Genomic DNA, 115,343 nt, shown 5'->3' with positions numbered 1-115,343 from the left:
ACAACAGCAAAGATTCAACCTTATCAAGCAAAAATGCCTTCAATGGGTTCAACAAAAAGTCAAAATTCAAGGGAGAATCGTTTGTTTACCTGATTAACAGCGACATTCTAAAGGCAAAAAGGGTGGATATATGGCTAAAGTAAAACGAATAAGGCCTGCTTCGGATAAATCCATATCACACAGGGCTGTAATATTCTCGTCAATCTCAAAAGGAAGGGTCAAGATAAGCAACATGCTCTTTTCTGACGATACGCTAAGGACAATAAAAGCCATGCAGTCTATTGGCGTCGAGATAGAGATATCATCAAAGCATGTAATCGTAAATGGAGCAGGTAAATACTCCCTGAAAGAGCCAAACAATGTTATAGACATGGGAAATTCTGGCACTTCTGCAAGACTCATCAGTGGACTTTTATCAGCTCAAAACTTCTTTAGCGTAATAACGGGTGATGAATCGTTAAGAAAAAGGCCTATGGGAAGGGTGGTAAAACCACTCTCTCAGATGGGTGCAACAATACTCGCACGAAACAACAACCTTCTGCCTATGGCTATAAAGGGCACAAACCCAACAACTGGAATCATCTATAAAAGCCCTGTTGCATCTGCTCAGGTTAAATCAGCTATTCTGCTTGCAGGGTTATACTCTCATGATACAGTTAGAATCGAAGAGCCGTATAAATCACGAGACCATTCAGAAAACATGCTTAAAGCATTCGGCGTTGATGTTATCGTTGACAAAAACAGCATAGAGCTTGGGAGAAATAGGGAACTTACTGGTGATTTTAGCATAAATGTTCCAGCTGATATCTCATCTGCCGCTTTCTTTATGGTTTATGCGGCACTTAAGGAGAATTCAGAGATAATCTTAAGCGATGTCGTCCTAAACCCGACAAGAAGCGGCATACTGCGTGTATTTGACATGGCTTCGGTTGATTATGAAATTATAAACGAAAGAGTTGAAAACTTTGAAAAGGTTGGTGATATTCTCGTTAGACACACAAAGGAACTGTCTCCATTTACGATTGAAGGTGAGCTTATACCAACGCTGATTGATGAGATACCTATACTTTCAATCCTTGCCGTGTTCTGCGACGGTGCGAGTTATATAAGGAATGCATCAGAGTTAAGAAAAAAAGAGAGTGATAGGATTGCCGCCATCTGCACAAATCTAAGAAGGGTGGGTGTTGAAGTTGAAGAGTTTGAAGATGGTTTTGCAATAAAAGGCGACAGAAACATAAAACTAAGACCTGCCGTCATCGATACGCAGTTTGACCATAGAATAGCAATGAGCTTTTCAATCTTGAAAGCTGTGAGCGGCGTCGATATAAATATCTCAGAGACAAAATCTATCTCAGTAAGCTATCCAAACTTTTTAGACCATTTAAGTTATGTGAGCCTGTAAGATGACTTTAATTTTTGGTTTTATAGTAAGCATCATAGGAATAGCTTACATGGTATATGCAAAAAAGAGCACAAGACTATCGTTTGCCATAAGCGGTGCCGCATTAACGGTTGTAAGCTTTGTTCCTTTGAAGTTTTTTTACATTGTTGGCATCTCTGTTATTCTGATTCTTTTCCCATTCTTTGCAGAGTTTTAGTCAATCTTGTAATTTTTTAAGCTTTTTTATATCTTCTTGCGATGAGCAAATTCAAACGATTCTTGTGGATAGGTTTTTTTATATCTCTTTTACTACATCTTTCTCTCTTTCTGCTTTTTGTTGACTTATTTAAAATTGAAACGCCACAAAAACCAAAAGAGAAAAAACCCATTATTGTTGACATAATAACACTGCCAAAGCAGAAAGAGAAACCAAAGATAAAGGAAAAACACAAGATTGCTGCAAATATCTCAAGAAAAGGCTCATCCAAAATATACTCAAAAGAAGAGAAACTGCCCTTCGGCTCAAACAAACCAAAAACTATAGGCACAAAACCTTCAAAACAGAAAGAGAAAACCGTATCGAAAAAGAGAGTCAAACCATCACTAACGGGCAAAACAAAAGCAGAAGTAAAAAGAGAGAAAAAACCAAGCTTAGTTAAGATAAAAGGCGGATTGTTTAAAACAATACCAAAAAGCGGTTTTACTGCGGGCAAATCAAAGGAGTATAAGTCTAAAAATGTAAAAAGAGAAGCAACCGTAAGCATAGGCACTCAATCAATAAAATACGCATCATACATGCAACATATAAAACACAAGATTCAAAATGTATGGATATATCCACAAGAAGCGATACAGACGGGTCAGCAGGGCAGGTTGTTAATCCTATTTAGTATAGGCAAAGATGGTTCTTTGGTTAAACTAAAGCTTTTAAGGTCAAGTGGTTATCCACTGCTTGACAAGGCAGCACTGCAGGCTGTTAAAGATGCTGCACCATTTCCACCACTGCCAAAAAGGTTTGGTGTTGATGTTTTAAACATATATGCAACTTTTGAATATACCTTAGGTTATTATTTTATCTATTAATCTTCAAAATATGTTGCCTTGGCTTTTAAGGATTCAAAAACACTTACCTTCGATGGTTTGCAGCTTCTGTTTCTGTTTTTTAGCTTCTCTTTTAGCTCTTCATAAATGTATTTTGCTATCATCTCGCTTGTTGGGTTTGTTTTATCAAAATAGTTTATGTCGTTTAGGTATCTATGGTCTAATTTATCAACTATCTCTGCAACTATTGATTTAAGCACCTTGAAATCTATCGCTATGTATGCATCGTCTAACTCTTTACATACAACACTCACTTCAACGATGAAGTTGTGTCCGTGTAAATTCTCACATGCACCGTTGTAATTCTTAAGCCTGTGGGCAGCTGCAAAATCCGTTGTTATTGTAATCTCAAACATCTCTGCATCCTTCAATACTCTTGAAGTGATATCCAACAAGGCCAGATGGTATCTTTGGATGGAAAAATGTCGATTTTTGTGGAACTGTTAAGCCCTTGTTTGTAATCTCAACAAGTTCTTCAAAACTCATAGGCTTTAAAACAAACCCTAACCTTGCCTTCTTTGAGTTTACAAGCTCAATAAGTTCGTCTTTTGAGTGGGCATATCCTGCAACACGCTGATTTTTGATATCTTTATCTGTTAGATTTAAAATCTTCTTGTAAATGTAATCTTCAAATATGCTTACATCTAATCTCTTTAACAAGTCAGAAGGCTTGTTCTCTTTAAATCTTAAATAGACAAACCCTTCTCCATCATACATGGCAAAATCCCAATTGCCGTCATCTTCAGAATATATTACAAAATATCTTTTAAGCTCAGTTAAAAAGGCATCAAAATCATCGATCTTCTTTACGAGTCTGTGAATGGGATTTAGGCTTAAACCACCCGTTTGTGCATCTAACAGGAGAATCATGATATAGTCAAAACCGCCTTCTTTTATACCCTGTTTGTTGTAATACTCTTTAATCATTAAAGCTGTCTCATACCTGTGGTGTCCATCGGCTATGATTATTGATTCACTCTTCAATGCATTCTGAATTGTTCTAATCTGGTCTTTATCCGTTATCCTTGCTATTCTATGCTTTATATTCTCAAACTCTTCTTCAAAGAACGACTCTCTGTCAATGTTTAATATCTCTTCTATCTCTTTGTTGTGGTTGTATAAACCCATTATCGGGCAGAACATGGCGTTTGTCTTTGTTATAAGGTTAAACCTATCTATCTTTGGGCCTTTGAGCGTCTTTTCGTGCGGTTTTACAGAACCGCCAAACTCTTCAACCTTAAGAGCAGCTATAAATCCATTCAACCTTATATTTTTACCTTCAAACTCATAATCGCACTGATAGGAGTAAAAACAACACTGCTCATCAAACTTCAAAACTCCATCGTTCAACCATTTACTCAGCGTCTCTTTTGCTTTATCGTATGAGTCTGGAAGCGTGAGTCTTACTATGTTAAATGGACTTTTCTCTTTAAGCATCTTTTTCTCTTTGTCGTTTATAACATCGTAAGGTGGCGCCATTATCTCTTCTTTCGCATAGTCTCTATCATACACAACGCCTTTGAATGGAAAAACTTCTGCCATCAGTTTCACTCCTTTAATAGAATGGATTTAAAGCAAACAGCTCAACCTTTTCAAAAAATTGCTCCAATTCTAACACATGCTTTGTCTTTGGAAATAGCTTAACATCCGTGCTTCTTATTATGGGTAAGCCTGTATCATTTACATCTTCTTCTGTGCCCTTTTTTATCTGTGATACTCTTTTTAGTTGGCCACTTTTTCTCTCGTAATCGCAGTAATAGGCTTCTTTTGAGAAAAAATCACCAATAACCCTAAACATCTCAATATCGCAAACCGAAGCCGCCGTGATATCCAAACTATTCAAACTAAAGACACTGATACTTTTTTGAAAAAACAAACCTTTAAGTGTTGATATAACAACCCTTATCGATGTGTATCTGCCAGGACCCACAACACAGAAAAGCGTATCTATATCGCCAAGAGATATGTCAAGCTGTTTGAGAACTGTATCTATCACATCAACAAGCTGTTTTGAGTGTGTCTTTTTGCTTTTTAGAAACAGAGAATAGACAAGCTCTCCTTCTTTGTTAAACAGACTTATATCCAAAAAATTGCCACTTCCGTCAACTGCAAGCTGCATCTTACTGCTGTGGCGGTGGCTGTGGTGGTGTAAAATGTATAGGTGGAATAAGTATTGGTGCAAGGCCCATTCTCAAAAGAGAGTTTTGAACCAACTCTCTAAAGTAAGGCCACGAATCTATCAAGACAGTTGATTGTGCAAATATATCGAACACTTCATCGTCTATAGGCCCACCTGTCTGAAAATCCAACAGAAATGTGGCTTCAATATTGACAAACACATCGTTCTCGTCTTCTTTGTTTGCTATCTTGAGCGTATAATCCTGAAAAACCCTTACGAAATTATCACCCAACACCTGATAGTATGAATTTTTATCAATATAGACCTTCTGAGTATCTGGTGATACATCCAGCTTCTCATCATCAAATTCGCAATTGAGTTTTTTTAGTCTAATGTTTATCATTGCCAGATTTTGATTGAACTGATTAAATCTCTCTTCCAAACTTGCCATAAAGTTTACCTCCAACTATTTTTAAAGCAACATTAGATTCCTATCTCTCGGCAGAATCTTTTTTATCTGATTATCACCAAATTTTACAAGCAGAAAATCACTATCCTTGCTCAATATTACACCTTCTCCAAAAATGGAGTGTTTTACCTTATCGCCTCTTTTTAGCTCTTCTGGGTTTTTTCTGTTCTCGTTTAGCTCTTTTAAAAACCTTGAAGGTTTCGTATATGAGTATTGAGCAGATTTTTTTCTTGCCTGAGCGTATGTGATAAACAGGTTCGTTTTGGCTCGGGTTATAGCAACATAAAATAACCTGCGTTCTTCTTCTATATCAAGCTCACTCTGTTTTAATCCTTCGTTTGGGAACAATCCTTCTTCCAACCCAACGACAAAAACAGAGTTGAACTCAAGGCCCTTTGCAGCGTGTATCGTCATAAGCTTTACACTCTCTGTCTCCTTCTCAAGGTCGCTTGAGTAATCCAGCAGAGACAAGCCTTCCAAAAACTCATCCAAGCTATCCAAAGAGCCGCTGTTTTTAAGCTCCATAACATTTTCAATTCTATCAGAATTTGCTTTATCTTCAAGATGATTTTTATAGCCGCTTACACTCAAAATCTCATCGATTATCAAATCAACCCTTTTTGTTGTATCAACAGCATCAAAGATACTTAAAAAATCGCCCAAAGCCTTTTTCTGCTTTGCCGCCAAAAGATTGTCATCAATCAATCTCTTGCTTGCTTCAAACAGTGAAATATTATCTTCTTCTGCTCTTTTTTGTATCTTTTCAATGAGCTTTGCACCTATGCCGCGCGGGTGAGAGTTTATAGCCCTTAAAAACGATACATTATCGTCTCTGTTTACCAGAAGCCTTAAGTATGCGAGTATATCCTTTATCTCTTTTCTCTCTAAGAATCTCTTTGAGCCTATTATATTGTAAGGTATGGAGTATCTTATCAACGCTTCTTCAATTGCCCTTGATTGGGAGTTTGTTCTATATAAAACGGCAATATCAGAAAGACTTTCGCCGTTTTCTCTCAAAATAAGTATTTTTCTTGCTACGAAGTCTGCTTCGTCTGAATCCGTTGGCAAGCCTTTAATAGTAATCCTGCCGCCTGTTTTATCTGAGTATAGCTGTTTTTCGTTTCTGAAGCTGTTTTTTGATATGAGCGTATTTGCTATGTTTAAAATCTCCTGAGCCGACCTGTAATTTTTCTGAAGCTTTACTATTTTGCAGTTATCGTAATCCTTATCAAACTTCATTATGTTTTCTACTTCTGCCCCTCTAAAGCTGTAAATGGACTGATCTTCATCACCAACAGCACAAACCCTGTTTAACCCGTTATACAACAACCTAACCATCAGGTATTGCGGGTAATTCGTATCTTGATACTCATCGATAAATATGTATTTAAATCTATTGGAGTATTTCTCTCTTATTTCGCTGTTATTCTCAAGCAGGTCAATGGTTTTTAATATGATGTTATCAAAATCAACGGCATTTGCTTTTTTTAGCTCTTCTTCATAACTCTTATAAACACTTTTCAATATCTTATCAAAAGGTCTTGTTATCTCTATATCTTCAGGCTTCTTCAGTTTCAACTTAAACAGCGATATCTTGCTTAAGAAAGAGCGTGGTGTGTATTTTTTTGAATCTATGTTTAATCGTTTCAATATCTCTTTTATCAGAGATTCCGAATCCTTTGTGTCGTATATTGTCGGTTTTATGCCTTCGTTTCTCAAAATCCTTAAAGCTATAGAATGAAATGTGCCTATCCACATGCTCGATGATGAGCTGCCTATGAGTTTTTCTATACGCTCTCTCATCTCGCCAGCTGCCTTATTCGTGAATGTCAAGGCAAGTATCTGGTGCGGTTTTGCCAAACCTTCGTTTAGTATGTATGCTATCTTGTGTGTTAATGTTTTTGTCTTGCCGCTGCCTGCACCGGCAATTATAAGAAGATTGCAATCACAGGTTATTACGGCCTGCTTCTGTTCTTCGTTAAGTGGATTGATTATGTAATTGCTCTGTTGCATCGTTGTATGCCTTTATTATATCCCTTCTCGTAATTATGCCCACAACTTTGCCGTTCTGGTCTAATACCGGAACTGTATTTATCTCCTTAAAGCCTATCTTGTGGAGCAGGGTGTTTAGGTTTTCCATTTCAGTTGTTGTAACAACATCCTTATTTGCCACATCTTCAGCAACAAGAAAGTCCGCTATCTCACTTTCACCAAGAATAGATTTAAGCACATGCAAGGTTACTATCCCTTGAAGCTTGTCATTCTCATCAAGAACAGGTATATCCGTCTGCTTTGCATCAGATAGAATCTCATAAATCTTAGCCAAATTGGTCGAGTTGTTTACGCTGATAAAATCTTTCTTCATTAGATCCTTAACCTTTATACCTTCTAAAACATCACGGACATATTCGTATTTATGAATGGGTGAGTGAGCCCTGTTTTTAACCTGATGTCTCTCTATGCTGTATCTTGTTGTCAGAAGAAAACTTATGGCAACAACCCACATAGACGGGACTATAAGCTCATAATTACCTGTTATTTCTGCAACTACAATAATGATGGAAAGCGGTGTTTTGTTTGTTGCGGCAAAAAAACCAGCCATACCAACAATGGCAAATGATGCAGGATTTACAACCATAGACGGTGCTATGGTTTTTAAAAGCCCGCCTATTCCACCACCTATAGCCGTGCCTATAACAAGCGTTGGGGCAAACAAGCCAACGGAGTTTCCACTTCCCAATGTTACAGATGTTGTTATCATCCTAACAAATCCAAGCAGAAGCAGAATTGTAAAACTTGTCTTGTTTAAAAACGCATTCTGCATGATGCCGTATCCCATACCAGCACTGTTCGGCAATAAAAAAGCAAACAAACCAACTATAAACCCGCCAAGAGCCGTCTTTATATACAAGGGCGTTTTTAGTTTCTCAAATGTATCTGCCGTCGTATTGAATATGTTTATAAAAAGAATAGCACTTATTGCACAGATGAAGGCAAGGATAGTGTACGAGATAAGCTCTATCGGGTTGTGAAACATTAGTGGCGGCGTTGAGAACATATGAACCCAACCAAACTTAGCAGAGAATATAGAGTATGCTATAATTGACGAGATTGCAGCAGGAAGCAGAGCTTCATACTCAAAATCGATATCTTTATATAGAACCTCGGATGCATAGATTGCAGCACCCATCGGACTTCTAAAGATTGCGCCAACACCACCTGCAAGTCCTGCAAGCATCAGTATGCGTTTCTCTTTGTCTGTTAAATGGAATAACCTTCCTATCTGATAACCAAAACCTGCACCAATTTGTGCCGCTGGTCCTTCCCTTCCGCCTGCACCACCAACACCCAAAGAGATTACAGACACCAAAAGTTTCACAAATGGCACCCTTTTTCTTATCGGTTTGTTGTTGTGGTAAGCTTTTACAACTTCTCCGGTGCCACCACCTTTTGTCTCTTCTGCAAGCAACTGCATAAGCAAACCGCTTAGAAATCCACCAACAGTTATAACTATAAGAAATATCACCCTATTAAAAGGCTTATGCACAAGAGGAATAAGCGGTTCTTCATTTGTCGGATGAGTAAGTGGAAATCCAGCAAGGTGATTCATAACCATCACACTTGTTAAATCAAGCAGCACAAAAAACACTATAGCCCCAAGTCCAGCTAATACACCTACAATAGAAGCATATATAAGCATCTTGCTTGTTTGCGAATGTTTTAGATTCTTTATAATAAAGCCAATCTCTGAAAATATAGATACTTTCATTCTACCGTAACGCTTTTTGCCAAGTTTCTTGGTTGGTCTATATCATTACCCAAGAATAGGGCTATGTAATATGCCAAAAGTTGCAACGGAACGACAAATGTAAACGGCAAAAACTCATAGTCTATCTCGGGCATCTTTACGGTTTCATCAGCCAAAGGGCTGACTTTGTCGCTTATGAGTATAATCTTACCCATTCTCGATTTTATCTCTTCGCAGTTCGACAGACTTTTTGAGTATAAAGGCTCTAAAGAGTGGGCAACAATAACCGTTGGTGTCTTCTCATCAATTAAAGCGATAGGGCCATGTTTCATCTCACCAGCTGGATATCCTTCTGCATGGATATAGGATATCTCTTTTAGCTTCAAAGCACCTTCCAATGCTATAGGATAGTTTAGGCCTCTGCCTAAGTAGAGAAAGTTTTTATAAATATGGTAATCTTTTGCTATCTGTTTTGTTTTTGGTTCTGTTAATTCAAATGCTTCCTTGATTTTTGATGGGATTTTAAGCAGATACTTTGCTTTATCCCTTGTGTCTTTACCTTTCAGGCTACCGATATAGAATGCAAGAAGATACAAAACCGCTAACTGACTGACAAAAGCTTTTGTTGAAGCAACGCTTATCTCTGGACCTGCAAGCGTATAAATACAATGGTCAGATATACGGGCTATAGCACTCTCTTTAACATTGACTATCGAGACTGTCTTTATTCCCTTATCTCTTGCCATTTTTAAGGGTTCTTTTGTATCTGCTGTTTCTCCAGATTGAGATATGGCAATAAACAGATTGTTCTTTGAATAGATATAGTCATAATATCTGAATTCGCTGCCTATCTCAACATCAACCTTAACGCCTGTGTATTTCTCAAGAATTGGCTTTGCAGACAATCCTGCATAATAACTCGTTCCACAAGCAACAATCGTTATTCTATCTATGTTTTTTAGAAAATCTGTTTCAGCTTTGAGCTCATCGAGAATCACATTACCATCTTCATCTATCCTTGATTGAATTGTATTCCTTACGGCTTCATCTTCTTCTGCAATCTCTTTTATCATGAAATGCTTATAGCCACCCTTTTGAGCCTTTTCCTTTGACCACTCTATCTTCTCTGTATTCCTTTTAACTCTATTTAAGTTTGCATCGAATATCTCAAAATCACCTTTGTTTATTATTGCTATGTCGCCATCATTTAAGAATATAAACTCGTTTGTGTATTCAATGAGAGCCGTAACATCGCTTGCTATAAATGTTTCACCATTTGACACGCCAATGACAAGTGGGCTCTCATGCTTTGCAATCATTATATAATCATCTGTTTCACTTATAGATGCAATAGCAAAGCTGCCCTTTAATCTCTTTACTGCTTCAACAAAAGCATCTTTAAAACCCATTCCTTCTTTTAAATAGAACTCAACAAGAATAGCTATCGTCTCTGTGTCTGTGTCTGTTTGCTTTTTAAACCCTTTACTTTTTAAAAATGCCTCAATCTCTCTGTAATTCTCAATAATACCGTTGTGAACTAATGCCACATTTTCGGTTGTATGTGGATGGGCATTCTTCGTGTTCGGCATACCATGAGTTGCCCAGCGCGTATGACCTATACCAACAGTCGCTGAAGTGTCTATCTTGCTCTCTGTGATTAGTGTTATTAAATCTATGATTTTACCCTTTGTTTTTATCGTTTGAATACCGTTTTGCGTCTTTAAAGAGATACCAGCAGAATCATACCCCCTATACTCTAAGGATTTCAAGCCTTCAAGAAGTATAGGAAGGGCTTTTTTGTCTCCTGAATATCCAACAATTCCACACATCGCCTGCTCCTTATAGCACTTTTTCTCTTATCTTTCAAACATTCTTGTAAATTTCTTCTTGAATTTCAGAGTATTTCTTGATTATGTCAGTTCTTTTCACAACACCTATAACCCTATCTTTATAACGAATATCAACAACAGGTATTGTATTTATCTCTTTAAAACCTATCTTGTGCATAAGAGTATGAAGATTCTCATCTACTGTTGTAGTTATGAGTCTCGTATTTGCAACATCTTCAGCTATCAATATGTTTGGTATCTCACTCTCTGCCAGCATAGACTTTAAAACCCTCATTGTTATTATGCCTCTCAACCTGTCGCTTCTGTCGATAACAAGTAAATCTTCATCCTGAATTTCGGAGAGCAGCGAGAATATCTTATCTATAGGTGCATCTGGCAGAACATAGTGAAAATCCTTTTTCAAAATATCTTGAACCTTTATCTCTTCAAGCATGTCTCTTGCAAACTCAATTCTGTGGGCATCTGACAATTTTCTATTTTTTTCTTGCTTCTCATATATCGTCCATTTCTGAGCAATGATATAGCTGATAGTTGCAGACCAGATAGCAGGCACAATCAAATGGTAATTACCCGTCATCTCAGTAACCATTACAATAGTTGAAAACGGCGTATTGGCTGCAGCAGAGAAAAAACTAACCATTCCAACCAGAACAAATGCTGCTGGCTGGCTAACAAGTATAGCGGATACATAATGCAGAGCAAGACCAACAGCACCGCCCAAAGAGCCACCTATAACCATAGAAGGCCCAAACACACCCGCACTTCCACCACTTGATATTGTAAACGAAGTTGCAAACACCTTCAAAAACGCAACAAGGATAAGAAGCTGAATGGTTGCCGTCCCATCAATAGCACCCTGAATAACACCATAACCCGTTGATATAGCCTGCGGCACTGCTATTCCAATAAGCCCAACTATAAAACCACCAATAGCAGGTTTTATATGTGGAACTATTGGTATCTTTTTGAATATATCCCTTACCCTGTAAAACACCTTTATATAAAAAATGGCAAAAACACCAGAGACAACAGCTAAAACAGCATAAGAAATTAGCTCAACAGGATTTGTAAACTCAAAAACGGGAGTGAAAAAAAGCGGTTTCCAGCCAAAAAACATACTAAATATAGAGTATGCAACGATAGAAGCAACAACAGTATATATAAATACTTCACCTTCCATCTCTGGCTCTTTGTAAAGCACTTCGCTTGCAAATATAGCGCCAGCCATAGGAGCATGAAATATGGCACCAACGCCAGCACCCATACCGCTTGCAAGCAGGATTCTTCTCTCTTTTGCCGATAAATTTAGCTTTGTTGCAAAAAATGAGCCAAAACCTGCACCTATTTGAGCTATAGGACCTTCTCTTCCACCCGAGCCACCACTACCAAGCGTTATGGCAGATGCTATCATTTTAACAATTGGAACAATTGGTTTTATTATGCCATTTTTTCTATGATATGCTTCTATTGCAGCATCCGTTCCGTGTCCTTCGGCTTCTGGTGCAAATGTGTAAACCAAAATACCAGACAACAGCCCGCCAACTGTTGTTATCAAAACAAGCAGAAAAGGAGAAAACTCCTTATGAATTTGCCTAAATAGTACAGGTTCACCCTTTGGTTCATGTATTGGATATCCTGCTATATTATGCAGAAGATTGATGCTGAAAAAATGCGTTGTAACAAGGAACGATACAGCACCTATACCCGTTATAACACCAACTATGGTTGCATAAAACAGCAATTTGCCCTGTTTTAGGGCATCTTCCGAAAGCATTAATTAAGATTTTTTATCTTCTTTGAGTTTCTTCTCCATTGCTTTTCTGTATTTCTTTACCCATCCCGGTTTGTTAACCTGTGGTGTGCGTGAGATGGCAAGAGAGAAGGCTTCCACATCCTTCGTTACAGTTGTTCCAGCAGCTATTAAAGCGTCATGCTCGACCTTAACAGGTGCAACAAGCTGAACATCAGAGCCTATAAACACTCTATCACCTATAATCGTTTGATTCTTTCTGTATCCGTCGTAATTACATGTTATTGTCCCACATCCGACATTTACATCTTCTCCGATTTCTGCATCGCCAAGATATGTTAGATGGCTTGCCTTTGTCCCTTTTCCTATCCTTGCTTTCTTTGTTTCAACAAAATTTCCTATTCTTACATATTTATCAAGCTCACTAAACGGCCTTAGATGTGCAAATGGACCTATTTCACAACAATCTCCTATAATGCTTTCTTCTATAACGCTGTAGGGTTTTATATGAACATTATCTTTTATTACAGAATTCTCTATTACAGAACCATTCTCTATTATGCAACCTTTACCTATTTTTGTTTTGCCACGCAGATGAACATTGGGATATATAATCGTATCTTCACCAATTTCAACATCATAATTCACATATGTATTATCACTGTCAACAAATGTAACATATTCAAACCTATCTATAATACGCCTTTGAATAATCTTTCTTGCTTCCTGAAGCTGCTTTCTCGTATTTACACCAAGTATATTTTCAAAATCGACGACCATTGTATCAACACTATCAAGAAATGATATTATATCTGTAAGATAATACTCGCCTGTGAGCTGGTTCTCTTCTATCTTTGGCAAGGCTTCTTTAGCTTTTTTGGTTTTAAACAGATAGATACCGCTGTTTATCTCTTTTATCTTTTTTGTCTCTTCATCTGCATTCTTCTCTTCAACAATCTCTATGCAGTTATCCTTTCTAACAATCCTGCCATATCCTTTGGGATTATCCAAAACAGCAGTAAGTATAACAGCATCTAAATTGTTTAACTTCATAAGTGCCCTTGCAGCTTCTATATCATCTCTATCTATTAACGGCATATCACCATTTACAACGACAAACTCATCATCTTCTATGTAATCTATAGCACTTTTTAAGGCGTCGGCTGTGCCTTTCTGTTCCTTTTGCACATGAACCTTAGCATTAGGAAACATCTCTTGAAGTGTCTCTTTACTTGATTGATTGGAAACTATGTGAATTTTATAACTCTTAAGTGCATTAACGACATAAAAAATCATAGGTTTGCCACATATACTGTGAAATATCTTACTTGTTTTTGACCTCATTCTTGTTGACTTACCAGCAGCTAAAATAACAGCTTCCATAATTCCCCCTTCTTAGTGTCTAAAGTGCCTTGTATGTGTGAATATTAACGCTACATCGTGCTCATCTGCTGCTTCTATCGACTCTTTATCCCTTATAGAACCACCAGGCTCAACTATCGCTTCAACACCCAAGCCTGCAGCAAAATCAACACTATCCCTAAATGGGAAAAAGCCATCAGATGCCATAACAGAGCCTTTCAAATCTATATTCAACTCTTTAGCCCTTGCAGCTGCGAATTTTGCCGAGTCTATTCTTGATGTTTGACCACCACCAATCGCCTTTGTCATACCATCCTTAGCATACACGATGGCATTGGATTTGGTGAATTTGGCAACAAAGAACGCAAACTCAAGGTCTTTGAGCTGCTCTTCTGTCGGCTGTTTTTTACTAACAACTTCGTATTTAAACTCACTCAAAGCATCGTTTTGCTGAATCAGATAGCCACCAACGACAGTTCTTATCTCCCAGAATTCACTTTTTACCTTTGGAACCTTTATAACTCTTAAATTCTTTTTTGTTTTCAGTATCTCCAAAGCCTTCTCGTCGTAATCAAAAGCAACAACAACTTCGTAAAATCTTTCAGCTATCCTTTTTGCAAGCTCTTCGTTAACAGTCGTATTTATGCCTATTATCCCGCCAAATGCACTTACAGGATCACAAGCCAAAGCATTCCCATAAGCCTTTAAAACATCTTCATTTTCAGCAACACCGCACGGCGTATTGTGTTTTATGATAGTACACATTGTATTTTCTCTTTCAAGCATCATCCTGTATGCAACATCTATGTCCAGAATGTTATTGTATGAGAGCTCCTTGCCATTAAGCTGAATAAGGTCTGCCAAACCTTCAAACAGCGGATTTTTAGCAAAAAATGCTTCCTGATGCGGATTTTCTCCGTATCTTAACCTGTTTAAAATTTTCAACGATATAGAATTATTGAAAAACGAGAATCTATTTTCTGATAACTTATCAACAATTACGCCGTCGTAGTACGATGTCAAAGAGAAAACCTTTAAAGCCATTCTCTTTCTGAAGTCTTCATCTATCTTGTCAAAGTTCTCCATAACTGCCTTATAGTCGTCTGGATCTGAGACAACAAGCACATGCCTATAATTCTTCGCTGCAGCTCTAAGAAGTGTAGGCCCACCAATATCTATATTCTCTATAAGCTTATCTAAATCATCCGTTGATAGAGCCGTTTCTTCAAACGGATAAAGATTAACCACAACTATATCGATTGAAAAAGCACCAAGACTATTAACAGTCTCTACATGCTCATTATCGTCTCTTTTGAAAAGGATACCAGCATGAACAAGCGGATGAAGTGTCTTTACCCTGCCACCCAAAATCTCCTTTGAAGATGTGTAATCTTCTATGAAAATTACATCAACGCCGTTATCTTTAAGCAGTCTGCCTGTTAAACCTGTCGATAATATCCTATAGCCCTTATCCTGAAGGAATTTAGCAAAATCAACAACACCCTTTTTGTCTGAAACACTAATAAGCGCCGCTTTTTCCATCTTGCCTCCTTAAATCTTGTTTTTATTAAATGTATTTTAATTAAATTTCTTTGTCAAGAAACAGTGGATTTTCAGTTTCTATAAGGATTTTTAGCAGTGTAATTTTTTTATTGACAAATGGGCGATTTTGACTATCATAAGCACTGCAAGAGCGGGAATAGCTCAGTTGGTAGAGCACGACCTTGCCAAGGTCGGGGTCGCGGGTTCGAGTCCCGTTTCCCGCTCCATTTTTATTTATGCTGAAATCAACAAGGCGGCATAGCCAAGCTGGCTAAGGCACGGGTCTGCAAAACCCTGATCCCCGGTTCGAGTCCGGGTGCCGCCTCCATTTTTTATTCAGCCGGGGTGGCGGAATTGGTAGACGCAAGGGACTTAAAATCCCTTGGAGCCATGCTCCGTGCGGGTTCGATTCCCGCCCCCGGCACCAGCTTGAATCCCAATTTTGTAATCAGTAAATTTTAGCTTTAATAAGGTGGTTATATTTACAAACACTTATAAAGGTTATTGGTGGCTGAATTCCGTCTCTTTATCTTTGAGCTCTATGTATATCAAAGTAAAGCTAACATTTGCGAATACGACGCTGAACATTTGGGCTAATATTCCACCAAACAGTGGAACGAATTTTAAAACTGTAGAGATTAACATATCGATAATGATTACAGCCAAAAAACAGATAAACACTTCGCCGAAGTTGTCTTTTACAAGATTAAAGCTTCCTTTTATAGATTCTCCTATCTCTTTTTCTGAGAGCAAGATTTCCTGAAGTGTGAACATAAAAAACAGCAAAGCTATAAAACCGGGAATCACAAACAGAGCGAAACCGATGCTTACGACGATGCTTACCAACAGAGAAGCCAAAATTACAGCTCCTATTCTGTTCATAACTTCTGAAAAGCTCGTGCTTAAATTTGCTCTGCCGCTTTCTTCTTTCTCATAAGTCATATAGATAACTAACGAACCTGATATGACGGATAAAAAGAAGGAGAAAAAAGAGAACAGAAAGGCAATCAGATACGCTGTGGGTTTTGTAGGCGGATGGTTTATCAAGATGTTTGCACTCATACCAATACCAAAAACAATGGCAACAGAGAACAGAATAAGAAATACAAGCAATGGAGGAACAAACAACACAAGTTCTTCAAACATATAGTTAAATGTCTTTTTTAGAAAGTAAAAGTTCATACTCTTTCTCCAAGTTTTAATCTAAGTTATTTTAAAATATATAATTTTACATTAAAAATCAATACTTTTTAGAGCCTTTAGAAGCTTTTCTTTGAATTCTTTGCTTTTTGATGGGTTTTTGCCCTGCGTCGAGATAGCTATTACAATATCTCCAAACTTTATCGTAGCCGAGGTAAAAAAGTCGCACTCATTTTGGTTATCTGCAACATTAACGGGAATAGAGAGCTCTTTTGCTTTTAAAAATAGAGTGTGGTTTAGTTTTCTATCGTTTGTGCAGATAAAGATAAAGTCGTAATCAGCTGTTATATCTGAGATTGAAGCTTTCTTTTTTACCAATTTAACAGGCAGACTGTAAAACCCATCTTCAAAGTCTAAAGAGATAATTGTCATGTTGGGTTTTGTTAAAGACAAAATGGATTTTACCTTTCTTAAAGCAACTTTACCTGCTCCAAAGACTAAAATATTTCTGCCACTAAACTTGAAAAATAAGGGATAGCACATGCTTTTATTTTATATTTTGCACACTATATTGAAAAGTTAAAAATTATTTGCTAAAGTTAAATTGGGCTCTATCAGGGAAGTTGGGTGAGAATCCCACGCTGTACCCGCAGCTGTATTCGGGAACGAAACTCCCAGAAAGCCACTGTCGGCTATTGCCGATGGGAAGGCGGGAGGAGTAGGTTTTTGCCCGTAAGCCAGAAGACCTATAGAGCCTTAGAATTCCCCGGGTATTGGGAGGTTCTATGTGCTCTTTTTTCTTTTTCAACCCACCGATTAGGGCTGCATGAGAAAGCCAGCCTTCATCATAGCCGCAGACAGAAGCGGTTCTGGTAAAACAACTATAACAGTTGGATTGCTTCACACTCTTAAAGAAAAGGGTTATTCTATAGCGCCATTTAAGTGCGGCCCTGACTATATAGACACTGCCCATTTGACTTGTGCATCTGGTTCTTTTGCCTATAACCTTGACAGCATAATGCTAAGCAGAGCAGAGCTTAAAGACACCTTTTTTGAGAATCTCATACAAGCGGATATAGGCATTGTAGAAGGCGTTATGGGACTATTTGACGGAATAGAGTCATACACATTCAAAGCAAGCACATACGACATTGCAAAGATATTGAATCTGCCAGTTGTTATAGTAATTGATGCTTCTAAATGTTCTGCATCTATTGTGGCTTCAGTAAAAGGTTTTGAAGAGTTAGCAAGAGAAATAAAAATAAATGGCGTCATTATAAACAACATAGGAAGCTCGATACACGAAAAATTGGTAAGGGATGCTATAAGAAACCACTCGTCTCTGAAAATTTTAGGAATAATCCCAAAGAATAGAGAGTTGACATTACGCTCAAGGCATCTTGGACTTAAGGTTGCAGAAGAGACAGAGAAAGAAGAGTATGAAAAAATCGCAGAACACATAGGCAAATATGCAAATATAGATGAAATAATAAGGCTCTCTGAGATTGAGTTTGAATATGAAATTAAGCATGCCACAACCATAAAAAGCAAAACAGCACTCATAGCTTACGATAAAGCCTTCAACTTTTACTATCAAAACAATTTAAGAGAACTTGAGAAAATGGGATATAATTTAAAATTTTTCTCGCCGCTTAAAAACGAAACGGTGGACAACGCCGACTTTGTGTATTTAGGCGGCGGATATCCAGAGTTATACGCAGAACGGCTATCTAAGAGTGTAAAAACCATTAAAAGTATAGCAGAACATATAAACTCAGATAAGCCACTGATAGCCGAATGTGGCGGAATGATGCTTTTATCAGAAGGTATATACATAGACGATGAATTTTACAAAATGGCTAAAGTTTTCAATGTAAAAATAAAAATGAGCAAGAGAAGAAAAGCTCTTGGTTATGTTAAGGTAAAAGACTTAACAAAGACATTTTTAGAAGGGCCTGTATTTGGGCATGAGTTTCATTACTCATACTATACCCAGATAGATGAACAGTTCAGCTTTGAGCTTAAAAAATTGACCGATGGAACAGTTTATAAAGATGGACTTATGAAAAATAGAGCCATAGCAAGTTATGTACACTTTCTATTCTCTAAAAAGTTTTTAAAAAATCTCTGTGGAGGTGTTTTATGAGAGTTTTCTTAAGCTTTCTCATCGTTTTCGTTTTGACCTTTGGTGTTCATCTTCAATCTTTCGGAAAAGCCCAACATAAGGGCAAGGTGGCTATAGTTCTTGCAGACTTCGGAACGACTTATTCAACAGGGTTTGTTGATATTGAAAACATCAAAGAAGCCGTGCAGAAAGCATTTCCGCACGAAAAAGTTGTTTTTACATTCACTTCCAACATTATAAGAAACATTTGGCACAAAAGACAGCACAACAAGAAGTTTGAGAACAACTCAAAACTAAAAGATTTTCTCTATGTTAAAGGACCACTTGCAACAATAGCCGACTTGCAGGACGAAGGATACAAAACGATTATTGTTCAGCCAACCCACATTTATGATGGCGAAGAGTTTACAGACCTTCTATCTTATGTAAACGGTTTAAACTCTATAAAAACAATGAAAAAGAAGTATATGCCATTCAAAAAGCTCGTTATCGGAAGACCAGCCTTAGGAAGAAATGTTTGGAAATACGATTATCACAAAGATATAGAGATAGCAGCAAAAGCCCTAAAAAACGATATTGAGCTTGCAAAAAAGAATAAGGCTGCTTTGGTTTATATGGGACATGGAAACGAGCATTACTCAACAGGCGTATATGCTGAGCTTCAGAAAGAGCTAAGAAAGATGTATCACACCGATAAAATATTTGTTGGAACAGTTGAAGGATTCCCTTCTTTAGAAGATGTTTTGAGTGAAGTAAAAAGAGCGGGTATAAAGAAAGTTTTACTCAAACCTTTGATGGTTGTTGCTGGCGACCATGCAAACAACGACATGTGTGGAGACGAAGATTCTTGGAAGAGTGCATTTAAAAAGGAGGGGATAAATGTTGTTTGCTCCATTCATGGACTTGGAGAGAATCCAGAATGGGTAAATATATACATACAACATATAAAGGATGTTGCAAGAGATAACGGCATAAAACTAAGATGAAAATTTATCTTTTTCTATTTTTCGCAACACTGATAGCATTTTTGATTAGTATCACAACGGGTTCTGTAAACATAAACATTTTTCAGATGAGCGAGATAGAAAAAACCATAATTTTTAATTACAGGCTGCCTTTATCCTTAGAGGCAGCCTTCATTGGTTCAATACTTGGATTGTCCGGCGCAATACTTCAAATAATACTAAAGAATCCGCTTGCAGATGGGTTTACCACTGGAGCGGCTTCAACGGCTGCATTAGGCGGAGTTTTGGTTATTTGTATTGGCTTGCCGTATTTTTTTGTTCCTGTATTCGCAAGTGTGTTCGGTATGCTTGGTATAAGCTTTGCAATTCTTCTGTCAAAAGACTCTTTAAAACATACAACATTGATACTCGCAGGAATAGTGGTAAATATCGTTGCAACGGCAATCATAGGTTTTCTGAAATACTATTACGAAGAGAGTGTTGGCAGTATTGTGTTTTGGCTTATGGGCGGATTTTTTAATCCAAATTATATCAAGTCTACTATTCTCTTTGTTGCTTTGATTTTTAGCTTTATCTTTTTTGTTAAGAACTCAATAAAATTAGACATAATGGGTTTTGACTTCTTTACAACAAGCTCAATGGGTATAAATGTAAAAGCTTTTAGGAGTATAAACTATTTTATCTCTGCGTTTTTGGTTGGCATAGCCGTTAGTTTTTCTGGAATTATACCGTTTGTTGGGCTTATAGTTCCACACATTTCAAGGTTTATTGGCGGTTTTGAATCCAAAGAGTTGATTATTTTATCAACGATTCTGGGAGCTTTGGTTATGCTTTTAAGCGAAACATTGGCAAGAACAATTATAAAGACAGAAGAGCTGCCTGTTGGTATCTTAACTTCAATCGTGGGCGGGCTATTTTTCTTTTATCTAATGCTCAAAAGAAAAGACAACTGGAATGAAAGCGGTTGAGATAGAGAATCTTTCAATAGAAAGGGAGAGCTTTAGTTTAAAGATAAAGAAACTAACCATAGAAGAAGGGCAAAAAGTAGCAATTCTTGGAGAAAACGGCAGTGGAAAAACGACACTATTGCTTGCAATAGCAGGATTTATAGAGTCAAACATAAGGGTATTTTCAAAAGATATATCAAACCTTAAACCGATAGATAAAGCATCCATTCTCTCTTTTTTGCCACAATTCAGTGATTTTTCTTTGAACAGTACTGCCTTTAAGGTTGTTTTACTCGGCAGGTATCACATAAAAAATGGTCTCTTTGACGAAGAAGATTTAAAGAACACAGAAGAGATATTGGAAAAACTTAAGATGAAACACTTGGCAAGAAAGCAGTTTAAAGCTCTCTCTGGTGGACAAAAGAGACTTATTCTGATAGCAAAAACCATTAATCAAGATTCAAAGGTTATGGTTTTTGACGAACCGTTATCATCTGTGGATATAAAATACTCAAAAATCGTGGCAGAGTACTTAAAGAGCCTAAGAAAAACTATAATATCTTCTGTTCACGATATTAATTTAGCTTTAGCTTATTTTGATAGAGTAATAATTTTAAAAGACGGCAGGATAATATTTGATGATAGCCCAAACAAAATAACTAAGGAGGTAATAGATGAAGCTTACGAAATCAACAGTATTAGCTGCTCTAATCGTTTTATTTTCTTTTAATCTCTCCTTTGCATACAAAAGGGTTGTTCTGCTTGCTCCAGATGTAGCAGATATATTTCATAAGTTGAACCTTGACAATGTTGTTGTTGGGAAAACCAAGAATGTTAAATTATTCAAAAACGCTAAAATCGTAGGCACGCACTTGAGTGTGAATACAGAGATATTAATCTCCCTTAAGCCAGACTTGATAGTTGCTCGAAGAAAAACTGAATTTGACGCATCAAAATTAAAGGGCGTAAAAATTTTGATATATAACCCACATACCTTAAAAGGAATAATAAAAGAGATAAAACTCATAGGTAAAATGTTTAATAGGGGAAAGAAGGCTGAAGAACTCACAAAAAATCTCCTTGATAAGATAAAACAACTAAAACCAATAAAACACAAACCTAAGGTTGTATTTGAAATTATGCAAACGCCGTATCTTGTTGCGGGCAAAAAATGCATAGTAAACGATATCATTCAGACTGCAGGTGGAATAAACATAATAAACAAAAACAGAATGTTTGTGAGAACCCTGCAAGAGAACATTCTCCTAAAAAAGCCTGATATTTATATATACGAAGTTGGGCCTATGAATAAGAATCCAACACCGCCAAACAAAAGAGCTATCTTTAAAGATACAAGCATGCTTATAGTGAAGGTTGATGAGTCAAAATTCTTAAGGAGCAATACGGTATCATTCGATAGTGTTGTATATCTAAATAACCTATTTTACGAATGGAGCAAAAACAGAAAATGAAGGGCAAGCTTTTTATAATATCTGCACCATCAAACTATGAACTGCTCAGCCTAAAATCCATAGAAGCTTTAAAGGTGTGCGATATAGTGTTATATGATGACCTTATAGACAAAAAGATACTCTCATTCTCAAAAGGAAAGAATATATATGTTGGCAAAAGGGCTAAAGCTCATCACACAGACCAGTCTTTAATAAATTCGCTTATCGAAGATAGCCTAAGGAAAGGTTTAACAGTTGGAAGATTGAAAGGTGGTGATACGGCTTTTTTCAGCAGAGTTATAGAAGAGATAGAAACAGCAGAAAGGCTCAATGCAGAAATAGAGATAATACCCGGCATCACAACAGCTTCTCTATTCTCTTCAATTCTAAAAACTCCGCTAACGGCAAGAAATATATCAAAAGGCGTTATATTTATAACAGGACACAGTGCAGATACAGATATAGAGAACTATTACGATTTTGAAGCTATTGTGAGATTGAATATGACGATAGTTATCTATATGGGTGTGCTGAATTTTGAAAAGATAGCAGAAAAACTTTTGGAATGCGGAATGGACAAAAATACACCTGTATGTGCGGGTGAAAGTTTGGGTTTTGAAAACGAAAAAATAATCTGTTTTGAGCTGAAGAACAAAGAGTGTATAAGCCTAATAAAGCCACCTGCGATTATTGTTATAGGAGAAATCCTAAGAAGGGAAGGTGTTTTTGATGCTCTATGTAATAGGTGTAGGAGTAGGAAAGCCAGAATTTTTAACACTTGAAGCTTTAGAGAAGCTCAGAAAGAGCGATATAGTAATAGTTCCAAAGTCTAAGAAGTCTTCAAGAAGCGTGGCTTTTAATGTGATAAAAGACTTTGTCGATAAAGATAAGATTCAATTTTTCTCTTTTCCAACAACAAACGACAAGGATGAACTTAAAAGAGCTTACGACTCTCAAGCTCTCATGATAGAAAAGCTGCTAAACGAAGGAAAAACGGTAAGTTATACGACAATAGGCGATGTATCAATCTATAGCACATTCAACTATCTATCAGAAAGATTAAAAGATTTAGGGATTTATTTTGAGATAATACCAGGCATACCTTCATTTGTAGCTTTTGCAGATAGGATAAAAATTCCGCTTTCTTTGAAAGATGAGAGCTTTGCCGTTGTTGAGATGAAAAAGGGTGTTGGGCATATTGTTAAACTCTTTGAATATTTCGATACTGTCGTTATAATGAAGGTTAACAATAGAATTGATGAGCTTCTTGAGATTGTTGAGATGGTAAAGCCAAAGGACGCTTGGCTTGGAAAGAATCTGTTTTTGGAAAAAGAAGAGATAGTCGATTTGAATAAAACAGACAAAATCAACGAAGCCTATCTCTCCCTTGCTGTTTTAAGAAGATGAAGGGTCTATCAATAGAAAAAAGAAGCTTCGAGATTATAGAGAAGAAGGCTCGTTTAGACGGTTTTACAGACAAACAGAAAGAGATAGTAAAAAGAGTTATACATGCAAGCGGAGATATAGAGATTGCCAAAGAGATAGTTTTCTCAAAAAACGCTATAGAGATGGCAGAAAAATCAATAAAAGAAAGATGGAGCGTTGTGTGTGATGTAAATATGGTTGTAAGCGGCATAACAGAATCGTTGGCAGATAAATTTAATCTAAAGCTTTATAGCTTCGTTCACAACAGAGACATAATCGAGAGAGCAGAAAGAGAAAACAGAACAAGGGCTGAAGTTTCGATTGAAGTCGCCAATGATATGTTTGATAAGATACTCTTTGTTATAGGCAACTCACCCACAGCTCTTCTTAAAATCATAGAGCTTCACGATGAAGGCAAACTGAAGGAGAGCTTTATAATTGCTTTTCCTGTTGGTTTTGTGGATGCGTATGAGTCTAAAAAGAGACTTACAGAAACAGACCTTGAATATATAACAAATCTCTCGACAAAGGGTGGAAGTCCATGGGCTGCTGCAGCTTTTAGGGCAATTTTAAAGCTATGATACTTTTACTTGCAGGCACAACCGAAAGCAAAGAGATAGCAAAGAAGTTAAAAGAAAATTTTATCATATCTGTTGCAACAGATTATGGGTATGAGTCATTCAAAAGGGTGTTTCCAAACACAATAAAGGCAAATTTCGATGAAGAGAGCCTTGCAGAGTTTATAAAAAAGAAAAAGATAACAAAAATAATAGATGCAACGCATCCATTTGCTTTTAAAATAAGCCAGACTGCAAAAAGGGTTGCCTTAAAAATGAAAATAGAATACAAAGAGAGAAAAAGAAAACTTGAAGCGTCAACAACATACAAAAAAGCTCTCTTTTTTTCATCTAAGGAAGACATCTTTGATTTTTTAAGGTGCAACTGCAAAAGGATTTTTTTTACCATAGGTTCAAAGCGTATTGATATGTTTAAAGAGTTTTTTGATAATTCTATCTTTCGTATTCTCCCCTATGAAAACTCCATAAAACACCTAAGAAATCTCGGGATAAACCCTAAGAACATAATAGCCATGGAAGGCTTGTTCTCTAAGAATTTCAACATCGCAATAATAGAAGAGTTCGATATAGACTGTATAGTAACCAAAAACAGTGGAAGAGAAGGTGGGCTAAACAACAAGATAGAAGCAGCTAAAGACAAAAATATTTACATTTTAATACTGCAGCCTGACTTCTTTAGCGATTAATATCATATCCACGTGGTGTTATCATTTTGCCATTTTTTATGTATGTCTTAGTATTTCCAACAATAATGGTTGTTCTCATATCGACAAAATCGTAATCAAACTCATCTATTCTCATAATCTTTATCTCTTCGTGATTACTACAGCACTGCTTAACTGCTCCGCAGATGAGATTGCCTCTTAAACGAAACCTGTTTAGGGCATACTCTATCTGTTTTGTTCTTTTTTTGCTTTTTGGATTGTAAATAGCACACACAAAATCGCCATAATTTACCGCATCAATTCTCTTTTTTATCAACTCCCATGGTGTAAGCAAATCGGATAAAGACAAAGCCACAAAGTCTTCACATATAGGCGCACCCAATCTTGCACTTACAGATATTGCAGCCGTAATGCCAGGCACTATCTCTATATTTTCGATATCCGAAAGCTCATATACAAGAGAAGCCATGCCATAGACAGATGAGTCTCCCGAACTTACAACACTAACAGTTAGACCCTTTTTTGCTAAAGAAATGGCTTTCTTTACCCTTTCAACTTCACCACCCATGCCGTTTCTAAAAACTATCTTATCCTTAAGCATATTTTCTATCTTGTTTATATAACTCTCATATCCACATACGGCATCTGAGATTTCTATAGCTTTTTTGGCGCCAAAGCTCATATTTTCTTCACCTAAGCCAAGACCCACAACGAAAATTTTACCCATTTAGATTCTCTCTTACTATCGCTATACTCACACCGTCAAAATCTCTCTTTCTTAAGACAAACTCTGGATTAAAAGATGCAATCAAAGCAGACATCTCAGCCACACTTTTTATGCCTAAATGCTTCTTTGCGGCTGTCTCATCAACACAATAGACATCACTTGAGTACCTAAACTTTGGCAGAAACACGGTTTTAAGTCCAAGATTATCTAAAGCTTCTTTTAATGCTTTATCGTCCTTCTTATGCCAACATGTCGCAGCAAGCCTAATATGAGATGGTGTTATATTACACATTCTGCATGCTTCTTGTATAGCAGCTTCGATATTTTCACTCTTTAGTTCCTTTCTTGAGCCAACTCCTATAACATATCTCTTAGATGATTCTGTTGCCGTTGTTATAACAGGTTGAGCTCCTATCGATGAGCAGACATCCAAAGCCAACTCATTTGCTCCACCTTCATGTCCAGAAAGCAGGCTAATCGCAAATCTTCCAGCACTATCAACAACCACGATAGCAGGGTCTTTTCTTTTATCTTCAGGCAAACCCGATATCATCCTTGTTGCTATACCCAAAGCCATAACACCTATTATTTTTTTATACCTTTTAAATACATCTTCAAAAACAGCTCTCAAATCATCAAAGATATACACATCTTTATTTGCCGTAATGCCGTTTTTGACATACAGGTCGCAATTTTTAAGGGATTTGGATATCCTTAAAGCTATAGAGAAAGAGTTATTGTTTATCGATATTATTGCTATTTTTTCTGTATCCATGAGAGAAGTTCTCATCATAAAGTTTTGAATAGTTTGAAATATCTCTATTTAGAACCTTGCCTACAATCACAAGAGCCTGCCTATTTATGCCTGATGCCTTCTTAGTTATATCTTTCAGGTTGCCTTTTACTATTTTCTCATCCTTCCACCCAATCCTATAACAGACAGCAACAGGCGTATCTTTGTCAAAACCCGCCCTTAGACAGGCATCCACTATTTCTTTTAGCTTATCAACAGATAAATAAAAGCAGAATGTTCCACCGTGAGAGAGTATTTTATCGATACTCTCATCTTCGGGCATTTTTGTTCTTCCTTCAAGGCGTGTTATGACAACGGTTTGGGAAATTTCTGGTGCAGTTAGCTGAACCTTTAACTTAGATGCCGCTGCAAACAGCGATGTTATGCCGGGTATTATCTCATATTCAATGTTAAACTTCTCAAGTTCTTTCATCTGCTCTGCTATTGCTCCGTATATGGATGGGTCTCCTGAGTGAAGCCTTGCAACATCATACCCATTTTTGCAAGCATCTATCATTGTGTTTATTATCTCCTTAAGCGTCATAGACGATGAGTCAAAAACCTTGGCATCTTTTTTTGTAAAAGAAAGGATATCTCCATTAACAAGACTCCCTGCATATATAACAACATCGCTTCTTTTTAGTATCTTAACGGCCTTTATAGTTAAAAGCTCTATATCTCCAGGCCCTGCACCAATAAAGTAAACCTTACCCATCTCTCTTAATCAAAACTATAACTGCCAATCCGCTATCTGGCACATTATAGTCGCCTTCAACCTTTACTATTTTCTCATCCTTCAGTCCAAGATTATAACATACAAATTTATCGTAATCTGCTATTTTGTTATCTAAATAATAGAGAATCTCTGATGGTTTATTCTTGCCGCACAATATAAATGTTTTCCGTCCAAGCTTAAAGTTTTCTTTTAACTCTTTATGAAAAGAGACAAACTTTACATCTTCGTATGTTTCAAAGAGTCTTGAGAAAGCCATCTGAAAACTTGATACGCCGGGCACAACTTCAACAATCCTTTCTGAATATTTCTCATAAATATACTTTGCCAAAGAGAAAAAGCTGGCATCTCCAGACACAACAAAACCTATTTTTGAACTTGTGTCTTGAGCTATTCTGTCAACATCTTCAAAAAACCTGTTTAGAACAACATAGTTTTTATGTTCAAAGAGTGATTCAAACCTTCTATCTCCCGCAAGTATATCCATATCTGATGCTGTCTTTACAGCTCTGTATGTAAGAAAATCCTTGCTTCCCAATCCTGCAGATATAATCCAGATATTCTTATGCTTCTCCGACAATATTCCCTTCCATATCGAACAGAATTACATCAACATCAAATCCATAGTCTTTTTTTATTCTATCCTTAACAGCAGAAGCTACTTTATCCAGTCTGTAAACCTTACAAATCTCTTCTATTGTATTAAAATTTTTCTTCAATCCCAATAGATTGCACACAAATCCATTAGCTTGTGGTGAGTGTTTGGAGTGGGTATTGTAATAGCCCATAGATATTTTTGCAATCTTTCCTGGATGACCTGCTATACCAAACCTTTTAATTCCTTTATTGGCAAGATAGTCAAATATGTCTTTAAAGTAATTGCTAACCTGAACAACAGGGATATCTCCTTTTACGCTTTTTATGTGTCTTTCTCCAATTTTACCGGGAACAAGAAAAAAGTATTTTTTGCCTTCAGCTAAAATAACATCAATCTCACACTTTATCGAAGCTATTAAAGCATCAAGACTCATTGGCTTTACAATGCCTGTTGTTCCCAATATTGATATACCACCAACTATACCGAGCCTTTCGTTAAATGTGTTTTTTGCTATCTCTTCACCCTTTGGAACTTCAATCGTTATTACGGCAAACTCATTATCTTCAAGAAACTTCTCCACATTTGATTTTATCATTCTCATAGGCACAGGATTTATTGCAGGTTTTCCTACTTCAACCTGAAGACCCTTCTTTTTTACTATTCCTATGCCTTTACCCGCCTTAACTTCAACACCCTTCTTGCCTTTTAGAACTTCTGCCTTTGCTATTATCTCTATGCCGTTTGTAATATCAGGGTCATCTCCTGCATCCTTAACAACAACACACTTCTCATCTGTAAACGAGACGGGAATGTCAATAGTATCGCCCATAGGAAGAGAAACTTTTACGCTTTTTATCTTTTTGCCTGTTTTTTTGAGAATTAAAGCTCCTATAGCAGCAGCAGTTGCAGCCGTTCCCGTTGTAAAACCTTCTCTCACTTATCGTAAAAGCCAAAAACCTTTTTTAAAAGCTCTGTTGTTCTTTTTGCAGGATTTTTTCTTATCTGTTTCTCTTCTTCTGCCATGTAATAGAAAATGCCGTCGATGGTTTTGTTTAAAACATAATCTATAAAGTTAAATCCCCTGCTTTTGGTAAATGGTAAAAACTCACTAATTCCTTCAAACATTTCATCGTATGTTCTAATGGCTCCAACCTTATACAGGGTTCTTTTTACTATTGGTCTAAAGGCATCTTTTAGTTCTGGTGTCATCTTTCTTTTGAAGTATTGAGTTGCCGCATCGTCTGGCCCTTTTAGTATACCTTTTGCATCCTGAACGCTCATCTCTCTAATGGCTTTTATGAATATCCTTTTTGCTTTTGGCGTTGCCTTTTCTGCTGCCCTGTTCATCTGAAGTTCAAGTTTATTTAAATCTTCTTCAAGTCCAACCATCTCAAGCAAATCTTTAAGCTGCTTTATCTTCTCAGGCAGCGGTATGTGAACCTTAGGGTCTTTATAAAATCCATTAAGCCTGCCAAGTTTACCTATAACATCACTTACGCTAACTATCAGCGCTTCTTTTAAACTATTAACCGCATCTTCATTTGTTAGATTGAAATCTTTTTCTTGATTCTGTTGCTCGACAACAACACCAAAGTTTTTAAGCTGCTCTTCCATCCATCCAGCATTGGCACTGAAGGATAGAAACAGCACAATAACAACGCCAATTACAGCAACTCTCATAACTGACTCCTTCGTTTATTTTTATCCTATATTATTAACAATCTAACTTCAAGTTTAATAAAAAGCAAACTTCTTGACTGCAAAGTGTATTTAATTGTATTTTTTAAAGCATGAGAGTTGTTATTATCTCTGTTCTTATAGCCCTATTCTTGACATCCTGTGTCAACACTCAGCCATTTTATGTGGGTGAAGATGTTGATGCCCAGAATCAACTGAAGAATATAACAAAAACCGTTGAGTTGATTAACAAGATGGCAAGTCAAATCTGTCCTTTTGTTCAAAAGGGCAAGGTGGCAGTTGTTGATTTTATAAAATACAAGGAGTCTCAGGCTAACGGAAACGGCAGATTTTTGGCTTATCAATTAACAAAGGCATTAAACAAACACTGTTTGGCATACGCAGAGTATCTACAATCTCCAGACTGGTTTAATCCAAAAGATTTATCTATAAGCTATTTCCCTAAGGATTACGATTATATAATTGTTGGCTCTTACAGATACCTTGACAAGATATTCTTTGTTTATGCTTCGCTTATCGATACGAGATTAGAGAGTGAAATAAAGACATTCAATTTTAAGATGAGTATAAAAAAGGTCAGGTTTTCTTTAGAGCCATTGAACATACCCTATTACTGGGAGTTTCCATGAATTTAACATTTGCGGCCGAAGTCATAAGAAAAGGCTATCAGCCACATGTGAGTCTGATTGATGAAATAATATTGGGAGTATTCACATTTGGGCTTGTTGCTGCTGTTTTGTTTGTCAGATGGAGATTCTCAAAAGAGCTAAAGAAAAGGGGGTTGAAAGAGCGTGACATTAGAAGAAAGAGAAAAGGAGTTTTCAGAAGATAGCTTTCTTCAAACCGCACTTTTAAGGTTAAGGGAAAATTACTTCTCAAAAAGAGAAAAGATAGAAAAACTCTTTGACATAGAAGAGCTAAAAAATAAGGTAAGGTCCATTAAAGAGAGAAACATAGAAAAACTAAGTGAGAATCTAAAAAACTTTATTGAAAAGATAAAAGCCAATAGTGATGCCGTCTTTGTCGCAAAGGATAAACAGGAAGCGCTCTCAATCGTTGAAAGCATACTCAAAGAGAACCAGATAAAAAGCATTGTAAAATCAAAATCACTAACAACAGAAGAGCTGCATCTGAATGAATTTTTGGCTGAAAATGGCTTTGAAGTGTATGAAACGGATTTGGGCGAGTGGCTTGTCCAGATAAACAACGAACCGCCAACACACATGACAGCACCTGCAATTCACATGTCAAAAGAGAAAATCAACCAGCTTTTAAACAGCGTATTCAACGAGAATCTGCCTAACGATGCAAAGGTGATGGTTGACTTCTCAAAAGAGAAGATAAAAGAGACATTCTCTAAGGCAGACTGCGGTATCATTGGAGCAAATGTTGTAAGTGCAGAAAGCGGCAGCTTCTTTATCCTAAGCAATGAAGGAAACATACAGAATGTAATAAGACAGGATACAGTTATCTGCTTTGTTGGTATCGACAAAATCGTTGAAACAGACAGAGAGGCATTTAAGATTATTGAGCTTTTGCCCAAGGCTGCAACAGCTCAGATAACGACAAGCTATATCGACATATTAAGAAAGCCTTACGGTAAATTCTATGTCATACTGCTTGATAACGGCAGAAGCTCAATTAAAAACAACGAGTTTTACAAAGAGATTTTATACTGCATCAGATGTGGTGCATGCCAGAATGCCTGCCCAGTCTATACAACGGTAAGCGGCAAGCTATTCAAGGGTAAATCCTATGCAGGGCCTATAGGTATCTTACTTAGCTATATGGTTGGTGAGACAGAAGGCTTAAGGGATTATGCGAACATGTGCATAGGCTGTATGGCATGCGATGAGATATGCTCATCAAAAATAAACCTTCAAAAGCTAATACTCTCAATCAAAGCAGAATTAACCAAAGACACACCGGGAATCAAAGGTTTAATAATAAAACACCTTGAGAACAGATATGAAGTTTTAAGGATTGGAGCTTATATCTCACATTTTGCCTTCAAAAACGGACTCAAAACAGGCATAAAAAAGATTGATGAAGCTTTGGGCTTGAACTTTAGAGCTTTGCCACCCATTACAAGCTCGTTTGATGTCTCTGTTAAAACCAAAAAATCAAAGATTTGTCTATTTGCAGGTTGCTCTGTTAACTTTATCTATTCCAATATTGGAAAAGATGCTTTAGAAGTTGCCAAAAAATTGGGTATCGAACTAACAGTGATAAAACAGAGTGCATGCTGCGGTGCACCTGCATGGTATAATGGCGAGAAGAAATCAGCCCAGAAGGCGGCAAGGATAAACATAGATTATCTGTTGTCGCTTGATTGCGACAAAATTCTCTTTTTAGACCCACACTGTGCGCACATGATAGAGCGGGATTACAAAATTTTAACAGAAAACCCAAGGGCTTTAGAGCTGTCGCATAAGGTTGAGTGTGCATCTTCTTATTTTATCCAGATGATAAACAGCAAACATGTAAAGACTTCAAGATTGGGTGCGGTATTAGGGTATCATCATCCTTGTCATTTAAAAAGGGGGCTTGAAAAATCAACAATACTTGACGATTTCCTAAAAAGCCATGAGCCAAACTATGTTGAGATAGAAAACAACGACAGGTGTTGCGGTTTTGCAGGCAGCTATTCAATGATGCATCCGCATATCTCAAAAAGATTGCTCGAAGAGAAGATTGAATCTATTAAAAAAGCCAACCTGCAGGTTTTGATAACGGCATGTCCGGGCTGTATTATGCAGATATCAGGTGGGCTAAAGGTTAAAGGCATCAGAAGGGAAGTATTGCATTTTGTTAGTTATTTGAATAGAATACTATAAAAATTGCAAGGGGGATTAGATGGACTTCCATTATAAAGATGGTCAACTATACGCAGAAGATGTTAAGGTGAAGGAGATTGTCAAAGAAGTTGGAACGCCTGTTTATATCTATTCGAAGGCACATTTTGTTGAGCAGTTCAACAAGTTTGACAAGGCATTCAAGAGAGAGCATACCATCTCATTTGCCGTCAAGGCAAACAGCAACTTGGCTGTTATAAATGTTTTTGCAAAGCTTGGAGCTGGTGCGGATATTGTCTCAAAGGGCGAGTTGTTTAGGGCATTAAAGGCTGGTGTTGATGCCAAGAAAATCGTATTCAGCGGCGTTGCGAAGCGTGATGATGAGATAGAATACGCAATAGAAAACGATATAATGATGATAAATGTCGAATCAGAAGATGAGCTTGAAGCTGTAAATAGAGTTGCTCAAAAGCTATCAAAGAAGGCAAGGATATCTCTAAGGGTTAATCCCGATGTTGACCCAAAGACGCATCCTTACATATCAACGGGTTTGAAAAAAAATAAATTTGGTGTGCCACATAACGAAGCGTTTGATTTGTATTTGAAAGCAAAGGAACTCCCGAACATAGAGATTTACGGCATTCAGTTTCACATAGGCAGTCAGTTGCTTGATACAAAGCCGATTTATGATGCTTCCTTGAAAATAGCAGAGCTGATGAGAGCGCTTTCAGATAAAGGTATTGAATTCAAGGTTGTTGATGTCGGCGGCGGTGTTGGAATAGTCTATAACGAAGAAGAAGATAAAGAACCATCAATAGACGATTATGCAAAGCAGGTTGAAGAAGCATTTAAAGATTTTAATATCAAGCTTGTTTTTGAACCTGGCAGATTCCTTGTTGGTAATGGCGGCATACTCGTATCGGAAGTGATTTATCATAAAACAAACGGCGATAAGAAGTTCTTAATAGTTGATGCTGGTATGAATGATCTTTTAAGGCCGTCTTTATACAACGCTTATCACAAGATAGCACCCGTTGAGAAACAGAACAGAGAAGAGATTGTCTGTGATATTGTTGGGCCAATCTGTGAAACAGGCGATTTCTTTGGCAGGGACTATAAAATAGAAGATGTGCCAAATGGTGAATACATAGCTGTATTCAGTGCTGGAGCTTATGGATTCACGATGGCAAGCAACTATAACTCTCGTCCAAGACCGGCAGAAGTGCTGGTTGATGGTGATAGTTTCAGGGTTGTGAGAGAAAGAGAAACATTGGAAGATTTGATAAAGGGAGAGACGATATGAAAAAGATTCCATTCTTTAAGATGAACGGCAGCGGAAATGATTTTATCATCATAAATAACAGGGACAAGATTGTTGAGAGTTTAGTTGATATACCGCTTGAAGAGTTTGTTCAAAAGGTGTGCAAAAGGGGATTATCCGTTGGAGCAGATGGCTTAATCCTGATAGAAAAAGATGATGTGTATGACTTCAGATGGAGATTCTTCAACAGCGATGGAAGTGAAGTTGAGATGTGTGGCAACGGTTCAAGGTGTGCAGCAAGGTTTGCATATCTAAACAGTATAGCTCCACTGAACATGAAGTTTTCAACATTGGCTGGTGTAATAGAAGCCCAGATTACAGGTCTAAATACAGTAAGGGTTCAGCTTACAAATCCAAAGGATTATAAAGCTGAGATTGAGCTTGAAGGTATAGGAATGCCTGCAAGCTTCATAAATACAGGTGTGCCACATGTTGTATATTTTGTTGATAATGTTGATGTGATTGATGTTAAAGAGATTGGTGCAAAAACAAGGTATCATGATTACTTCAAACCCGAAGGAACAAATGTAAATTTTGCTGAGATTATTGACGAAAACACCATAAAGCTCAGAACATACGAGCGTGGCGTTGAAGACGAAACCTTAGCCTGCGGCACAGGTGCAACAGCAGCTGCAGTAATATCCGTTTTGCAGGGCAAGTGTGAATCGCCCGTTGATGTTCTAACAAAGGGCGGAAAAACATTGAAGATTTATGTATATGTTGATGATTCAGGTATAAAGAAAGTTTATTTAGAAGGAGAAGCTTTGCTTACATACATAGGCACAATGATAGAAGAAGCGTGGAACTATTAAAGGGGGGTGTTATGTTTGAGCTAAAAGGTGCTATGACGGCGATTGTAACGCCATTCAAAGGGGGAAGGCTCGACGAAGATGCATTTAGAAATCTTATCAAAAGACAGATAGATGCAGGAATAGACTGCCTTGTTCCCTGTGGCACAACGGGAGAAGCAGCAACTATGGATTTAGAAGAGTATGAGAAAACCATAGGCGTTGCCGTTGATGAGTGTAAAGGCAAGATTCCCGTTTTGGCAGGTGCAGGAACAAACAATACAAAAAAGGTTATAGAGCTTGCAAAAATAGCCATCTCTGCTGGTGCTGATGCAATTCTCTCTGTTGCTCCATATTATAACAAACCAACCCAAGAAGGTCTGTATCAACATTACAAGACAATAGCAGAAGCCATCAGTGTTCCACTTGTCCTTTACAATGTGCCCGGCAGAACATCCGTTAACATACTGCCAGATACGGTTATAAGACTGTCTGAAGTTGATAATATCGTTGGCATAAAGGAAGCAAGTGGTTCTTTAAATCAGGTTAGCGAAATCATAGAAGGTGCAAAGGAAGGCTTCTCTGTTATCAGTGGTGATGACTTCTTGACCCTGCCGATGATGTCTATAGGCGGCACAGGTGTAATATCCGTAAGTGCAAATGTTGTTCCAGACTTAGTAGCAAGACAGTATGATGCATTTGTTGAAGGTAAGCTTGAAGAAGCAAAAGAGCTTCATCACAAACTGTATAAACTTCATAAAGCTATGTTCTATGAGACAAACCCGATACCTGTAAAAACTGCACTGTATCTCATGGGATTGATAGAAGAAGAGTTTAGACTGCCGCTGTGCAAGATGTCTGATGCAAACAAGGAAAAATTAAAGGCAGTCTTGAAGGATATGAATCTTATTTAGGGGGGAGAGATGATAAGGACAATAGTGTGCGGTGCAGCTGGTAAGATGGGAAGAAGGATATGTGCATTGATTGATGAAGACAAAGAGCTGCAGCTTGTTGGAGCTATTGAAGTAAAGGGCTCTTCAAGTATTGGGCAGGATGCAGGCATTTTGAGCGGCTCTTCTGCAAATGGTATAGCTATAGGAGATGACTTGTCTAAGGTTATAGAAGATGGCGAAGTTGTGATAGACTTCACAACACCTTCTGCCACACTTTCGCATGTAAGAGTTGCAGCGGATAACAAAAAACCTATCGTTATTGGAACAACGGGCTTAAACCACAACCAGATAGAAGAGATAAAGAAGTTTGCCGCCATCATCCCAATTGTGCTTTCTCCAAATATGAGTCTTGGTGTAAATATTCTGTTTAAGCTCGTTAAAGATGTGGCAGAGAAGCTCGGCGAAGATTACGACATAGAGATAGTCGAGATGCATCACAGATTTAAAGCAGATGCACCAAGTGGAACAGCCTTGAAGTTAGCTGAGTTTGCAGCAGAAGGCTTGGGCGAAAAGCTTGAAGATGTTGCAGTTTACGGCAGAAAGGGATTGATAGGAGAAAGAAAGCCCAAAGAGATAGGCGTAATGAGTCTGCGCGGTGGTGATGTCGTCGGAGACCATACGGTTATCTTCGCAGGTTTAGGAGAGAGACTTGAACTTACACATAAAGCAAGCTCTCGTGATACATTTGCTCGTGGTGCTCTGCGTGCTGCAAAGTGGGTAATTGATAAAGTTCCCGGCTTATACTCTATGCAGGATGTGTTAGGGTTGAGCTAATGTGTGGCATTGTTGGTATCTTTAACAAGAGTGAAGCAGCAAATTATGTCTATTTAGGCCTTCATGCTCTTCAACACAGAGGGCAGGAGGCCGCCGGCATTGTATCAACAGACGGAGACACATTCTATGTCCACAAAGGCAAGGGACTTGTAAACGAGATATTCAACAAAAAGGGCGTTATATCGTCTCTTAAAGGCAGAATAGCCATAGGGCACAACAGATATTCAACCTTTGGAGATGAGTCTATAGCCAATGTTCAGCCCTTAAATGCCCATTTTGACCTTGGCGATATAGCAATAGCCCACAACGGCAATTTAGTCAATGCAAATGGTATAAAACGCAGATTGGTGAGTGAAGGTGCCATATTCAACTCAAACTCGGACACCGAAGTCATTATTCACTTAATAGCCCGCAGCAGTAAGACGAGTTTCTTTGAAAGACTTGTTGAAGCATTATCGATGATAAAGGGTGCTTTCAGCTTGGTTATAATGAGAGAAGATGAGTTATACGCCGTAAGAGATCCGTGGGGCTTTAGGCCACTTGTTATGGGAAAGCTGGATGATGCCGTAATCTTTGCAAGCGAGACATGTGCGTTTGATTTAATAGGTGCAGAGTATATTAGGGATGTTGAACCGGGAGAGATTGTTGTTGCAAATAGGGATGGTATTCACTCTTACAGGCCGTTTGAAAAACAGAAAGAGCATAAATGTGTATTTGAATACATATACTTTGCAAGACCTGATTCACTTTTGTGGAATAGGTATGTCTATTCGATAAGAAAGAAGATGGGCGAAGTTTTGGCGATTGAGTCTCCTGTTGATGCAGATATCGTTATACCAACACCAGACTCTGGCGTTCCTGCAGCCTTAGGGTTTGCCAAACAGAGTGGTCTTGAGTTTGATTTTGGACTCATCAGAAACCACTATGTTGGAAGAACATTTATAGAACCTGCACAATCAATTAGAAACTTCGGAGTAAGGCTAAAGCTAAACCCAGCTAAAGATGTTCTTGACGGCAAAAGGGTTGTTGTTGTTGATGACTCAATCGTGAGAGGAACAACAAGCCGAAGAATAGTAAAAATGATAAGAAATGCAGGTGCAAAGGAAGTGCATTTAAGAATAGCATCTCCACCCGTCATCTCGCCCTGTTTTTACGGTATAGATACACCAACAAAGAAAGAGCTCATAGCATCATCACACACAATCGAAGAGATAAGAAAATACTCAACAGCCGATTCTGTTGCCTATCTATCTTTGGAAGGTTTAAAAAGCATCATGGGAGAAGAAGGATTTTGTTTTGCCTGTTTTAGCGGAGATTATCCTATTGAGTTCGAGAGGTAATGGAATTAACCAAACACTCCAGAAAGATACTCGAATCTTCAGATATACCATCATTTTTTAAAATAATCATAGACAACAATACGGTTGATATAACAGGGAGGGCAACAGAGATTGAAGGAGATATACTCATCTTTGATGAGAATAAATACTATGCATTGGAAACAGTAGCTGATAATTTGGAAAAGTTGGATTGGGTGATATTTGTTGACTCATCTTTTAATCTTGAAATTATTGGCAAACCAAACAGAAGCTCAACAATTGATGAGATATTTGAGAAGATATACAAAAGTAAGGGTTTCAAGAAGAGAGAAGAGCAGCTAAAAATAGCACATTTTGTTTATAATTTATTAAAAGACGGCAGAATGGGTATGATAGAAGCTCCAACAGGCACAGGCAAAAGCTTATCATACCTTGTCCCTGCCGTTCTGTTTGCAAAAGAGAACAGAAAAAGGGTTGTAATATCAACAAATACAATAAACTTACAAAGGCAACTTATTCTAAAGGATATCCCATTTCTTCAGAAATTTATAGATTTTAAGGTTGAGATAGCACTTGGAAGAAACAACTATCTATGTAAAAGAAAAGCAGAGAACACCATAAATTCAGGCAGTATATTTCTGTTTGAGACGGATGCTTACAAAGAGTTAAGAGAGTTTCTCTCTTATGCCGACGAAGGTTCAAAAAACGAGTTCTTTTCAAAAAAGAGAAACTTAACAGAAGAAGGCTGGTCTGTTCTTGCAAGCTCAAGCGTATCCTGTGCTCACAGAAACTGCCCATACTATAGAAGCGGCTGTTTCTTTTACAGGGCAAGAAGGAAATTGGCAGAAGCAGACATAATCGTTGCCAATCATCACATTGTCTTTTCTCACTCAATAATGAGAAGTGCTGAGATACTGCCAGAGTTTGATGCCCTGATATTTGATGAAGCTCACAACATAGAGAAAAATGCAACGAACTATTACACGAAAACTTCAAGCAGTAGCGAGATAAATGCACTTCTAAACATGCTCTATTTGAAAAGAAAAAGAAAAGAGAGTGGCCTTCTTGCGGATTTAGACAACGAGTCAATAAAGAGAAAAACCCAGCACACAAGAAAGAGTCTTGAAGAACTCTTCAAAGAGATTTCAGGCAGGGTTGAAAATGAAGTTAGAATAGATAAGAAGAGCTTAGAAAGGTTTAAAAAACCATTATCCCAGATACTGGATATTTTAGATGGTTTCTTAATAGAGCTCAAAACCATTATAGAGAGCTTAAATGATAATGAGTCTATCGACATAAAATCTGTCTATGTGGCACTTTCAGAAAACAGAGACCTTTTGGGAGAGTTTTTAAGAGTTGAAGATGAAGGGTTAAATATTTTCTGGATAAAGCGTTTCAAACAGTCGCTTCACTTCAACATCACACCGATTTACATAGATAAAGCTCTAAACGAGTTTGTATATAGCGAACTCTCTTCTGTCTTGTTTGTCTCTGCAACTCTGACGATTAATAACACATTTGATTTCTTTAAAAAAAGTATTGGAATTGAAAAAGCAGAAGGCTTCATAGCAAAAACATCGTTCGATTATCAAAAAAACTGCAGAGTGTTTATAGTTGAAGATATGCCAGACATTGAAGATAAAAGATTTTCAAAAACTGCCGCCGATGTGATTGTTGATATCTCGTCTTCTTTAGAAGGCAACAAGGGAGCTTTGGTTCTATTTACATCGTATAAGATGTTAAACGATGTCTATGAGTATGCGAAAGATAGATTGAAGAATAATGGTTTTAAAGCATTAAGGCAAGGAGAACTTGATAATTTTGAGCTTTTAAATAAATTTAAAGAAGGCAAAGGTTTCTTGTTTGCAACCAGTAGCTTTTGGGAAGGTGTTGATGTGAAAGGAGAAGAGTTATCCGTTCTCGTAATTGTGAGGTTGCCCTTTGAAGTGCCAACAACACCCATTGAGAAGGCTCGATTTGAACTACTGAAGAGTGAAGGCAGAAACGCCTTTTTTGAATACTCTCTTCCAAAGGCCGTTCTAAAGTTTAAACAGGGTATAGGGCGCTTGATAAGGGATGAAAACGATAAGGGTATAATTGTTGTGCTTGACAGCAGGATTACAAAGAAGCTCTATGGCAGGTGGTTTGTTGAGTCTGTTGAATATATAAAACAGGAAAGGATAAAAAGAGATGAGATTAAAAAGGCTGTGGGCAATTTCTTTGTTAATTTTGCTTAGTGCATGCACGATATTCAAACCGTTGCCAGAAAAAGAGTATCTGATAAATGGAACATTCGATGCCAACTTTGAAGGTAGAACATTTGAAGGCTTTTTTAGTCTAAACGGCTCAAACCTTAGGCTCGATGTGATAAACAGCTTAGGCTTTTCTGTTGCCGGGATTTATGTGAGTGGTGATACGGTTTTGGTTAAGGACTATCAAACAGGAAGAGAGTATAAAAATCTAAAAATAGGCGATATAGATTTGAATCAGTATAAGAGCTTGATAATCTACATCACCAAAAACTTTACAGAGCTGTGCAGCAAAAGAAACGGCAATGTTGTTGTCTTGAGATGCAAAAAGATAAACAATACCAACCTACCTGTTGATTTTGTGCTTGTTGATAAGTCAAAAAGATTGAGAATCGGACTCTCTAAGATAAAAATGCTTTTAAAGGAGTCAAAGCCATGACGCTGTTTGAAGTTGCACTCTTTGTGTTTCTGTTGAATTTGCCGTTTGGATACTTAAGGGCAAAAAGCGAGAAGTTTTCAAGAAACTGGTTTGTTTTTGTCCATGCTCCAATACCGTTTATTATAGCCCTTCGCTTATTGAGTGGATTGGGCTTTGCTCTATATACATTTCCGATAATGGTATCTGCCTATTTTGCCGGTCAGTTTGCAGGTGGTCTTGCTTTAAAGCTAAAACTTGTAAAGAGTAAATGAAGAACTTTTTTAGACTTTTTATACTCCCTTCTGCAATAGGCATAATTGGTGGCTTATCTGCCATCTTAATGAGAGAGCTTATAAAAGGCTCGAAATACGCCTTTGCTCTTATCCCAGCATCCAAAACAAACGAAGCTTATATCGTTATTATACCAATTCTGTTTGTAATCTCTGCATTTATCATAAACACTGTCATGGAAGGCTCGGTTAATCCAACAATAGACTCTGTTGCTCGCTCTATCGTTCTTAAGAAGGGTAGGTTAGATTACAAAAAGGGCATAGGCAGTGTTGTTTTAACTGCGGTAAACATAGGATTTGGCTTGCCTGTTGGAAGGGAAGGGCCGATAGCAAAGCTTGGTGGCTCTTTAACTTCACTGTTCTTGAACTTTGTAAGAATTGAAGGTGCCAATATTCCACTGCTTGTTAGCTGTGGCGTATCTTCTGCTTTAGCTGCAACATTCAACGCACCGATAGCTGCCATTATTTTTGGACTTGAGATAATTTTGGGCAGACTGAGTTTTGATGTTATTATACCGCTGTCTATCTCTTCTGCTATTGGCACGGCTATATCTCGGTATTTTTTAGGCAACTATCCGGCATTTTTTGTGCCAAAATTATCATACAACCTTGCGCTATTGTTTCTTGTGCCGCTGTTTAGTTTTCTATTTGCTGCTGTTGTTTATGCTTTTGAAGCCGTGTTTAGATTATCCACCGATATATTTAAAAAATTAGACATGTCTTGGTTCTCAAAGGCGCTGATTGGTGGATTTCTGGTTGGTGTTTTACTGTTTCTGTTTCCCTCTGCTGCATCGTTGGGATATAAGCAAGTTAGCATGCTGTTCTTTTTTGACTTCTCATACAGACAAGCCTTTGTATTGGGACTTGTGAAACTTATTGCTTTAGCTATAACATTTGCAAGCGGTATGTTTGGCGGCATATTCGCTCCATCTATATTTGGCGGTGCGTTTATGGGATATGCTATTGGCGGTTTTTTGCACCAGTTCATACCGTCTGTTGACCCGTTAAGCGTAGCTCTAATAGGCACAGCATCAATTACGGCAAGCATCTCGTCGGCACCTTTTAGGTCAACACTCATTGTCGTTGAACTTGCCCAAAACTATCACATGATTCTGCCTTTGATTATGGGTTCTGTTATGACAATGTATTTCTCTCATCTGTTTGAAGAGAAGATTCACTATGCCCGTTCGGTGATGCAGAAGGGCTTTGATATAACAAATGAAAGATATGTTAACGAACTTAAGAAGATGAGAATAACAAATTTTATAGACTCAGATATCCCTGCGTTAAAAAAAGAAGATGTGCTAAAGGATGTAATGTTTATCCTAATGAAGTCATCATCAAGCTATTTTGCTGTTGTTGAAGATGATAAACTCGTCGGTGTTTTATCGTTTAGAGATATTCGTCTGATTGGTGAGTTTGGCAATCCCAATATGCGTGTTGTTGATGTTATGACTCACAATCCAAGCTTTTTGATGCTCAACTCCAACGGCCTGGATGTGTTTGAGTTTTTATCTAAAATAGATGTTGATTTTATCCCTGTTGTGAACAACCCCAAAGACAAAAGATACTTAGGAATGCTCAATGTAAACAGCTTTCTTAAGTTTGCATCGTTTCTGTATTTTAAAGACTCTCTAAGCTCTAATACCGAGAGAAATAACTATCAAGCACACCCTTAGCTGATTGCCCTAATGCACAAAGCGATGTCTTGAACATTAGGTTTGCAAGATTTAAAAGCTCAATCTTTGAGTTGGTATCTCCTTCTATGTAAGAGTCAAAGAGTGAGAGTATTTTTGGGTATCCATTTCTACAAGGGATACACTTGCCGCACGACTCGTGCCTAAAAAACTCAAGAACATTTCTTACAAGCAACTTAATATTGTCATCTCTGTTCAAAACAAGTATTGAGCCTGAGCCTAAGGTTTTTCCCTTCTCTTTTAATGTCTCATAGCTTAAAGGCAGGTTTAACTCATCTGAGAAGACAAAGCTGCCCGCTGCTCCACCAACTAAAGCTGCTTGAAACTCACCATCAACACCGCCTATCTCTTTAAATAGCTCGTTCAGTGTAATGCCAAGGTTTGCTTCAATCAAGGAAGGATTTTTAACAGAACCAGAAACAGAAAACAGCTTCGTCCCGAATGAGTTTTTTGTTCCATAGGTTGTAAAGGCTTTATGTCCGTTGGCTATTATAAACGGCACATTGGCAAATGTCTCAACATTGTTGACAACAGTAGGATAGCTAAACAGACCTTTAACGCCCGGAAACGGTGGCTTGAAGCGTGGATGAGCCCTTTTGCCTTCTATAGATTCAAGAAGAGCCGTCTCTTCGCCGCATACATACGAGCCAGCACCCTTTCTTATCTCTATGTCAAAAGAGAAATTGCTGTTTAATATTCTATTTCCTAAGAAGCCATTGTTATAAGCTTCATGCACGGCTCTTTTCATTGTCTCGATAGAGTTTTCATACTCTCCACGAATGTATATGTAACCTTTTGATGAGCCCGTTGCATAGCCACATATTGCCATTGCTTCTATTATTAGATGCGGCCTATTTTCCATTATCCATCTATCCTTGAATGTTCCGGGTTCTCCTTCATCTGCATTACATACAACGAATTTGGTCTTAGAGATGCTATTTGCTACAACTTCCCACTTTATACCCGTTGGGAATGCTGCACCACCACGCCCTTTCAATCCTGATTTCTTTATCTCTTCCACTATCTCCTTAGAACTCTTTGTTAGGGCTTTTTCTAATGCTTTATATCCGCCATTTTTTACATACTGCTCTATGGATATCTCTTCTTTTGTAATAATGATTGGCTTTTTAACGCTTTTACTAACTATTGCTCTCATTTTTTAATTCCCTTATTATATTTTCAATCTTCTCCTTTGTTAGATTGCCATACACCTTGCCGTTTATAGTCATAGCTGGAGCTATATTACACAAGCCCAAGCACTCAACCCTGTTTATCTTGAATAGCCCATCACTGCTTATCCCATTCTCATCACAATTAAGCAGTTTCTCAACAAACAGAATCAAATCTTTAGCCTTTTTTATATGACACACAGTTGAAGAGCAGAAATTTATCTCAAACCTTGTCCTTTTCTCATCCCTTATCATTCCGTAGAATGTTATAGTGCCATAAATATCGGCAATCGTTGTTTTTAGGCGTTTTGATAGTATTTTAAGGTTTTCTAAATCATGATAATTTATGTTCTCATCATCCATGTCGTGAATTATCTCAAGCAATCTATCCCTTTTATACTCATGTTTTTTTAAAATCTCTTCAAGCTTCATTGTTCTTCACCTTCTCTATTTTGCATTTCGCAGCTGCAACTTTAAACTCTGGGATTTTGGCTATCGGGTCTAAAGCATCGTTTGTCAAAACATTTGCCGCTGCTTCCTTGAAGTGAAACGGTATAAATACACTTCCTACAACCACCCTTTCACTAAATAAGGCTTTTAGGACAATTGAGCCTCTTCTTGTGGATATCCTTACCATATCACCATTTTTCAAACCGCACTTCTCTGCATCGTAAGGATTTATCTCAACATAGGGTTCATTTATGTATTCTGTTAAATAGTCTGACCTTCTGCTTATGGTTCCTGTATGGTAATGATAGAGTATTCTTCCTGTGGATAGGATAAATGGATACTCATCATCGGGCAACTCTGCAGGGTCTATATAATCGACAGGGTGGAACTTACCAAGTCCCCTTGTGAATTTATCTTTATGTAAGAATTGAGTGCCCTTATGCTCTTTTGTTGGAATAGGCCACTGTAATTTTTCGTTTAATCTATCGTAGCTAAAGCCAGCGTATATTGGTGTTAGAGTGGCTATCTCATCCATTATTTCAGAAACATCGTTGTAATGCATATCATAGCCCATTCTTGAAGACAGCTCGCATATTATCTGCCAGTCAGGTTTTGACTCACCAATAGGCTCAAACACCTTCTTTATAGGTAGAATTCTTCTTTCTGTATTGGTAAATGTTCCATCCTTTTCCAAGAAAGAGCAGGCAGGTAAAACAACATCTGCAAACTCTGCCGTTTCAGACAGATATATATCTTCAACAACAAGAAATTCCACTTCATTCAAGGCTTCTCTTACATGATTGAGATTCGGGTCAGAAAGAGCCGGATTTTCTCCCATAACAAACATAGCCTTTATTTTGCCATTCAAGATGCCGTTTATCATTTCAAGGATTGTCAAACCAACTTTGTTTGGTAGATTTGTATTCCACGCCTTCTCAAACTTTTCTATGGTATCCGGTGAGTCAACTTTTTGATAGCCGGGATACACATTGGGAAGAGCGCCCATATCTCCAGCACCCTGGACATTGTTCTGTCCCCTAAGCGGATTGACACCAGCAAAAGCCTTTCCCACATTGCCAGTTAGCATAGAGAGATTGGCAATAGAAAGCACATTGTCCGTGCCTGTTGTATGCTGAGTTATTCCCATTGCAAAAACAATAGAAGCATTTTTGGCTTTTCCAAACAGTCTTGCAGCTTCTATTAAATCTTCCTTTTTTATGCCTGTTATCTTTTCAACCCTTTCAGGTGTATACTCTTCTATTACCTTTTTGAACTCTTCATATCCTTCCGTTCTTGTTCTTATAAACTCCTTATCTTCCAATCCTTCGTTGATAATTACATTCATCATGCCGTTTAGCCAGGCCACATCTGTTCCGTTTCTCTGCTGCAGGTGTATGGTGGCATACCTTGTTAAATCTATCTTTCTTGGGTCGACAACTATGAGCTTTGCTTTGTTGAACTTCACAGCTCTTTTTATAAATGTTGAGATTACAGGATGGGCTTCCGTTGTGTTTGAGCCAGTTACAAGTATAACATCTGCATGCTCAAGCTCGGCAATAGAGTTAGTCATTGCGCCGCTGCCAAACGCCATCATGAGCCCTGCAACGGTTGATGCATGACACAATCTTGCGCAGTGGTCTATATTGTTCGTTCCTACAGCTGCTCTCATAAATTTTTGGAATATGTAATTCTCTTCGTTCGTGCACTTTGCAGACGAAAGGCCACATATAGCATCTGCACCGTATTCTTTCTTTATTTTAATCAGTCTTTCTGCAACATAATCCAATGCTTCATCCCACTCAACTTCAACAAACCTTCCGTCTTTTTTTATTAAAGGTTTCTTTAATCTATCTTCTTTTAATACTCCATCAATCCCGAATCTACCCTTTACGCATAAGGAACCGTTGTTTGGTATTTCGTTGGCACCTTCAACCTTTACTATCTTATTATCCTTAACCCATAACTCAATCTGACATCCTACACCGCAGTATATACAGGTTGTTTTATGCTTTTCAAAAGGCAGGATTTTGCCATAATTGATGAGACTCTTTTCCATTAAAGCGGCTGTTGGGCAAGCTTGAACACATTCACCACATCCATCGCACTCACTTGTCTCCCATCTGCCTATGCCAGCAACAACCCTTAATTGAGAGCCCCTGTAAGCAAAGTTTAAAACTCCTTTACCTTGAATCTCATCGCAAGCCTTTATACACCTAAAACATTTTACGCACTTATTTGGGTCGTATCTTAATACAACAGACGAGTCATCTTTTTCGTATATTTCATCTTTTGGCGACAATTTTACACCGAATCGCTCACCAAGTTTTTGAATCTCGCATACGCCATCCAACGGACAGTTTTCACAATCTGCGTTTATCTCAGACTCCAACAGCTCAAATACACCCTTTCTTAAAAAACTTATTTCATCATCTTCTGTTATTACATTAATGTCGTTTTCTATCTCGTATGTGCAGGATGTTGTTAGTTTGCCATCAACCTTTACAAGACAGAGCCTGCAGGCTCCTGTTCTTGAGAGTTTCTCATGATAGCAGAGCGTAGGTATGTCAAAACCATTTGATTTTAAGAGATTTAAAAGATTTGTCCCTTTTTTTGCTTCTAAAACTTTTCCGTCTATGTTTACCTTTACTGTCTCTGTCTGCATTGCTTTCTCCATTTTTGATTCTAACTTTGCAAAATTGTAATTATATTTCTAACTTATGTCAAGTATTTTAAGCGAACTTTAACTGTAATATTTGTCTATGTCTTTGTATTTTCTGTCGCCGTAGAATATCTCAACAAATCTTTTCTTAGAAAAGTTTTCAATGTCTTTTTTTAATTTCTCAAATTTACTCAGAATCTCTCCAGCCAAAGGATAAACAGTCACTCTTCCATCCTTTTCTATCTTTACACAAACAGCGTTGAACACTTTATTTATCTTTTCTATTGTCTCTATTATAACTTCTTCATCGACACCGAGTCTGCAAGAAGTATCTTTTAGATTTTTTAATTCTATTACTGCTTTGAGAATTTCGAAGGCTTTGTCGTTTATTTTATCCTTTGTTGCTTTACTTTTCAAAAACAGCTCTACTTCAGCTTTCAACCTTGGCCTTTCTTTGTTTTTAAAACAGTTAAGCTGACAGTGGATAACTTCTAAATTGCTGTTTTTTATTGAAGACCTAACTTTAACCATACCAAATCTATTTGCCACCTTCCAACAATCTTCGCATTTTATTCTGTTATTATCTGCAAGAACAGTTAGCGCTTCATAAGTCTTTTTATCAAAAGAGTCTATTCTTTTGTCGCCAAATTGACCTAATTCACAATTCTTTATTCTGATGCCAAACTCAGAAGCAACTTTTCCAACAAATGAAGGCTCTATTTTCAACCTTTTTGCTACAGCTATAGCTTTTGTGCAATCTATCCTTCCTTTGTTATCCGTATATTTGTCAAGCAAATGCAGGATTCTGTCTTTTAAATCCATTAAAACTTCTTATAGTTTTTAACCGTAAGAAGCACGCTTGCTTGTTGTGTTGGCATAAGAACCATATCTTCAACCGTCACATGTGGCGGTCTTGAGATAGCAAACCAGACAGCTTCTGCTACATCTTCAGCAGTTAACGGCGTTATACCTTCATAAACCTTTGCAGCTCTCTCTTTATCGCCATCAAATCTAACGATACTGAACTCTGTCTCAACCATGCCCGGGTCGATTGATACAACCCTTATGTTTGTTCCAACCAAATCCATTCTTAGAGCCTTTGATAAATGCAGAACAGCTGATTTTGTTGCACAATACACATTGCCACCGGGATATGTCTCATGGCCTGCAATTGATGATATGTTAACTATCGTTCCGCTGTTTCTTTTTATCATTGACGGCAGTATTGCCCGTGTTATATAGAGCAGACCTTTTATGTTTGTATCTATCATAACTTCCCAATTGTCAATCTTGCCATCTTGAAGCTTCTCAAGTCCTTTACTTAATCCTGCGTTGTTCACCAAAACATCTATCTCTTTCCATCCATCGGGCAGATTGCTTAAATAGTCTTCAACAGCGTCTCTATCTCTCACATCAAGTTTCAAAGGCAAAACTTCAACCTTATACTTCTCTTCAAGCTGTTTTTGAATCTCAATAAGTCTTTCCAATCTTCGTGCAGAGATAATCACATTGTATCCATTTTTTGCAAGTATCTCGGCTGTTGCCTTGCCTATGCCACTGGAAGCTCCCGTTATTAAGGCTATTTTATGCATCTTTTCCCCCTTTAAATCTCACTATCTTATTCTTGCCCGATGCTTTTGCTTTGTAAAGAGCCTTATCTGCAAACTCTATAGCTTCCTTTATATCCCTTGTATCAACAGGAAAGATTGAATATCCCACACTGACGGTAAGCTTCATGGTTGAACCGTTGGATTTTATTAATGTTGTTGAAACTTCATCTTTAAACTCCTTAAGCATCTCAACAAGCCTATTCTCTTCAACATCCTGAACAATTACGAGAAACTCTTCACCGCCATACCTGACAATTAAATCGGATTTTCTCCTAAAGTGAGCCTTCAAGATGTCTGCAACCGTTTTTAGTGCTTCATCTCCTGCCGAGTGTCCATATGTGTCGTTTACCTTTTTGAAATCATCTATGTCTATCATCACTATGCCTATCTTTATGTTCTGCCTTTCTGCAGCAGATGTTATAGCCTGAATCGTCTCTTCCAAAAATCTTCTGTTGTATAAATCTGTGAGTTTGTCTTTAAGAGAAAGCTCCCTCAATGTTTTTGTCAATCTTTTTATGTTGATGTTGTGCCCAGAACTTTGGATAAACTTATTCAGAGTTTTCTTTATAACCTTTAAATTCTCTTTCTTCAAGGTGAGCTCTATAACACCCATTAGCTCCTGTGAAGACATAATTGGATAACAGATGTAATTTTCATTTTCGGTACAGACTTCCTCCATTATTATGCCTTTTTTTGCGGCTTTCATACACTTATCGTGCCATTGACACTGAAGTTCACCTTTCTCTCTAACTAAACGCAGCTTATCGTCCTTAACACTATATATCCTATATTTAGTAACATTAAACTCTCTTTCCATAAACTCTCCTATAAGTTGAAATATCTCTTCTTCCGTTTCTGTCAATTCAAGGTCTTCTTTGAACTTTATCATTTTCGTAAGATGCTCTATATACTGATTTGTATTGTGAATCAGCTTGCCTATAGCTCCATCAGTTATAACAGGTAGTTTCATATTTACACTTGCTTCGTCCTCTATAAGTCTTCCTGCTATATCCGCTACATCTTCAACAGACTTTATCATCTTTAAAACAAGCATATACATGATAAGAAGAGAAACCAAAGAAGACGCTATACCTGGTATAAGACTCAATAGAATGCTCTTTATAAGCTCGCGCATCTGTTTCTCTTTAAATAGATTTACTCTATCTTCTATATCTTTAAGGTAAAATCCGCTACCTATAATCCAATGAACCGACGGTATATCTTTAACAAACGAAATTTTTTTAAATGTTCTTGAGTCTATGCCGGGATAATACCAATCATATTCTATAAAATCACCGTTCTGAATCCTGAAATTTTCTATAAGCTTTGCTAAAGTTGTATATGGTGCAGATTTCAGCTTAAAGATATTTTTTCCTGTTATTTCGGGCTTTGGCGGGTCAAGAAGTACAGTTCCATCTTCTTTTATACACCAGACATAGCCCGCGGGAGCATACTTTATCGTATTGAGATTTTCAAGAGCCATTCTTTTTAGCTGTTCTTTACTTAGCTTTCCTTCCAAGGCTAAATTTTGCATTACATTTATCATGTTCTCTGCAACTGCAACTGCTGTTCTTGCCATAAACTTGTATTGTTTTATCAACTCTTCTCGTTGCTCTTTAACCTGATTATTTAAATTTCTTACCTGTGACGCTATGAAATAACCATATCCCGACACACCGATGATAATTAGCCCTAATATGTATGTCATCATTATCTTGAACTTAAATGACTTTCTTTTTAGCTTTTCAAACATCGTAAAAATGATTATATCCAAAAAACCAATTAAATAAAGTATAAAAGGATGAACTTTTATGGTATCAAATGATAAAAATTATCACTTAATCTATTTAAGCATAACTAAAAAGCAACTAAAAGGAAACTCACTGTTATTTTTTTCTTGACATAAAATAGCTTAAGATTAAAATAGAGTTAAGATGAAAGAAAAGAAAGGCATAGAGATTGACAATCTCTTTATAAAACACGAAATAATTAAATTAAGGTTAATAACAGAGTCAATAGAAAACCCAAACAAAAAGTTTCCCACAGCTCGTCAAATTGCAGAAGACAATGGAGTAAGTGAGCTTACAGTTAAAAAGGTTGAAAAAGAACTTGCAAAAAAGGGTTATCTTATAAGCAACAAAAAGGGCGGCACAAGAGCAACGACAAAATTCGCAAAAGAGCAAGTCTCATCTTACATAACAGTCAAAGAGTCGTTTAAGGGTTTTGTTGATACACTCCTAAAAAACGGTTTCTCAAAAGAAGATATAATGGCACTTGTCTATGATGTTTTATCAAAGATAGAAGATGATTTTTCCAATGTTATCTATACTGAAAAGGATGAGAATGTTGCCATATTTGCAAAAAGAGAGATAGAAAAAAAGATAAACAGGCGTGTTATATTTAAACCCTTCGAAACATTAAAAACAGAGCTAAAAAACAGGATATTAAAGAACAAAATCATAGTCGTTCCATTTTTCTGTTATATGCAACTTGAGTCGTTGTCTTATGAAAGCATAAAAGTCATACCTATAAAGGCAAAACATCCGCTTGAAGGGTTTTCAGAGATTAACAACCTGCCTTTTGGCAGCAGGATATTTTATATAGCTGCAAGCAAATTAGACAAAGAGAATGCAAACAGCATCTATAGAGACATTCTAAGGAGAAGATACAGAATATACATCTATACACAGGATGAGATATTTTCAAATAGACATCTATTGAGTTTTGCCGATGTTGTTGTTGGATACGATTGGATTATAGAGAGCGAAGAGTTCCTTTTAAAGGGCGTAAGAACAGTCATAAAGCGCAACAGATTCGACGATGAAGAAGGAATGAGAATAATAGAGTGCTATCTTGAAAAGCTGGAGGCAGTATAAATGGAAATAATAGGCGTTGACACTGGTGGAACATTTACGGACTTCATATTTAAGACTGACGACGGAAAATGGGGAGTCTATAAAGTTTTATCCACGCCACACAATCCCGCAGAAGCTGTCCTTGAAGGTATATCGCATGTTGCAAAGAAGGGAAAGTTTAAAGTTATTCACGGCTCAACCGTTGCAACAAATGCTCTGCTTGAGAGAAAGGGTGCATATACGGCTTTCATAACGAATAAGGGCTTCGAAGATATAATCGAGATAGGCAGGCAAAACAGAAAAAGGCTGTATGACTTATTCTATAAGCGCGACGAGATGCTCGTTCCAAAAGAGTTAAGGTTTGGATTATCATGCAGAGTAAATAAAGATGGTGAGATAATTCAGCAAATAGACGATGGAGAGCTTGAAGCATTGGTTAAAAAGATAGAAGATGCAAAGGCAGAAGCCGTTGCCGTCTGTTTTCTTTTTTCTTTCTTAAACCCACAACATGAGTTAAAAGTGAAAAAGGCTATATCAAGATTGGGATTGCCTGTATCCTTATCGCATCAAATCCTATCGGAGTTTAGAGAATACGAGAGAGCATCAACGACAATCATAAACGCTTATGTTTCACCGAAGATGAAAAGATATATAACCAACATTGTGGATGAGATAGGCAACAACGAGCTTAGAATAATGCAGTCAAACGGTGGAAGCATATCTGCAACAACGGCAATGGAAGAGTCAGTCAGAACAATACTCTCAGGCCCTGCAGGTGGAGCGGTTGGCGCCTTCGAAATCGGCAAGATGGCTGGCTATACCAAGCTTATAACATTTGATATGGGTGGGACATCAACCGATGTCTCTCTGATTGATGAGAGATTGCCTTTAACATACGAGTCTGAAATTGCAGGTTTTCCTGTTAAAGTGCCAATGATAGACATACATACCGTAGGAGCTGGCGGTGGTTCAATCGCATACATAGATGCAGGTGGCTCTTTAAAGGTTGGGCCTGAAAGCGCCGGAGCTGACCCAGGACCTATTTGTTATGGAAAGGGAGAGAAAATAACGGTAACCGATGCAAATCTGTATTTAGGGAGATTGATACCAGATTTTTTCTTAGGCGGCAATATGAAGCTCGACAGGGAAAGGCTTGATGGTTATTTCAAGGCAATGGCAAAAAGTATCGGCATGGACGAGTTTGAACTTGCAGAAGGCATACTTACAGTCGCTAACACATCGATGGAGAAGGCAATAAGGGTTATATCCGTTGATAGGGGATACGACCCAAGAGAGTTCGTTCTGTTTAGTTTCGGTGGCGCAGGCGGTATGCATGCGGTATTCTTAGCAAGACTATTGCATATACCAAAGGTTTTTGTTCCAAACAACCCGGGTATTCTCTCGGCTATAGGAATGCTTCTTGCAGATATAGTCAAGGATTACTCTCAAACTGTAATGCTAAAAGATAACCAAACAACCTTCGAAAACCTAAAAGAGCTATTTGAACCGTTAGAAGAGAAAGGTGTTCAAGACCTTCTAAAAGAAGGCATAGATATCAAAAACATCAAACTTCAGCGCTTCTTAGATATGAGATACTTAGGGCAATCATACGAAATTACCGTTGACTTCAAAGAAGATTACCTTGAGCTATTCCATCAGATGCACAGACGAAGCTATGGGTATTCTGATGAAGCCAAAACTGTCGAGATAGTCAATATTCGCTTAAGAGCCGTAGGCTCACCCGACAAACCAACATTTGAAAGAATACCAAAGACAGAAAGAGAACAGAACGAAGATGCAATTTTGGGTTATAGAGATGCAATGTTCAACAGGCAATTTTATAGGACTACTGTTGTTGATAGAAACAAGTTGCTTGCGGGAAACATAGTTGAAGGCCCTGCAATTATAGTTGAATACTCATCAACAATTGTCCTGCCGTCTGGCAGTGTTGCGACTGTGGATGAGTTTGGCAATCTAATCATAGAGACAGGAGAGTAAAAAATGGATGTTAATCCTATTCTGCTTGAAGTGTTTAAAAATAAACTCTCAAGTGTATCTGAAGAGATGGGTGTATCATTAAACAGGACGGCATTTTCTCCCAACATTAAAGAGAGAAGAGACTTCTCCTGTGCCGTATTCGATTCAAACGGCGATATGATAGCCCAAGCTGCTCACATTCCCGTGCATCTTGGCTCAATGCCTATGTCAGTTAAGGAAGCTATAAAGGATTTCGAGTTCAAAGAAGGCGATATGGTTGTGCTTAATGACCCGTTTAAGGGTGGGACACACCTGCCAGATATAACAATAGTTGCCGGTGTATTCGTCGATGGAATAGACAAACCTGTATTTTTTGTTGCAAACAGAGCTCATCATGCAGATGTAGGTGGTATGAGCTCAGGCTCTATGCCACTTTCAACAAACATATTTCAAGAAGGTATTATTATACCACCATTGAAAATCGTTGAAGAAGGAAAGATTAACGAAAATGTCTTTAAACTCCTTCTTAACAATGTAAGAACACCTTATGAAAGAGAAGGTGATTTTAAGGCACAAATAATGGCAAATATGACTGGCATAAAGCGATTGAAAGAGATGATAGAGAAGTACTCGCTTGAGACGGTTAGGTTTTATTCAAAAGAGCTTATGAATTACTCGGAAAGGATTATGAGAAAAACGATAAACGATATACCCGATGGAGTTTATAGTTTTACGGATTATCTTGATGATGATGGTATTAGCAAAGAGAACATAAAAATTCATCTTGACCTTACGATTAAAGGAGATGAAGCAATCTTAGACTTCTCAAAATCAGACAGGCAAGTCGATGGCAGCATAAATGCAGTATATGCTATAACGCTTTCTGCTGTTCTTTATGTATTCAGATCGCTAATTAAAGAAGAGATACCAACAAATACCGGTATTTTAAGGCCAATAAAACTCATTACAAAGAAAGGAACAATTGTCGATGCTACCTTTCCTGCGGCTGTGGCAGGTGGTAATGTGGAGACATCTCAGAGAATTGTTGATGTGATTTTAGGTGCTCTTTCGATTGCCATACCCGATAAAATTCCTGCTGCCAGTCAGGGAACAATGAACAATATAGCGATAGGTGGTATAAACTCCAAAACCAACGAGCCATTTGCCTATTATGAAACCTTAGGTGGCGGTATGGGAGCAACGCCATACTCACACGGAGAAAGTGCCATACACTCTCACATGACAAATACGCTCAATACACCGATTGAAGCGCTTGAATACTCTTATCCATTTTTAGTCAAGAGATACTCAATAAGAGAAAACTCAGGCGGAGTGGGAAAATTCTTAGGCGGCAATGGATTAATAAAAGAGATAGAGCTATTAGACGATGCAGAAATTACAGTCTTATCAGAGAGAAGAAAACTTGCACCTTATGGACTTGCAGGTGGTGGAAGTGGCAAGAAGGGCAGAAATGTCATCATCTCCCAATCTTCCGAACGAGAGATGCCACCAAAATTTTCAGCAAAACTCAAAAAGGGCGACATTGTGAGAATAGAAACACCCGGCGGCGGCGGGTATTATAAAGTGAAAAAAACTTAACCCAAGGAGGTTTGTTATGAAACGCTTAGGGAGGGTCTTATTCATCTTCTTTGCTCTGCTCATTCTATATGGTGTTACTGCCAATGCAAAGGTTGTTAAGATGAACCTAAACTGCATCTATGGGCCAACAAGTATCCACACGCTTGGTGCTATGCATTTTGCGAAATTGGTTAAGAAGTACAGTCATGGAACGGTCATTATTACTGTTTATCCTGGCGGAAGCTTGGGATTTAAAGGCCCAGAGCTTCTAAGGGTTGTAAGGGATGGTCAAGTTCCTATGTCTGACATTCTAATGGGTGTTGTGTCGGGCAGTGAGCATGTTTTTGGCGTAAGTTCCCTTCCACGATTGGTTAAATCTTACAAAGAAGCCTGGAAACTTTATCAAGAGTTTAAACCTTTATACAAAAAGGCAGCTCTTAAGTGGAACCAAAAGTTTCTGTATGCCGCACCATGGCCACCAAGCGGCCTTGTAACCAAAAAAGAGATAAAAGATGCCAAAGATTTAAAAGGTATAAAGATAAGAACATACGATAGAAATGGAGCTGAGTTTTTAAGACTTCTTGGAGCAAATGCCGTCTCTATGCCATGGGGAGAAGTCTATTCAGCTTTAAGAACAAATCTTATAAATGGTGTTCTGACTTCTGCTGAGTCAACTAAGAATGGTAAGTTTTGGGAAGTTCTGAAATACTTTACAGCTATCAATTACGCCTATCCTTTGAATATGGTCACAATAAATCTTGATTATTGGAATGCTCTCGATAAAACACAGAAAGAAGCTATACTTAGGGCTGCAAGAGAGACAGAGAAATATCAGTGGGCTTATTCTGAAAAGATAAATAGTGAAGATTTAAAAATCATAAAAGAACACGGGATGATAGTCGAACATCCAAATGAAAAGTTCAGCAAAGAAATGGATAAAGCCGCAATGCATTTGATTGAAGCATTCTTGAAGAAATGCACGCCAGAAGAGAAATCAATCATAGAAAAATTCATCAACAGATGAGAGAAAAGATAATAAGATTAATAGATAGGCTCTCCGATGCGGGAGCCTATCTTTCGAGTATTTTACTTGTAATCATAATCGTTCTTATAGTGTCAAACATAGCCCTGATGGGAACTTTGGGAAAATCCATAATGATAACAGACGAATACTCAGCTTACATGTTTGCTGGTTTTGTTATGTTTGGATTAGGATACACACTAAAAGAAAATGGCCATATAAGAATAAATGTTTTAACATCTCATTTACCCAAAAAGATTCAATTTTTATTCGATGTTCTTAGAATAGTAATTGCGTTTCTGCTGAGCGGTTTTATGCTTTACTATTCTGTTGTTATGGTAAAGCAAGCTTACATCTATCAGATGAGAGCAGATACAGTTGCCCAAACTCTCATTTGGATACCACAACTATGTATGCCAATAGGATTTGCCATATTGTGGTTGCAACTATTGTCTGAACTATTGAAGGTTGTAAAAAAATGATATCAGACCCTTTAATCCTTCTTATAGCAATGGTGATTGTTCTTTTTTCTTTTCTCCTATCCGGTTTATGGATAGGTTTTTCTCTATTTGCCACTGGTGTTGCAACAATGCTTCTTTATGATTTTACGCTTCCACCAACAATCTCAATCTGGTCAAAAATTGGCGGTTTAATAGCAAACTCATCATGGAACAGTCTTGACTCTTGGTCTTTGGTTGCACTGCCTTTATTCGTGTTCATGGGAGAGATACTGTATCACACAGACATATCAAACAAACTGTTTAATGGTTTATTACCTTGGTTTTCCAAAATTCCCGGTAAATTATTACATCTAAATGTAGTTGCATGCTCTATGTTTGCGGCTGTTTCTGGTTCATCAGCAGCAACAACAGCAACGGTTGGAAAAATAACATTAAATGAGTTAAGCAAAAGAGGATATTCGAAAAGCTTATCAGTCGGTTCTTTGGCAGGAGCTGGAACCTTAGGTTTTTTGATTCCGCCAAGTTTAATAATGATAATTTACGGTGTAATGTCCAATGTGTCTATCGGTAAACTGTTTATAGCAGGAATAATACCCGGCTTGCTTCTTGGCGGTTTATACTCTGCCTATATAATAATAGCGGCTTTGATAAAACCCGACATAGTCCCAAAAGATAGTGAAAACTTTACTTTGAAGGATAAGCTAAATTCAATAAAAGACATATCACCTGTTTTTGTTCTGATTTTACTTGTTCTTGGAAGTATATATATGGGTTTTGCAACACCAACGGAAGCTGCAGCCTTAGGTGTTTTGGGAGCTTTACTCATAGCTCTATTTTTCAAAAACCTAACATGGAAGAACTTTGTTTTGTCTATGAAAAATACCATAAAAACAACCATAATGATAGCTTTTATAATGATGGGCGCTGCATTTCTGTCCCAAGTTGCAGGATTTTGTGGCATAACCCGTTCATTAAGCTTATATGTAGCTCAGTCTAACCTAAGCCCTTATGCTTTACTTGCCATTGTTGGTTTTATGTATCTTGTGCTTGGTGCTATATTGGATGGCGTATCGATGGTTGTTATGACAACGCCAATTATATTACCTATAATGCAAAATGCTGGCTTTGAACCGCTATGGTTTGGTATTTTTTTGGTTATAATGGTTGAGCTTGCCCAAATCACCCCACCTGTTGGATTTTCTCTGTTTGTTATTCAAGGTATATCAGACGAGAAAGTTGGCAATATTATAAAATACAGTTTTCCTTTCTTTCTTATTATGATTTTTGTTGTTGTTTTACTTGCTCTATTTCCGCAAATTGTTTACTTTCTGCCGTCTCATATGATAAAATAAAAATATGAACGAGCTTATTGAGAAAGCAAAAGAAAAGATAAAAAAAAGCAAAAGGCTCGTGGCTTTTACAGGTGCTGGTATATCCGTTGCAAGTGGAATACCGCCATTTCGTGGTCCTGACGGATTGTGGAGCAAGTATGACCCATCAATGTTGGATATAGATTTCTTTTTAAACAATACAAAAGAGAGCTGGAAACTGATAAAAGAGATATTTTACTCGTTTCTGTTAAAAGATATTAAACCCAATCCTGGCCATATTGCTCTTGCAAAGCTTGGCTGTCCTGTTATCACCCAAAATATAGATAATCTCCATCAGGCTGCAGGCTCAAAGGATGTTGTTGAGTTTCACGGAACAGCAGAGACGCTTGTCTGTATGAGCTGTGGTGAGAAGTTTAAAAGGGATGAAGTTGATTTCGAATCAGAGATACCAACATGCAAAGCCTGTGGCGGTATTTTAAAACCAGATTTTGTTTTTTTCAAAGAGCCTATTCCAAAAGATGCGTTTGATAAATCAATAGAACTTGCTAAAACCTGCGATTGTATGCTTGTTATAGGCACAACTGGTGAGATAATGCCAGCAAGCCAGATTCCTTATATAGCCAAAAGAAGTAAAGCTCTTATAATTGAAGTTAACCCAAATCCTTCCAACTATACATACGAGATAACAGACATATTTTTACAAGGCAAAGCAGAAGAGATTTTGCCAAAACTGATTGATTGAGGTGTAAAAATGCCCGATAAACCAGCAAACTTTATAGAAGAGATAATAGAGAGAGACCTTGAAGAGAACACATACAACGGAAGGGTTCATACTCGTTTTCCACCTGAACCCAATGGGTATCTGCACATAGGACATGCAAAGTCCATCTGTTTAAACTTTGGTATAGCAGAGAAATATCGTGGAAAATGTAATCTCAGATTTGACGATACGAACCCTTTAAAAGAAGGCGAAGAGTTTGTTAAAGCTGCGCAGGAAGATGTAAAGTGGTTGGGCTTTGATTGGGAAGATAGGCTCTATTTTGCATCTGATTATTTTGAGCAGATGTATGAGTATGCCGTTCAATTAATAAAGAAGGGCAAAGCGTATGTGTGCGATTTAACACCAGACCAGATAAGAGAGTATCGTGGGACATTGACAGAACCCGGCAAGGAGAGCCCTTACAGAAATAGAACAATAGAAGAAAATCTAAACCTGTTTGAGAGAATGAGAAAGGGCGAGTTTGAAGAAGGCTCAAAGACCTTAAGGGCGAAAATAGATATGGCTCATCCTAACTTGAACATGCGCGACCCTGTAATGTATAGAATTATCAAAAAGCCTCACTATAGGCAGGGTGAGAAGTGGTATATCTATCCAACATACGACTGGGCTCACTGTCTTGAAGATTCAATAGAACTAATAACACACTCTCTATGCACGCTTGAGTTTGCAGACCATAGAATCTTGTATGAGTGGTTCTTAGATCAGCTTGGTATATATAAACCCAAACAGATAGAGTTTGGAAGACTGAACCTTACCTATACCGTTTTAAGCAAAAGAAAATTGACAATTCTCGTTAAAGAAGGTTATGTCAACGGTTGGGACGACCCACGAATGCCCACAATTGCGGGCTTAAGAAGAAGGGGATACACACCCGCTGCAATAAGAGATTTTGTTGAAAGAACAGGCGTTTCAAGGACAGACTCTGTTGTCGATTATGCTCTGCTTGAACACTGCGTAAGGGAAGATTTAAACAAAACGGCAAACAGGGTGATGGTTGTTCTTGACCCTATCAAGGTTGTAATAGAGAACTATCCAGAAGATAAAGTTGAATGGTTTAATGCAGAGAACAACCCGGAAGATAAAAACGCAGGCACAAGAAAGATACCGTTTTGCAGAGAGATTTACATAGAAAGAGACGATTTTATGGAAAATCCGCCAAAGAAATTCTTTAGGCTTGCACCGGGCAAGGAAGTCAGGCTTAAACATGCATACTACATAACCTGCAAAGATGTCAAAAAAGACGAAAATGGCAATATCGTTGAACTTATTTGCACCTATGATCCAGACTCTAAAGGTGGATGGACAAACGACGGAAGAAAGGTAAAAGGAACCCTTCATTGGGTTAGTGCAAAGCATTGTCTTGATGTTGAAGTAAGACTGTATGAGCACCTATTTACAAAAGAAGACCCAGAAGAAGACGACGACTTTTTAAAGAATATCAACCCAAACTCTTTGACTGTTTTGAATGGTTGTAAAGCTGAGCCTTCACTACAAGATGCAAAGGTTGGCGATAGGTTTCAGTTTTTAAGAAAGGGTTATTTTGCCGTTGATAAAGATTCAACGGAAGATAAGCTTATATTTAATAGAATTGTAACACTCAAAGACACATGGGCTAAAATTCAGGCAAAGGATAAATAGGGCTTCTTTAAAGAAGCCCTTTGCTTTTTAGGTTATTTAGAATCTCTTTTGTTGCGTTGTATTTGTTGAGTGTGTAAAAGTGCAAACCATCGACACCGTTTTGCAAAAGCTCTTCGCACTGTTTTGTCGCATACTCAACGCCAATTTTAAACATACCTTCTTTGCTTTTGTTCTGCATAGACTCAATTAATCCTTCAGGCACACCAGCTGCACACATCTTTGTAAATCTTTCAACTTGAGAGAGATTTAAAATAGGCATTATTCCTGCAATTACAGGAACGGTAATACCGGCTTTTCTAATCCTATCAACAAAGTCAAAGAAATACCTGTTTTCAAAAAACAGCTGTGTTATTATGAATTCACCACCTGCTTCTATTTTGCTTTTCAAATACTCTGTGTCTTTCTTTAATGATTCGGCTTCGGGATGACCTTCAGGGTAACCTGCAACACCAATGGAGAAATCACCTTTACTCTTCAAATATTTAACAAGTTGATAGGCATACTTGAACTCGCCGTTGAGCTTGCCATTTTCTGGTATGTCGCCTCTTAATGCCAGTATATTATCGATATTGGCATTTTGCAGCGTTTCGATAATTTTATCTATTTCATCCTTCGTTGACGAGATGCAGGTTAAATGCATCATAACATTCAAGTTGTAGTTTCTCTTTAGTTTCAGTGTCCATTCAACCGTTTTTTCTCTCGTTGAACCACCAGCTCCGTATGTTATTGAGACAAAGTCTGGATTGTAATCCTTTAAAATTTCAACCGTCTTAAACAGAATACCTTCGTTTTCTATCTTTTTTGGCGGGAAAAATTCAAACGATATTGTCGGTTTTTTGTGCTTCAAAATCTCAGAAATTTTCAACAGTCGCCCTCCACTTTTAAAGCTTCTAAATTAAGCCAGGAAAGTTTAGAAGAAAAAAATAAAAATATCAAGAATTATATCAAGAATTTTAATCCAACATGCCTTTTTATCTTTATAATCTTGTAATCATCGTCTCTTTATGCTAAAAATAGGGTTAGTTTTTTACAGGGGGTGGCAAATGAAGTATGGAGAAAAAGCAATAGAAGAAGCTAAACTTGAAGTATGGGAGAATAAACACCCAGAAAATGATTATGAAGTAAGCATAGAGTTTCCCGAGTTTACATGCAAATGTCCAAGAAGCGGATATCCCGATTTTGCCACTATAAAAATAAAATATGTGCCAGATAAGTATGTAATCGAACTAAAATCCCTAAAACTGTTTTTAAACAAATACAGAGATAGATATATATCACACGAAGATGCGACAAACGAGATTTTTAACGCATTAAAAGAGACACTAAAACCTAAGCATCTTGAAGTAATTGGCGACTTCACGCCACGCGGCAATGTGAAAACAGTAATAAAAATAGCATTCTAAGGAGAGTGCAAAGGTGAGTTTTAAACTGGTAAAAAAGATAGTTAGTGGAAATCAGGCAATCTCAATAGGTGCATATAAAGGTAATGCCCGTTTCGGAAGCGGTTATCCTGGAACACCATCAAGCGAAATACTTGAGCATTTCAAAAACTATCCAACCGTTACGGCTCAATGGGCTCCAAATGAAAAGGCGGGATTTGAAGCGGCTTTGGGCGCTTCTTTGGCTGGTGTAAGAAGCTTTGCAACGATGAAACACGTGGGTTTAAATGTCGCTGCAGACCCGCTTATGACATCGTCTTACACAGGCGTGAATGCCGGGTTTGTTGTTGTTGTGGCCGATGACCCAGGCATGCACTCATCACAAAACGAGCAGGATTCAAGAAGATATGCAAAATTCGCCAAAGTTCCATTGATAGAGCCATCAGACCCGTTCGAAGCGATGGGTTTTATGCAGTATGCTTTTATCGTTAGCGAAAAGTTTGATACACCGGTAATCTTCAGAAGCACAACACGAGTATCACACTCACTCGGCATGGTTCAGTTTGACCCAAGAACATTGGACAACGAGCAAGAGTTAGAACTAAAAAAGGATTTTAGAAAATATGTAATGATACCGTCAAATGCCATACAAAGGCACAAGGTTGTAATAAACAGACTTGAAGAGTTAAAAAAGTTCTCAGAAGAGACGCCACTAAACAAAATAGAAAGCGGCTCAAACAACATAGGCATAATAACCTCCAGTATGGCTTACAATTATGTAAAAGAGATACTGCCAGATGCTCACATCTTCAAGGTTGGCTTTAGCTATCCTATGCCCATAAACAAGATAAGAGAGTTTGTAAAACAGTTCGATAAGGTTTTAGTCGTTGAAGAGTTAGAGCCGTTTATGGAAGAAGAGCTAAAAATAGCAGGCATAAACATAGAAGGAAAAAAATATTTTCCTGTTGATGGTGAGTTTAATCTTGATATAGTCGAAGAAGGCCTGCACAAGGCCGGCATACTCAAAGACAAAACGACAAAGGTGTTCAATGCGTTTGAACTGCCAAAAAGACCACCTGCTTTGTGTCCTGGATGCCCACACAGACCAATATTTGACATACTGCACTCGATAAGAAACATATTCATAACAGGCGATATAGGATGCTATACGCTTGGAGCCTTACCACCATTAGCCGCCATGCATACAACCGTCTGTATGGGTGCAAGCATATCAATGGCTGTTGGTATAGCAAAAGCTCAAAGCAAAGAGAAGGTCGTTGCGGTAATAGGAGATTCAACATTCTTCCATACAGGCATTCAACCACTCATAGATGCGCATGTAAACAAAGCAAATATGACGGTTATCATACTCGACAATAGAATAACAGCTATGACAGGTGGTCAGCCAGACCCATCGACAGGATTTACATTGAAAGGTGAAGATTTCCAGCCAATAAAGATAAAAGAGTTGGCAAAATCCCTTGGCATAGAAAGGGTGTTCGAAGTTGACCAGTATGATTACAAGACGACAAAAGAACTCATTGAAAGAGAGATAAACCACGATGGCTTGAGTGTAATTATACCAACAAGGCCGTGTGTTTTAGCTCCCAAAAAGATAAAAGATAAGCCGCTTACGGTTGTTGCAGACAAATGCACGGGCTGCAAAAGATGTCTGCGCATAGCATGTCCTGCCATAGATTTTAAAAACAAGAAGGCGATAATAGATGAAGTGTTGTGTACAGGTTGTGAAGTGTGCAAACATGTATGTCCTATAGAAGGTGCTATCGTGCCTAAGGAGGAGAAATGAACATAACAAGCGTTCTATTTGTCGGTGTAGGTGGAGATGGCATAATCACAGCTTCTAATATAGTTGCTCAGGCTTGTATGCTTGCCGGTTTTGATGTGAAAAAGAGCGAGATTCACGGCATGAGTCAAAGAGGTGGCTCAGTCTCGGCATCGGTAAGATTTGGAGATAAAGTGTATTCACCAACAGACAAAAAGGGCAGCGTTCAATTTATGTTTGCAACAGAAAAGGTTGAACTTCTTCGCTGGGTTGAATACCTAAATCCTGCATCAAAAGTAATAGCAAACGATAGAATCGTCCCAATTATAGGCCAAACAATAGATGAAAACAAGATTGATGAGATGATACAGAGCTTAACTGTGGAAAAATTAATAAAGAGAAAATTCTCAGAAGATGCAAAAAAGCTGGGTAATCCAAGATTGACAAATACAATTATGCTTGGCGTTTTATCTAAATTTTTGCCAATTGACGAGAAATACTTCTTTGAAGCCATAGATGATGTGTTGCCAGAAAAACTCAGAACAGTTAATGCCACTGCTTTTAGCTATGGTGTAAATCTTGCAAAAGAATACGCATAAAAAGGGGTGAAAGAATGGAAGAGACAAAGTATTCACCGGCTTTTGAGACAAAATGGTATAAATTTTGGGAAGAAAACGGCTATTTCAAACCAACAGAAAAAGAAGATAAAGAGAATTTTAGTATAGTTATACCGCCGCCAAATGTCACGGGTGCTCTTCATATAGGACACGCCCTAAATGGCACACTGCAGGACATTATGGTCAGATACAAGCGTATGAAGGGATACAATGTCCTATGGGTGCCAGGAACTGACCATGCAGGCATAGCAACCCAGAACATGGTCGAGAAGGATTTAGCATCTAAGGGTATAAAAAAGGAAGATTTGGGCAGAGAGAAGTTTGTTGAGAAGGTTTGGGAGTGGAAAGAGAAATACGGCAACAGAATAGTTGAACAGATAAAAAGATTGGGTTTGAGCTGCGACTGGTCAAGACTGCGTTTTACGATGGATGAACAGCTCTCAAAAGCTGTAAGAAAGGTGTTTGTTCAGCTTTACAAAGAAGGGCTGATTTACAAGGATAAATACATTATAAACTGGTGTCCAAGATGCCACACAGCCTTAAGCGATTTGGAAGTTGAATACAGGGAAGAGACAGGCAAACTTTACTATATCGAGTATCCGTTTGAAGATGGAAGTGGTGGTGTAATTGTCGCAACGACAAGACCAGAGACTATGTTTGGAGATACTGCAGTTGCCGTAAATCCAAACGACGAGAGATACAAAAACATAATAGGAAAGAATGTTATACTACCAATCAAGAATAAAGCCATTCCTGTAATAGCCGATGAGTATGTTGACATGGAATTTGGAACAGGCGTTGTAAAGATAACACCGGCACATGACCCAAACGACTTTGAAGTGGGAAGAAGGCATAATTTACCAATAGTCGTTGCAATCGACGATTACGGCAAAATGACAGAAGAAGCTCTGCATTACAAGGGCCTTGATAGATTCGAGTGCAGGTCAAAGCTTGTAGCAGAGCTTGAAAGCAAAGGATTCATAAAGAATGCGGCAGAACATAAACACGCCGTAGGCACATGTTATAGATGCCATACAACAATTGAGCCCTATGTGTCTGAGCAGTGGTTTGTAAGGACAAAACCGTTGGCAGAGCCTGCTATAAAAGCCGTTGAAGAAGGAAAAACCCGTTTTATACCCAAAAACTGGGAGAAAACATACTTTGAGTGGATGTATAATATAAAGGATTGGTGTATATCAAGGCAGCTCTGGTGGGGTCATAGAATACCCGTCTATAAATGCGAAGAGTGCGGCAAATACACGGTATCAGAAGAAGAGCCAAAGGTTTGTGAGCATTGCGGAAGCTCAAATCTCGTTCAAGAAGAAGATGTTCTAGATACATGGTTCTCGTCTGCCTTATGGCCTATGTCAACACTGGGTTGGCCTGAAGAAACAGAAGATCTAAAGAGATTTTACCCAACGAGTCTATTGGTTACTGGCTTTGATATTATCTTCTTCTGGGTTGCCCGTATGATGATGATGGGTTTGCACTTCAAAAAGGATGTGCCATTTAGAGATGTCTATATACATGCGCTCGTAAGAGACCAATATGGCCAAAAGATGAGTAAAACAAAGGGTAATGTTATAGATCCGTTGGAAGTTGTCGAAAAATACGGAGCAGACTCTCTAAGGTTTACACTTGCAATATTAGCCGCCCAGGGCAGGGATATAAAGCTATCCGAAGACAAAATCGAAGGATACAAGCGTTTCATGAACAAAATCTGGAACGCCTTTAGATACATAAAACTCAACACCGAAGGTCAGGAATTCAAAGAGAAACCAAAGAAACTCTCACCAGCTTCCATTTGGATTAAATCAAGACTCGCAAAAACAATCAAAAAGGTTGAAGGTAGCTTTAAAGAATACAAATTCAACGAAGCAGCAAGTGCCATATATCAATTCTTATGGCACGAGTTTTGCGACTATTACATAGAGATGAGCAAAGTCCATTTGAACGATGAGTTCTCATACTCTATAAAATACACATTGCTTGAAGTATTTGAGACAACTCTAAGGCTTTTGCACCCATTTACACCGTTCATAACCGAAGAACTTTGGCAGAAATTACCAAACAAAACGGGCGAATCGATAATGATTGCACCATATCCAGAGTTTAAGGAGTCTTTAATTTCTGAAGAGATAGAGTCATCAATGGATATAGTGCTTGATACGATAAGGTCTATAAGAAACCTAAGAAGCGAAAATAACATACCGCCTGCCAAAAAGATAAAGGTTTACATAAAAACAGCCAATGAACAGGTGCAATCAATTATCGTAAATTTCAAGAATTACATTTATGCCTTGGCTGGTGTTGAAAACCTGGTAATCACAGACAAAATAGAAGAAGAGTGCATTGTTCAATCAACAATCTATGGAGATATATACTTACCCGTGGAAGGCAACATAGATATAGAAAAAGAGATAGCAAGATTGGAAAAGCTGTTGAAAAAACAGGAGAAATCGCTATCATTTTTAAATAACAAGCTAACAAATCAGGCATTTTTAGAAAAAGCACCAAAAGAGCTAATTGAAGAGAAGAAAGCAGAGCTTGAAGAGATAACGACGGTTTATAAGAAAACAAAGGCCAGAATAGAACAGTTAAAAGGAATAAAAAGATGAAAAAATTTTTATCTATCCTGATTGTAATTTTTGTATTTGGGTTTTCTCAAACATCAAAAGCGGATGTATTTGATAATCTGACAGAACAGATAATGTCAAAACTTCACATTGTAAATGGCAAGGTAATAGCGGTAAATGGGAACAAGGTTGAGCTAAACAAAGGTGAACTCGATGGATTAAGCAGAAATTATTTCGTTTACATATACAGAAACTTGGGCAGTTTCGTGCCGTTAAATTCAGATAAACCTGTCCAGCTAAAGGAAGGGATAGCATATGCAAATGTTGTAAAAACATTTGAGCATAAAGCAATAGCTGTAATAACACAAGGCGTAGAAAGAGAGAAGAAGTATCTAATAGGGCTTGGCATAATACCAAACGGCGAAAAGGAGATAATAGGCAAACCAAAAGTTGGAGATTACTTCACTTCAGGAAAGGCATCTTATACAGTTGCCATAATAACAAGAAATCCATACATATACAAAACACTAAAGTCAAAGCTTGAACAGACCAATAGGTTTTTCGTTATAGGCGAAGATAGGGTTCAAATAGCAATCGTTAACAACAGAATAAACTCACTTTATGAAAAAACGGCGATAAAGAGATTAGCAAATGTTTTAAGTGCAGACCTTATAATAACCGTTTCAACGATAAGGGATAAGGATTTAAAGTTTAAGCTCTATAATGGTTACAGCGGCAATGTAATGCTGGCAAATTCCTTAGCAATAGACAAAGAGACCCAACTTGTTCTAAATTCACAACCAATACAAACCATACCACCGGAAAACTTAGTTGCTTCAAACCTAAGATTAAGGCCGAAGCTAACATTCTGGGAATCTATTTTAAACAGGTTTGGATTGTATAGCCCTTACACAGGCCTTCAGATGTCTTCTTCTACATACAAAGTTGTATTCTATAAACCGATTGGATATGGAACAACGGCATTCTATTACGGCCTATTTGACAGCGATAATTCAAGTAAAGTTGTTATAACTCAGGGCTCAAAAATCGAAGTTTATAGATTTCAGTGGGATAGTTTTGAAAAACTTTACGACCTATCTTACGGATACAACATCATAAACATAGACTCCGCAAAGATAAACGGAAAAACACTTATAGCTATAAGCAACTTCAACAGATATGGAGCACTCTCATCGGCTGTGGGATATATAAAAGATAAACGGTTTGTGCCCATTGTTGAAGATTTACCATACCACATAAGATTCTATAACAAGTTCAGCAACCATCCTATTCTCATAGCCCAAAAGGCAAGCGTATCAAAGCCATTTTATGGGCCTATATACGAACTCAGCTTAAACACATTCAAGCCTGTATCAGAACTCAAGCTTCCTATACAACCAGACAGCTTCTACGAGTTCTTCAAAGTTAAGAACGATATAGTGTTTATAAACAAATTCAAGCAGCTTGAAGTGTATAACACAGCTTTGGGTAAAGTCGTCCAAACAACATCGTATGGTTTTGGCCAAGGAGAAAGACTTATCCAAAGATACCCTGTTGACATAGAGAACAACGAAGAGCCCGTTGAAGAGCTATACAGAAAAGCAAGTGTGGAAATACCAAAAGCAATAAGAATACAGAAAGAAAATGGCAAAATTTATCTGCTTGGTTTGAGAAACTATATGTCAAACCATATAACTATAGCCAAACAGCACTACAACGCATACAACTTGAAACTGTTTGAGCTTGTTAATGGAAAGCTAAAGTTTATCTGGTCATCTGGCGATGTAAGTGGAAGAATTGTTGGCTGTGCAAAGGATGGCGATTATGTACTTTCTGTCATAGGTGTTCCAACGGGCTTCTTTGACAGATTCATAAGGGGAATTTACGAAACAGACAGACTAACAGCAGCAAGAATAGAGTATTGAAACCATTAATTGTTCTTTATTACCACAGGATACTGCCGTTTGAAGGCTATGATATAGATGTGAACACCTTCAGATGGCAGCTGTCTTTTTTAAAAAAGCATTTCGATATTGCAGACCCTGAAGTTTTATACGACTTAAAGAAAGGAAAAAAACTTAAAAAAAGCAGTGTATTGTTAACATTCGATGATGGTTTCTTGGACAATTTTGTTTATGCATACCAAATCTTAAAGGAATTTTCAGCAAAAGCCCTAATATTTATAATAACTTCAAAGGTTAGAAGTGGTGGAATAAATAAAACAACAGAAGACTATACAAATAATCTATTCATACCTGCTAAAGAAGAGAATGCTTTAAAAAAATCCTTATACGAAGGCGATTTATCGGAGTTTTTAAGCTGGGATGAATTAAAACTCATGAAAGAGAGTGGTATTTTTGAGATAGGCTCTCATTCGCACAATCATGTAAGGATATTCAGCTCTGACAAAAAAATAGGAGAATTTCAAACAGATTCAAAGGTTCATTGGAGTTATGAGTTCGCTTTGGGTAAAAAGCCCAAAATCAAAGACCCTATATACCCAATGAAAAGCTATCTTGCAACAAGAAGATTTTTTGAAGGCAAATGGGAAAAGGAAGAAGATTACCTAAAAAGGGTTGAAGAAGACTTAAAAACATCAAAAGAGTTAATCAAAAAACATCTCGGCTTTGACACACCATTCCTTAGCTGGCCGTGGGGTGAATTTAGCAGTGAATCCTTAGAAATAGCAAAAAAATTGGGCTTTGAATTCTGTTTTACGACCCAGAAAAAGGCCTTTTTTAAAGACGATTTCTGTCTAATAGGAAGAATACACGCACCAAAAAGTAAAAAAGCCTTTATAAGGAAACTTCTGTCAAACAAATATTACTTAACCGCAAAAATATACGCAGCTATGCACAAATGAAGCATATAGTTTTTGTTTTAGATGCCTTTGGTTTTTTTGGCGGACCAGAAAGAAGGGCATATAGAATAGCAAAAGGATTAAAAAAGCGCGGCAACAAAATAACAATTATCTCAATTATGAAAGCAGACGAATCATCTATAAAACAGGCAGAAATCGACGGAATCAATGCCATAAGCTTAACAGAAGAGCACAATAAAGCACTCAAATCATTCAGAATTGATGTCTTCTTAAAGCTAAGAAAACTACTCAAGAGTTTAAAACCTGACACCGTGATAACATTTGAGTTCTTAGCTGACTATACAACAAAGATGGCTCTGCTTGGCATAGATACACCAGTTATAACTTTTATTGGAAGCACAGTCTGGAAATGGGAGAGAAAGTGGCACAGGCGAGTATTTATGGAGTATTTTGTAAAGAAGAGCAAGTCTTATATTGCAAACTCCGAAAAGGTCAAAAAAAACATAATCAGGGTTTTGCCAAACGCAAAGGAGAAAATAGATGTAATTTATAATCCCATTAATATAGAGCAGTTTAGACCTTTAAGTTTAACAGAAAAAGCTAAAATAAGGGAAAAATTTAATCTCAAAGACTGTTTTATTGTGGGTTCGGTTGTTAGGTTTTATAATCCAAAAGGCGCAGATGTTCTAATCGAAGCGTTTGCAAAAAGTAAGATAGATGCAAAGCTTGTTTTGGTCGGAGACGGAAAATTAAAGGATAAGCTTATTCAAATGACAGAAGAGCTAAATATAAAAGATAGAGCAATCTTTTTGGGTGCTATAGAAGCAACAAAAGAAATATATTCACTGTTCGATGTATGCGTTATACCATCTCAAAAAGGCGGGTTTGACAATGTTGTTATAGAATCAATGGCATGCGGAATACCAACCATAGCCACAAAGGAGACAGGAATAGGAGAGATAGCAATCTCAGGAGAACATCTCTTGATAACAGACATAGATTCGGATAGTATATCTAAAGCGATAAGAGAACTATGGAAAAACAAAGAACTTAGAGAAAAACTTACTTTGAATGGGAGAAAATTTGTCGAAGAAAATTTAAGTTTAGAGAGAATAGTTGAGAAGATAGAGAAAAGTATCTATGGATAAGAACGAAGGCGTAAGCATAATAATACCAACATTCAATAGAAAGAATTTGCTATTACAAGCAGTAGAAAGTGCCTTTAATCAAACATACAAACCTTACGAAGTAATCGTATCGGATGATGGTTCATCAGATGGAAGCGGAGAGCTTGTAAAAAAGTATTTTCCTGAAACCGTGTATATTTACCACGAAAACTGTGGCAGATGTTGTGCAAGAAATATAGCAATTGAAAAAGCTAAATATCCATTAATAGCATTTTTGGATGATGATGATATATGGGACAAGAAGTTTTTGGAAATCTGCGTAAACAGAATAAAAAAGGGTGATGTAATAGGAGTATTTACAAACTACTTTAAACTCTATCCATCAGGCAAAAAGGTTATAGGTTATAAAGAAGGCAAAACCCCGCAAATTGTCGATTTAAAATGGATAGTAAGAGGAAGCTTTATAGACCCAAGTACGGTTGTCATAAAGAAAAAGATAGTTGAAAGAGTAGGTGGGTTTGATGAATCATTAGAAGTCACAGAAGATTGGGATTTGTGGTTAAAAGTAATGAAGATTGGAAAATTTGCATATATAGAAAAACCTTTAGTCTACAAAAGGATAGATATATGTAATGAGGAAATACCCATAAAAACAAGAAAACACAATTGCATAGTAATAGAAAATTTTTACAACTCTTTATCCAATACTAAAAAAAAAGAGATAGAGGATGTATTAAAACAAACTATGTCTAAGGTTTATATGAAATATGGAGCAGCTTTAATACATTCAGGAAACAGAAAAATAGCCAGAGAATACTTAAAAAAATCATTAGAAATAGACAACAAAAATTTTAAAACTCTATCAAGATATATTATAACATTCTTGCCAACTCCTATAGCAAAAGCGCTTAATGGGGGACACCTAAGAAAATTTAGAAAATTTTTTAAAAAATAGGAGATAAATCAATGAAAATTTTAAAAGAACTAAAAATAGACGAGAAAATTTCAAAAATTATCCTTGGCGATATTACAGAAGAAGAGACAGAAGCTATAGTTAATGCTGCAAATTCTCATCTAAAACATGGTGGTGGTGTTGCTGGTGCCATTGTAAGAAAAGGCGGCAGAATAATACAGGAAGAGAGCGATAAGATAGGTTATGTTCCAACTGGCTCTGCAGCTATAACAACAGCAGGCAAACTAAAGGCAAAGTATGTGATTCACGCTGTCGGTCCTGTTTGGGGCGAAGGCGATGAAGACAACAAGCTAAAAAACGCCGTTTTAAGTGCTTTGAAAATAGCAGAAGAGAAAGGTATAAAGAGTATCTCTCTACCTGCTATAAGCTCTGGTATTTTTGGTTTTCCAAAAGAGAGAGCAGCACATATAATCTTCACAACAGCCATTGAATTTTTAAAGAACGCAAAAAACTTGCAAGAGATACATTTTTGCAACATAGATGAGCTAACGAGTAATCTATTTAAACAAGAAGCGGAACGATGGGAGGCTAACCAATAGAAGCCTTTATTCAATACACGATAAACGGCATAATAACAGGTCTTATATACTCACTGGTAGCTATAGGTTTTAACATTATATATGCAAGCACTAAGATAGTGAATTTTGCTCAGGGAGAGTTTGTGATGCTTGGAGCGATGCTTGAGTTTTATCTCTTAAGCATACATATACCAATCGTCATCTCTTTTCTCATATCAATACTCTCAGTCGGCATATTGGGTTATCTCATATTCTCTATTTTTATAAAGAACACAAAGTCAAAAAATGAGTTAACTCTTATCATTTTAACCATAGGAATAGCAATGACAATAAGAGGAACATCCATGATAACCTTCGGTAAGAATGCTCACCCAGTAAGGCAGTTCTTACCTTTTGAAAGCATAACAGTGCTGGGTTTGAGCTTCTCATCTCAATACCTAATAATCATCTTCACAACGCTTATTTTAGCCACACTTCTATTTCTGTTTTTCTCAAAAACACTCCAGGGAAAAATAGCAATAGCCATATCTGAAAATAGAGTTGCATGTGAAGTGTTTGGAATAGACTCATCAAAAATACAGGCACTCTCGTTTTTTGTAAGCGGCGTCATAGGTGCAATAGGTGGCTCTATAATGGCACCAATCCTATTTGCCAAATACGATATGGGTCTATCCATAGGACTTAAGGGATTTGCGGCAAGTGTTGTAGGCGGTTTTGGCAACAACATAGGAGCCTTACTCGGCGGATTACTAATAGGAGTTGCAGAATCCCTATCGAGTGGTTATATATCGTCATCATACAGAGATATTGTCGCTTTCTCCATCATGATTCTTACACTTTTCCTTATGCCACAAGGGCTGCTGGGCTCAAAAGATGTAGAAAGGGTATAGCATGCCAAAAAACATTGCTTACATATCATTTTTTGTTTTAATGTTTGCAATTGGCATACTTATAAAAAATCCCTTCATTCTAAATATGCTCTCGATAGCAGCATTAAGCGTTATAGTTATTTTGGGACTTGACCTGCTTATGGGTTTTGCAGGTCAGGTATCGCTTGGTCATGCAGGATTTGTGGCAATGGGAGCCTACATATCAAGCCTTTTATCAATAAAGCTAAATATCAATCCATGGCTTGCAATACTTATCGCCGTTTTAATCACAAGCCTACTGGCAAGCATAATAGCATATCCAACAATGAAATTAAAAGGACACTATCTTGCTATGGCAACACTGGCAATAGGAGAGATCGTCTATATACTTCTGAACAATCTCACTTCTCTAACAGGCGGTCATCAAGGGCTCTCTGGAATGCCTATGTTAAGCATAGGAAATTTTGTATTTGATTCCGACAAAAAGTTTTATTTTCTCGTATGGTTAATCGTCTCAGTTATAACATTTATAATTGTTAATATCACAAACTCAAGTTTCGGAAGATCCCTAAGACTTATAAAAGAGAAAGAGCCTGCGGCTGTATCATTTGGTATAAATGCACACATGCTAAAGATAGTTGTTTTCACGATAAGTGCAACATTGGCATCGCTTGCAGGTGGTTTGTTTGCTTTCTATTTAGGCTTTATATCTCCTGCTTCTTTTAGCCTTTTAAAATCCATAGATTATGTCGTTATGGTGTTTGTTGGCGGTATGGGAACGGTTATAGGGCCTATGATTATGAGTGTGATACTTACCGTTTTGCCTAATATTCTTTTAAGCTTGCAAGAGTTTTGGCCTATAGTAAACGGCATTCTGCTTGTTGTTATGGTGATGTTTTTACCCGAAGGTATAGGTGGCATAATCAAATGGAAAAAACGCCTATTCTAAACATAAAGAGTATAAGTAAATCGTTTGGCGGCATAAAAGCCGTCGAGAATGTAAGTTTCACCGTAAAAGAGAAACAGATAAAGGCACTGATAGGCCCAAATGGAGCAGGAAAAACGACGCTCTTTAACATAATAACTGGACTATACAAAGCAGACAACGGAAGCGTTGAGTTTTTAGGTTCGGACATACTCTCAAAAAAACCGTATGAGCTTGTGAAACTCGGAATAGCACGCACATTTCAGAATATCCAGCTATCAGAAGAGTTAACAGTTTTAGAAAATGTGGCAATAGGTATGGATTTTAAAAAAAGAACTGGATTGTTTGAGATGATGTTCAAACCGTCAAAACCAACAGAAAAACAGAAATTAAAAGAAGCTTTCAAAGTGCTGAGTTTTTTAAAGATAGAAGAGTTTGCTTACAAATATTCTAACGAAATCCCTTTCGGTGTCAAAAGATTGGTTGAGCTTGCAAGGGCTATGGTGAGCAGCCCTAAACTATTGCTTTTGGATGAGCCTGCCGCAGGCCTAAACGAAAAAGAGACAGACAACCTTCTCAAAGCAATATTTAGAATCTGGGAAAAAGGTGTTTCAATCTTACTCATAGAGCATGATATAGAGTTTGTATCCAACTGCTCACACTCAATAGTCGTAATGGATAGCGGCAAGAAGATAGCCGAAGGTCTGCCAAGCGAAGTTTTAAACGATGAGAGAGTAATGAGAGCGTATCTTGGTGATTAGATGTTAAAAGTTGAAAATTTAGTCGTAAAATATGGCGAAGCTATAGCTCTAAAAGAGATAAACTTAGAGATAAAAGCAAACGAGATTGTGGCAGTGATAGGCTCAAATGGAGCAGGAAAAACGACACTTCTCAACGCTATTATGAACAGGGTAAAAAAATCCAAAGGAAGAGTATTCTTCAAAAACATAGAGATAACAAATCTAAAAACTCATAAGATAGCAAACTTAGGCATATCTTATCTGCCGGATAAAAGGACTGTTATAAAAGAGCTAACAGTTAAAGACAACCTTATGATTGCAGGATACAACCAGATAAAAACCAAAGGATTTACCTATTTCAACGACAAATTGGAAGCACTATTTGAGCATTTTCCAAATATAAAAACAAAGATAAAACAGAAGGCGGGACTGTTGAGTGGTGGAGAACAGCAGATGCTATCCTTAGCCCAAGCACTACTTAGAGAGCCAGAACTTATAATACTCGACGAACCAACCGCTGGACTATCTCCAAAACTCGTAAAAACGGTGTTTGAGATAATATCATTTATCAAAAAAAATGGACTCTCTATTCTCATAGTTGAGCAGAATGTAAACAAGACTATTGATGCCGCCGACGAAGTGTATATACTAAAAAACGGAAAGATAACAGACAAAGGCAAATCAAAAGAGTTTAAAGACGGCTTCAGATTAAAACAGGCTTACTTTGGAGGTTAAATGTTTAAAAAAATAGGAATAATAGCAAAAACGAAGGTCGAGAATATTAACATAATCATAAAGGAGCTTTTGGATTATTTCTCAAAGCTAAACATAGAAGTTATCTTAGGCAAAGAAGCAGCAAACTCCATAGGTAAGGTTGGAATAGAAAGGGACAAATTAGCATCATTTGTTGATTTAATTGTTGTGCTTGGCGGCGATGGAACATTCATATCTGCCGCAAGAAGCGTAAACGAATCAAAAAAAGAGATACCCATATTAGGAGTAAATTTAGGCAGAATGGGATTTTTAACCGAAGTGCCTTTATCAAGGATATATGAAGTCCTAAATGAGATTTTTATAAAAAATAACTATCAAATAGAAGAGAGAATGATGTTGGATGTTGAAATAACAAATAGTGATAAAACGATATGCAAAAAAACCGTATTCAACGATGCCGTAGTAAGCAAAGGTGCGTTGGCAAGAATAGTACCCATCAGAGTAAATGCTAAAATAAACGACAAAGATTACCATGTTGCCGTATATCATGCAGACGGCTTAATAATCTCCACTCCATCAGGCTCAACAGCTTACAATCTTGCAGCTGGTGGTCCTATTGTTTATCCAACAATGGATTGCATTATTATAACTCCTATATGTCCACATACACTTTCAAACAGACCATTAGTTGTTCCAGAAAACTCAAAATTAACCGTATCAATTGATGAAGAGATAGAAGATGTCATTGCAACACTTGATGGTCAGATAGGTTATGAGATATCGCCACAACACAGAATAAACATAGAAAAATCAACAAGAAAGATAAAGATATTGACACTGAAAGATAAAAACTATTTTGATGTCTTAAGAACAAAGCTAAACTGGGAAGAGAGAAAAGTAAGAACCCTAAAGTGCTAAAGAGAATAGAGATAGAAAACTTTTTAACCATAGAGAAGGCAATAATTGAGCCTGATGAGAAGATAACCGCCATTGTTGGTGAGTCTGGAAGTGGAAAATCACTAATCTTAAAAACCATAGAAAGTCTGTTCTCTTCAAAAACAGACACAAGCTTTATTGGCAATTTCTCTTCTGCTTCAAAGATTAGCCTTCTGTTTGAGTTAAACAACAAACAAAAGAAGGAACTTGAAGAGTTTGGCATAACAGACGATGAGATAGTGATAACAAAAATAATAAAGAAGGGTAAGGCAAAATCGTATATAAACCACGAGCCGATAAATCAGAAAATCTTGCCAGAGATAAAAAACATATTGATAGATTTGGTATCGCAGGATTACAGGTTTGAGTTGTTTTCAAATAGAATGCTCCTTGAGATATTGGATAGGCTGGTTGATAAAAAGATTTTAGAAAACTTCAAAAAGAGCTATAGAGAGTTTGAAGCTTTAAAAAAGGAAAAAGAGAATATTCAAGACGAGATTAACAGGATAAATCAAGAGCATCCAGAGATACTGCTTGAAGCAATAGAGAAAACAAATCCACAAAGAGACGAATACGAAGAACTGTTAAACCTATCAAAACAGGCAAAAACGAATGCTTTATCAAAAGAGACAGCTTCCTTTGGCATATCTGTGCTGTTTGAAGGAGAAAATAGCGTTGAGTCAATCCTAAGCTCACTTTTAGCAAAGCTTGAAAAATTAAACGAAAAAGGAGTGAAACTTGAAAGTTTAAATCTAATAAGTGAAGCATTAGACAAGATAAACCTTACAAGGGACGAATTTTACGAGATATTAAACAAGACATTTGAGCAGGAAGAGATTGACAAGATAAACAGAAGACTATTTGAACTTGAAAAACTGCAAAGGCAATTTGGTTTAAATATAAACCAGATAATAAAAAAAAGAGAAGAGTTAAAAAAACTCCTTAAGAAAAAGGCAAAGTTAGAGAATAAATTAAACACAACAGAAGACAAGATAAACAGACTGTTTGATAAATTAAAAAAAGAAGCAGAAGAACTAACAAGAAGAAGAGCTGAATCTGCGCTGTTAATTCAAGAAAAAATAAAAGAAGAGCTAAAAAAGCTCAAGCTTGAAAGAAGCATAGTAAAGGTAAATATTGAAGAGAAGAGCATTGACCAAACAGGCAAAGATAGAGTAGTAATCGAATTTACTGCAAATCCAGACCTAAACGCTCAACCACTTGAAAAGGTAGCATCTGGCGGTGAGAAGTCCCGCTTTATACTTGCACTAAAGAAGGCTCTAACTTCTATCGCCAATACAAATGAGACGGTGTTTTTCGATGAGATAGAGACGGGCTTAAGCAATACAGTTTTAAAAAGCGTCCTTGAAAGCATAAAGGATTACTCCAACACTTCACAGATAATTCTTATAACCCATAACTTAGAAGTTAAAGAGCTCGCAGACAAAATATACACAGTGAACAAAATCTTTGAAAACAACCGAACAAAAAGCGTGATAAAATGAAAAATGTCGTTTTAACAGGTGGTGGAACAGGCGGTCATCTCTTTGCGGCTTTAACCTTTGCAGAATACATAAAGAAAAAGGGTTTCAAACCAATAATCATCGGTTCACAATACGGAATAGAAAGAGAAATTTTAAAAAGATATCCATTTGAGTATTACCTTCTCTCTTCGAAGGGTATAGCAGGTAAAAATATCAAAGAGAAACTTAAAGGAGTAGTATTTACATCTAAAGCTTTTATCTCCTCATATAAACTCATAAAAATAATAGAGCCGATTTTTTGTATTGGTTTTGGTGGCTATGTAAGCCTGCCCGTTATGTTGTCTGCTGTTATGTTAAGAAAAAAAACAGCAATACTTGAGCAAAACTCAATACCGGGCAAAACAAACAAGATACTAAACAGGCTTGTTGATATAACATTTGTGAATTTTCCTATAACAGCACAATACCTAAAAAACGCAATTACAGTAGGAAATCCAACAAGAATAAAATTTAAAGGAACAAAAAGAGAGACAAAAGACAAGATAACAATCGGTGTAATTGGTGGCAGTAGAGGCGCAAGAAGCATCAACAATGCTATGATTGAACTCTCAAAATACGAACTAAACATAGATGTTGTGCACCAAACAGGCAAAGATGACTTTAAAAGGGTTAAAGAAGCCTATAAAGAGAGTAAAAAATCGTGGCAGGTGTTTGAGTTTATCGATGATATGGAATCTTTTTATTCATCAATAGATTTTATCATCTGTAGAGCGGGTGCAAGCACTTTGAGTGAGATAGCATGTGCAGGGTTAGGAAGCCTTCTAATTCCATATCCTTATGCTATTTATAACCACCAGTATTACAACGCAAAATACTTCAAAGACAACGATGCAGCAGAAATTATCTTGGATAAAGATTTGAGTGGAAAAAAAATTTATTCTTTTATATCATTCTTGACAGCAGAAAAAATTGAACAGATGTCTGAGAATGCTAAAAAGTTGTGCGAAAAGGACAGTTGCGAGAAAATGCTTAAGATACTGGAATCAGGATTATGAAGGTAATCGCCATAACTAACCAGAAGGGCGGTGTGGGTAAAACCACAACAGCCATAAATCTTGGCGCATCTTTGGCTGTTTTTGGCAAAAAGGTTTTAATCATCGACATAGACCCACAAGCAAATGCGACAAGCGGACTTGGAGCAGAGAAAGACATCTGCATCTACCACGCCTTGATAGGCAAAAGAACACTCAAATCACTCATAATACCCACAGAGATGGAAAATCTGTTTATTATACCATCTAACATGTCGTTAATCGGTGCAGAAGTCGAATTAAAAGATGTAAAAGATAAAGAGAGAATTCTAAGAAAACTCATAAAAACACAGCTAAACGATAAGTTTGATTATGTTTTAATAGACTGTCCACCATCTTTAGGTTTTTTAACGATAAATGCATTGGTTGCTTCGGATTCTGTGCTTGTGCCTGTTCAGTGTGAATACTTTGCTATGGAAGGTTTGGCTCAACTACTTCACACTATCAATCTTATAAAACGCACATTCAATCCATCGCTGAAGCTTGAAGGCATACTCCTAACCATGCACGACAAACGCAACAATCTATCAAAACAGGTTGAGATGGAGCTCAAAAGACACTTTCCAAAACAGATATTCAAAACACTTATCCCAAGAAATGTAAGACTCTCAGAAGCGCCAAGCTTTGGCAAAAGTGCGATAACTTACGATATAAAATGCCCAGGAAGTCAAAGCTATCTATCCTTAGCCAAAGAGGTTCTAAAATATGCCTAAGAAAGGTGGCCTTGGCAAAGGACTTGAAGCCATATTTGGCGAGATAGAAAACATAGAAAACGAAGAGAGAATAATAAACATAGCTATAGACTTGATAGAGAAAAACCCGTATCAGCCAAGAGAAACATTTGACGATAAATCTATTGAAGAGCTAACAGAATCAATAAAAGAAAAAGGTATCATTCAACCAATTATCGTAAGAGAGAAGGAAGATAAATACCAGATTGTTGCGGGTGAAAGAAGATTTATAGCCGCAAAAAGGGCAGGGCTCACATCAATACCTGCAATCGTAAAAAACTTTACAGATAAAGAAGCAGCAGAAATAGCCCTAATAGAAAACATACAGAGAAAAGACTTAAATCCAGTAGAAGAAGCTTTAGCTTACAAGCGATTAATGGAAAACTTCGGATACACACAAGAAGAAGTTGCAAGAAAGGTTGGCAAAGACAGGGCAACCATAGCAAACAGCCTAAGGCTACTCAAACTTCCAGAAGAGATTCTAAATATGCTCAAAAAGGGTGAAATAAGTCAAGGCCATGCAAGGGCAATTCTGGCTTTGAAAGATGAAAATAGCCAAAAAGAGCTTGCAAAAAAGATAAGGGATAAAAAATTAACCGTTAGAGAAGCAGAAAGAGAAGTTTATCAAAACCAGCAGATAGAAGAGTTGAAAAAGTTAGAAGAAAAACTAAAAAACGCAATAAACACTCCACTAAAAATAAAGATAAGGGATGGTAAATACTCCCTTGAGATAAAGTTTGACAATATAGATAAATTAAACGAATTTATTGGGAGGCTTTAAATGCCCAAAAAGTTTTTATTGCTTCTTTTCATATCCATAATTTTCCTAATGCCTTTTTTTGAAGCACACTCTGCAACACTAAGGGTTGGCGGCATAGTCCTTAACGAGCACAGAACACCTGTAGAAGGCGTTGAAATATCCATTATTTATAATCACAAAACAATAGCAACGACCGAAACAACAAACAAAGGAACATATTTCTTAGAAACAAAAATAAAAAACGAAATAAACCCAAAAGATGTAGTCATAGAATTCAAAAAAACAACATACAAAACTATAAAAAAACCTATAGAGAACATATTAAAATCTAAACTGCCTGATGGCAGCATAATCTACATCTCATCAGTAAATGAAACAATACCCAGGGAAATAACGCCCGCATTCTGGATAGCTTTGGCAGTTCTAATAATGACATTTGCTCTTATATCCTTTGAAGTTATGCATAGGACTGTCGCAGCGTTGCTTGGCGCAAGTATTCTACTGTTTATCTCTTATACACTTGGAACATTCAGCGAGAATTTTTTTGTTCTTTCGTTTGAAGAGGCTGTAAGAGCCATAGACTTCAATGTTATACTGCTTTTGATGAGCATGATGATAATTGTTGGCGTAATGAAAAAAACAGGCGTATTCCAATGGCTTGCATACAAATCGTATGCATTAAGCAAAGGAAATGTGTTCAAGCTATCTATAATACTAATGTTTGTAACTGCTGTTGTGAGCGCATTTTTAGATAATGTAACCACGATGCTTTTAATAGCTCCTGTCTCTATTGAGATAGCACTGATGTTAAATATAAACCCATTGAGTTTACTTATACCTGAAGTTATAGCATCAAACATGGGCGGAACTGCGACTTTAATAGGTGACCCACCAAACATTATGATAGGTTCGTTTGCAAATTTAACATTCAATCAATTTCTCATAAACTTGGGAGATGTAATATTCATAATTCTGATAGTCAATATATTTGTTATGAAATTTTTCTTTGGAAAGGAATACAAAAAAGGGAAAATAGAAAATGTTAACGAGTTACTTGAAAAGCTAAAAAGAGAATACAAAATTACAGATAAAAAATTACTCAATTACTGTTTATTCATATTAGGATTCGTCATAGCCTTATTCGTAACTCATGGATTTTTGCACATGGAACCATCGATTGCGGCCATGATAGGTGCGTCTATGATTTTAGTTTTTAGTGGTGTTGACATAGTCGAAATGATGGAGCATGAAGTAGAATGGGCTACTTTGGTATTCTTCATGATGCTGTTCATAATTGTTGAAGCAAGCGTTCAAACTGGGGTTATAATGATGGTAGCAACATGGGTAAAAGATTTAGCAGGAAACAGTTTAGTTCTTGCCATAATTTTAATCATATGGGTGAGTGCTATAGCCTCAGCTATAGTTGACAACATACCATTTACAGCAACAATGCTGCCTGTTGTGGCATACTTAACAGAAACCATACCACATGCAGGCAACACTTTGTGGTGGGCTTTGGCACTCGGTGCATGTCTTGGTGGAAACGGAACATTAATAGGCGCAAGTGCTAATGTTGTAACCGCTGGAATATCAGAAAGAGCGGGTTATCCAATAACATTTAAAGAGTTTCTAAAGGTTGGAGTCCCGGCAACGGTTATATCCGTAACGATAGGAATGATTTGGTTATTACTTGGAGGATAAAAAATGAACAAATATGAGCTTGTCGTGATAGCTAAAGGTTCAGATGTAGGGCACAAAGCAGCAGAAGAAGCAGCTATAATAGCAAGGGATAAAAACATAGACACAATACACTTACTATTCGTAAATGATATAGACTTTTACTCAGGTGGAGGAATTCTGCATCTAAAAGAGGAATTACAAAAAAGCCTTGAAAACATAGGTGATGCAATCATAAGAATGCTAACAGAAACTATAAAAAAACACAATTCAAACGTAAATGTAAAAAAAATAGAATTATCTGGAAAAACAGCCGAAGAGATACTAAAATTCGTAAACGAAAATGATATAAACATACTAATAATACCAAAAGATAAAAGAGGACCAATAGAAAAATCCTTAGTAGGTGGAGAGATAGAGCCGTTTTTTGACCAGATAAGAAAAAGAACGAATCTGATTGTAGTGCAGTAGCAGTTGACATAAGTTTTAGCTTATGGTATTTTTACCCGAAAATTTTTGAGACACACTGGTTAGGGAGGTTTGCCTATGATAAATATTAATCACACCCTTTTCATGCAGATGGGTGCATTTTTGGTGCTACTGTTCCTTCTCAACATAATCCTATACAAACCATTATTAGCAAAAATCAGAGAGAGATTTGCAACAATCGAAGAGCTAAACGAGAAGGCCAAAAAATATCAAGAAGAAGCAGCAAAAAATGAAGAAGAGTACAAAAAGAGAATCCTTGAAGCTGAACAGACAGCAAAACAGAGCTATGCAAACAAAGTGTCTGCAGCGTTGAAAGAAAAAGAAGAGAAAATATCTGAAGAAAACAAGAAGGCATTGGAAGAGATAAGAAAATTCGAAGAAGAACTCAATAAAAATATCGAGATGGAACTTGTATCATCGAAGGATTACAGTATAGAGCTTGCAAACAAAATTTACAAACAACTCATAGGGTAGGGGGTGGTATGGTTAAACTATCAAAGTTTCTTACAGTTGGTTTGAGTATTGGTTTGAGCATATCTGCTTCGGTGGTCTATGCTGCGGAAGAAGGCAACATAGAACCACACATGATGTGGAGAGTTATTGATTTTGTTGTATTCTGCGGCTTATTGTTTTACTTACTTAAAAAACCTGTCGCAAACTTTTTTAAAAGCAGGAAAGAAAGTATAGTTGAAGAATTAGAAGAAGCTCAAAGATTAAAAGAAGAGGCAGAAAAACTATTCGAAGAGACTCAAAAAAAATTAAAAACACTTGAAGATGAGATTAAAAACATTATTGAGACATTTGAGTCCATGGCAGAGAACGAGAGACAGCAAATTCTCAAGGAAGTTGAAAGAGCTATAGAAAGGATAAGGGCATCTATAGAAGAAGAAAAAACATCATTAATGTCCAAAGCAAAGCTTAAACTCTTAACACAGATGAGTAAAGAGGCTATAGAGAACCTAAGAAAAAGGTTCGAAAATCTTTCTAACGAAGAGCATGCCAAAATCAATGAAAAGTTTATAAGGAGTCTGCAGCAATGATAGATAAAAAGGTTTCTGTTAGATATGCAAGGGCTCTTCTTGAGTTGTGTGAAGAGAAAAACACAGACGAAAACGAAGTTCTAAGCACATTAAATGAACTCTCTAAAATTTTAAAAGAGAATCCTAAACTTTTTGAGTATTTGGCTGCGTATGTTGTCCCGTTTGAAAGTAAAGCAAAAGTTATAGAAGGGATAGTTGAAGGCAATTTGCTTGTTGAATTCCTAAAGTATGTTGCAAAAAAGGGAAGATTTAAACTTATCTTCGACATTATCGAACTATTCGAAGAGCTCGTGTATGACAAACAGAACAGGGTAAAAGCATTCGTCAAAAGCGCTGTTGAACTCGATGATGAGATAAAAGAACAATTAAAAGAGCAACTGTCAAAAAAACTCAACAAGCAGATAGAGTTTGAATTTGAAGTGGATAAGGATTTAATCGGCGGCATAATTGTTCAGGTTAAAGATGTCGTATATGACGGAAGCTTAAAAACATACTTAACAAACTTAGAACAGAGATTACTAAAACTTTCAGTTTAAAAGGAGGAGTGGTTAAATGCAGATTAAAGCCAGCGAAGTCAGTGAAGTCATAAAAAAAGAGATTGAAAACGCCAAAGAATTTATCGATATAAGCGAAACAGGAACAGTCTTAAGCGTAGGCGATGGAATCGCAAGGGTGTATGGCTTGACAAAGGTTATGGCAAACGAGCTTGTCCAGTTTGAAAACGGCGTCATGGGAATGGCTCTAAACTTAGAAGAAGACAATGTTGGTGTCGTTGTTCTTGGTGATGATAAGGACATCAAAGAAGGAGATAAGGTAAAAAGAACAAAAAGGATTTCCCAGGTTCCAGTAGGTCCTGCACTTGTTGGAAGAGTGGTAAATGCTTTGGGTGAACCAATAGATGGTAAAGGTCCTATCGAGAGTGAACACTACAGAAGAATCGAGATAAAAGCACCAGGTATCGTCCAGAGACAGTCGGTTAAAGAGCCGCTTCAGACGGGAATTAAAGCAATCGATGCAATGATTCCTATCGGCAGAGGCCAAAGAGAGCTCATAATCGGTGATAGGCAAATTGGTAAAACACAGATTGCATTAGATACAATAATAAACCAGAAAGATACGGATGTTTATTGTATCTACGTCGCAATAGGACAGAAAAGGTCAACAGTCGCAAGGATATGGAAACAGCTCGAAGAAGCAGGAGCAATGGAATACACAACAATCGTCGCAGCAACGGCATCCGACCCTGCACCACTTCAGTATATTGCACCTTATGCCGGCGTTGCAATGGGCGAATACTTCAGAGACAACGGTATGCACGCATTAATTATATACGACGACTTGACAAAACACGCACAGGCTTACAGGCAGGTTTCACTGCTCCTAAGAAGGCCACCAGGCAGAGAAGCATACCCAGGCGATGTTTTCTATCTGCACTCAAGACTGCTTGAAAGAGCCGCAAAACTATCCGATGAGATGGGCGGGGGTTCTTTAACGGCATTACCTATAATCGAAACACAGGCAGGCGATGTCTCCGCATACATCCCAACAAATGTTATCTCCATTACAGATGGTCAGATATACCTTGAAAGTGACTTATTCTATGCAGGTATCAGACCAGCTGTTAACGCTGGTATCTCAGTATCAAGGGTTGGTGGTGCAGCCCAAATCAAAGCAATGAAACAGGTTGCAGGAATGCTCAGGCTTGCTTTAGCCCAGTATAGGGAGCTTGCAGCATTTGCACAGTTCGGAAGTGATCTTGACAAGGTAACACAGCAACAGTTAAACAGAGGAGCAAGGCTAACAGAAATCCTAAAACAGCCACCATTTGCTCCATTGCCAGTTGAAAAACAGATATTGATAATCTATGCAGGAAACAATGGATATCTTGACGATATAGCTGTTGAACATGTTCAGAAGTTTGAGCAGGAGCTTTACAAGTTCGTTGAAGCTAAATACCCAGATATACTCCCAGAGATAAAAGAGAAGAAAAAGATTGACGACGAGCTGAAGAGTAAGATGGATAAAGCGTTAGAAGAGTTCAAAAAAGTCTTTAAACCTTAAAAAGCAAAGGGGCTTGAGTCATGGCTGTAAGCATGCGAGATATTAAAAGAAAGATAACCAGTATTCAAAAGACGCAGCAGATAACCAAAGCAATGAAGATGGTTGCTGCTGCAAAACTAAGAAAAACACAAGAAGCTGCCCTTATTTTCAAGCCATATATAACAAAACTGGAGCAGATGATAGCATCGTTGGTAAGCTCAACATCGCATCAAGATAACAAAATGCTCCTTTTCAGAGATGTAAAAAGCGTTGATATAATCGTAATTACATCCGATAGGGGGTTGTGCGGAGCATTTAACCACAATGTGCTAAAAGAGACTGAGCACTTCATAAAAAACAAACTGCAAGGTAAAGATGTAAACCTTGTATTAATAGGAAGATTTGCCTACAATTACTTTAAATTCAGAGGAATAAAGCCAAAAGAGACATACACTGATGTTTTAAAAGATAAGGCAGAATATTCAACCGCAAGTGATATAATGGAAAAGGTTATAGCAGACTTCTTGGATGAGAAAAGCGATGAAGTCTATATTATTTACAACAGGTTTGTAAATGTTCTGGTTCAAAAACCAACAATAAAGAAAGTGCTTCCAATTTACATAGGTGATACTGTTCCTTCAGAGAAGGGAATGGTTGAAAAATTCGATTTTGAGCCAGATAAAGAGACAGTTTTAGAAGAGCTTTTGCCAAAATATGTAAAAATGGAGTTATACGGCAGCATGCTTGAGTCTTTGGCTGGTGAATATGCAGCCAGAATGACGGCAATGGATGCTGCAACAAACAACGCAGCAGAGATGATTAAAACATTAACACTCGAATTCAATAAAGCAAGACAGGCTTCTATTACGAAAGAGCTTATCGAGATAACGACAAGTATAGAAGCTATGAAACAATAAAAAAACAAAAAAGAGGGGAGTTAAGGTATGGCAGAAAAGGGAAGAATTGTTCAGGTTATAGGACCTGTTGTGGATGTGGAGTTCGAAACGGGCGAATTACCAACTATATATACTGCTTTGAAGGTAAAAAAGGATGATATAGAAGGAGCAACGGCAGACCTTATCTTAGAAGTTCAGCAACACCTTGGAGAGAAAAGGGTTAGAACAATAGCAATGGATTCAACAGACGGTTTGGTTAGGGGAACAGAAGTGGAAAATACCGGTGATTACATAACAACACCTGTTGGTGAGCCGGTTTTGGGCAGAATTATGAATGTTGTTGGTGAGCCGGTTGATGAGATGGGCCCAATTAATGCAGAGATAAGATGGCCTATACATAGAGAAGCACCACCATTGGAAGAGCAGTCAACGGCTTCTGAGATGTTCGAGACAGGCATTAAGGTTATCGATTTGCTCTGTCCTTACGCAAAGGGTGGTAAAACGGGTCTGTTCGGTGGTGCTGGTGTTGGTAAAACGGTTCTTATTATGGAGCTTATCCATAATGTTGCAATGCATCATGGTGGTTATTCTGTATTCTGCGGCGTTGGTGAGAGAACAAGGGAAGGAAACGACCTATGGAACGAGATGAAAGAGTCTGGCGTTTTGGATAAAGCAGCTCTGATTTACGGACAGATGAATGAGCCACCTGGTGCAAGGGCAAGGGTTGGTTTGACCGGTCTTACGGTTGCTGAGTATTTCAGGGATGAGAAAAATCTCGATGTGTTGATATTCATAGATAATATCTTCAGATTTACGCAGGCAGGAAGTGAAGTTTCGGCACTCTTAGGAAGAATTCCATCTGCAGTTGGTTATCAGCCAACATTGGGAACAGACATGGGTGAGTTGCAGGAGAGAATTACATCAACAAAGAAGGGTTCTATTACATCTGTTCAAGCAATTTATGTTCCTGCAGACGACTTGACAGACCCAGCACCTGCAACGACATTTGCACACTTGGATGCAACAACAGTTCTCTCAAGAAAGTTGGCAGAGCTTGGAATTTACCCAGCTGTTGACCCATTGGATTCAACATCAAGGATTCTTGACCCTGCTGTCGTTGGAAAAGAGCATTACGAAGTTGCAAGAAAGGTTCAGGAGATTTTGCAAAGATACAAAGAGCTTCAGGATATTATCGCAATTCTCGGTATGGAAGAGCTAAGCGAAGAAGATAAGGTTATCGTTAATAGGGCAAGAAAGATTCAAAGATTCTTATCTCAGCCATTCTTCGTTGCAGAACAGTTTACAGGCATGAGTGGTAAGTATGTTCCAATTCAAGAGACAGTAAGAGGATTCAAAGAAATCATAGACGGTAAACACGACGATCTTCCTGAGCAGGCATTCTACATGGTTGGAACAATAGAAGAAGCAATAGAAAAAGCAAAAACACTCGTATAAAATAGAAGGAGGCAGCTGTGCCTGAATTAGATTGCAGTATTGTAACGCCTTCAAAGAAGATATTTGAAGGCAAAGTTGAGTATATATCTGCTCCAGGAAAGGTTGGTGAGTTTGGCGTTTTGCCGGGACATGAGAGCTTTGTAACCGTGCTTGATGTAGGTATTGTTGAGATACAGCCAACAGGAAAAGAGAAATTCAAAGTCGTCATAGTAGGTGGATACTTTGAAGTAAGTGAAGACAAAATATTCGTAATAGCAGACGATGTTATCTCTAAGGATGAAATAGACATAGACAAAACAAAAGAAGAGATACAGAAATACAAAAGCGAACTTTCATCCCTTAATGTGGGTGATGCAAATTATGAGCTAATCCAAAGAAAGCTCAAAAAATACGAGAAGATGTTGGAGCTTGCGTCGTGAATAGCTATTTTGGTTTCTCTCATATAGGTGCTATTGCAATTGTTGTATTGGCTATACTAGCTGTTATGTCGCTGTTCTCTTGGAGCTTTATGATTTACAAATGGTTGCAGATTAGGTCAATCTCAAACAAAAACAGGGTGTTTTTAAAAAAATTCATAGAGACAAAGGATAAATCATCCTTAGAAGCATTTGCAAAGGCAACAGAGTCTATAGCTGGCAATCTGTATCTTTTAAACAGAGAGTCTTTCTCGTCAGCCAGAACATTTCTTGAGATGATAAATAAAGAGTTAGAAGGCGCTTTTCCGTGGCTCGCATCAATCGGAGCCACGGCGCCTTTTGTTGGACTATTCGGAACAGTGTGGGGTATCATAAACGCATTCAACAATATAGGTAATGTCCAGAGCGTAACAATAGCAACTGTCGCACCGGGCATCTCAGAAGCTTTAGTCACAACAGCTGCCGGTATATTCGTGGCTGTTCCTGCCGTTATAGGATACAATATACTGCACACAAAACTTGAGTCTGTCTTCGAAGAGTTAACTGGATTTTTAGAAGCACTCCAGAAATGAGAAGAAAGAGAAAGACATTCTCAGATATAAACATAACGCCACTTGTTGATGTTATGTTGGTTTTACTTGTTATATTTATGGTTACAACACCTATGCTTGTAAAAGGCATAAAGGTAAACCTACCAAAGACACACTCAGGCACAACAAAGATTAGCAAGAAAGATTTAATTATCTCCATAGATAAAAACGGCAACTATTTTATAGACAAAGCACCAACAACACTTGAAGCTTTAAAGGATTATCTAAAGGCACATAAGCAAGAGTTTAAAAGCGTAATAATAAAATCAGACAAAACAGTTGAATACGGTACAGTTGTCCATCTTATAGACATAATAAAATCCGAAGGTATTGGCAGGGTAGGGCTTGCAACTCAACCTGGCAAATGAAGTTAATTAGTTTTTTTCTCTCTATTTTACTTCATCTTGTTTTCATCCTTCTTTTTATACTCATAATTAAACCGATTCGCACTCCTATAAAAAGCAAGCCCGTTTATACGGTAAGCTTAATAACCATACCAAAAGAGAAACCAAAATCTTTAAAAGCAAAGGTAAAATCTCAAAAAAAGCAAGTAGTTCAAAGAAAAAAACCAAAGAAAAAGATTGTAAAGAAAATAAAACCAAAACCCAAGCCTAAGCCAAAACCTAAACCAAAACCAAAGCCAAATATAGAAAAAAAGATTCAACTGCTTAGAGAAAAAGTAAAAATAGAAAACATAAAAGAGAGACTGTTGCGTGAAAAGATTAAAGCCCTAAGAGAGCATGTGTTAACGCAGGAAGCAATAGAAAAAGCATATAAAGAAAAACTCGCAAGAAGTTATATAGATATTATTCAAGGCATGATATACAGTAATTGGGGTGTAGAAAAGAGTATCATAAAAAATAAAACCTTTATCACCAAAGTGGAAATAAAACTTGATTATTCGGGAAATTTAATTAAGCTAAGAATTGTGAAAAGTTCGGGCAATGCTTATTTCGACGGAACTGTCATAGATGCAATAAAAAGTAGCGAACCATTTCCAAAACCACCAAAAGATATATTAACATCTGGTATGGTTGAGTTTATAATAACATTTGACAGTAGGGAGAAAGAATGAAAAAAGTTTTAATCGTTTTATTTATGCTCGTTTTATTTACAGTTTCATCCCAGGCAGATACATTCCAACTGAATATCTCAAACCCACAATACAAACCAATAAATGTGGGTCTGTGGGGGTTTGTAAAAAATACACCACCCGATATATCAAAAAGACTGTTAAAAACATTAAAATTAGACCTTGAGCTGTCTGGAATTTTCTCATACGATTTAACACAACACTTCTCTTACGAAGCACCGCAAAGGGTCGTATCTGGAATAGCAAAATTAGATAAATTGGATTATGTGATTTACGGAGATGCAGAAAGAAATGGCAAGAGCATAATAGTCAATGTTATGGTGCTTGATATACTCAAGAACTATGTGATACTTCAAAAAACCTATGTTGCAAACAGATACTCACTCGACTGGGTGGCAAATAAGATAATAGATACACTGATAGGGTATATAACGGGCGCTTATGGGCCGTTTGAAAGCAAAATACTGTTTGCAATGGGCAACACAAAAACAAGCGATATATACATCTGCGACTTCAATGGAGAAAATACCGTAAGAATAACAAACTGGCACACATTTAACATTCTGCCAAAGTGGGTAGGCCAAGACTCAATAACATTTTTATCCTACAGATACGGAAAACCTGCCATATTTTTATACAACATCTTCAACGGCAACCTAAAAAAATTGTTTAGTGCATCAAACCTAAGTATTTCAGCCGTTAGATACCAAAACTACTTTGCTATACCTTTTAACAGATACGGCAGTGTAAACATCTATGTAATCAATCAGCATGGTAGGGTTTTAAGACAACTAACAAATGACCCGAGCATAAATGTGTCTCCATCATTCACACCAGACTACTCGCAGATGGTATTTGTATCGAACAGGGACGGCTCACCACAAATTTACATAAAAAACATCTCTCTATTTAGTTCTGCTCAAAGATTAACATTTGACGGCAAATACAACTCAAGCCCTGCGGTGTCGCCAGATGGCAAAAAGATAGCTTATATATCTATTCAAAACGGTACAACATACCTAAAGGTTATGAATATAGATGGAAGCAATGATACGGTTATAATGAAAGGCGATAGTCTTGACTCTCCAAGCTGGTCTTACGATTCACGATATATTGCCCTAACAGGAAGACTCGGAAATGAAAATGTTATATACATAGTGAACACACTCAATAAACAATACTTTATTGCAAAGAAAACGAAGTTGATATATAATGGTTTGAGTGTGAGCTCTAAAATCGAATAGAAGGAGGAGAAAATGAAGCGCCTGTTGGTTGTCGTAATAGCCGTTGTAGTATCAATGGCACTTTACAACTGCTCATCAACAAAATACATACAAAACACCCGACCACAAAATCAATCAAATATGGAAAACCAACAGATAAAGACATCAACGCTCAAATATCCGTCAATAAATGTAGAAAGCGGAAAAAATATTCAAATCTTAAAAAAAGAATTTGAAACAATAGCCAAAGATATACACTTCAAATTCAATAGCTATGAACTCACTCCAATCCATGAATATGGTATAAATGAAAATCCAACCAAAATACTTGATAAAATAGCTAATTTTATGCTTAAACACCCAAAAATCAAAATCAGAATAGAAGGCAACTGCGATGAGCGTGGAACCATTGAGTATAACCTTGCTTTGGGTGAGAAGAGAGCCTTGGCAGCAAAGCAGTACTTGGTATCAAAAGGCGTAAGTCCAGACAGGATAACAATCATATCTTACGGCAAAAGCAGACCCTTAGACCCTGCTCACAATGAGTATGCTTGGGCAAAGAATAGAAGGGACCATTTTGTATTCATAGAAAAATAATAAAATTTTGGAGGTGAACCAATGAGTATCAAAAAAGGAATAGTAGCGGCATCGATAGGGACGATTGCTTTGGTAGCAAGCGGATGCGTATGTATGAACAAAAACACAACAAAACCCGAATCAAAAAAAACGGTAGTTGAAAAACAGGCAGTTCAAACAAACAAAGCAAACAAAGAAAACCTAAAAACTATTTTCCAAGATATTCACTTCAACTTTGACAAATACAACCTAACCTATATAAACAAATGGGGGATAAAACAAAATGTTCCCGCTGTACTTGATAGAATCGCACAATATATGCTTAAACACCCAAAAATCAAAATCAGAATAGAAGGCAACTGCGATGAGCGTGGAACCATTGAGTATAACCTTGCTTTGGGTGAGAAGAGAGCCTTGGCAGCAAAGCAGTACTTGGTATCAAAAGGCGTAAGTCCAGACAGGATAACAATCATATCTTACGGCAAAAGCAGACCCTTAGACCCTGCTCACAATGAGTATGCTTGGGCAAAGAATAGAAGGGACCATTTTGTTATTATAAGCAAGTAATCTTAACAAAATAAGAGGGTAGGGCAACCATATGAAAAGAGCATATATATTTGTATCTGTATTAATAGGTTTGGTGTGGATTATGATAGGGTTTCTGCCTGCCAAAGCGCAGGAGAACCCTTATGCTTTGCAGACTCAGGTCATTCAAAACCAACAGCAGTTAAAACTGCTTCAGCAACAACAGGCTCAGTTATTCTTAAAGATAGACAATCTGCTTGTAAAGTATGGTGAGATTAAAGGTGAACTTGACTCTTTAAACCATAGGCTTGATATACTCCAGCAACAGATAAATCAACTATTGCAGCAGCAGAAACTCCGACCAATAGCTAAACCAACTTCATCAATACCACAAGCAGAGAGCAGTCCTGTTGTCCCAAAAATAGAAAAGCCAGCTCCAAGCCAAAAACCAACAAACAACGTAGCCCCGCAACAACCAAAGGTTCAGCCAGTTCCTGCAGACAAAAAGGCATTTGATATCGCATTAAATCTTTATAAACAGAAAAAATACACACAAGCTATAGAAGCATTCAAAAACTTTATGAATAAATACAAAGACTCTCCATTAAAAGCAGATGCCATATTTTACACGGCAGAGTGCTATTACAATAAAGGCGAATATGACAAAGCCATTATAAACTACGACTACTTCTCAAACACTTATCCAAACAACCCAAAAGTTGCAGAAGCCATATTAAAAGAAGGTATCTCGTTTATTAAGATGGGCGATAAGGTTGACGGGAACTATCTGCTCCAGAAAGTTATAAAGAAATACCCAAACACAAAAGAAGCTGCAAGAGCAAAGAAAATTCTAAAAGGGAAGGGCTAAAAATTGTTGCTGAAACAGATAAATTCACCCGAAGATATACGCAAATTAAAGTTAGAAGAGTTAGAAAAATTAGCAGGAGAAATTAGGGAGTTTATAATATCAACAGTTTCCAAAACGGGGGGGCATCTTGCCTCCTCCTTGGGTGCTGTTGAGCTCACACTTGCATTGCATTATGCCTTTAACACACCAAAAGATAAGCTCGTATGGGATGTAGGACACCAAACATACGCACATAAGATTATCACAGGAAGAAGGGATAAGTTTCCAACACTGCGACAATTCGGCGGTTTAAGTGGATTTCCTAAAATCGAAGAGAGCGAATATGATACCTTCAATGTAGGACATGCAGGAACATCAATCTCTGCAGCCTTAGGTATGGCTTTAGCCAGAGACCTTGCCGGAAGTGATGAGAAGGTTGTAGCCATTATCGGTGATGGCTCTCTCTCTTGTGGCATAGCATACGAAGGCTTAGATAATGCAGGATACATAGACACTGATTTAATAGTCGTTGTAAACGATAACAACATGTCCATCTCTCCATCCTTAGGTTCTCTTTCTGCCTATTTATCAAAAAAGATGAGTGGCCCTGTCTATAACAAAATAAGAGACGAGATAGAAAAACTAATAAAATCCCTTCCTTTGCCTAAGGAACCTGCCCTGAAGTTGGCAAGAAAACTTGAAGAGTCGTTAAAGTTTTTTTCACCTGGCCTTCTCTTTGAAGAGTTGGGATTTAAATATTTTGGTCCACTAAACGGACACAAAATCCCAGACTTGATAAAAATATTTGAGAATGTAAAGAACCTTCACGGACCAATAGTTGTCCATGTTGTAACAACAAAAGGAAAGGGCTATAAACCGGCAGAAGAAAATCCTTCCCTATTCCATGGAATAGGTAAATTTAACATAGAGACAGGAACTCCTATAAAGTCTAAATCACCAAAAAGCTGCTCATCCGTTTTTGGCGATAAGGTTTTAGAGATTATGAAAAGAAACGAGAAGGTTGTCTCTATAACCGCTGCCATGCTTATAGGAACAGGGCTTCAAAAGGTAAAAGACGAGATACCAGAAAGGGTATTTGATGTCGGTATAGCAGAACAACATGCAGTTACGATGGCTGGCGGCCTTGCAATGCGTGGATATAAACCGATAGTCGCAATATACTCAACCTTTCTTCAAAGGGCATACGACCAGATAATACACGACATAGCCCTTCAGAAACTGCCTGTTGTCTTTGCCATTGATAGGGCAGGCATTGTGGGAGATGATGGAGAGACGCACCAGGGCGTATTCGACATATCCTATTTAAGAGCTATCCCAAATATGGTTATAACTGCTCCAAAGGACGGGTATGAATTGAATAAACTGCTTGAGTTTGCAATTGATTATAATAATGGTCCTTTTGCTATAAGATACCCAAGAGGAAGCTGTCCAGAATTAGAAGAACAATACACACTAAACGAGATAAAAATAGGCAAATGGCAGGTTCTAAAAAGTCAAGATAATCCCGAAATTGCTATATTATCCGTTGGAAACTGCGTAAAAACAGCCTTAGAAGTGGCAAAAAATTTAAAAAGCCTTGGAATAAATGCCGAAGTTGTAAACAGCCTGTTTATAAAACCATTGGATTACGAATATTTAGCATCCCTTAAAAGATTTAAGCTTGTCGCAACTATTGAAGAGAATGTAAAAAATGGTGGATTTGGCGAAGCTGTAGCATCATACATGATAGAAAACGGCATCAATGTGCCGATAAAGATATTTGCTCTTCCAGATACTTTTATAGAGCATGGAGACCAGCCAACATTACGAGAAAAATATGGACTTGGAATAGATTACATAATAAGCCAGCTTGAATCCCTATTTAAAAACAGTGCAGGCAAAAACTCAACATAATCCTTACCAGACAACATAGCATTTACAACCAGAAAGGAAGCTTTACTTTTATCATTACCATAAACAGGAAGTATAGATTTTATACCAAAACCACTTTTTCTTAAAACTTCCAAAAGCTCAACAAAGCGTGTGGGATGATAGGATACCTTTAAAATCCCTTTGTTCTTCAAAACCCTTCTTGCACTTTTTATCATAAAATCCAAAAAACCATCTTCTTCAAACTTTTCGTCTATAAACTTAGAGATTCTATAAGCTCCCTTTTTAAAATACGGTGGATTTGAAATGAAAAAATCAACACTATTGGTTAACACATCTTCAATCTCTAAAACAGAAACATTGCAAAGGCCGTTAATTTGTATGTTCTTTTTTATAACTTCAATCATATTTTGATTTTTTTCAATAGCTATAATTCTGCTTTCTGGATTGTTCTTTGCAAGAAGAACAGCGACAATACCACAGCCACTTCCAAAATCAACGAAAACCTTAGACTTAAGCCCTTTAAGATTATAAGCCAAAACAAACGGCTCTATTGCAAACCTATATCCATCTTTGGGTTGATATATCTTAAAGGTAGAGAATTGGTGAAGCTCTAATTCCAACTTCTAATTAGACCAATTAATTTTGGTTCCGATAAGTTTCATTATGTAAACTTTTAGATAATCCCAAACTAAATACCTTCTGTAGCCGCCCAAACCAAAGAACCGACAACACTTTCTCTTTGTGGATTACCCACTATCTCGTATGCATCTTTATCTTCTATGAGTTTTTTAAGCAGCTTGCTGTTTAAGTCATGTCCAGATTTATAAGCCAAATACTTCGCTTTTATATCATATCCCAAAATAGAAAGGTCGCCTATAGCATCCAAAATCTTATGCCTTACAAACTCATTCTCATACCTTAGCGGGTCTTCGTTTACTATGCCATACTCATCGACAACGATGGCATTATCGAGACTTCCACCCAAAGCCAAATTGTTTGACTGCAAATACTCTATATCTTTCAGCAAACCAAATGTCCTTGCTTTGCTTATCTCTTTAACAAATGTTATCTCATTCAGAATGAAACTATACCTCTGTCTGCCTATAAACGCATTATCAAAATGTATAGAATAATGAATTTCGAAGTTTCTTGAAGGCAAAAGTGCAACAAACTTGCCATTCTCCTTTATCTTTACAGGTTTCTTTATGATTATTTCCTTTTTAAATGCCTTCTGCTCTCTAATCCCAGCTGTTTTTATAAGGTAAACCCACGGAGCAGCAGAACCGTCCATTATGGGCACTTCATCGCCCCATAACCTTACAAATACATTATCTATACCCAAACCAAACAGACTCGCAAGCAGATGCTCGACAGTTTTAACAACAACACCATTTTTGCCTATGGTTGTTGCAAGTGTTGTATCAACCACATTTTCCTGCTTAACTTCTATAAGCGTATCGGCATCTTCTCTATAGAAAACAACTCCGCTATTCTCTTCTGCTGGCTCAAGTCTTATCTCAACCTTTCTGCCTGTATGCAAACCTATACCTGTCGCTTCTATCGGCTCTTTTAGGGTTCTCTGTCTTCTCATTATACACCCCTTCTAATTTTCTTTTACCATCAAGGCAAATCTCTCAAACAGATACTCAGCATCGTGTGGACCTGGTGATGCTTCTGGATGATACTGAACACTCATAAGCGGCAGTTCTTTATGCATCATACCTTCCACACTGCCATCATTTAGATTTATATATGTTATTTTGAAACCTTTTTCAACTAAATCTTTATCATCAACGGCATAATTATGATTTTGAGCTGTGACAAATATCTTATCACTGTCTAAATCCTTAACCGGGTGATTACCACCATGATGGCCAAACTTCATCTTGTATATCTTCACATCGAACGCCCTTGCTATTATCTGATGACCAAAACAGATGCCAAAACAGACAAAATTCTCTGCCATCTTTCTGTACTCTTTTATCCATTTTTCATCAATTCCCCTTGGATCTCCAGGCCCATTTGAAAAAAACAGTGCATCTGGATTTAAACCTTTAACTTCATCATAACTTGTATAGGCTCCAACAACATACACATCAAAACCAACTTCAACAAGATACCTTAAAATATTCTTCTTTACGCCAAAATCTATAACAACAACCTTTTTGGGTTTATCGAGCACCCTTTTTATCTTTCTTATCTCATAGCCAAACCTGAATATGCCATCATCAAATCTATAAGGCTGTTTTGTGCTCACAAACTTGACCATATCTTTTCCGACTATCTCAAATGAGCTTACCCTTCTCTTTAGCTCATCAATTGTCTCTGTTGAGCTTATAGCACCAATTAGAGAGCCCTTAACCCTTAGCATCTTTGTTAATTTTCTTGTATCTATGCCTTCTATTGCCACTATGTTGTGTCTCTTTAAATACTCATCCAAGCTCTCTTCAGACCTGAAATTGGAAGTTATAACACTTCCTTCCTTAACGACAAAGCCTTCAACATACGGCTTATCTGACTCTTCATCGTCTCTATTAAGCCCATAATTACCTATTTGCGTGTATGTCATCGTGACGATTTGCCCTTTGTAAGATGGGTCAGTTAAAATCTCCTGATACCCGCTCATTGCCGTGTTAAATACAACTTCTCCAACAGCAGTGCCTATAGTCCCAAGTGCAAACCCTTCAAATATCTCTCCATTCTCCAAAACAAGAACAGCCTTTTTCATTTCAGCAACCTTTTACTCATCTCTTCTTCAAACGCTTTATTAAAGGCTATTTCCCACTCCATAGAGCCGGGAATAAGCTTTTTACTTCTCTTCTGCAAACTCTCCATCACCTTCTCATACACTTCATCTTCTAATGAAAAATACTTCTCCATTGTCTCAATTATCTCGTTAATCACGGCTCTCTCACTACTGATAACATCAAATACACCTTCTTCTGTTGCCCTTTTGAATATCTGCCTTGCCAAATACCTTATTCTTGCGCTGCTATATCTCATAGCAAAAAACCTTCCTTCTTCGCCACTTTTTTCTTCGCCATAATAAATAGCTTAGAGCTATCGGCACCTTCTTTTTCTATCTCGTTGGAGAACTGTTTGAGAAGCTCTTTTGTCTTTATATCTATCTCTCTCTCTTTTTGAACATCTTCTTCAAGCACATCTTTGACAATACTCTTTAAAATAGATACATCCTTATTGAGTTTTATATTGCCACTTCTTATAAGGTTTACGGAGATTTTATCGGCTAACAGTTCAACTTCCCTTTTCCTTAGCGCCATAACCAAGCCCCTTTATACACAATTAATTTACAAAACTCAAATTTTTACCCTACTCTCTTCTTTCCTAAATAGACGCCTTATATTCTCTCTGTGTTTATAAATCATCAAAATATACAAAATTAAAAACAGAATTCTTACATAGTAATCGTTGCTCGACAAGGCTATAAGTGTCGCAATCAAAAAAGAGAGCAAAGCGGCAAGTGAAGAGTATTTCGTCGTAAGCAGAATAAGAATCCAGATAAACATACCCGACAAGGCAGCCAATGGGTATATAACAAGCGTTGAACCATAGCTCGTTGCAACGCCCTTTCCACCCTTAAACAGCAAAAATACGCTATAATCATGCCCTAACACAACAGCTAAAGCACTGACAATATTTACAAGATGAACATCTCTATAAATAAAAGAGAAAAGCGCAACAGCAAAACTGCCTTTTAGAAGGTCTAAAAGAAGAGTTAAGGCACCTTCCTTTTTTCCTATAACCCTATAAACATTTGTGGCACCTATATTACCACTGCCCTGTTTTTTGATGTCTATGCCTTTAAACTTTGCTATCAACCAGCCAAAGGGAATGCTGCCTAACAGAAAAGAGCCAACTGCAGCCACGATGTATGGCAGCAACTAATTTTCCTCCCCTCTCCTTCTTCTGATGTATGCGGGTATATCTCGCTCATCTTCTATAGGTATTGCAGTCTGCTTCTTTATCTCCTTTATTGTGTTTGCATCCAATTTTCTGTATTCTGGCCTGTTTATCAATCTCTTCGACGATTCACTCTTGTAATTGTCTGTAAATCCTGTTGCTATGATCGTTATGCGCACCCTATCGCCCATCGAGTCATCAAGCACAAACCCATGTTTAAACAGCGCCTTCTCGTTCATATTCTTCTCAATAATGGATGTTGCTTCATTAAACTCATCAAGGCCAAAGTTTTTACCTGCAGTAATATTCATCAATATACCCTTTGCACCTTTAATTGATGCATTCTCAAGCAGTGGGTTAGAGATAGCCATCTCTGTTGCTCTCTTTACCCTATTCTCTCCACCTTCTGCAGATGCTTCTCCAACACCCATTAAAGCAACACCCTTCTCTTTCATTACAGAGACAACATCAGCAAAGTCTATATTCATAATAACCTGAGAGTTTGGTTGTTTATATATTAACTCAACGATACTCTGAACTGCCTGTCTTAATATATCATCTGCCTTCTTCAAAGCTTCTATAAATGTAAGATTCTTATAAATATCAAGCAGCCTTTGATTAGGTATAACAATTATACTGTCAACATTCTCCTTAAGCTCATTTATGCCCTTAACAGCTATATCCTTTTTTATCTTGCCTTCAACATCGAAAGGCTTTGTAACGACACCTATTGTCAAAGCGCCCAAATCCTTTGCAACTTTTGCTATTACAGGAGATGCGCCCGTTCCTGTTCCACCGCCCATACCTGCAGTGATAAATACCATATCGGCACCACTCAAAGCTGCTTCAATCTCTTCTATACTCTCTTCTGCAGCTTTTTTACCTTTCTCTGGGTCGCTTCCGGCACCAAGCCCCTTTGTCAACTTTTTACCCAACTGAAGTTTTGTATGTGCAAGCGATATGTTCAAAGCCTGAGCATCTGTATTTGCACTTATAAACTCAACATTCTTTATACCATATGAAATCATATTGTTGACGGCATTTCCACCGCCACCACCAACACCCACAACTTTTATTATAGCACCAACCGAATAATCATTCTTCTCTTGCTTATTCATTAGTAAGTCCTCCATTAAAACATTTCTTTAACCCAACTCTTCATCTTTTTTAAGATGACAGAAAAGAGATTATCGTCATCCTTGACTGTGCTTGAGTCAAGGTTTAAGTCTCCTTCATCCTTTGCCCTGCCAAAGCCATACAGAACCAGACCAACGCCTGTTGCATACATAGGATTATCAACGGCATCTTTAAGCCCAATAATACCCTGCGGTTTTCCTATTCTAACGGGAAGGTCAAACTGCTTCTCTGCAAGTTCCAACGCACCCTTCATCAATGCAGAACCACCCGTTATAACAATGCCACCAGCCAAAAGTGGCATCAATCCCATCTTCTCAAAATCATCCCTTACAAGCGAGTATATCTCTTCCATTCTCGGTTCTATTATCTCACTTAAAAGCCTTCTTGGTATCTCTCGTGTTTTTCTATCACCTACTGCTGGAATCTGTATAACTTCATCTTCTTCAACCATATCGGATATAGCACATCCATACTTTTTCTTTATCTCTTCCGCTTCGTTAAATGGCGTTCTTAAACCTATGGCTATATCATTTGTTACATGGTCGCCACCTATGGCTATAACGGCTGTATGTTTTATAGCATTATTAGCAAAAACGGCGACATCCGTCGTTCCACCACCTATATCTATCAAACCAACACCCAAATCCTTCTCTTCTGGCAACAGAATCGAGTAACTTGAAGCTATAGGCTGAAGTACGATATTTTTAACCTTAAGTCCACTCCTGTTGCAGCACTTCACTATATTCTGAACATTTGTAACAGAACCTGTAACAATATGAACCTTTACTTCGAGCCTCGTGCCGTTCATTCCACGCGGGTCTTTTATGCCACCCTGGTCATCAACAATAAACTCCTGTGGAATTATGTGAATAATCTCTCTATCTGGTGGTATAACAACGGCTTTGGCTGCATCAATAACTCGTCTAATATCAGACTCTGAAACTTCAAGGTTTCTAATAGCAACGACACCATTTGAGTTATAAGAGCGTATATGACCACCCGCAATACCCGTATAGACGCTGTCAATCTTGATGCCGCTCATCCTTTCTGCCAATATGACAGCTTTCTTTATAGATGAGACAGCATCATCCATATCAATGACAACACCTTTTTTCAGACCTTTGGATTGTGCCTGACCAATACCAATTATCTTTATCTGACCTTCTGGTGTCTTCTTACCAACAATGGCACAAACCTTAGTCGTTCCTATGTCTAACCCTACAACAATATCTTCGTTCATTACCTCACTCACTTTTTAACTCCTTTTTTCCATTTCAAAACAAATTTATTGCTAAAACATATACTTACACTCTCAAGTCTCTTCTTCATACTCAGTAAGTAAGGCAGCTTTCTTTTAAAGTTAACAAGCGCAACATCAGGACATCCAAAACTATTTATACCAACCTTTAAGCCATTTACCAAATAAGCAATCTGATAACTATCTGACACAATCTCAATATAATTTATTTTTGCAATTTTGTCTAATTTTTCATAAAAAGCAATAACTGATTTTACTAACTTTTTATCATCAAGAAAAGTTTTGTTATTGATATATATCTTTGCTAAACCGGGCAGTTTTAAAAAGCTTGAATACCTACCTATAATATCTCCATTTTTATCAACAACAAAAATGCTTTTGTTTAGATAAACAAGCGCCTTTGGGCTTTTTTCAACAACATTTATAACAATAGAGTCTGGATAAACCTTTGCTACACTTGCCTTTTTAATCCAGGCAACAGACATAAGATTGGCGTAAATCCTGCTTTCACTATAGCTGCTTAAGGGTTTATAAAACTTGCCTATCCCAACACTTGCTAAATATTTGGCAGAAAGAACACTATTCCCATTTACATAAACATTCTTCAAAACTGCAAATCTATGTGAGAATTGAGTGTATCCATATATAAGGAAGAAAGCAACAACTCCAACAATAGAGCTTGCAAAGATAAGTTTGGCTATCTCAACAATTATGTCTGGCAGTTTTCTCTTTTTCTTATCACCCGATACCTGTTTGTAATCTAACATGCTTTCTCTATTAGAAGTCTAACGAGTTCTTCAAAACTCATGCCGTCTGCTGCTGCAGCCTTGGGAAGAAGACTTGTTGCTGTCATACCCGGTATAGAGTTTATCTCAAGAACATACGGTATGTTATTCTCAAGAATAAGGTCAACTCGAGCATAACTATCACATCCAACAGCTTTATAGGCTTCTGTTGCAACCTGTTTAACAAGCTCTGCTATTTCATTATCAATATCTGCCGGAACAATATACTCCGTTGCTCCCTTTGTGTATTTGTTCTTATAATCGTAAAAACCGCTCTTTGGTTTTATGTGAATAACGGGCAATGCTTTGCCAAACAGAACACCGACGGTAAGCTCTTTGCCTTTTAGCCTTTTCTCAACAAGGACTTCTCTATAATCTTTGAGCATCGCTTCAGCAATCCTTTTGGCATCTTCAATACTATCTGCAAAACTTACGCCAACAGATGAGCCTTCATTATTGGGCTTTATACAGACAGGAGCAAAATCTATTCTATTCAAATCGTTTTTATCCCTTATAAGCACAGCTTCGGCAGTTGGTATATTATTAGCCTTAAGAAGCATCTTAGTTAAAAACTTATTCATCGTTATGTTGCTTGGTGAAAATGTGCAGCCTGTATGCTTTATGCCAAATATCTCCAATGCTGCCTGAATCTGGCCATTTTCACCAAATCCACCGTGCAAAGCAATAAACACAACATCAGCTTTCGACTCTATAATTTTATTTAAACAATCCTTGCTATCATTACACTCAATACAAACAACATCATCGAAACTTTTCTTTGCCGCTTCAAATACGGCATGACCGGTTGATAAAGAGACTTCCCTTTCACTTGAATCACCACCACAGACAATAGCTACTTTCATATGATTACCACCTCTTCTTCAAGCTCAATGCCAAAAGTTTTTAACACCCTATCTTTTGCCTTCTCTATCAGAAACAGCACATCATCAGCAGAAGCATTACCGTTTGATACTATGTAGTTTGCATGTTTTTCAGAGAATCTTACACTTCCATATGTATAGCCTTTAAGCCCTACCCCTTCTAAAAGCCATCCTGCTGTTTTATCATTTGAAGGATTTTTAAACACGCTGCCAAATGTGTTTTTAATGTGGGCGTTTTTGACCCTTCTATTCACAAAATCCTTTAACTTCTTTTTTAAGCTTTCAATTTTATAGTCTCTACATTTGAGTGCAGCTTCGATAATTATACCTTTTATACCAGAGTCTCTATACGAGAAACCTTTAGCATCTGTCCTTTTTAGCTTACCATCTTCAACAAAAAGCACATACTCAACAATCTTAGACATATCTTCTCCAAACGCACCTGCATTCATATAAACAGCACCACCTACACTTGCAGGCACTCCACCCAAAAATTCAACGCAACCAAAACCATTATCAATACAAAATTTTATCAAATTCCTTATTGATGTCGCAGCACCAACTCTAATCAAACCACTCTCTTTTTCTATAAAACTAAAGTTATCCGACAATTTATATAACTTTTTTCTGTTCTTTACAAGTAAATTGCTCCCATTACCTATAACAAAATCAACACCTTCAAGTTCTTCTACGCTTTCTATAAATACAACTTCTACTTCGCCAGTTTGTCTTATGCTCGTTAACCTTTTAAGCGGCACTGTTTTTGTAATCATCTACCACTTTTCTAATAATCGAACTAACGCTTCCTGCACCCAAAGCCACAAGCACACCTTCATCTTCTATCTGATTTAAATGCTTCTTTAACTGCTCAATCTCGTTTACATATATGGCATTTGAAGATACCCTGTTTATCTTTTCAGCAAGTGTTAATGAGTCTATGCCTTCTATTGGCTTTTCACTTGCAGGATAAATATCCAAAATAAACACACGTCTTACATTCTTAAAACTCTTTGCAAAATCGTCCATTAGGTAAGCAGTTCTTGAAAATCTATGTGGTTGAAAAACCGCATACACATTATCGCTTAGAAGTCTTGCAGCAGATAGGGTTGCCTTTATCTCTGTTGGATGATGGGCATAATCGTCATACACCTTAAGCGAATTATAATTTCCTATGTATGTAAAGCGTCTATCGACGCCTTCAAATTCAAGCAAGGTTTTTCTTATTATCTCTTCGCTTATATTCAAAATCTCAGCTATACCAACAACAGCCAAAGCGTTTGATATGTTATGCATGCCTATTATCTTTATTTTCAAATCTTCTATCCTTCTTGTTGGTGTTTTGACACTAAATATGCTGCCTTCTTCACTCAAAACCATATCGTATGCGTATATGTCTGCCTTCTTTGTCTTCAAACTGTATGTTAAGATACTGTCACTTTTACCCAAACCACTCCACTGTCTTATAATAGCATCATCGTAATTCAAAATTTTAAAACTGCTGTTCTCCATAAAATCATAGAAGGCAACCTTCTCATTCTCAAAATTTCCATAAAAACCCAAATGGTCATTATCAATATTTGTAACGACACCTATATAGGGACTCAAAAGCAGAAAGCCACCATCACTCTCATCAGCTTCAACAATAAAATAATCACTCTTACCAACAATAACATTATTATTTATATTTCTCAATTTACCGCCTATTATGGCTGTTGGATCAAAACCTGCATTACTCAACAAGGAAGCACAGATTGATGTTGTCGTTGTTTTTCCGTGAGAACCAGCAACAGCTATAGACTTCTCTTCATTGACTATGTATGCAAGCAGTTGATATCTTTTTATATGCTGTATATTGCGCTTTTCTGCATGCACAACTTCCACATTGTCGCTTTTTACGGCAGATGATGAGACAACAAGAGCAACATCATCTTCTATATTTTCGATAGAGTGGCCTATATAAACTTCAACACCCATGGACTTTAGTTTTTCAATGTAAGCATTGGGCTTTAAATCCGAACCCGTTATCCTATACCCTTTACTCAGCAGGTATTGGGCAAGTGAGCTCATACCAACACCGCCAATACCGATAAAATGTATCTTTGAACCCTTCTGTATTATCTGCTCAAGCATTTAAGAGAACTCCCTTCTTCATATTCAAGCAACAAGACATCTTTATCTATCCCTATATTATCTTTAACTGCAATAGCTCTTACAAACTCCCAACTTGTTATCTTGCTTAAATCTTCTTCATCTTCAACAAGCGGTATGGGAAGCATACCCATAGATTCACAGATAAAAATAACCTTCTCTGTAAGTTTTGATGTTATTGGTTTTACAGGAAATAGAATGGCATCAGCACCGTATATCCTGTACATGTAAATCTGATACTCATCCAGTACCAAATCCTTAAACACTGTTATCATTGATGTGTTGTTCTGCTTTGCAAATCCGATACTATCCAATCTCTCATCATACGGCATATCCGTCAAATCCAAAAGAACGCTCTCAAACTCCTTCTCGTTGAGTTCTTCTATATCAACAGGCAATACAACGCCACTCTTTTTGAAAAACTCAGCCGCATCGTTAGGCTCAACAAAAAGCATGTTAAGACCCATCTCCAACACATGCGGTGGCACTTCGTTCTTTCTTCTCTTTATTAAATCTTTCTTAATCTTTATCTCCATATCTTCCCCACCTTAAATAGATTTCTATACCACCTATAATCATCATCGCAAGGCAGAGCCATTGACCCATTGTTAACCCATATATAAAGCCCAATTGTATATCTGGTTCCCTCGTAAACTCTATAAAAAACCTAAAAAAACCATACAAAAACACAAACATCCAAAATAGCAAACCCTTTCTATTAATAAACCTATCTCTCAAAACAAAAAGAGTGATAAAAAGTATAAGACCTTCAAACAGTGCTTCATACAACTGAGATGGGTGTCTTGGAAGATAACCACCGTTAGGAAAAGCAACAGCCCAAGGTAGGTTTGTAACCCTTCCCCACAGTTCATCATTTATAAAGTTCGCTACTCTTCCAAAAAACAGACCGACAGGCACAATAACCACAGCTTCATCCGCAAGGTCATAAAAACTCAGACCATACTTCTTTGCAAGCAAAACACCAGCAATTATAACGCCCACAAGCCCACCGTGAAAACTCATCCCACCCTTCCAGATATAAAGGGCTTCCAACGGATGCTGAATGTAATAGTGAAAATTGTAAATTAACACATACCCTATCCTTCCGCCCAAAATAACGCCCAAAATTGCATACAAAAATAAATCATCTGCAAGACCCTTTATGTTAAATCTTTTAAGTCTTTTTGAAAGATAGAGATAGCCTACAGTAAACCCTATTGCATAAGCTAATCCATACCACCTAAGATGAATTCCCTTATAGCTGAATATGTTAGGATTTATCTCAGGGTATTTTATCATACCTTTTTATTATCGGCATATACGAGAGTTTAAGCTGCTTCTTTATCTCTTTAGCTTCTGTTTTTGCAGCTTCATAGCCCTTTATAGGTCCAACATAGACCCTTGTGTATGTCTTGCCCTTTATATTTACTTCCTTAGAGAATGCATTATGGCCGCACTTTCTAAGTTTTAAAACTGTTACAAGGGCAAATTTTCTATTCTCGTTTGATGATACCCATATCACATACTTCTTCAGAGAAGCATAGCTCTTATGACTCTTTGGCTTTGTTATCTTGTGTTTTATCTCTTTTTTCGGCTTTGGTTTAGCTACTGCAACTGTGTGTTTTGGTTGCTTTTTTTCTTTCTTTTGCACAGTTGGAATTGTCTCTTTTTGGGTTGCCTCTGACTGCTTTTTTGGAGTTATAATCTGCGGGCCAGCTGGTTGTTGAGACTCGCTTTGAACTGCATACTCGTTGCTCTCTTGAGTATTAGGTGTTTGAGTTGTTTCAGACAGATTGCTCTCCTTCTGAGCCTGCTCGTTTTGTGTTGCCTGTGGAACAACGGGTTGCGGTGGTGGAGTTTCTTTTATTGGATTAGGCTGGACAACCTCGCTGCTTGGCGCTTGGTATTCAACAGGCGGAACAGATGGCGGCGCAAGAAGCTTAAAAATAGCATATCCAATACCAGCACCAACAAGCAGCACAACAACAATACCAACAATCAGCTCGACAGCAGTAAATTTCTTACTATGCCCTTCTAAAATTTCCTTTATTTTGTCCTTATCATTGTCAGCCATTTTTTTACCTCCTACATTCTTTTTTTGGCTTCTACACCTATTAAATCAAAGCCAAGCTTTAAGGCAGTTTTTACAGACTCAAGCAAAAATAGGCGAGAGAGCATTATCTTTTCTTCAGAGCCTATAACTCTATGCTTGTTGTAAAATTTGTGCAGTTTCTCGGCAATATTTAGCACTCCCTTTACCACAAAATAGGGCTCTATCTCATCATGTGCCTTTCTTATCAGCTCCTTAAACATAATAAGACTTTTGATTAAATCTATCTCTTCCTTCTCGTTAAGCTTAAGCTCTTCCAAAGAGCTTAAATCAAAATCATCAAGTTGTGAGAATATACTATTTATCCTTGCATAAGCATACTGAACATAATAAACAGGGTTTTCACTGCTCTCCTTTTTTACAAGCTCAAGGTCAAAATCAAGATGGGAATCCACGCTTCTTGAGATAAACATAAACCTTGCTGCATCAACACCCACTTCGTCAATTACATCTTCAAGCTCTACAAACTCGGCTTTTCTTGTTGACATGGAAACCTTTTTACCATCCCTTAGAAGGTTAACTATCTGGACAAGAACAACCCTTAATCTGTCGGGATTTACACCAAATGCTTCAATAGCCGATTTAACCCTTTTTACATACCCATGGTGGTCTGCTCCCCACACATCTATAACTTTATCAAATTTTCTCTTTAAAAACTTATTTCTATGATAAGCTATATCGCTTGCAAAATATGTAAAGGCACCATTGCTCCTTCTCACCACCCTATCCTTCTCATCACCAAACTGGGTGCTTTTAAACCACAACGCACCATCTTTTTCATAAATAAGACCTTTTTCTTTCAGGTAATCAAGACTCTCTTCCATCTCCTGTTTATAGAGTTTGGATTCGTTGAATATCTTATCAAACTTAACCCTAAACTTATCAAGAACAGCCATTATGTCTTTAAGTATAACATCTGCTGCCTTCTCTTTGCATATCTCAATAGCTTCATCTTCATCCTTAAACAACAGAGAATCTCCATACTGAACCATCAAATCCTTAGCTATATCAATTAGATACTCACCCTTATAACCATCTTCGGGCAAAGGTTCATCATAACCAAGAAGTTGTTTATATCTTACAAAGGTCGAAAGCCCGAGCAGATGCATCTGAAGTCCAGCATCGTTTATGTAATACTCCTTCTCAACTCTGTGATTGGAAAATTTAAGTATTCTTGCGATAGAATCGCCTATGGCTGCTCCTCTACCGTGTCCTATATGTAAAGGGCCTGTTGGATTGGCACTTACAAACTCAACCTGAACATATCTTTTTTCTACAGAAGGCCTAAAATAATCATCTCTTTTCTCGTATATTACCTTCAACTCTTTCAAAAATGCGTCTCTATTTATAAAAAAGTTTATAAAGCCAGCACCTGCTATCTCTATCTTCTCAAACAGCTCATTACAACCGATAAAATCTATTATCTCTTTTGCTATATTTTTTGGATTTTTCTTAAAAACAGAAGCCAAAGCCATAGCTATATTTGTCGCGTAGTCGCCAAACTTTTCAGACTTGGGATACTCCACAACATATTCTACTTTCACACCTTTATTTCTCAAAAAATCATCAAGTATTTGAGAAATTTTCTCTTTCATGATGGGCTTTACACCTCTTCTTTATCCGTTGTTTTCTCTTTTGTTTCCATATCAACTTCTTCTTTTTTATGTTCTACTGGTATTTTTTTATCATCTTCCTCATCAATATCTTTCATAGACTTTTTAAACTCCTTTATACCCTTACCCAAACCTGCACCTATTTCTGGCAACTTTCTTGCGCCGAAGATTATTAGAAGTAGTACCAAAATAGGCAACATCTCCTGCATGCTTGGCAACATTTCATCACCTCCACTCTTTTGCCACAGTGTAATTATCTTAAGCAAAAAAGTCAATAAATACACCTTGCATAGAAGCCCAAAACTAATGTAAAATTGTCTGATGCATGATTTCATCGTATCATCAGTAAGCATAGACTCAAACCTGTGCATAAGAGAAAGATTTCAAAAAAGCAACTGTGAAGATTGTAAAATCTGTCCTTTGGATGCAATATCGTTTTTTCCGCATCTTTCTATTGACAACTTAAAATGCATAGAGTGTGGCATATGTTATTCTGCCTGCAAGTTTCCTGCTATAACATTAAACAAAGACGATAGCTATATACTAAGCCACACCAAAGAGCTAAACAAAATTGAGATTGGCTGCATTTTTGCTCAATCAGATATAAAGGTGTCGTGCATAAGCAGAATAACAGAATCTCTACTCCTTTCTTGGATGATGAACAAAAAAACCATCACCATAAACAAGGGCAACTGCAAATCGTGTAAATTCAAAAAAACAAAAAAGCTATTCTTTTATAACCTAAAAAAAGCTGTTATATTGGCAAAATCATTCGGTATAGAAATCAATCTAAAAATAAAAACAGCCACATCAGATAAAAAATTTATACCAACTTTATCCGTATCAAGAAGGGACTTGCTAAGAATAACATCAAAAAGCAAGAAAAAATCAAAAAGAGAGGTAATCTTAACACAAATAAAAGAAAAAGAGTTAAAAAAAGACTTAGGATATCCAGAAATAGCAACAATCTCAATTGGAAGCAGCTGTAATTTATGCGGCATATGCGAGCATGTATGTCCCCAAGAAGCAATACTCATAGAGAAGAAAGAGATTGGAAGAGTGCTTTTCAACCCAAAGCTGTGCATAGGTTGTAAGGAGTGTACTGAAGCTTGCCTTTACGATGCAATTAAGATTAAGCCTGCAACCACAAAGAGTCTTACCTTGAAGCCGCTTATACTGATTGAGATAAAACAGAAAATATGTGAATCGTGTAAAAAACCGTTCTATTCAACTTCAAACGATAGATTATGTCCTGCCTGTAAATCAAGAGAGCAAAAGAAAAAAAGCTTAATAGACTTTATAAAAAATATTTAAACTATCTCTCTGCCTTCATCTTCATCTTCCTCAAGCTGTTCAAGCGCAAAAAGCACGGCTCTCTTCACATCTTCCTTATTAGTTGCATTAATCCTTAGAACAGGAACATCCTTAGGTAACTCTTTAAACACTTCATCTATCAAGGCATCATCAACGGCACTACCTAAGTCAACCTTTGTCAAAGCTATTACCGTCGGAAGTCTCTTTATGCTGTGAAACTTTTTATAGTAAGTTGGAACGGCTCTAATAGACTTCTCATCTGTTATATCCGCAAGTATGATAAGAGCCAATGCATTCTTTATTAGCAACGGATAGACAAAATCAAATCTCTCCTGCCCTGGCGTTGCATACAGATGAATTACTATATCTTCATCAACGGTTAATCTTCCAAAATCCATTGCAACGGTTGTAAATGCCTTTATCTCCTTGAGCTCTTTTTCTGATACAGGTTTATCTGTTGTTATAGGCTCAATCTCACTAATCTGTTTTATAAACTCCGTCTTACCAGCATTAAAACTCCCTGTAATGATTATCTTAAATACCATCACAAACCCCTTATCTTTTCGATTATTTTCTTAAGAAAACTCTTTTTTATTTTAACATCATATTTCTTCTTGGATATACTTATATCACCATCAATCATGTTAAGCAAATACATACAAGCAACAGCTCTTATTTTTGCTGTATCGTTTTTATCTGATAAAATATCACCAAAAGTTATATCCTTATTTCTTTCTATTAATTCATCTACATCTATGTTCTTATCTATCAACTCAATCTGTTTTAATATGTAAGCTGGTGCTTTTACAACAATAACAGCGCTCTCTTCTGGCAGAAAAGATAAAAGCTTTGCTCTATCATCTATATTCTCTATTGATTTAACTATAAAATCTCTTATGTTTATTTTAAAAGTATTACTATCTATAGGAAAATTAAGAAATTCATTTAAGTTTAAGGGTTCTGTTGCCACATTAACAGTCCCTATGGAAAGCAGGGAATAAGGATTCTCCAAGTCAGAATAAATAAGATAAAAGTCCGTTCCCATCGTAAAACCAACAACTTTCAAATCACCGGTCTTTATGGAGAACTTTATGTTTCCCTTTAATCCTCTAAAAAATTCATGGATAGGTTTTAAGTAGTAAGCGTTAGATTTAACAAAATCATTAATATCTATTTTAGTTGCCTGAAGGGGAAGAGACGGTTTAAGCCCTGCTTTATCCAAAGCATCTATCAAATCTTGATGGAATGTAGGTTTTGGCAAAATAGCAAGATAAGGCTCTTGGGGTATAATTTCCCCAGGCTCCTTGTAAATAATAATGTATGGCTTAGAGATGGCTTTTGTGTATAAAATATCTGCAAGCTTAGGCTTAACAATTGTGCCTTTATTTTTACCTACAATAACAACATCGTATTTTTCTGATTCAATTTTTGAAACTGCATCTTTTGGATTATCCACTACTTCTGCATCATATGATAGTTTTTCCAGCATAAACTCAACAAGCTCATTAATAATAACCTCTTCGCACACGATAAGGGCTTTTTTCTTTTCCATTTTACTCCATCTTTCTTAACTTCTCTAATTTTAAACATTAATATACCTTTATTATTTAGATAGTCAAGAAAAAAATGAAATGTGTTATATTAAAAACTTACCTTACTTCGGATACCTTTCTCAGAAAGATTGCAAAATAAAATCTGTTATTTTATAACTCTTGACAAAACCCCTATTGACACCTATTATTTACCACGCAATTAAAAAAATAGGAGGGTAAAATGGCAGAGATCCAATTAACCCAAAGCAATTGGGAAGATGAAGTTCTAAACAGCGATATTCCTGTTCTGGTAGACTTCTGGGCTCCATGGTGTGGTCCATGCAGAATGGTTGCACCTGTTGTTGCAGAGATAGCCGAAGAATACGCAGGTAAATTAAAGGTTGGCAAACTCAACACAGACGAAGAGCCAGAAATAGCCGTAAGATATGGAATCATGAGCATTCCAACTTTAATGATATTTAAAGACGGTGAAGTTGTTGACCAGATAATCGGCGCAGTTCCAAAGGAGTATATCACAGAGAAATTAGAACAGATTCTCTAACCAGTCCAATCAGGAGGGATACGATAAATGTATGATGTTGTAATAATAGGTGGCGGTCCAGCAGGGCTTGCCGCTGGAATTTATGCAGCAAGGGGCGGTCTAAAAACAATTATATGCGAAGAGAAGGTGTTTGGTGGTCAAATTGTTATGTCTTATGAAGTTGAAAACTACCCTGGATTTCCAAAAGGCATCAGTGGAATGGACTTAATGGATAATTTTATCAAACAGGCAGAAAAGTTTGATGTAGAGATGAACTATGACGGCGTAAAGAGTATAGAAGATGAAGGCAAAACAAAAAATGTAATCTTGTCAAACGGCACAAAACTCACAACAAAAACCATTATAATTGCGGCAGGTGCATCACCAAACAAGTTGGACTGTCCGGGTGAGAAGAAGTTTACAGGAAAGGGCGTCTCCTACTGTGCAACATGCGATGGTGCCTTTTTTAGGAATAGAACCGTTGCTGTAATAGGTGGTGGAGACTCAGCCTTAGAAGAAGCTCTTTATCTTGCAAATCTAGCAAGCAAAGTCTATATAATCCACAGAAGAGACCAACTAAGAGCTGTTAAGATTCTACAAGATAGGGCATTTGCAAACAAAAAGATAGAGTTTATCTTCAATCATGTGGTAAAGGAAATTCAAGGTGATAAGTTTGTAAATGGCATATTAATAGAGAATGTAAACACAAAAGAGTGCACAAGATTACAGGTTGATGGTGTATTTATATATGTAGGATTAACACCAAACACAAAGTTTGTAGAAGATTTAATAAAACTTGATGAAGAAGGTTATATAATAACAAACGAAAGAATGGAGACAAACATACCCGGCATTTTTGCAGCAGGAGATATCAGAGTTACACCATTAAGGCAGGTTTTAACTGCTGCAGCAGATGGAGCCATAGCTGCAAGCTGTGCTCAAAAATACATAGAGATGAACTGCTAATTCCTTCTAAAAGCAAAACTTAAAATCCACAAAGCAACAAAGAATAGAACAATTGTTGCACCAGCGGGTGTATTCAAAAAGTAAGACAAAAATACACCCGCTATTATGCTCATTGTAGAAGAGATAACACCAATTGATAAAACGCCCTTATAGCTCTTAGAAAGATTCAAACCCACGAGGGTTGGCAAAACCAAAAAAGCATTAACAAGTATAATTCCTATAAGTTTTATAGAGAAAACTATAACAACAGACAAAACAGCCCAAAACACATAATACAAAATATCTGTTTTTATTCCGTTTATCTTTGCAAGTTCTTCGTTGTAAGTAATTAGATTAAGATGGTCAAAGAAAAACCAGACAAACCCGCTACCTATCAAAAAAACAAAAAACACTGCGGCTAAGTCAGACGAAGCTATTGCCAGAATATCCCCAAACAGTATTCCAAGAATACCAGCATAATACTCCCTTGATATGCTCAAAATAAAAATCCCAAGCGCCATAGAAAAGACAAATATTACATCTATTATGCTATCTTCAGAAAATCCACCCTTTTTGAACATAAAACCTATAAATAAGGAAGCAAACAGACAAAAAACAACAGGAAACAGAAAACTATCAATACCAAGCAGAACGCCAAGCGCAATACCACCAAAAGCAGAATGCGCTATTCCAACGCCAGAAAATGTCATCTTTCTCATTACAACGAAGTATGACATAAAGGATAACGGTATAGCCACAAGAACACCAGCAACAATAGCCTTTAGAAGCAATCCTTCAATCATCTGCTCCCACCCATAGGACAGTTTTTGCACTGTTCACCATGCATAAGTATTTCAACACTTTCCCCATATACATTCTTTAGCATCTCAGAATAATTGATACTTGACGGACTCCCATGACAATACAACCTAACATTTAAGCACATAATCTTATCAACATAAGTCGTAACAGCGCCAATATCATGAGAAACCATAATAATGGTAAGATTTTTCTCCTTTGATAACTTCTTCAATGTCTCATACATTTTAAAGTTATACACGGCATCAACGGCCGTATTAGGCTCATCCAAAATCAGAATATCCGGTTCTTTTACCATACAACGAGCAAGAGATACCCTTTGCTGTTGACCACCGCTTAAATCTTTGATATACGAGTTCATCCTATCTTCTATACCAAACACTTCAAGCCAATATTTGGCTTTTTTTATATCTTCGTCGGAATACTTCCTAAATAAGCCAAAAAATCTCAAATCTTCAATCAAAACCACATCTATAACCTTAAGCGGCATATCCCAATTCACTATAGCCTTTTGCGGCAGATAGCTAATCTTCAAAATTTTATTCAATATCACATCTTCTGGCTTATGTCCGTTTATCTCAATACTGCCGACATAAGGCTTTTCAAGTCCCAAAACAGCCCTTATCAGCGTTGTCTTACCTGCACCATTTGGTCCTACTATTGCAACAAACTCACCTTTATCAACGGACATATTTATGCTATCAAGAACAACCTTATTGCCCTTTCTTATCGTTAAATCCTTTATCTTTATCATCTGAGTGCTTCTTGAAGTTTTTGAAGGTTATACTCTAACAGCTTCACATACTCATTCTCTTTTTTATTAGATGGATTACCCAAAGGATTCAACTGAATGGTTTTATAACCTTTAGCTTCGGCAACGCTTTTTGCAACATTTACATTGTTTATATAAATTACCACACCCTTTTTACACTTACATTTGTTAATCACTCCTCTTAAATCCTTAATAGACGGCATAGCAGAACCTTCTTTTATAACAACATCACAGCTCTTTAGATTAAAGCTTCTAAGAAAATACTCAAACGCTGGCTTGACATCTACGATGCAGTAATCTTTCTCTGCTAAATCCTTATATCTGCCTATTAAATCTTTAAGTCTGTTTTTTAGTCTTTCTGCATTTTTCTTAAAATATTCACAATCGTTTTTGTCAATCTTGCACATCTTCTCTGTTATCTTGTCAATCCCAACATTTTCCATAAACGCAGCATCAAGCCAGATATGTGGATTAAATCTTCTTTTGCTTCCAATAGGATTTTTGTAAAACTCAGACAGAAATAGAACAGGCTTTTCCTTTCTCATAAACCTTACTCTATTAAACCAGAACTCAAAATCATAACCCACACCAATAAACAGGTCTGCTTTTGAGAAACTCAATAAATCCTTAGGCGTTGGAGAGAATATATGCGGATTGGCAGAAGTAGGAATAACATAAGAGACTTTAACCTTATCTTTTCCTATATCCTTAACAACCGTTGAGAGTATAAATATGCTCGTTGACACGCTTAATCCTTTCGCCCAGCTCGATATACCAAAGATTAAAATAAATAGAAAGACAAAAACAGCCCTTCTAATCATTTTTCAACACCTTAATAACCTTATCTATCAACCTTTTATCCGGCACAGCTATAAAACTCTTACTCTTGTTTAACGATATAGAGTCGCTAAACTCTCTATCTTCCAACCACTCAAACAGTCCACCACCGGACTCTTCTATAATCACCTTTGCAGCAGCATAATCAATTATTCGAGCCTTATCCAAATGCAGAAACGCATCAAAGGCGCCAAGTGCCGTATAGCACATGTCAAGTGCCGTTGAGCCAACCTGTCTAACCCTGTAAAACTTCCTAAATATATCAGCAACCAAATCCTTAGGCGTTTCTCTTTTTAATCCTTCAACGGCAACAACTTTCACATCTTTAACATCAGGCTTTATCCTTAAACCGTTAAAAAACGCACCTTCACCTTCGATAGCCCAAAACTCATCCATCGTTGCAAGATTAACAACATAGCCACACTTTATATCCTTTATCCCTTCGCCAAAGGCAACACCAATAGATATTGAATAATATGGAATGCCCCTTTTTGCGTTTAGACTACCATCTATCGGGTCAACTATAAACTTCGGATAATCAGCGCCAAAATCAACAACGCCCTTCTCTTCGGTTAATACACAGCATTTACCTATTTTCTGCAAGCCTTCAAGAATCATATCTTCAGAT

General features: G+C 37.3%; 119 protein-coding genes, 3 tRNA genes and 1 riboswitch (2 of these 123 running past the window's edge). Of the genes, 74 read left to right on the top strand and 48 right to left on the bottom strand.

Features of this window, described 5'->3' with window-relative positions; translation table 11 throughout:
* The 4 genes in view from lptC to G415_RS0102755 are tightly spaced (at most 41 nt apart) and all read left to right on the top strand, a layout consistent with a single transcriptional unit that may run on beyond the window.
* On the top strand, positions 1-143 hold the final stretch of the coding sequence (lptC, locus tag G415_RS0102770) for an LPS export ABC transporter periplasmic protein LptC (protein WP_022670064.1). The gene continues 394 nt to the left of window position 1, outside the view; 143 of the gene's 537 nt are visible here — the last part of the coding sequence; its start codon lies beyond the left edge, outside the window; it ends in the stop codon at positions 141-143.
* Positions 131-1,402 (top strand): 3-phosphoshikimate 1-carboxyvinyltransferase, encoded by a 1,272-nt coding sequence (aroA, locus tag G415_RS0102765; protein ID WP_022670063.1) that lies wholly within the window; start codon positions 131-133, stop codon positions 1,400-1,402. The genes lptC and aroA overlap by 13 nt, the downstream gene beginning before the upstream one ends.
* 1 nt (position 1,403) lies before the next feature.
* A complete protein-coding gene (locus G415_RS09600) occupies positions 1,404-1,598 on the top strand; it encodes a hypothetical protein (RefSeq protein WP_022670062.1) in 195 nt (64 codons plus the stop codon).
* 41 nt (positions 1,599-1,639) lie between these two features.
* Positions 1,640-2,464 (top strand): energy transducer TonB, encoded by an 825-nt coding sequence (locus G415_RS0102755; protein ID WP_081639317.1) that lies wholly within the window; start codon positions 1,640-1,642, stop codon positions 2,462-2,464.
* Here G415_RS0102755 and queD read toward each other — a convergent pair.
* Genes queD through purH form a run of 10 tightly spaced genes read right to left on the bottom strand, consistent with a single transcriptional unit; the run spans position 2,461 to position 15,322 of the window.
* Entirely contained in the window at positions 2,461-2,838 is a 378-nt protein-coding gene (gene queD, locus G415_RS0102750) for a 6-carboxytetrahydropterin synthase QueD (protein ID WP_022670060.1), read from the bottom strand. The genes G415_RS0102755 and queD overlap by 4 nt on opposite strands.
* Positions 2,831-4,024, bottom strand: coding sequence for a DUF1015 domain-containing protein (locus tag G415_RS0102745; RefSeq protein WP_022670059.1), 1,194 nt, complete (start codon positions 4,022-4,024; stop codon positions 2,831-2,833). Before G415_RS0102745 ends, queD begins: the two co-directional genes overlap by 8 nt.
* 13 nt (positions 4,025-4,037) lie before the next feature.
* Positions 4,038-4,601, bottom strand: coding sequence for a tRNA (adenosine(37)-N6)-threonylcarbamoyltransferase complex dimerization subunit type 1 TsaB (gene tsaB / locus G415_RS0102740; protein WP_022670058.1), 564 nt, complete (start codon positions 4,599-4,601; stop codon positions 4,038-4,040).
* Between the two features lies 1 nt (position 4,602).
* Positions 4,603-5,052 (bottom strand): hypothetical protein, encoded by a 450-nt coding sequence (locus G415_RS0102735; protein WP_022670057.1) that lies wholly within the window; start codon positions 5,050-5,052, stop codon positions 4,603-4,605.
* 21 nt (positions 5,053-5,073) lie between these two features.
* Positions 5,074-7,083 (bottom strand): ATP-dependent helicase, encoded by a 2,010-nt coding sequence (locus G415_RS0102730; RefSeq protein ID WP_022670056.1) that lies wholly within the window; start codon positions 7,081-7,083, stop codon positions 5,074-5,076.
* A complete protein-coding gene (locus tag G415_RS0102725) occupies positions 7,049-8,839 on the bottom strand; it encodes a chloride channel protein (protein WP_022670055.1) in 1,791 nt (596 codons plus the stop codon). Before G415_RS0102725 ends, G415_RS0102730 begins: the two co-directional genes overlap by 35 nt.
* On the bottom strand, positions 8,836-10,647 hold the full coding sequence (gene glmS / locus G415_RS0102720) for a glutamine--fructose-6-phosphate transaminase (isomerizing) (protein WP_022670054.1): 1,812 nt from the start codon (positions 10,645-10,647) through the stop codon (positions 8,836-8,838). The genes G415_RS0102725 and glmS overlap by 4 nt, the downstream gene beginning before the upstream one ends.
* Before the next feature lie 34 nt (positions 10,648-10,681).
* Entirely contained in the window at positions 10,682-12,442 is a 1,761-nt protein-coding gene (locus G415_RS0102715) for a chloride channel protein (protein WP_022670053.1), read from the bottom strand.
* A gap of 3 nt (positions 12,443-12,445) precedes the next feature.
* Positions 12,446-13,801, bottom strand: coding sequence for a bifunctional UDP-N-acetylglucosamine diphosphorylase/glucosamine-1-phosphate N-acetyltransferase GlmU (glmU, locus tag G415_RS0102710; RefSeq protein ID WP_022670052.1), 1,356 nt, complete (start codon positions 13,799-13,801; stop codon positions 12,446-12,448).
* 12 nt (positions 13,802-13,813) lie between these two features.
* Complete coding sequence (gene purH, locus G415_RS0102705; RefSeq protein WP_022670051.1) at positions 13,814-15,322, bottom strand: bifunctional phosphoribosylaminoimidazolecarboxamide formyltransferase/IMP cyclohydrolase; 1,509 nt, start codon at positions 15,320-15,322, stop codon at positions 13,814-13,816.
* Positions 15,323-15,473: 151 nt separating this feature from the next.
* Between purH and G415_RS0102700 the strand changes: the two genes are divergently transcribed.
* The 3 genes from G415_RS0102700 (at position 15,474) to G415_RS0102690 (ending at position 15,749) form a co-directional block, all read left to right on the top strand.
* Positions 15,474-15,549: transfer RNA gene (locus G415_RS0102700), tRNA-Gly, on the top strand.
* A 25-nt stretch (positions 15,550-15,574) separates the two neighbouring features.
* Positions 15,575-15,650 (top strand) — tRNA-Cys (locus G415_RS0102695).
* A gap of 11 nt (positions 15,651-15,661) precedes the next feature.
* Positions 15,662-15,749: transfer RNA gene (locus G415_RS0102690), tRNA-Leu, on the top strand.
* Between the two features lie 74 nt (positions 15,750-15,823).
* Here G415_RS0102690 and G415_RS10630 read toward each other — a convergent pair.
* Together G415_RS10630 and G415_RS0102680 are read right to left on the bottom strand one after the other, a co-directional pair.
* A complete protein-coding gene (locus tag G415_RS10630; protein ID WP_022670050.1) occupies positions 15,824-16,504 on the bottom strand; it encodes a DUF7847 domain-containing protein in 681 nt (226 codons plus the stop codon).
* Positions 16,505-16,555: 51 nt separating this feature from the next.
* Positions 16,556-17,005: a precorrin-2 dehydrogenase/sirohydrochlorin ferrochelatase family protein gene (locus tag G415_RS0102680; protein ID WP_022670049.1), complete on the bottom strand. Its 450-nt coding sequence runs from the start codon at positions 17,003-17,005 to the stop codon at positions 16,556-16,558.
* 42 nt (positions 17,006-17,047) lie between these two features.
* Positions 17,048-17,229, top strand: a riboswitch (cobalamin riboswitch).
* Between the two features lie 59 nt (positions 17,230-17,288).
* Between G415_RS0102680 and G415_RS0102675 the strand changes: the two genes are divergently transcribed.
* From G415_RS0102675 to cobK, 9 genes are read left to right on the top strand one after another with little or no spacing between them, the layout of a single operon-like run.
* A complete protein-coding gene (locus G415_RS0102675) occupies positions 17,289-18,608 on the top strand; it encodes a cobyrinic acid a,c-diamide synthase CobB (RefSeq protein WP_022670048.1) in 1,320 nt (439 codons plus the stop codon).
* Positions 18,605-19,573 carry a sirohydrochlorin cobaltochelatase gene (locus tag G415_RS0102670; RefSeq protein WP_022670046.1) on the top strand — a complete coding sequence of 323 codons (969 nt, stop codon included), beginning with the start codon at positions 18,605-18,607 and terminating at the stop codon, positions 19,571-19,573. Before G415_RS0102675 ends, G415_RS0102670 begins: the two co-directional genes overlap by 4 nt.
* A complete protein-coding gene (locus tag G415_RS0102665) occupies positions 19,570-20,520 on the top strand; it encodes a FecCD family ABC transporter permease (RefSeq protein WP_022670045.1) in 951 nt (316 codons plus the stop codon). Before G415_RS0102670 ends, G415_RS0102665 begins: the two co-directional genes overlap by 4 nt.
* A complete protein-coding gene (locus G415_RS0102660) occupies positions 20,507-21,229 on the top strand; it encodes an ABC transporter ATP-binding protein (RefSeq protein WP_022670044.1) in 723 nt (240 codons plus the stop codon). The genes G415_RS0102665 and G415_RS0102660 overlap by 14 nt, the downstream gene beginning before the upstream one ends.
* Positions 21,174-21,971: an ABC transporter substrate-binding protein gene (locus tag G415_RS0102655; RefSeq protein WP_022670043.1), complete on the top strand. Its 798-nt coding sequence runs from the start codon at positions 21,174-21,176 to the stop codon at positions 21,969-21,971. The genes G415_RS0102660 and G415_RS0102655 overlap by 56 nt, the downstream gene beginning before the upstream one ends.
* Positions 21,968-22,732: a uroporphyrinogen-III C-methyltransferase gene (gene cobA, locus G415_RS09590; protein ID WP_022670042.1), complete on the top strand. Its 765-nt coding sequence runs from the start codon at positions 21,968-21,970 to the stop codon at positions 22,730-22,732. Before G415_RS0102655 ends, cobA begins: the two co-directional genes overlap by 4 nt.
* The gene (gene cobI, locus G415_RS0102645; protein ID WP_022670041.1) at positions 22,680-23,357 is read left to right on the top strand and encodes a precorrin-2 C(20)-methyltransferase; all 678 of its coding nucleotides are present in this window, start codon (positions 22,680-22,682) and stop codon (positions 23,355-23,357) included. The genes cobA and cobI overlap by 53 nt, the downstream gene beginning before the upstream one ends.
* Positions 23,354-23,956 carry a precorrin-8X methylmutase gene (locus tag G415_RS0102640; RefSeq protein ID WP_026939535.1) on the top strand — a complete coding sequence of 201 codons (603 nt, stop codon included), beginning with the start codon at positions 23,354-23,356 and terminating at the stop codon, positions 23,954-23,956. Before cobI ends, G415_RS0102640 begins: the two co-directional genes overlap by 4 nt.
* Complete coding sequence (gene cobK / locus G415_RS0102635; protein WP_026939534.1) at positions 23,953-24,639, top strand: precorrin-6A reductase; 687 nt, start codon at positions 23,953-23,955, stop codon at positions 24,637-24,639. The genes G415_RS0102640 and cobK overlap by 4 nt, the downstream gene beginning before the upstream one ends.
* On the opposite strand, the gene cobJ is transcribed toward cobK, so the two are convergent.
* The 6 genes from cobJ to G415_RS0102605 are packed head-to-tail and all read right to left on the bottom strand — an operon-like array spanning position 24,629 to position 29,149.
* Positions 24,629-25,345 (bottom strand): precorrin-3B C(17)-methyltransferase, encoded by a 717-nt coding sequence (gene cobJ, locus G415_RS0102630; protein WP_022670039.1) that lies wholly within the window; start codon positions 25,343-25,345, stop codon positions 24,629-24,631. The two genes, cobK and cobJ, sit on opposite strands and share 11 nt — an antisense overlap.
* On the bottom strand, positions 25,338-26,120 hold the full coding sequence (locus G415_RS0102625; RefSeq protein ID WP_022670038.1) for a cobalamin biosynthesis protein: 783 nt from the start codon (positions 26,118-26,120) through the stop codon (positions 25,338-25,340). The genes cobJ and G415_RS0102625 overlap by 8 nt, the downstream gene beginning before the upstream one ends.
* On the bottom strand, positions 26,080-26,853 hold the full coding sequence (gene cobM, locus G415_RS0102620) for a precorrin-4 C(11)-methyltransferase (RefSeq protein WP_022670037.1): 774 nt from the start codon (positions 26,851-26,853) through the stop codon (positions 26,080-26,082). The genes G415_RS0102625 and cobM overlap by 41 nt, the downstream gene beginning before the upstream one ends.
* Positions 26,846-27,451, bottom strand: coding sequence for a cobalt-precorrin-7 (C(5))-methyltransferase (locus G415_RS09585; protein WP_022670036.1), 606 nt, complete (start codon positions 27,449-27,451; stop codon positions 26,846-26,848). The genes cobM and G415_RS09585 overlap by 8 nt, the downstream gene beginning before the upstream one ends.
* Positions 27,435-28,406: a cobalt-precorrin-5B (C(1))-methyltransferase CbiD gene (gene cbiD / locus G415_RS0102610; RefSeq protein ID WP_022670035.1), complete on the bottom strand. Its 972-nt coding sequence runs from the start codon at positions 28,404-28,406 to the stop codon at positions 27,435-27,437. Before cbiD ends, G415_RS09585 begins: the two co-directional genes overlap by 17 nt.
* Positions 28,403-29,149 (bottom strand): DUF4197 domain-containing protein, encoded by a 747-nt coding sequence (locus G415_RS0102605; RefSeq protein WP_022670034.1) that lies wholly within the window; start codon positions 29,147-29,149, stop codon positions 28,403-28,405. The genes cbiD and G415_RS0102605 overlap by 4 nt, the downstream gene beginning before the upstream one ends.
* Positions 29,150-29,259: 110 nt before the next feature.
* Here G415_RS0102605 and G415_RS0102600 point away from each other — a divergent pair, with 110 nt between their 5' ends.
* From G415_RS0102600 to G415_RS0102545, 12 genes are read left to right on the top strand one after another with little or no spacing between them, the layout of a single operon-like run.
* Positions 29,260-29,796: a hypothetical protein gene (locus G415_RS0102600; protein WP_022670033.1), complete on the top strand. Its 537-nt coding sequence runs from the start codon at positions 29,260-29,262 to the stop codon at positions 29,794-29,796.
* Entirely contained in the window at positions 29,793-29,999 is a 207-nt protein-coding gene (locus G415_RS0102595) for a hypothetical protein (protein WP_022670032.1), read from the top strand. The genes G415_RS0102600 and G415_RS0102595 overlap by 4 nt, the downstream gene beginning before the upstream one ends.
* A complete protein-coding gene (locus G415_RS0102590; protein ID WP_022670031.1) occupies positions 29,959-32,004 on the top strand; it encodes an LUD domain-containing protein in 2,046 nt (681 codons plus the stop codon). The genes G415_RS0102595 and G415_RS0102590 overlap by 41 nt, the downstream gene beginning before the upstream one ends.
* 19 nt (positions 32,005-32,023) lie before the next feature.
* The gene (gene lysA, locus G415_RS0102585; protein WP_022670030.1) at positions 32,024-33,265 is read left to right on the top strand and encodes a diaminopimelate decarboxylase; all 1,242 of its coding nucleotides are present in this window, start codon (positions 32,024-32,026) and stop codon (positions 33,263-33,265) included.
* Positions 33,262-34,095, top strand: a complete 834-nt coding sequence (dapF, locus tag G415_RS0102580) for a diaminopimelate epimerase (RefSeq protein ID WP_022670029.1) — start codon at positions 33,262-33,264, stop codon at positions 34,093-34,095. The genes lysA and dapF overlap by 4 nt, the downstream gene beginning before the upstream one ends.
* An 11-nt stretch (positions 34,096-34,106) precedes the next feature.
* A complete protein-coding gene (dapA, locus tag G415_RS0102575) occupies positions 34,107-34,985 on the top strand; it encodes a 4-hydroxy-tetrahydrodipicolinate synthase (protein WP_022670028.1) in 879 nt (292 codons plus the stop codon).
* 9 nt (positions 34,986-34,994) lie between these two features.
* The gene (gene dapB / locus G415_RS0102570) at positions 34,995-35,798 is read left to right on the top strand and encodes a 4-hydroxy-tetrahydrodipicolinate reductase (protein WP_022670027.1); all 804 of its coding nucleotides are present in this window, start codon (positions 34,995-34,997) and stop codon (positions 35,796-35,798) included.
* Positions 35,798-37,138, top strand: coding sequence for an amidophosphoribosyltransferase (purF, locus tag G415_RS0102565; protein WP_022670026.1), 1,341 nt, complete (start codon positions 35,798-35,800; stop codon positions 37,136-37,138). The genes dapB and purF overlap by 1 nt, the downstream gene beginning before the upstream one ends.
* Positions 37,138-39,354, top strand: coding sequence for an ATP-dependent DNA helicase (locus G415_RS0102560; RefSeq protein ID WP_022670025.1), 2,217 nt, complete (start codon positions 37,138-37,140; stop codon positions 39,352-39,354). Before purF ends, G415_RS0102560 begins: the two co-directional genes overlap by 1 nt.
* On the top strand, positions 39,347-39,805 hold the full coding sequence (locus G415_RS0102555; protein WP_162138531.1) for a hypothetical protein: 459 nt from the start codon (positions 39,347-39,349) through the stop codon (positions 39,803-39,805). Before G415_RS0102560 ends, G415_RS0102555 begins: the two co-directional genes overlap by 8 nt.
* Positions 39,802-40,056, top strand: a complete 255-nt coding sequence (locus G415_RS09580; protein WP_022670023.1) for a hypothetical protein — start codon at positions 39,802-39,804, stop codon at positions 40,054-40,056. The genes G415_RS0102555 and G415_RS09580 overlap by 4 nt, the downstream gene beginning before the upstream one ends.
* Positions 40,053-41,753, top strand: coding sequence for a chloride channel protein (locus tag G415_RS0102545; RefSeq protein WP_026939533.1), 1,701 nt, complete (start codon positions 40,053-40,055; stop codon positions 41,751-41,753). Before G415_RS09580 ends, G415_RS0102545 begins: the two co-directional genes overlap by 4 nt.
* On the opposite strand, the gene G415_RS09575 is transcribed toward G415_RS0102545, so the two are convergent.
* The 6 genes from G415_RS09575 to G415_RS0102515 form a co-directional block, all read right to left on the bottom strand.
* Complete coding sequence (locus G415_RS09575) at positions 41,716-42,927, bottom strand: complex I 51 kDa subunit family protein (protein WP_051129531.1); 1,212 nt, start codon at positions 42,925-42,927, stop codon at positions 41,716-41,718. The two genes, G415_RS0102545 and G415_RS09575, sit on opposite strands and share 38 nt — an antisense overlap.
* Positions 42,911-43,372: an NADH-quinone oxidoreductase subunit NuoE family protein gene (locus tag G415_RS0102535; RefSeq protein ID WP_022670022.1), complete on the bottom strand. Its 462-nt coding sequence runs from the start codon at positions 43,370-43,372 to the stop codon at positions 42,911-42,913. Before G415_RS0102535 ends, G415_RS09575 begins: the two co-directional genes overlap by 17 nt.
* Complete coding sequence (gene fdhF, locus G415_RS0102530; protein ID WP_202897967.1) at positions 43,362-46,064, bottom strand: formate dehydrogenase subunit alpha; 2,703 nt, start codon at positions 46,062-46,064, stop codon at positions 43,362-43,364. Before fdhF ends, G415_RS0102535 begins: the two co-directional genes overlap by 11 nt.
* Positions 46,065-46,130: 66 nt before the next feature.
* The gene (locus G415_RS0102525) at positions 46,131-46,871 is read right to left on the bottom strand and encodes a hypothetical protein (RefSeq protein ID WP_022670020.1); all 741 of its coding nucleotides are present in this window, start codon (positions 46,869-46,871) and stop codon (positions 46,131-46,133) included.
* Entirely contained in the window at positions 46,871-47,641 is a 771-nt protein-coding gene (locus tag G415_RS0102520; RefSeq protein ID WP_022670019.1) for an SDR family oxidoreductase, read from the bottom strand. The genes G415_RS0102525 and G415_RS0102520 overlap by 1 nt, the downstream gene beginning before the upstream one ends.
* Entirely contained in the window at positions 47,634-49,433 is a 1,800-nt protein-coding gene (locus tag G415_RS0102515; RefSeq protein WP_155825426.1) for a diguanylate cyclase, read from the bottom strand. Before G415_RS0102515 ends, G415_RS0102520 begins: the two co-directional genes overlap by 8 nt.
* 160 nt (positions 49,434-49,593) lie before the next feature.
* On the opposite strand from G415_RS0102515, the gene G415_RS0102510 reads away from it, so the two are divergent.
* The 8 genes from G415_RS0102510 to G415_RS0102475 are packed head-to-tail and all read left to right on the top strand — an operon-like array spanning position 49,594 to position 59,301.
* Positions 49,594-50,535 (top strand): GntR family transcriptional regulator, encoded by a 942-nt coding sequence (locus G415_RS0102510; RefSeq protein ID WP_022670017.1) that lies wholly within the window; start codon positions 49,594-49,596, stop codon positions 50,533-50,535.
* The gene (locus G415_RS0102505) at positions 50,536-52,512 is read left to right on the top strand and encodes a hydantoinase/oxoprolinase family protein (protein ID WP_022670016.1); all 1,977 of its coding nucleotides are present in this window, start codon (positions 50,536-50,538) and stop codon (positions 52,510-52,512) included.
* A 3-nt stretch (positions 52,513-52,515) separates the two neighbouring features.
* Complete coding sequence (locus tag G415_RS0102500; protein ID WP_022670015.1) at positions 52,516-54,090, top strand: hydantoinase B/oxoprolinase family protein; 1,575 nt, start codon at positions 52,516-52,518, stop codon at positions 54,088-54,090.
* Between the two features lie 16 nt (positions 54,091-54,106).
* Entirely contained in the window at positions 54,107-55,093 is a 987-nt protein-coding gene (locus tag G415_RS0102495) for a TRAP transporter substrate-binding protein (protein ID WP_022670014.1), read from the top strand.
* Positions 55,045-55,572: a TRAP transporter small permease subunit gene (locus G415_RS0102490; RefSeq protein WP_238321439.1), complete on the top strand. Its 528-nt coding sequence runs from the start codon at positions 55,045-55,047 to the stop codon at positions 55,570-55,572. Before G415_RS0102495 ends, G415_RS0102490 begins: the two co-directional genes overlap by 49 nt.
* Positions 55,569-56,903 carry a TRAP transporter large permease gene (locus tag G415_RS0102485; protein WP_022670012.1) on the top strand — a complete coding sequence of 445 codons (1,335 nt, stop codon included), beginning with the start codon at positions 55,569-55,571 and terminating at the stop codon, positions 56,901-56,903. Before G415_RS0102490 ends, G415_RS0102485 begins: the two co-directional genes overlap by 4 nt.
* Positions 56,904-56,907: 4 nt before the next feature.
* A complete protein-coding gene (locus tag G415_RS0102480) occupies positions 56,908-57,624 on the top strand; it encodes an SIR2 family NAD-dependent protein deacylase (RefSeq protein ID WP_022670011.1) in 717 nt (238 codons plus the stop codon).
* A gap of 9 nt (positions 57,625-57,633) precedes the next feature.
* Positions 57,634-59,301, top strand: a complete 1,668-nt coding sequence (locus G415_RS0102475) for a glutamine--tRNA ligase/YqeY domain fusion protein (protein WP_022670010.1) — start codon at positions 57,634-57,636, stop codon at positions 59,299-59,301.
* A gap of 7 nt (positions 59,302-59,308) precedes the next feature.
* Here the strand turns inward: G415_RS0102475 and metF are convergent, their stop codons facing one another.
* Positions 59,309-60,166, bottom strand: a complete 858-nt coding sequence (metF, locus tag G415_RS0102470; RefSeq protein ID WP_022670009.1) for a methylenetetrahydrofolate reductase [NAD(P)H] — start codon at positions 60,164-60,166, stop codon at positions 59,309-59,311.
* 178 nt (positions 60,167-60,344) lie between these two features.
* On the opposite strand from metF, the gene queF reads away from it, so the two are divergent.
* The 35 genes from queF (at position 60,345) to dxs (ending at position 94,123) form a co-directional block, all read left to right on the top strand.
* Entirely contained in the window at positions 60,345-60,704 is a 360-nt protein-coding gene (queF, locus tag G415_RS0102465) for a preQ(1) synthase (RefSeq protein WP_022670008.1), read from the top strand.
* A 13-nt stretch (positions 60,705-60,717) separates the two neighbouring features.
* Complete coding sequence (gene iorA / locus G415_RS0102460) at positions 60,718-62,487, top strand: indolepyruvate ferredoxin oxidoreductase subunit alpha (protein WP_022670007.1); 1,770 nt, start codon at positions 60,718-60,720, stop codon at positions 62,485-62,487.
* Complete coding sequence (locus tag G415_RS0102455) at positions 62,484-63,062, top strand: indolepyruvate oxidoreductase subunit beta (protein ID WP_022670006.1); 579 nt, start codon at positions 62,484-62,486, stop codon at positions 63,060-63,062. Before iorA ends, G415_RS0102455 begins: the two co-directional genes overlap by 4 nt.
* A 14-nt stretch (positions 63,063-63,076) precedes the next feature.
* On the top strand, positions 63,077-65,698 hold the full coding sequence (locus tag G415_RS0102450) for a valine--tRNA ligase (RefSeq protein ID WP_022670005.1): 2,622 nt from the start codon (positions 63,077-63,079) through the stop codon (positions 65,696-65,698).
* The gene (locus G415_RS0102445) at positions 65,695-67,581 is read left to right on the top strand and encodes a hypothetical protein (protein ID WP_022670004.1); all 1,887 of its coding nucleotides are present in this window, start codon (positions 65,695-65,697) and stop codon (positions 67,579-67,581) included. The genes G415_RS0102450 and G415_RS0102445 overlap by 4 nt, the downstream gene beginning before the upstream one ends.
* Positions 67,578-68,519: a polysaccharide deacetylase family protein gene (locus tag G415_RS0102440; RefSeq protein ID WP_022670003.1), complete on the top strand. Its 942-nt coding sequence runs from the start codon at positions 67,578-67,580 to the stop codon at positions 68,517-68,519. Before G415_RS0102445 ends, G415_RS0102440 begins: the two co-directional genes overlap by 4 nt.
* Positions 68,516-69,625 carry a glycosyltransferase family 4 protein gene (locus G415_RS0102435; protein WP_022670002.1) on the top strand — a complete coding sequence of 370 codons (1,110 nt, stop codon included), beginning with the start codon at positions 68,516-68,518 and terminating at the stop codon, positions 69,623-69,625. The genes G415_RS0102440 and G415_RS0102435 overlap by 4 nt, the downstream gene beginning before the upstream one ends.
* A complete protein-coding gene (locus G415_RS10625; RefSeq protein WP_022670001.1) occupies positions 69,618-70,559 on the top strand; it encodes a glycosyltransferase family 2 protein in 942 nt (313 codons plus the stop codon). Before G415_RS0102435 ends, G415_RS10625 begins: the two co-directional genes overlap by 8 nt.
* Before the next feature lie 11 nt (positions 70,560-70,570).
* On the top strand, positions 70,571-71,116 hold the full coding sequence (locus tag G415_RS0102425) for a macro domain-containing protein (RefSeq protein WP_022670000.1): 546 nt from the start codon (positions 70,571-70,573) through the stop codon (positions 71,114-71,116).
* A complete protein-coding gene (locus tag G415_RS0102420; protein ID WP_026939531.1) occupies positions 71,113-71,985 on the top strand; it encodes an ABC transporter permease subunit in 873 nt (290 codons plus the stop codon). The genes G415_RS0102425 and G415_RS0102420 overlap by 4 nt, the downstream gene beginning before the upstream one ends.
* 1 nt (position 71,986) lies before the next feature.
* Positions 71,987-72,913, top strand: coding sequence for a branched-chain amino acid ABC transporter permease (locus G415_RS0102415; RefSeq protein ID WP_022669998.1), 927 nt, complete (start codon positions 71,987-71,989; stop codon positions 72,911-72,913).
* Entirely contained in the window at positions 72,892-73,650 is a 759-nt protein-coding gene (locus tag G415_RS0102410; protein ID WP_022669997.1) for an ABC transporter ATP-binding protein, read from the top strand. Before G415_RS0102415 ends, G415_RS0102410 begins: the two co-directional genes overlap by 22 nt.
* Positions 73,651-74,364: an ABC transporter ATP-binding protein gene (locus G415_RS0102405; RefSeq protein WP_022669996.1), complete on the top strand. Its 714-nt coding sequence runs from the start codon at positions 73,651-73,653 to the stop codon at positions 74,362-74,364.
* Positions 74,365-75,261, top strand: a complete 897-nt coding sequence (locus G415_RS0102400; RefSeq protein ID WP_022669995.1) for an NAD(+)/NADH kinase — start codon at positions 74,365-74,367, stop codon at positions 75,259-75,261.
* Positions 75,255-76,781: an AAA family ATPase gene (locus G415_RS0102395; protein ID WP_022669994.1), complete on the top strand. Its 1,527-nt coding sequence runs from the start codon at positions 75,255-75,257 to the stop codon at positions 76,779-76,781. Before G415_RS0102400 ends, G415_RS0102395 begins: the two co-directional genes overlap by 7 nt.
* Positions 76,778-77,815, top strand: coding sequence for an undecaprenyldiphospho-muramoylpentapeptide beta-N-acetylglucosaminyltransferase (gene murG, locus G415_RS0102390; protein ID WP_022669993.1), 1,038 nt, complete (start codon positions 76,778-76,780; stop codon positions 77,813-77,815). The genes G415_RS0102395 and murG overlap by 4 nt, the downstream gene beginning before the upstream one ends.
* A complete protein-coding gene (locus G415_RS0102385; protein ID WP_022669992.1) occupies positions 77,812-78,564 on the top strand; it encodes an AAA family ATPase in 753 nt (250 codons plus the stop codon). The genes murG and G415_RS0102385 overlap by 4 nt, the downstream gene beginning before the upstream one ends.
* Positions 78,557-79,363: a ParB/RepB/Spo0J family partition protein gene (locus G415_RS0102380; protein WP_022669991.1), complete on the top strand. Its 807-nt coding sequence runs from the start codon at positions 78,557-78,559 to the stop codon at positions 79,361-79,363. The genes G415_RS0102385 and G415_RS0102380 overlap by 8 nt, the downstream gene beginning before the upstream one ends.
* The gene (locus G415_RS0102375) at positions 79,364-81,043 is read left to right on the top strand and encodes an ArsB/NhaD family transporter (protein ID WP_022669990.1); all 1,680 of its coding nucleotides are present in this window, start codon (positions 79,364-79,366) and stop codon (positions 81,041-81,043) included.
* 3 nt (positions 81,044-81,046) lie between these two features.
* On the top strand, positions 81,047-81,490 hold the full coding sequence (locus G415_RS0102370) for a universal stress protein (RefSeq protein ID WP_022669989.1): 444 nt from the start codon (positions 81,047-81,049) through the stop codon (positions 81,488-81,490).
* A 75-nt stretch (positions 81,491-81,565) separates the two neighbouring features.
* Positions 81,566-81,982, top strand: a complete 417-nt coding sequence (locus G415_RS10620) for an ATP synthase F0 subunit B (RefSeq protein WP_022669988.1) — start codon at positions 81,566-81,568, stop codon at positions 81,980-81,982.
* Positions 81,983-81,990: 8 nt separating this feature from the next.
* Entirely contained in the window at positions 81,991-82,548 is a 558-nt protein-coding gene (locus G415_RS0102360; protein ID WP_022669987.1) for a F0F1 ATP synthase subunit B family protein, read from the top strand.
* A complete protein-coding gene (atpH, locus tag G415_RS0102355; protein ID WP_022669986.1) occupies positions 82,545-83,084 on the top strand; it encodes an ATP synthase F1 subunit delta in 540 nt (179 codons plus the stop codon). The genes G415_RS0102360 and atpH overlap by 4 nt, the downstream gene beginning before the upstream one ends.
* Before the next feature lie 16 nt (positions 83,085-83,100).
* Positions 83,101-84,609: a F0F1 ATP synthase subunit alpha gene (atpA, locus tag G415_RS0102350; RefSeq protein WP_022669985.1), complete on the top strand. Its 1,509-nt coding sequence runs from the start codon at positions 83,101-83,103 to the stop codon at positions 84,607-84,609.
* 20 nt (positions 84,610-84,629) lie between these two features.
* On the top strand, positions 84,630-85,505 hold the full coding sequence (gene atpG, locus G415_RS0102345; RefSeq protein WP_022669984.1) for an ATP synthase F1 subunit gamma: 876 nt from the start codon (positions 84,630-84,632) through the stop codon (positions 85,503-85,505).
* Positions 85,506-85,532: 27 nt separating this feature from the next.
* The gene (atpD, locus tag G415_RS0102340) at positions 85,533-86,939 is read left to right on the top strand and encodes a F0F1 ATP synthase subunit beta (RefSeq protein ID WP_022669983.1); all 1,407 of its coding nucleotides are present in this window, start codon (positions 85,533-85,535) and stop codon (positions 86,937-86,939) included.
* 17 nt (positions 86,940-86,956) lie between these two features.
* Positions 86,957-87,358 (top strand): ATP synthase F1 subunit epsilon, encoded by a 402-nt coding sequence (atpC, locus tag G415_RS09560; protein WP_022669982.1) that lies wholly within the window; start codon positions 86,957-86,959, stop codon positions 87,356-87,358.
* Complete coding sequence (locus G415_RS09555; RefSeq protein ID WP_022669981.1) at positions 87,355-87,927, top strand: MotA/TolQ/ExbB proton channel family protein; 573 nt, start codon at positions 87,355-87,357, stop codon at positions 87,925-87,927. Before atpC ends, G415_RS09555 begins: the two co-directional genes overlap by 4 nt.
* The gene (locus G415_RS0102325) at positions 87,924-88,313 is read left to right on the top strand and encodes an ExbD/TolR family protein (protein WP_022669979.1); all 390 of its coding nucleotides are present in this window, start codon (positions 87,924-87,926) and stop codon (positions 88,311-88,313) included. Before G415_RS09555 ends, G415_RS0102325 begins: the two co-directional genes overlap by 4 nt.
* Positions 88,310-89,020, top strand: a complete 711-nt coding sequence (locus G415_RS10615) for an energy transducer TonB (protein WP_022669978.1) — start codon at positions 88,310-88,312, stop codon at positions 89,018-89,020. The genes G415_RS0102325 and G415_RS10615 overlap by 4 nt, the downstream gene beginning before the upstream one ends.
* On the top strand, positions 89,017-90,282 hold the full coding sequence (locus G415_RS10610) for an LpqB family beta-propeller domain-containing protein (RefSeq protein ID WP_022669977.1): 1,266 nt from the start codon (positions 89,017-89,019) through the stop codon (positions 90,280-90,282). Before G415_RS10615 ends, G415_RS10610 begins: the two co-directional genes overlap by 4 nt.
* Before the next feature lie 12 nt (positions 90,283-90,294).
* Positions 90,295-90,858, top strand: a complete 564-nt coding sequence (locus G415_RS10605; protein ID WP_022669972.1) for an OmpA family protein — start codon at positions 90,295-90,297, stop codon at positions 90,856-90,858.
* Between the two features lie 21 nt (positions 90,859-90,879).
* Positions 90,880-91,404 carry a peptidoglycan-associated lipoprotein gene (locus tag G415_RS09535; RefSeq protein ID WP_022669971.1) on the top strand — a complete coding sequence of 175 codons (525 nt, stop codon included), beginning with the start codon at positions 90,880-90,882 and terminating at the stop codon, positions 91,402-91,404.
* Between the two features lie 31 nt (positions 91,405-91,435).
* Positions 91,436-92,230, top strand: a complete 795-nt coding sequence (gene ybgF, locus G415_RS10600; RefSeq protein WP_022669970.1) for a tol-pal system protein YbgF — start codon at positions 91,436-91,438, stop codon at positions 92,228-92,230.
* A 3-nt stretch (positions 92,231-92,233) separates the two neighbouring features.
* Positions 92,234-94,123, top strand: a complete 1,890-nt coding sequence (gene dxs / locus G415_RS0102290; RefSeq protein WP_022669969.1) for a 1-deoxy-D-xylulose-5-phosphate synthase — start codon at positions 92,234-92,236, stop codon at positions 94,121-94,123.
* On the opposite strand, the gene G415_RS0102285 is transcribed toward dxs, so the two are convergent.
* The 17 genes from G415_RS0102285 to tatA all read right to left on the bottom strand — a co-directional run bounded on the left by G415_RS0102285 (position 94,063) and on the right by tatA (position 108,176).
* Complete coding sequence (locus G415_RS0102285) at positions 94,063-94,722, bottom strand: tRNA1(Val) (adenine(37)-N6)-methyltransferase (protein WP_022669968.1); 660 nt, start codon at positions 94,720-94,722, stop codon at positions 94,063-94,065. The two genes, dxs and G415_RS0102285, sit on opposite strands and share 61 nt — an antisense overlap.
* A 68-nt stretch (positions 94,723-94,790) precedes the next feature.
* On the bottom strand, positions 94,791-95,693 hold the full coding sequence (gene lpxC / locus G415_RS0102280; protein ID WP_022669967.1) for a UDP-3-O-acyl-N-acetylglucosamine deacetylase: 903 nt from the start codon (positions 95,691-95,693) through the stop codon (positions 94,791-94,793).
* Between the two features lie 12 nt (positions 95,694-95,705).
* Positions 95,706-96,830 carry a glutamine-hydrolyzing carbamoyl-phosphate synthase small subunit gene (gene carA / locus G415_RS0102275; protein ID WP_022669966.1) on the bottom strand — a complete coding sequence of 375 codons (1,125 nt, stop codon included), beginning with the start codon at positions 96,828-96,830 and terminating at the stop codon, positions 95,706-95,708.
* The gene (locus G415_RS11310) at positions 96,827-97,105 is read right to left on the bottom strand and encodes a DUF507 family protein (protein ID WP_022669965.1); all 279 of its coding nucleotides are present in this window, start codon (positions 97,103-97,105) and stop codon (positions 96,827-96,829) included. Before G415_RS11310 ends, carA begins: the two co-directional genes overlap by 4 nt.
* Entirely contained in the window at positions 97,102-97,383 is a 282-nt protein-coding gene (locus G415_RS11305) for a DUF507 family protein (RefSeq protein ID WP_022669964.1), read from the bottom strand. Before G415_RS11305 ends, G415_RS11310 begins: the two co-directional genes overlap by 4 nt.
* A 36-nt stretch (positions 97,384-97,419) precedes the next feature.
* The gene (gene plsY, locus G415_RS0102260; RefSeq protein ID WP_022669963.1) at positions 97,420-98,004 is read right to left on the bottom strand and encodes a glycerol-3-phosphate 1-O-acyltransferase PlsY; all 585 of its coding nucleotides are present in this window, start codon (positions 98,002-98,004) and stop codon (positions 97,420-97,422) included.
* Positions 98,005-99,141, bottom strand: coding sequence for a cell division protein FtsZ (ftsZ, locus tag G415_RS0102255; protein ID WP_022669962.1), 1,137 nt, complete (start codon positions 99,139-99,141; stop codon positions 98,005-98,007).
* Between the two features lie 14 nt (positions 99,142-99,155).
* Complete coding sequence (gene ftsA / locus G415_RS0102250; protein WP_022669961.1) at positions 99,156-100,412, bottom strand: cell division protein FtsA; 1,257 nt, start codon at positions 100,410-100,412, stop codon at positions 99,156-99,158.
* Positions 100,409-101,185, bottom strand: coding sequence for a cell division protein FtsQ/DivIB (locus G415_RS0102245; protein ID WP_022669960.1), 777 nt, complete (start codon positions 101,183-101,185; stop codon positions 100,409-100,411). The genes ftsA and G415_RS0102245 overlap by 4 nt, the downstream gene beginning before the upstream one ends.
* A complete protein-coding gene (locus tag G415_RS0102240; protein WP_026939528.1) occupies positions 101,179-102,066 on the bottom strand; it encodes a D-alanine--D-alanine ligase family protein in 888 nt (295 codons plus the stop codon). The genes G415_RS0102245 and G415_RS0102240 overlap by 7 nt, the downstream gene beginning before the upstream one ends.
* Positions 102,063-102,857 carry a UDP-N-acetylmuramate dehydrogenase gene (murB, locus tag G415_RS09525; RefSeq protein ID WP_051129529.1) on the bottom strand — a complete coding sequence of 265 codons (795 nt, stop codon included), beginning with the start codon at positions 102,855-102,857 and terminating at the stop codon, positions 102,063-102,065. The genes G415_RS0102240 and murB overlap by 4 nt, the downstream gene beginning before the upstream one ends.
* Positions 102,832-104,214: a UDP-N-acetylmuramate--L-alanine ligase gene (gene murC, locus G415_RS0102230; RefSeq protein ID WP_022669957.1), complete on the bottom strand. Its 1,383-nt coding sequence runs from the start codon at positions 104,212-104,214 to the stop codon at positions 102,832-102,834. Before murC ends, murB begins: the two co-directional genes overlap by 26 nt.
* Positions 104,199-104,768 carry a beta/alpha barrel domain-containing protein gene (locus tag G415_RS0102225; RefSeq protein ID WP_022669956.1) on the bottom strand — a complete coding sequence of 190 codons (570 nt, stop codon included), beginning with the start codon at positions 104,766-104,768 and terminating at the stop codon, positions 104,199-104,201. The genes murC and G415_RS0102225 overlap by 16 nt, the downstream gene beginning before the upstream one ends.
* Complete coding sequence (lgt, locus tag G415_RS0102220) at positions 104,752-105,531, bottom strand: prolipoprotein diacylglyceryl transferase (RefSeq protein ID WP_022669955.1); 780 nt, start codon at positions 105,529-105,531, stop codon at positions 104,752-104,754. The genes G415_RS0102225 and lgt overlap by 17 nt, the downstream gene beginning before the upstream one ends.
* The gene (locus tag G415_RS0102215) at positions 105,515-106,306 is read right to left on the bottom strand and encodes an SPOR domain-containing protein (protein ID WP_022669954.1); all 792 of its coding nucleotides are present in this window, start codon (positions 106,304-106,306) and stop codon (positions 105,515-105,517) included. The genes lgt and G415_RS0102215 overlap by 17 nt, the downstream gene beginning before the upstream one ends.
* A gap of 11 nt (positions 106,307-106,317) precedes the next feature.
* Positions 106,318-107,937: an arginine--tRNA ligase gene (gene argS / locus G415_RS0102210; RefSeq protein WP_022669953.1), complete on the bottom strand. Its 1,620-nt coding sequence runs from the start codon at positions 107,935-107,937 to the stop codon at positions 106,318-106,320.
* 8 nt (positions 107,938-107,945) lie between these two features.
* Complete coding sequence (gene tatA, locus G415_RS11300) at positions 107,946-108,176, bottom strand: twin-arginine translocase TatA/TatE family subunit (protein WP_022669952.1); 231 nt, start codon at positions 108,174-108,176, stop codon at positions 107,946-107,948.
* A gap of 100 nt (positions 108,177-108,276) precedes the next feature.
* Between tatA and G415_RS0102200 the strand changes: the two genes are divergently transcribed.
* Entirely contained in the window at positions 108,277-109,269 is a 993-nt protein-coding gene (locus G415_RS0102200; RefSeq protein WP_022669951.1) for a 4Fe-4S binding protein, read from the top strand.
* On the opposite strand, the gene G415_RS0102195 is transcribed toward G415_RS0102200, so the two are convergent.
* Entirely contained in the window at positions 109,266-109,814 is a 549-nt protein-coding gene (locus tag G415_RS0102195; RefSeq protein ID WP_022669950.1) for a GTP-binding protein, read from the bottom strand. The genes G415_RS0102200 and G415_RS0102195 overlap by 4 nt on opposite strands.
* Complete coding sequence (locus G415_RS0102190) at positions 109,814-110,821, bottom strand: response regulator (protein WP_022669948.1); 1,008 nt, start codon at positions 110,819-110,821, stop codon at positions 109,814-109,816. Before G415_RS0102190 ends, G415_RS0102195 begins: the two co-directional genes overlap by 1 nt.
* A gap of 221 nt (positions 110,822-111,042) precedes the next feature.
* Between G415_RS0102190 and trxA the strand changes: the two genes are divergently transcribed.
* Both trxA and trxB read left to right on the top strand, forming a co-directional pair.
* Complete coding sequence (gene trxA / locus G415_RS0102185) at positions 111,043-111,363, top strand: thioredoxin (RefSeq protein WP_022669947.1); 321 nt, start codon at positions 111,043-111,045, stop codon at positions 111,361-111,363.
* A gap of 27 nt (positions 111,364-111,390) precedes the next feature.
* Positions 111,391-112,308 carry a thioredoxin-disulfide reductase gene (gene trxB / locus G415_RS0102180; RefSeq protein ID WP_022669946.1) on the top strand — a complete coding sequence of 306 codons (918 nt, stop codon included), beginning with the start codon at positions 111,391-111,393 and terminating at the stop codon, positions 112,306-112,308.
* Here the strand turns inward: trxB and G415_RS09520 are convergent.
* The 4 genes in view from G415_RS09520 to G415_RS09510 are tightly spaced (each overlapping or abutting the next) and all read right to left on the bottom strand, a layout consistent with a single transcriptional unit that may run on beyond the window.
* On the bottom strand, positions 112,305-113,090 hold the full coding sequence (locus G415_RS09520; protein ID WP_022669945.1) for a metal ABC transporter permease: 786 nt from the start codon (positions 113,088-113,090) through the stop codon (positions 112,305-112,307). The two genes, trxB and G415_RS09520, sit on opposite strands and share 4 nt — an antisense overlap.
* Positions 113,087-113,860 (bottom strand): metal ABC transporter ATP-binding protein, encoded by a 774-nt coding sequence (locus G415_RS09515; protein ID WP_022669943.1) that lies wholly within the window; start codon positions 113,858-113,860, stop codon positions 113,087-113,089. Before G415_RS09515 ends, G415_RS09520 begins: the two co-directional genes overlap by 4 nt.
* Complete coding sequence (locus G415_RS0102165) at positions 113,857-114,699, bottom strand: metal ABC transporter substrate-binding protein (RefSeq protein ID WP_022669942.1); 843 nt, start codon at positions 114,697-114,699, stop codon at positions 113,857-113,859. The genes G415_RS09515 and G415_RS0102165 overlap by 4 nt, the downstream gene beginning before the upstream one ends.
* A protein-coding gene (locus G415_RS09510; protein WP_022669941.1) for an inositol monophosphatase family protein crosses the window boundary here: on the bottom strand, positions 114,692-115,343 show its 3' portion. 140 nt of this gene lie beyond the right edge of the window; only the last 652 of its 792 coding nucleotides appear in the window; the start codon falls outside the window, past its right edge; its stop codon occupies positions 114,692-114,694. Before G415_RS09510 ends, G415_RS0102165 begins: the two co-directional genes overlap by 8 nt.

It is taken from the genome of Hippea alviniae EP5-r, assembly GCF_000420385.1.
In the GTDB taxonomy this organism is placed as follows: Bacteria; Campylobacterota_A; Desulfurellia; order Desulfurellales; family Hippeaceae; genus Hippea; species Hippea alviniae.
Note: the sequence above shows the minus strand (reverse complement) of the source record. Positions and strands in the feature narration are given on the sequence as shown.

What these genes read in the sequence shown, in the direction of transcription:
- G415_RS0102680 (WP_022670049.1), bottom strand. Translation starts at nt 17,005, where the DNA reads ATGTGCTATCCCTTATTTTTCAAGTTTAGTGGCAGAAATATTTTAGTC.
- G415_RS0102545 (WP_026939533.1), top strand. Translation starts at nt 40,053, where the DNA reads ATGAAGAACTTTTTTAGACTTTTTATACTCCCTTCTGCAATAGGCATA.
- G415_RS0102725 (WP_022670055.1), bottom strand. Translation starts at nt 8,839, where the DNA reads ATGAAAGTATCTATATTTTCAGAGATTGGCTTTATTATAAAGAATCTA.
- G415_RS10630 (WP_022670050.1), bottom strand. Translation starts at nt 16,504, where the DNA reads ATGAACTTTTACTTTCTAAAAAAGACATTTAACTATATGTTTGAAGAA.
- G415_RS09535 (WP_022669971.1), top strand. Translation starts at nt 90,880, where the DNA reads ATGAGTATCAAAAAAGGAATAGTAGCGGCATCGATAGGGACGATTGCT.
- G415_RS0102385 (WP_022669992.1), top strand. Translation starts at nt 77,812, where the DNA reads ATGAAGGTAATCGCCATAACTAACCAGAAGGGCGGTGTGGGTAAAACC.
- G415_RS10615 (WP_022669978.1), top strand. Translation starts at nt 88,310, where the DNA reads ATGAAGTTAATTAGTTTTTTTCTCTCTATTTTACTTCATCTTGTTTTC.
- G415_RS0102375 (WP_022669990.1), top strand. Translation starts at nt 79,364, where the DNA reads ATGCCCAAAAAGTTTTTATTGCTTCTTTTCATATCCATAATTTTCCTA.
- G415_RS0102505 (WP_022670016.1), top strand. Translation starts at nt 50,536, where the DNA reads ATGGAAATAATAGGCGTTGACACTGGTGGAACATTTACGGACTTCATA.
- G415_RS0102455 (WP_022670006.1), top strand. Translation starts at nt 62,484, where the DNA reads ATGAACATAACAAGCGTTCTATTTGTCGGTGTAGGTGGAGATGGCATA.
- purH (WP_022670051.1), bottom strand. Translation starts at nt 15,322, where the DNA reads ATGGAAAAAGCGGCGCTTATTAGTGTTTCAGACAAAAAGGGTGTTGTT.
- G415_RS11310 (WP_022669965.1), bottom strand. Translation starts at nt 97,105, where the DNA reads ATGAGATATAGCAGCGCAAGAATAAGGTATTTGGCAAGGCAGATATTC.
- atpH (WP_022669986.1), top strand. Translation starts at nt 82,545, where the DNA reads ATGATAGATAAAAAGGTTTCTGTTAGATATGCAAGGGCTCTTCTTGAG.
- G415_RS0102405 (WP_022669996.1), top strand. Translation starts at nt 73,651, where the DNA reads ATGTTAAAAGTTGAAAATTTAGTCGTAAAATATGGCGAAGCTATAGCT.
- G415_RS0102735 (WP_022670057.1), bottom strand. Translation starts at nt 5,052, where the DNA reads ATGGCAAGTTTGGAAGAGAGATTTAATCAGTTCAATCAAAATCTGGCA.
- G415_RS0102435 (WP_022670002.1), top strand. Translation starts at nt 68,516, where the DNA reads ATGAAGCATATAGTTTTTGTTTTAGATGCCTTTGGTTTTTTTGGCGGA.
- G415_RS0102490 (WP_238321439.1), top strand. Translation starts at nt 55,045, where the DNA reads ATGCACGCCAGAAGAGAAATCAATCATAGAAAAATTCATCAACAGATG.
- G415_RS0102225 (WP_022669956.1), bottom strand. Translation starts at nt 104,768, where the DNA reads ATGGAGATAAAGATTAAGAAAGATTTAATAAAGAGAAGAAAGAACGAA.
- G415_RS0102195 (WP_022669950.1), bottom strand. Translation starts at nt 109,814, where the DNA reads ATGGTATTTAAGATAATCATTACAGGGAGTTTTAATGCTGGTAAGACG.
- dapF (WP_022670029.1), top strand. Translation starts at nt 33,262, where the DNA reads ATGAAAAAGATTCCATTCTTTAAGATGAACGGCAGCGGAAATGATTTT.
- murC (WP_022669957.1), bottom strand. Translation starts at nt 104,214, where the DNA reads ATGCTTGAGCAGATAATACAGAAGGGTTCAAAGATACATTTTATCGGT.
- G415_RS0102655 (WP_022670043.1), top strand. Translation starts at nt 21,174, where the DNA reads ATGAAGCTTACGAAATCAACAGTATTAGCTGCTCTAATCGTTTTATTT.
- G415_RS11305 (WP_022669964.1), bottom strand. Translation starts at nt 97,383, where the DNA reads ATGGCGCTAAGGAAAAGGGAAGTTGAACTGTTAGCCGATAAAATCTCC.
- G415_RS0102475 (WP_022670010.1), top strand. Translation starts at nt 57,634, where the DNA reads ATGCCCGATAAACCAGCAAACTTTATAGAAGAGATAATAGAGAGAGAC.
- G415_RS0102535 (WP_022670022.1), bottom strand. Translation starts at nt 43,372, where the DNA reads ATGAAGCTTGAAGAGATTTTAAAAAAACATGAGTATAAAAGGGATAGA.
- G415_RS0102245 (WP_022669960.1), bottom strand. Translation starts at nt 101,185, where the DNA reads ATGTTAGATTACAAACAGGTATCGGGTGATAAGAAAAAGAGAAAACTG.
- G415_RS10610 (WP_022669977.1), top strand. Translation starts at nt 89,017, where the DNA reads ATGAAAAAAGTTTTAATCGTTTTATTTATGCTCGTTTTATTTACAGTT.
- G415_RS10620 (WP_022669988.1), top strand. Translation starts at nt 81,566, where the DNA reads ATGATAAATATTAATCACACCCTTTTCATGCAGATGGGTGCATTTTTG.
- G415_RS0102495 (WP_022670014.1), top strand. Translation starts at nt 54,107, where the DNA reads ATGAAACGCTTAGGGAGGGTCTTATTCATCTTCTTTGCTCTGCTCATT.
- lgt (WP_022669955.1), bottom strand. Translation starts at nt 105,531, where the DNA reads ATGATAAAATACCCTGAGATAAATCCTAACATATTCAGCTATAAGGGA.
- cobJ (WP_022670039.1), bottom strand. Translation starts at nt 25,345, where the DNA reads ATGGGTAAAATTTTCGTTGTGGGTCTTGGCTTAGGTGAAGAAAATATG.
- G415_RS0102745 (WP_022670059.1), bottom strand. Translation starts at nt 4,024, where the DNA reads ATGGCAGAAGTTTTTCCATTCAAAGGCGTTGTGTATGATAGAGACTAT.
- murG (WP_022669993.1), top strand. Translation starts at nt 76,778, where the DNA reads ATGAAAAATGTCGTTTTAACAGGTGGTGGAACAGGCGGTCATCTCTTT.
- cobI (WP_022670041.1), top strand. Translation starts at nt 22,680, where the DNA reads ATGCTCTATGTAATAGGTGTAGGAGTAGGAAAGCCAGAATTTTTAACA.
- G415_RS0102510 (WP_022670017.1), top strand. Translation starts at nt 49,594, where the DNA reads ATGAAAGAAAAGAAAGGCATAGAGATTGACAATCTCTTTATAAAACAC.
- G415_RS10605 (WP_022669972.1), top strand. Translation starts at nt 90,295, where the DNA reads ATGAAGCGCCTGTTGGTTGTCGTAATAGCCGTTGTAGTATCAATGGCA.
- argS (WP_022669953.1), bottom strand. Translation starts at nt 107,937, where the DNA reads ATGAAAGAGAAAATTTCTCAAATACTTGATGATTTTTTGAGAAATAAA.
- G415_RS0102480 (WP_022670011.1), top strand. Translation starts at nt 56,908, where the DNA reads ATGAACGAGCTTATTGAGAAAGCAAAAGAAAAGATAAAAAAAAGCAAA.
- G415_RS0102730 (WP_022670056.1), bottom strand. Translation starts at nt 7,083, where the DNA reads ATGCAACAGAGCAATTACATAATCAATCCACTTAACGAAGAACAGAAG.
- G415_RS0102595 (WP_022670032.1), top strand. Translation starts at nt 29,793, where the DNA reads ATGAATTTAACATTTGCGGCCGAAGTCATAAGAAAAGGCTATCAGCCA.
- murB (WP_051129529.1), bottom strand. Translation starts at nt 102,857, where the DNA reads ATGATTACAAAAACAGTGCCGCTTAAAAGGTTAACGAGCATAAGACAA.
- G415_RS0102500 (WP_022670015.1), top strand. Translation starts at nt 52,516, where the DNA reads ATGGATGTTAATCCTATTCTGCTTGAAGTGTTTAAAAATAAACTCTCA.
- ybgF (WP_022669970.1), top strand. Translation starts at nt 91,436, where the DNA reads ATGAAAAGAGCATATATATTTGTATCTGTATTAATAGGTTTGGTGTGG.
- G415_RS0102660 (WP_022670044.1), top strand. Translation starts at nt 20,507, where the DNA reads ATGAAAGCGGTTGAGATAGAGAATCTTTCAATAGAAAGGGAGAGCTTT.
- fdhF (WP_202897967.1), bottom strand. Translation starts at nt 46,064, where the DNA reads ATGGAGAAAGCAATGCAGACAGAGACAGTAAAGGTAAACATAGACGGA.
- G415_RS0102670 (WP_022670046.1), top strand. Translation starts at nt 18,605, where the DNA reads ATGAGAGTTTTCTTAAGCTTTCTCATCGTTTTCGTTTTGACCTTTGGT.
- G415_RS0102215 (WP_022669954.1), bottom strand. Translation starts at nt 106,306, where the DNA reads ATGGCTGACAATGATAAGGACAAAATAAAGGAAATTTTAGAAGGGCAT.
- G415_RS0102410 (WP_022669997.1), top strand. Translation starts at nt 72,892, where the DNA reads ATGGAAAAAACGCCTATTCTAAACATAAAGAGTATAAGTAAATCGTTT.
- G415_RS09575 (WP_051129531.1), bottom strand. Translation starts at nt 42,927, where the DNA reads ATGAGAGCAATAGTTAGTAAAAGCGTTAAAAAGCCAATCATTATTACA.
- G415_RS0102200 (WP_022669951.1), top strand. Translation starts at nt 108,277, where the DNA reads ATGCATGATTTCATCGTATCATCAGTAAGCATAGACTCAAACCTGTGC.
- queD (WP_022670060.1), bottom strand. Translation starts at nt 2,838, where the DNA reads ATGTTTGAGATTACAATAACAACGGATTTTGCAGCTGCCCACAGGCTT.
- G415_RS0102560 (WP_022670025.1), top strand. Translation starts at nt 37,138, where the DNA reads ATGGAATTAACCAAACACTCCAGAAAGATACTCGAATCTTCAGATATA.
- G415_RS0102450 (WP_022670005.1), top strand. Translation starts at nt 63,077, where the DNA reads ATGGAAGAGACAAAGTATTCACCGGCTTTTGAGACAAAATGGTATAAA.
- dapA (WP_022670028.1), top strand. Translation starts at nt 34,107, where the DNA reads ATGTTTGAGCTAAAAGGTGCTATGACGGCGATTGTAACGCCATTCAAA.
- dapB (WP_022670027.1), top strand. Translation starts at nt 34,995, where the DNA reads ATGATAAGGACAATAGTGTGCGGTGCAGCTGGTAAGATGGGAAGAAGG.
- G415_RS0102485 (WP_022670012.1), top strand. Translation starts at nt 55,569, where the DNA reads ATGATATCAGACCCTTTAATCCTTCTTATAGCAATGGTGATTGTTCTT.
- G415_RS0102640 (WP_026939535.1), top strand. Translation starts at nt 23,354, where the DNA reads ATGAAGGGTCTATCAATAGAAAAAAGAAGCTTCGAGATTATAGAGAAG.
- G415_RS09600 (WP_022670062.1), top strand. Translation starts at nt 1,404, where the DNA reads ATGACTTTAATTTTTGGTTTTATAGTAAGCATCATAGGAATAGCTTAC.
- G415_RS0102165 (WP_022669942.1), bottom strand. Translation starts at nt 114,699, where the DNA reads ATGATTAGAAGGGCTGTTTTTGTCTTTCTATTTATTTTAATCTTTGGT.
- cobA (WP_022670042.1), top strand. Translation starts at nt 21,968, where the DNA reads ATGAAGGGCAAGCTTTTTATAATATCTGCACCATCAAACTATGAACTG.
- G415_RS09580 (WP_022670023.1), top strand. Translation starts at nt 39,802, where the DNA reads ATGACGCTGTTTGAAGTTGCACTCTTTGTGTTTCTGTTGAATTTGCCG.
- G415_RS09515 (WP_022669943.1), bottom strand. Translation starts at nt 113,860, where the DNA reads ATGATAAAGATAAAGGATTTAACGATAAGAAAGGGCAATAAGGTTGTT.
- G415_RS10625 (WP_022670001.1), top strand. Translation starts at nt 69,618, where the DNA reads ATGGATAAGAACGAAGGCGTAAGCATAATAATACCAACATTCAATAGA.
- atpG (WP_022669984.1), top strand. Translation starts at nt 84,630, where the DNA reads ATGGCTGTAAGCATGCGAGATATTAAAAGAAAGATAACCAGTATTCAA.
- G415_RS0102715 (WP_022670053.1), bottom strand. Translation starts at nt 12,442, where the DNA reads ATGCTTTCGGAAGATGCCCTAAAACAGGGCAAATTGCTGTTTTATGCA.
- G415_RS0102665 (WP_022670045.1), top strand. Translation starts at nt 19,570, where the DNA reads ATGAAAATTTATCTTTTTCTATTTTTCGCAACACTGATAGCATTTTTG.
- lysA (WP_022670030.1), top strand. Translation starts at nt 32,024, where the DNA reads ATGGACTTCCATTATAAAGATGGTCAACTATACGCAGAAGATGTTAAG.
- G415_RS0102625 (WP_022670038.1), bottom strand. Translation starts at nt 26,120, where the DNA reads ATGGATACAGAAAAAATAGCAATAATATCGATAAACAATAACTCTTTC.
- G415_RS09520 (WP_022669945.1), bottom strand. Translation starts at nt 113,090, where the DNA reads ATGATTGAAGGATTGCTTCTAAAGGCTATTGTTGCTGGTGTTCTTGTG.
- trxA (WP_022669947.1), top strand. Translation starts at nt 111,043, where the DNA reads ATGGCAGAGATCCAATTAACCCAAAGCAATTGGGAAGATGAAGTTCTA.
- atpD (WP_022669983.1), top strand. Translation starts at nt 85,533, where the DNA reads ATGGCAGAAAAGGGAAGAATTGTTCAGGTTATAGGACCTGTTGTGGAT.
- G415_RS0102360 (WP_022669987.1), top strand. Translation starts at nt 81,991, where the DNA reads ATGGTTAAACTATCAAAGTTTCTTACAGTTGGTTTGAGTATTGGTTTG.
- G415_RS0102675 (WP_022670048.1), top strand. Translation starts at nt 17,289, where the DNA reads ATGAGAAAGCCAGCCTTCATCATAGCCGCAGACAGAAGCGGTTCTGGT.
- G415_RS0102605 (WP_022670034.1), bottom strand. Translation starts at nt 29,149, where the DNA reads ATGAGAGTTGCTGTAATTGGCGTTGTTATTGTGCTGTTTCTATCCTTC.
- atpA (WP_022669985.1), top strand. Translation starts at nt 83,101, where the DNA reads ATGCAGATTAAAGCCAGCGAAGTCAGTGAAGTCATAAAAAAAGAGATT.
- G415_RS0102600 (WP_022670033.1), top strand. Translation starts at nt 29,260, where the DNA reads ATGAGAGTTGTTATTATCTCTGTTCTTATAGCCCTATTCTTGACATCC.
- tsaB (WP_022670058.1), bottom strand. Translation starts at nt 4,601, where the DNA reads ATGCAGCTTGCAGTTGACGGAAGTGGCAATTTTTTGGATATAAGTCTG.
- G415_RS0102190 (WP_022669948.1), bottom strand. Translation starts at nt 110,821, where the DNA reads ATGGAAAAGAAAAAAGCCCTTATCGTGTGCGAAGAGGTTATTATTAAT.
- G415_RS0102425 (WP_022670000.1), top strand. Translation starts at nt 70,571, where the DNA reads ATGAAAATTTTAAAAGAACTAAAAATAGACGAGAAAATTTCAAAAATT.
- G415_RS0102525 (WP_022670020.1), bottom strand. Translation starts at nt 46,871, where the DNA reads ATGGATTTAAAAGACAGAATCCTGCATTTGCTTGACAAATATACGGAT.
- G415_RS0102520 (WP_022670019.1), bottom strand. Translation starts at nt 47,641, where the DNA reads ATGCATAAAATAGCCTTAATAACGGGAGCTTCCAGTGGCATAGGCAAG.
- purF (WP_022670026.1), top strand. Translation starts at nt 35,798, where the DNA reads ATGTGTGGCATTGTTGGTATCTTTAACAAGAGTGAAGCAGCAAATTAT.
- G415_RS0102240 (WP_026939528.1), bottom strand. Translation starts at nt 102,066, where the DNA reads ATGAAAGTAGCTATTGTCTGTGGTGGTGATTCAAGTGAAAGGGAAGTC.
- carA (WP_022669966.1), bottom strand. Translation starts at nt 96,830, where the DNA reads ATGAAAAAGGCTGTTCTTGTTTTGGAGAATGGAGAGATATTTGAAGGG.
- glmS (WP_022670054.1), bottom strand. Translation starts at nt 10,647, where the DNA reads ATGTGTGGAATTGTTGGATATTCAGGAGACAAAAAAGCCCTTCCTATA.
- cobM (WP_022670037.1), bottom strand. Translation starts at nt 26,853, where the DNA reads ATGGGTAAGGTTTACTTTATTGGTGCAGGGCCTGGAGATATAGAGCTT.
- G415_RS0102380 (WP_022669991.1), top strand. Translation starts at nt 78,557, where the DNA reads ATGCCTAAGAAAGGTGGCCTTGGCAAAGGACTTGAAGCCATATTTGGC.
- lpxC (WP_022669967.1), bottom strand. Translation starts at nt 95,693, where the DNA reads ATGAGAAGACAGAGAACCCTAAAAGAGCCGATAGAAGCGACAGGTATA.
- G415_RS0102445 (WP_022670004.1), top strand. Translation starts at nt 65,695, where the DNA reads ATGAAAAAATTTTTATCTATCCTGATTGTAATTTTTGTATTTGGGTTT.
- aroA (WP_022670063.1), top strand. Translation starts at nt 131, where the DNA reads ATGGCTAAAGTAAAACGAATAAGGCCTGCTTCGGATAAATCCATATCA.
- glmU (WP_022670052.1), bottom strand. Translation starts at nt 13,801, where the DNA reads ATGGAAGCTGTTATTTTAGCTGCTGGTAAGTCAACAAGAATGAGGTCA.
- trxB (WP_022669946.1), top strand. Translation starts at nt 111,391, where the DNA reads ATGTATGATGTTGTAATAATAGGTGGCGGTCCAGCAGGGCTTGCCGCT.
- G415_RS0102755 (WP_081639317.1), top strand. Translation starts at nt 1,640, where the DNA reads ATGAGCAAATTCAAACGATTCTTGTGGATAGGTTTTTTTATATCTCTT.
- cobK (WP_026939534.1), top strand. Translation starts at nt 23,953, where the DNA reads ATGATACTTTTACTTGCAGGCACAACCGAAAGCAAAGAGATAGCAAAG.
- G415_RS0102400 (WP_022669995.1), top strand. Translation starts at nt 74,365, where the DNA reads ATGTTTAAAAAAATAGGAATAATAGCAAAAACGAAGGTCGAGAATATT.
- G415_RS0102415 (WP_022669998.1), top strand. Translation starts at nt 71,987, where the DNA reads ATGCCAAAAAACATTGCTTACATATCATTTTTTGTTTTAATGTTTGCA.
- G415_RS0102370 (WP_022669989.1), top strand. Translation starts at nt 81,047, where the DNA reads ATGAACAAATATGAGCTTGTCGTGATAGCTAAAGGTTCAGATGTAGGG.
- tatA (WP_022669952.1), bottom strand. Translation starts at nt 108,176, where the DNA reads ATGTTGCCAAGCATGCAGGAGATGTTGCCTATTTTGGTACTACTTCTA.
- G415_RS0102325 (WP_022669979.1), top strand. Translation starts at nt 87,924, where the DNA reads ATGAGAAGAAAGAGAAAGACATTCTCAGATATAAACATAACGCCACTT.
- ftsZ (WP_022669962.1), bottom strand. Translation starts at nt 99,141, where the DNA reads ATGAATAAGCAAGAGAAGAATGATTATTCGGTTGGTGCTATAATAAAA.
- queF (WP_022670008.1), top strand. Translation starts at nt 60,345, where the DNA reads ATGAAGTATGGAGAAAAAGCAATAGAAGAAGCTAAACTTGAAGTATGG.